Below are 107,679 nucleotides of genomic sequence, written 5' to 3'. Positions count from 1 at the left end.
CCGCCCGCCTGCCCCCCAGCCCCCCCCCCCCCCCCCCCGCCCCCCGCCACTACCGAAATCGAGCGGCGGTTGATTCAACCCGATGGCGTCAGGCGAGCAAACGCTCGATCAACCGCTGGTAGAGCGCCGGCAGCGCCTCCAGATCCGCGACGCGCACGTTCTCGTCCACCTGATGGATGCTCGCGTTGACCGGCCCTACTTCGATGCACTGCGCGCCCAGCGGCGCGATGAAGCGCGCATCGGAGGTGCCGCCACCGGTGCTCTCTTCCGGCGGTGCACCCGCAAACTCACCCAGTACCTCGCGGGCGACCCTGCGCAGCGTGCCTTCCGGGGTATAGAACGGCTCGCCGCTGCGATGCCACTTGAGCGTGTACTGGAGTGCATGACGCTCCAGCAGCGCAGCGATCTCCTGCTCCAGCGCGGGCGCGTTCCAGTGCGGGTTGTAGCGCAGGTTGAACAGCACCTGCAGCTCACCCGGAATTACATTGTTGGCCCCGGTGCCGGCATGGATGTTGGAGATCTGCAGGCTGGTCGGCGGGAAGCTCTCAAAGCCATCATCCCAGTGCCGTGCGGTGAGTTCGGCCAGGGCCGCAGCGGCCAGATGGATCGGATTGCGCGCCTTGTCCGGATACGCGACATGGCCCTGCACGCCGTTCACCGTCAGCGTCGCCGAGAGACTGCCGCGGCGGCCCACGCGCAGCAGATCACCCAGCACCTCGGTGGAGGACGGCTCACCGGTGATGCACCAGTCGATGGCCTGACCGCGCTCGCGGAAGATATCGGCCACGCGACGCACACCGTCGATGGCATCGCCTTCCTCGTCGCTGGTCAGCAGCACCGCCAGCGTGCCGGGATGATCGGGATGCGCGGCCACGAACTGCTCGGCGGCGACCACGAAGGCGGCCACGCTGCCTTTCATGTCGGCCGCGCCACGTCCGTACAGCACGCCGTCACGGATCTGCGGATCGAACGGATCGCTGGTCCAGGCCGAGACCGGGCCGGTCGGCACCACGTCGGTATGCCCGAGCAGCACCAGCACTGGTGCGCCCTGCCCGTGTGTGGCCCACAGGTTGTCGACCTCGCCCAGGCGCAGGTGTTCGCAGTGAAAGCCGGCGCGTTCAAGGCGGCCGGTCAGCAGCGCCTGGCAACCGGCGTCCTCGGGCGTGACCGAGGCGCGCGCGATCAGGTCGCAGGTCAAGGCAACGACGTCGTTCACGCGCCCACTCCGAACCGCTGCTTGAAGCCGTTGTCCGAGAAGCCCTGGGTCATCACGCCATCGGCGCTCACCACCACCGGGCGCTTGATCAGCTGCGGGTACTCGCGCAGCAGCAGCTTCCATTCGGCCTCCGAATCGGCAGCTTTGCGGTTCTCCGGCAGCTGCCGCCACGTGGTGGAGGACCTGTTGATCAACGCGGGAAAGCCACCGGCCTGGGCCGCCCAGTCGATCAGGGTCTCCGGCGTTGGCGTGTGGTCGCGGTAGTCGACGAAGGTGTACGGCACCTGGAAACGGTCCAGCCACTTGGTGGCTTTCCTGCAGGTGTCGCAGTTCTTCAATCCGTACAAAGTGGTGGTCATGGCGCGGCGTGCAGCATCGTTCAGGAAGGACGCCATGAGGATGTCACAACAGGCGTTCGGACACGACCCGGAACGGCACCTGCGGCACCCGGAAACAGAACGCATCGGCCAGATCGACGCCCATCGCGGCCAGGTGCGGGCAGGCCACCAGGCCTTCCAGTTGCAGTGGCTGCACGTCCGCCAGGGCAATCGGCAGATCGATATGGGTCAAGGCCAGCCGACCATCCGGGGCGACCGCGAACGCGGCCTCCTGGCAGGCCAGGAACCTCATCGCCTGCGCTGCATCGGTGAACGCCCCGGCCGCCCACGCCGCCGCCAAGGTCGCTGCCGGACGCACCTGCGCCTGCAGTGCGGGCGCACTGCCCTGCCCCGGCTCGATCACGGTGTGCCCGCCATCGGCATCCACGGCATGCTCGAAACGCGCGGCCGGATGCGGTTGCATGGCATCGCTCCACAGCCGTGCACCGACTGCGTGCATCGCACTGTCGATCACATTGCGGTCAAACAGGACCCGCGGCGTCGCGGGCCCGGCCGCCGCATCGTCCGGCACCACGTACCAGCGCCAGTTGCTCTGCAGCGGAGAGGGAAACAGGCCACGCAACGGCCCCGCCAGCGCCGGCCCGAAATGGCCGTGGCGGTAGGTCAGGATCGTATAGGGCGTACGCCCGTCATGCGCGAACAGGCGATGGCCCGGCGGTGGCGGCGGTGCATGGCGCACGTCCACCCACCAGCTCAGATACACCACCTCACGCACCTCACTGATCAACGCAGGCACCGGCAGCACGCGGGTGAGCGCACGCCGGGCGGCGGTCAGGTGCACGCAGCCGAGCAGACGCTGCAGCGCGCGTCCCGGCCACCCCGCGAACGGGTGCCGGTAGCGCGCCGCCTGCGCCAGCGCGGGCTGCGGGGTGCTCAGTCGGCCAGGCCGCGCAGCAGCTCGTTGACGCTGGTCTTGCTGCGGGTCTTGGCATCGACCTGCTTGACGATCACGGCGCAGTACAACGAGTGCGAGCCGTCCTTGGACGGCAGCTGGCCGGACACCACCACGCTGTACGGCGGTACCGAACCGTAGCTGATCTCGCCGGTGGCGCGGTTGTACACGCGCGTGCTCTGGCCAAGGAACACGCCCATGCCGATCACGCTGTGATGGCCGACCACGAAGCCTTCCACCACTTCCGAACGCGCACCGATGAAGCAATGGTCTTCGATGATGGTCGGGCTGGCCTGCAGCGGCTCCAGCACGCCACCGATACCGGCGCCGCCGGACAGGTGGCAGTGCTTGCCGATCTGCGCGCACGAACCCACCGTGGCCCAGGTGTCGACCATGGTGCCCTCGCCCACGTAGGCGCCGATATTGGTGAAGCTCGGCATCAGCACCACGTCCTTGCCGAAGTAGCTGCCACGACGCGCGATCGCACCGGGCACCACACGCACGCCGGCGCGGCGGAACTTGGCTTCATCGAAACCGGCAAAACGCGATTCGACCTTGTCCCAGAACGGCGCCGGGCGCGCATCGACCACGGCCATGTCGTTGACGCGGAAGTACAACAGCACGGCCTTCTTCAGCCATTCGTTGACCTTCCAGCCACCGTGGCCGTCGGGCTCGGCAACGCGGAATTCACCGGTTTCCAGACCATCGATGACGCGGCCGACCAGCGGCTTGGTCGAGCCTTCGATCTCATGCAGGGTCAGCGTGGCGCGGCGCTCGAACGCGCTCTCGATGCCGAACTTGAGTTCTTCCACACCCGGCGTGGCCGGCTTGCGCAGCGACTTGCGCGCGATGGTGGCATCACGGCTGGCACTGCGCTTGGCGGCGCTCTCGGCCGGGGTAGCAGCGACCTTGCGGGCCGGCGCCTTTTTGACCGGCGCTTTCTTCACCGCGGGCGCCGCCTTCTTTGCGGCAGCGGTCTTCTTCACCGCAGGCGCGGCAGCACGGGTCTTGGCCGCCGCGGTCTTCGCGGCAGTCTTCTTGGCAGGCTTGGTGGCCATCAGTGGGGGTCTCCGGCGTTTCGATCAGGGTCCAGGCAGGCGAGCATCGCGTCTTGCAGCTGCTGCCTGGCGGATTCGGTCAGGGCGTGATCATGCTCATCGCTGATCACGAACATATCTTCGGCGCGCTCGCCGAACGTGGCGATGCGCGCATCATGCACGCGCAGCCGCTGGTTGCGCAGCACGAACGCCACGTCGGCCAGCAGGCCGGGGCGGTCGGGTGCGACGAGGCTGAAACGGGTACTGGTGGTCTGGCCATCGGTGACATCGCGGAACTCGATGCGCGGGGCGAAACGGAAGTGCCGCAGCTGGCGCGGAATGACGCGGCGGGACGGGCGCAGCCGGGTCAGATCGCCGGCCAGCGCCTCACGCAGGCCGGACTCCAGGCGCAGCGCATCGCCATCGGCGAAGCTGTCGGCCGGGGTCACTTCGAAGGTATCGAAGATGGTATCGACCGGACCGTCCAGCACGCGCGCGCGATGGATGGTGTAGCCCTTGCGGTCCAGCGTCATCACGATCGCGGCGAACAGGCCGTCGCGGTCGGGCGAGTGTACGAACACTTCCAGTGCGTCGTCCTCGGGGGTCAGCCTGCGCACCTTGACCAGGGTCTGGCCCTGCTTCAACGGCACCAGCGCAGCGGCCTGCCAAGCCAGCTGTTCCGGCCGCAGCCGGATGAAGCTCTCATCGGGCATCACCGTGAACTGGCGATCGATGGTGGGATCGTCGTAGCCGCGCTCGCGCACCAGCTGGCGCACCGATTCGCGCGCTTCGGCAACGCGCTCGGCGGCCGGCATCTGGTTCTCCAGCCCGTCGCGCAGCGCGCGGCGCGCGGCGAAATACAGGTCGGCCAGCAGACGGTCCTTCCACGCATTCCACAGCTTGGGGCTGGTCCCGGCGATGTCGGCGCAGGTCAGCAGATAGAGATAGTCCAGCCGGTCGCGGCTGGCCACCAGGGTGGCGAAGCGATGGATCACGTCCGGATCGGAGATGTCCTGCTTCTGCGCGGTGACCGACATGCGCAGGTGCTGTTCGACCAGCCAGGCGACCAGCTCGGTATCGGAGCTGCTCAGCGCCAGCGCCTGGCAGAATTCGCGCGCATCCACCGCACCGAGTTCGGAGTGATCGCCGCCGCGGCCCTTGGCGATGTCATGGAACAGGCCGGCCAACAGCAGCAGCTCCGGCTTGCGCAGGCGCGGCCAGACTTCATGTGCGATCGAGAAGCGCTCATCCGCGCGGCTGCTGGCGAACAGGCCGATATTCCGCAGCACCATCAGCGTGTGCTGGTCCACGGTGTACACATGGAACAGATCGAACTGCATGCGCCCGGAGACCTGCGCGAACGCGGGGATCCACTGGCCGAGGACGCCCAGGCGTGCCATCCGCGCCAGGGTATCGACCGCGCGCGGGCTGCGCAGCAGCGCCAAAAACTGCTCGCGCGCCGCGGCGCTGGCCTCGGTGTACGCCGCCAGCTCCGGCAGCGCCTCGGCCAGCGCGCGGGCGGTCAGCGAGTGCAGGCCGCGCACATCCGGGTTATAGGCCCAACTGGAGAACAGCGCGAACACCTGTTCGATATCCCCTTGGGGCCAAGCCGGATCGTTGGCAGCCAGGTAACCACGGCGCAGCGAGAAACCGACGCTGACCGGCTCTGGGACGGCTTCGCCATCAAACTGCTCTTCAAAGCGCTGCAGCAGGCGGTCGCTGATCCGCCGCACCACGGTGGCGCTGCGGTAGAACCCCTGCATCATCTTTTCCACGGCCAGGCTTTCGATGTCGTCTTCGAAACCCAAGCGGGTGGCCAGCGTCTTCTGGTAATCGAACCGCAAGCGTTCTTCGGGCCGGTTGGCGACCAGGTGCAGGCCGAAACGCAGCCGTGCCAGCGCACACCGTTCGCGTTTGAGCGCGGCCGCTTCATCCGGGCCGAGATGGCCGAGGCCGACCAGCGCTTCCAGGTCGCGCACGCCGAACGCACGCAGCGCCATCCAGCCCAGCGTATTGAGATCGCGCAGCCCGCCGGGGCCGTCCTTGATGTCCGGCTCAAGATTGTCCGCCGTGTCGCCAAAGCGCTGATGGCGGGCCAGCAGCTCTTCGCGCTTGGCGAGGAAGAATTCGCGTGGCGGCCACAGGCCCTCCACGTTCACCGCCGCCTTCAACGCCTGGCGGGCCGCGTCATCGGCGACCACCGGGCGCGACTCGATCAGCGCGGTCAGCACGGTCTGGTCGGCGCTGGCCTGCGTGCATTGAGCCGGCGATCGCACCGCGTGGCTGACCGGCAGGCCGCAATCCCACAGCAGCGCAAAGAAGCGGGCCAGCCCGGATTCGTGCCGACGCTGCTGCTCGGGCGCACCGAGCACCAGTACGTCGATATCCGAGCGCGGGAACAACTCGCCGCGCCCGTACCCCCCCACCGCGAACAGCGCCATTCCCGAACCGGCCGGCAGGCAGCGATGCCAGGCCAACCGGATCAGGTGGTCGGCCGCCCGTGCGCGCAGGGCGAGCAGGCGCTCGATGTTGTCGCCCTGATCGAAACGACGATACAACCGTGCGTCGGTCTGTTGCAGCGACTGCCGCGCCAACGCCGCCCAGTCCGGGTCGGCGACGGAATCGGCCGGCGCGTCCAGCATCGGGCTCGCCGGCAACATGCTCAGACCTGCGATTCGCCGGGCGAGAGGGTCAGCACGTCGACGCCGGTCTCGGTGACCGCGACCATGTGCTCCCACTGCGCCGACAACTTGCGGTCCTTGGTGACCACGGTCCAGCCATCCGGGAGCACCTTGTTGTAGCGGGTGCCCTCGTTGATCATCGGTTCGATGGTGAAGGTCATGCCGGGCTGCAGCACCAGGCCCTGGCCGGGGCGGCCGTAATGCACCACCTGCGGCTCGTCGTGGTAGACCTTGCCGATGCCATGGCCGCAGTACTCGCGCACCACGCTGAAGCGCTCGGCTTCGGCATAGCTCTGGATCGCATGGCCGATGTCACCCAGCGTCGCGCCCGGCTTGACCGCGCGGATGCCGCGCCACATCGCTTCGTAGGTCGCATCGACCAGGCGCTTGGCCATGACCGACGGCGTGCCGACGTAGTACATGCGGCTGGTATCGCCGTGCCAGCCATCCTTGATCACCGTGACATCGATGTTGACGATGTCGCCGTCCTTGAGGACCTTGGCTTCGCTGGGAATGCCGTGGCAGATCACGTTGTTGACCGACGTGCAGACCGTCTTGGGGAAGCCGCGGTAGCCGACATTGGCCGGCGTCGCCTTCTGCACATTGATGATGTGGTCATGGCAGATGCGGTCCAGCTCTTCGGTCGTCACGCCCGGCTTGACGTGCGGGGTGACGATGTCGAGCACTTCGCTGGCCAGACGGCCGGCGATACGCATCAGTTCGATTTCCTCGGGGGTTTTCAGATTCACGCTCATGGCGCGCATTATCGCCGATCCGGGGCCAATCTGAACGGGATTGGATGGAACGCTGACAGCCGCGGTTTGGGCCCGGCCCCTGGCCAGCTAGCTGAACAAGCGTGATGCGTATCGCAAAACGCGACCTTGTGCCGAAAACGGCCATTGATTGGGTCCTATCTGCACGGTCCGATACAAGACAGGCGGCAGCCCGTCGGCGCCTCGCCTGCGCCTCTATAATGACGGCGACGGCCATGCCCACCTGGCCGACCTGGTGTTCGTGGACGCCCACGGGCGTCGCCACCCGCTGATCGAGGGCCTGGCCGGCTATGTGCTGCCGCGCAGCGCCCGCAGCTGGGACCTGCCGCCGCGGCCGGATGGCTACGCCGGCGGCCAGTTCCGGGCCCGGCTCAACGAGGCCGCTGACGCCCCGCTTGCCCCCGTGATTGCGCCTGCGCCCGGCACCGGGCTATAATCGACCGGATCCCTGCCGCCTTGGCGCGGGAATACGTCAACACCGGACGTCACCGGTGAATCCACACCTGCCGCCCATATCCGTGCCGGGGTGCTCCGCAAGGAGTTCGGTCACGGAAGCGACAGGGAAGCCAAACCCCGGAACCATCCGCCTCGCGGCGGACCGCCCAACTATTACCCGTGGCGGCCGGTTCCCTATCAGGAGTTACTGCAATGCCCCAGGTCACCATGCGTCAGATGCTGGAAGCCGGCGTCCATTTCGGCCACCAGACCCGTTACTGGAACCCCAAGATGGGCCAGTACATCTTCGGCGCCCGCGGCAAGATCCACATCATCAACCTGGAAAAGACCGTTCCGCTCTTCAATGACGCGATGAACTTCATTTCCAGCGTTGCGCAGAAGCGCGGCACCATCCTGTTCCTGGGCACCAAGCGCAGCGCCCGCGAGTCGATCCGTGAAGAAGCCGAGCGTTGCGGCATGCCCTTCATGAACCAGCGTTGGCTGGGCGGCACCCTGACCAACTTCCGTACCGTGAAGCAGTCGGTTGCCCGTCTGAAGGAACTGGAAGCCGGCGAAACCGACGGCAGCTTCGACAAGCTGGTCAAGCACGAAGTGCTGGGCCTGCGTCGCGAGCGCGACAAGCTGGAAGCCTCGCTGGGCGGCATCAAGGACATGAACCGTCTGCCCGACGCGATCTTCGTCATCGATATCGGCCACGAAGACATCGCCATCAAGGAAGCCAAGAAGCTCGGCATCCCGGTGATCGCCGTGGTTGATACCAACTACAACCCGGAACTGGTCGACTACGCGATCCCGGGCAACGACGACGCCATCCGTGCCGTGCAGCTGTACGCCCGCGCCGCTGCCGACGCCGTGCTGGAAGGCAAGGCTGCTGCGCCGCACGCTGCCACCGTCCGCGAAGAAGAGTTCGCCGACGCTGCCGCCACCGAAGAAGCCAAGCCGGCCCGCCGCGCTCCGGCCAAGAAGGCTGCTGCCGCTCCGGCTGCTCCGGCCGCTGAAGCCCCGGCTGCCGACGCTCCGGCCGCTGGCGAAGCCCAGGCCTGATCCAGGCCCGCGGTGGGCGCAGCGCGCCCACCGCTCCTGTCCGCTGCCGATGGCGCGACGACAGGACACCTGTCACACGGGCCGGCCACCATGCCGGCCCAACCCCTTTCTTTCGTGAGGAAATCCCGTGGAAATCACTGCTTCCCTGGTCAAGGAACTGCGCGAGCGCACTGGCGCCGGCATGATGGAGTGCAAGAAGGCACTCGTCGAAAACGGCGGCAACATCGACGCCTCGGCCGAATGGCTGCGCAAGTCCGGCCTGGCCAAGGCCGACAAGAAGGCTGACCGCGTGGCTGCCGAAGGCATCATCGTGGCGGCCCAGGACGGCGGCAAGGCCGTGCTGGTCGAAGTCAACTCGGAAACCGACTTCGTCGCCAAGGACAGCAACTTCCTGGACTTCACCAAGGCTGTTGCTGCCACCGCGCTGAGCTCGGGCGCTGCCGACATCGACACCCTGAAGGCCGCCAAGCTGCCGTCCGGCGAGACGATCGAAGAAGCCCGCGCTGCCGTCATCGCCAAGGTCGGCGAGAAGGTCGACGTGCGTCGCATCGTGCGCCTGGAATCGACCAACAACGTCGCTGCCTACGTGCACGGCGGCCGCATCGGCGTGCTGGTTGAACTGGCCGGCGGCAACGAAGAACTGGCCCGTGGCCTGGCCATGCACGTGGCTGCCATGAACCCGCCGCACAACAAGGCCGCCGATGTGCCGGCCGAGTTCGTCGCCAAGGAAAAGGAAATCGAACTGGCCAAGATGTCCGACAAGGACAAGTCCAAGCCGGCCGATATCCTGGAAAAGATCATCAGCGGCAAGATCGCCAAGATCGTCAACGAAGTGACCCTGTACGGCCAGCCGTACGTGCTGGACACCAACCAGTCGGTCGAGCAGGTCCTGAAGGCCGCCGGTGCCGACGTGGTCGGCTTCCAGCGCCTGGCGGTCGGCGAAGGCATCGAGAAGGTGGTGGAAGACTACGCCGCCGAAGTGATGAAGCAGGCCGGCCTGGCCTGATCTTCACCGCTCGAATGTGTTACGAAAGAAGCCGCGGACTCCGCGGCTTCTTTTTTTTGTCCATTGGCTTTGCTTTGTGTGCCGGATCAGGGCAATACTCCCAAACTGATCTGCCGCGTCAACGCAAGAAATCAAGGACGAAACTGTGATGTACCTCAGGTATTCTTGCCCCAACACACTGAAAAGCCCGCCATGCCTCCCGAGCTGACAGCCGCCCTGGCGCTCTGCCGCAACCTGCCCTCCCCGCCCGGTATTGCCCTGCGCATCATCGAACTGGCGCAGGATCCGGAAGCGGACATCACCACCGCTGCCGACATCATCGCCATCGACATGGCGCTGAGTGCCCGCATGCTGCGCATCGCCAATTCACCGCTGTATGCCAGCCGCCGACGCATCGAAAACCTCGGCCAGGCACTGACCATGCTCGGCCTGAATGCCACTGTCAGCCTGGCACTGGGCTTCACCGTCACCCAGAACCTGACCGCGGCCGGCGACGGCCAGGACCTGCGCGAGCGCGCGTGGCGCCGCAGCATCCTCAGTGCACTGGCAGCCAGCCTGCTCGGCCAGGCCCGCGGCCTGCGCAAGGCCGAGGAATTGATGCTGGCCGGCCTGCTGCAGGACATCGGCGTACTCGCTCTCGCCCAGGCGCAGCCGGAGACCTATCTCCCGCTGCTGCGCCAGGCGACCGACAACGACGCCCTGGTCGCACTGGAGCGCGAACACCTGCAGTGCAGCCATGCCGATGTCGGCGCGTGGGTGGCCGAAGAATGGGGCCTGCCCCGCTACCTGGTGGACAGCATCGCGCACAGCGAATCGCCCGCTACCGGCGAAGACAATTTCCAGAACTGCGTCGCCCTTTCCGGCGCCGTGGCCGATATCTGGCTCGGCACCGATGCCGATGCCGCGCGCGAACATGCGCTGCAGCTCGTGCACGATACCCTCGGCCTGGACAGCGCCCAGTTCGACCAGGTGCTGGCCCGCATCGGCGAATCGCTGCCGGACATCAGCACCCTGTTCGAAACCCCGCTGTTCTCGCCCTCGCGCGTGCAGCAGCTGATCGACCATGCCCAGGAGCTGGCCACGCTGCGCAACCTGCGCGAGATGCAGGACGCCGCCCTGGCCCGCCAGCGTGCGGATGAATTCGAGGCGCGCGCCAATCGGCTGGCCGAGCAGGCCCACCGCGATGCACTGACCGGCGTGCTCAACCGCCGCCAGCTCGAAGCCGTGCTCGAGCAGGAATTCCTGCGCGCCACCCGCCATGGCTGGCCACTGTCGGTCGCCTTCATCGACCTGGACGATTTCAAGAAGATCAACGATGCCCACGGCCACCTCATGGGTGACCAGGTGTTGCGCATGTTCGCCACGAAGCTGCAGGAGCAGCTGCGCAACAGCGACACGGTGGCCCGTTTCGGCGGCGAGGAATTCATCGCGCTGCTGCCCAATACCACCGAGCCGGTCGCGCTGGAAGTGGTCCGGCGGGTGCTGGCCACGATCGTCAACACGCCGATGGCCGAAGCGGCCAGTGGCCCGTTGTTCGTGACCTTCTCGGCCGGCGTGGCCACCCAGGGGGGCTACGAGCGTTTCGCCGATGTTCAGGACCTGCTCAAGGCCGCCGACGACGTGCTGTACCGCTCCAAGAACCTGGGCCGCAACCGCGTCATCGCGCGCTCGCCCAGTACCGCGCCAGCCTGAGCCCGAGCCGCTCGCGGCACCGTCATCGCGGCCGCCGCAGCGCCTCCATACGCCGCAGTGCAGCAAATTTATGCTGCCCGATGGCCCGGCTTCCAGTAGAATCCGGGCGTTTTCCACGCACCCAGAGATCGCCATGTCAAAGCTCGCCTATCGCCGCATCCTGTTGAAAGTTTCCGGGGAGGCGCTGATGGGAGACGAGGACTACGGCATCGACCCCAAGGTGATCCACCGCCTCGCCCGTGAGGTGATGGAAGCGCAGGCCGCCGGTGCCGAAGTGGCCCTGGTGATCGGCGGCGGCAACATTTTCCGCGGCGCCGGCCTGGCCGCAGGCGGCATGGACCGGGTCACCGGTGACCAGATGGGCATGCTGGCCACCGTGATCAATGCGCTGGCCATGCAGGACGCCCTGGAGAAGCTGGGCGCCAAGGCCCGCGTGATGAGCGCGATCAAGATCAACGACGTCTGCGAGGATTACATCCGTCGCCGCGCCATCCGCCACCTGGAAAAGGGCCGTCTGGTGATCTTTGCCGCCGGCGTCGGCAGCCCGTTCTTCACCACCGATTCCGGCGCTGCCCTGCGTGCGATCGAGATCGGCGCGGACCTGCTGCTGAAGGCCACCAAGGTCGACGGCGTGTACGACAAGGACCCGAACAAGTACAGCGACGCGGTCCGTTTCGACAGCCTGACCTACGACGAAGTGATCCGCCGCGGGCTGGAAGTGATGGATACGGCCGCCTTCGCGCTGGCCCGCGACAGCGATCTGCCGCTGCGTGTGTTCGACATGGGCCAGCCGGGCGAGCTGCTCAAGATCCTGCACGGCGACAACATCGGCACCCTGGTGCAGGGCCGCGACAACAGCTGAGCCTGAGCGGCGCCCCACACCGGGCGCCCTGAACGGCCCGGCGAAGGCCCTTCTTCGCCTATAATCGCCCGATTCCCAGTTACATCCAGGATTCGGGCGATGCTCAACGAAATCAAGCAGGACGCGCAGACGCGCATGGCAAAGAGCATCGATGCTCTGAAGCACACCCTCACCTCCATCCGCACCGGCCGTGCTTCCCCGGCCCTGCTGGACCGCATCACCGTCAAGGCCTACGGCACCGACACCCCGCTGAACCAGGTCGCCTCGATCAGCGTCTCCGAGGGCCACTCGCTGGTCATCACGCTGTTCGACAAGGGCATGATCAAGGACGTGGAAAAGGCGATCTATGCCTCCGACCTCGGCCTGACCCCGAACGTGGCCGGCACCGTCATCCGCCTGAACCTGCCGCCGCCGACCGAAGAGCGCCGCAAGGAGCTGGGCAAGCAGGTGCAGAAGGAAGGCGAAGGCGCCAAGATCGCCATCCGCAACATCCGCCAGGACGCCAACAAGGCGATCGCCACCCTGATCAAGGACAAGGCGATCAGCGAAGACGACAAGAAGCGCGGCGAAGACGACATCCAGAAGCTGACCGACAAGTCCATCAAGGACGTCGATAGTGTTGTCGCCGAGAAAGAAAAGGAACTGATGGCGGTCTGAGCCCTATGTCCCAGGCCCCGACCAGCAGTTCCGACGCGCCCATGCCGCGCCATGTTGCCATCATCATGGATGGCAACGGGCGCTGGGCGCAGAAGCGTCGTCGCCCGCGCGTGATCGGCCATCGTGCCGGCGCGCGCGCGGTCAACCGCACCATCGAATTCTGCCTCGACCACGGCATCGCCGCGCTGACCCTGTTCGCCTTCTCCAGTGAAAACTGGGGCCGGCCGAGCGATGAGGTCGACGCGCTGATGAAGCTGTTCCTCAATGCCCTCGACCGCGAAGTGGACGAGCTGCACCGGCGCGGCGTGCGTGTGCGTTTCATCGGCGAGCGCGAGCGTTTCGGCGCCGGGCTGGTCAGCCGCATGCAGCTGGCCGAACAGCGCACCGCGGGCAACCGCGCGATGACGCTGAATATCGCCGCCAGCTACGGCGGCCGCCAGGACATCGCCCGCGCCGCGCGCGAACTGGCTGCCGAGGTCGCGGCCGGTCGCCTGCTGCCCGAGCAGATCGACGAAGCGATGCTCAGCAGCCGCGTGGCCCTGGCCGACCTGCCGCCGCCGGACCTGTTCATCCGCACCGGTGGCGATACCCGCATCAGCAATTTCCTGCTCTGGCAGCTGGCCTATACCGAACTGTGGTTCACCGACGTACTGTGGCCCGAGTTCGACGCCGCCGTCCTGCAGCAGGCGATCGATGCCTATGCCTCGCGTGAACGCCGTTTCGGCCTGACCAGCGCCCAGATCGCCGCCTTGGCCACCGAGACCTCTTCCCCATGACCAAGACCCGAGTCATCGCCGCGCTGATCATGGCGCCGGTCGCCATCCTCGCCATCCTGATGCTGCCCACCCAGTGGCTGGCCGCGGCTGCGGCTGCCGTGTTCCTGATCGGCCTATGGGAATGGCTGAAGCTGGCCGACGTCGAAGACACCCTCGCCCGCACCGTGCTGCTGGTGCTGAATCTGGTGCTGATGGTGCTGATCGTGTGGGCCGATGCCGGCTCGCTGGTGCTGTACCAGATCGCCGCGCTGATCGGCATCGGCTGGTGGCTGATGGCGCTGCTGTGGCTGCGGTTCTTCACCTTCGGCGCCAGCCCGAGCAGCCCGGCGCGTGCGCTCAAGCTGCTGGCCGGCACCCTGGCGATCGTGCCGGCCTGGGCCTCGCTGGTGCTCATCCATGCCAGCGGTGACAACGGCCACCTGTGGCTGCTGACCGCGCTGGCCGTGGTCTGGGCCGCCGATTCGGGCGCCTACTTCGCCGGCCGCACCTTCGGGCGCACCAAGCTGGCCCCGCGGATCAGCCCCAACAAGACCTGGGAAGGCCTGGGTGGCGGCATGGTCGCCGGGCTGATCGTGGCACTGGGCTTCGGCTGGCTGGCCGGTATCGACAGCGGCCACCTGGTCGGCCTGGTGATCACCGCCGTGGTCACCGTGTTCGCCTCGGTGCTGGGCGATCTCTACGAGAGCCTGATCAAGCGCCACGCCGGCGCCAAGGATTCGGGCCATATCATCCCGGGCCATGGCGGCGTGCTCGATCGTATCGACGGCGTTCTCGCCGCCCTGCCGGTGTTCGCACTCGGCAAGGAAATCTTCGGGTTCTAACCATGGCCAGCGCTTCTGCCCCCCGCCGGGTCGCCGTATTCGGCGCCACCGGTTCGATCGGCGCATCCGCGCTGGACGTCATCGCGCGCCATCCGGACCGCTATCAGGTCACCGTGCTGGCCGCCGGCCGCCAGGTGGATGCGCTGGTCGCCCTGTGCGCCGTGCACCGCCCGGCCCATGCGGTGATCGCCGACGAATCGCGGTATGCCGCCCTGCGCGACGGCCTGCGTGACGCCGGCCTGGCCACCCAGCCCCATGCGGGCGCTGCGGCGTTGGATCAGCTGGCCGCCAGCGATGTCTGCGACACCCTGGTCGCTGCCATCGTGGGCGCCGCCGGGCTGTCCTCGACCCTGGCCGCCGCCGCGGCCGGCAAGCGCATCCTGCTGGCCAACAAGGAATCGCTGGTACTGGCCGGCGAACTGCTGATGCGCCAGGCCGCGGCCGCCGGGGCCGAGATCATTCCGATCGACAGTGAGCACAGCGCGATCTTCCAGTGCCTGCGCTCCCGCGATGCGAGCCTCGATGGGGCCGGCGTGCGCCGGATCATCCTGACCGCCTCGGGCGGCCCGTTCCGTGGCCGCAGCCGTGAGCAGCTGGCCCAGGTCACACCGGCCCAGGCCGTGGCCCACCCGAAGTGGTCCATGGGCCCGAAGATCTCGGTGGATTCGGCGACGTTGATGAACAAAGGCCTCGAAGTCATCGAAGCCCACCATCTGTTCGGCGTGCCTGGCGAGCGCATCGACGTGCTGGTCCACCCGCAGAGCCTGGTGCATTCGCTGGTCGAATTCGTCGATGGCTCCACCCTGGCCCAGATGGGCCTGCCGGACATGCGTACCACCCTGGCCGTCGGCCTGGGCTGGCCGCAACGGATCGAATCCGGGGTCGGCGGGCTGGATCTGCTGACCCAGGGGCGGCTGGATTTCGAAGCCCCGGACACCGAGGCCTTCCCGTGCCTGACGCTGGCCTGGCAGGCGATGGCCGCCGGTGGCACCGCCCCGGCGATCCTCAATGCGGCCAATGAAGTCGCGGTTTCAGCGTTTCTTCAGGGGCGGGCAGCTTTCCTTGCCATTCCAGCGCTGGTCGCTAACGCTCTGTCAACACTGTCGAGCGAGTCCGCCGATACACTGGAGGGCCTGCTGACCGCCGATCAGCGCGCCCGCCAGATCACCCAAGCCGCCATCGACCACGCCTGAATGCCCCCTACGCCCCCTTACAGTGCTGATCACCATGGGTGATTTCATCGGATCCGTCTGGTGGATGATCGTCAGCCTTGGCCTGCTGGTGACCTTCCACGAGTTCGGTCACTACTGGGTGGCCCGCCGTTGCGGGATCAAGGTGCTGCGCTTCTCTGTCGGGTTCGGCAAGCCGCTGTGGTCGCGCCGCAACCGGGCCGGCACTGAATTCGCGATCGCCGCCATTCCGCTGGGCGGCTACGTGAAGATGCTGGACGAGCGCGAGGTCGAGGTGCACCCGGCCGAGCGCGGTCAGGCCTTCAACCACAAGACCGTGTGGCAGCGGATCGCGGTGGTCGCCGCCGGTCCGGCCGCCAACCTGATCCTGTGCATCGCCCTGCTGTGGGCGATGTTCGTGATCGGGAAACAGGATTATTCGGCCACCATCGGCCGCACCACCGGCATGGCCCAGACCGCTGGCCTGCAGGCCGGCGACCGTGTGGTCAAGGTCGATGGCCGCAGCGTGGCCACCGCCGGCGAGGCCAGCATGGCGCTGACCACGGCGGCGATGGATCGTCACGATGCCAAGGTCGAGGTCCTCGACGGTCTGGACCAGGTGCGGACCCGCACCCTGCCGCTGTCGCAGCTGCCGGCCGGCTTCGATGAACGCCGCGTGCCCCAGCTGACCGGGTTGAGCTGGCAGTTCTGGCTGCAGCCGGCGCTGGTGGACAAGGTCCTGCCCGACGCAGCCGCCCAGGGCGTGCTGGTGCCGGGCGACCTGATCGTGGCCGTGGACGGCCAGCGTATCGAAGGTGCCGACCAGGTGCCGGCGCAGATCGCCGCGCTCGGCCAGCGTGGCGGCCCCGGCATGATCGACGTCCTGCGCGGCGGCGAGCGGCTGGCGCTGGAGATCACCCCCCGCCAGGGCGTAGACGGCCGTGGCCAGCCGACCTGGCAGATCGGCATCGGTTTCCCGGAGACCCACGCCCCGGCCTACGACGCCGAACTCAAGTTCGGGCCGTTTGCGGCAGTGCCCGTGGCCCTGCGCGAAACCGCCCGGATGGCGGGCGATTCACTGGGGATGATGCGCCGCATCGTCACCGGCAACGCCTCGCTGCAGAACATCTCCGGCCCGGTCACCATTGCCCGGGTCGCCAATGTCTCGGCCAAACGCGGCCTGGACTGGTTCCTGTATTTCCTGGCCCTGCTGTCGCTGAGCCTGTGCATCATCAACCTGTTGCCCATCCCCATCTTGGACGGCGGGCACCTGCTGTATTACCTTATCGAGTTGGTCAAGGGCAGCCCGCTGAGCGAGCGCGCCATGGCTGCCGGGCAGTATGTGGGCCTGGCGCTGCTGGCCGGGCTGATGGGATTGGCGTTCTACAACGACATCCTCGGCCTGGTCCCGCGATGAACTTTTTTCCTTTTGTCGTCGTCTTATGCGCCGGCATCCCGCAATGTTGAAATCGACTCCAACCGGACGTGACATGACGCGACTCCCCAATCGCCGCCTGCTGGCCCTCGCACTCGTTGCCGGTTTCGGCGCGCCCGCCCTGGCGCAGGCAGCCGAGCCCTTCACCGTCAGCGACATCCGCGTGGATGGTCTCCAGCGCATCACCTCCGGTACCGTGTTCACCTACCTGCCGGTGGAACGTGGCGACACCATCACCGACAACAAGGTCGGTGAAACCATCCGTGCGCTGTACAAGACCGGCTTCTTCGAAGACGTCCAGCTGAACCGCCAGGGCGACATCCTCGTGGTCACGGTCAAGGAACGCCCGGCGATCAACAAGTTGACCGTCACCGGCAACAAGGACATCAAGAGCGACCAGCTGCTCAAGGGCCTGAGCGACATCGGCCTGACCGAGGGCGGCACCTTCGACCGCCTGAGCCTGGACCGCGTGACCCAGGAACTGCGCCGCCAGTACAACGACCGTGGCAAGTACAACGTCGACATCACCCCGACGGTGAGCCCGCTGGACCGCAACCGCGTGGACATCGCCATCGCGATCAAGGAAGGCAAGGCCGCCAAGATCCAGCACGTCAACCTGGTCGGCACCGAGAAGTTCCCGGCCAAGGACATCCTGGAAACCTGGGAATCCAAGGAGCACAACTGGGCCTCGTGGTACCGCCGCGATGACCAGTACTCCAAGGAAAAGCTGTCCGGCGATCTGGAAAAGCTCAACGGCTGGTACCTGGACCGCGGCTACGTGGATTTCAGCATCGATTCCACCCAGGTCTCGATCAGTCCCGACAAGCGCGACATGTTCATCACCGCCGGCGTGACCGAGGGTGAGCAGTACAAGATTTCCGAGATCAAGGTCACCGGCGACACCATCCTGCCGCAGGAAGATGTCGAGCGCATGGTGATCCAGAAGTCCGGCGACACCTTCTCGCGTGCGCTGCTGGAATTCAGCTCGGACCAGATCACCAATTCGCTGTCCAACATCGGTTACGCGTTCGCCAAGGTGAACCCGATCCCGACCAGCAACCGTGCCGACCGCACGGTGGCCATCAACATGCAGGTCGTTCCCGGCCCGCGCGTGTCGGTGCGCCGCATCACCTTCAAGGGCAACACCCGCACCTCCGACGAAGTGCTGCGTCGTGAAATGCGCCAGTTCGAGAACAGCTGGTACTCGCAGGCCGCGATCGACCGCTCCAAGATCCGTCTGCAGCGCTTGGGCTACTTCGAATCGGTGGACGTGGAAACGCCGCCGGTCACCGGCAGCAACGACCAGGTCGACGTGGTCTACAACGTCAAGGAAACCACCTCGGGCAGCTTCGTGTTCGGCCTGGGCTATTCGCAGTCCTACGGCATGACCACCTCGGTGCAGCTGTCGCAGAACAACTTCCTCGGCGGCGGCAACCGCGTGTCGGTCGAAGCCTCGCGCAGCAGCTACCTGCAGCGTTACGGCTTCAGCTACACCAACCCGTACTTCACCGATGACGGCGTCTCGCTGGGCTACAACCTGTCCTGGCGCGAACTGGATTACTCCGACTTCAACACCGCGCAGTACAACAGCACCAACGGTGCCGCGCAGGTGGTGTTCGGCGTGCCGATCACCGAGAACGACACCGTCTCGCTGATGGTGGGCATCGACAGCAACCAGATCACCACCTACCAGGGCTCGACCCCGCAGGCGATCATCGATTACATCGATGCCATCGGCCAGCGCACGTTCCATTCCTGGCGCACCGAGCTGGGTTGGGCGCGCGATACCCGCAACGACTACTTCATGCCGACCCGCGGTACCTACCAGCGCGTCGGCCTGGAAACCACGCTGCCGGGTTCGACCGTCGAGTACTACAAGCTGAACTATCAGTTCTCCAAGTACTGGCCGATCATCCCGCAGCTGGTCATCAACACCCGCGCCGAAGTGGGTTACGGCGACAGCTACGGCAATGACACCACCCGCGTGATCACCAACCCGGATGGCAGCACCCGCGTGGTGACCGCCTCGGGCCTGCCGTTCTACGAGAACTTCTACGCCGGTGGTACCAACTCGGTGCGTGGTTTCGAGGACAACACCCTTGGCCCGCGTTCGGAACCGACCCTGAGCTACAACCGCGGCCAGCCGCTGGGTGGCTCGCTGAAGACCGTCGGTTCGGTGGAAGCCTACTTCCCGCGCCTGTTCGACAGCCCCTCGGCCCGCATCTCGGCCTTCGTGGACTTCGGCAACGTGTACACCGGCGTGGACAACTTCAAGGCCAACGAACTGCGCGTGTCCACCGGTGTGGCCCTGCTGTGGCGCGCCCCGGTCGGCCCGATCTCGATCAGCTACGCCTTCCCGTTGAAGAAGGAAGATGGCGACGAAGTCGAGCGTCTGCAATTTACGTTTGGCGGTCAGTTCTGACGAACTGCTTCGCAGTTCGTCCGCGCATTCCACCTCATCCCCGCGCCTTCGGCGCGCCCCCTTCAACAGAAGGGGGCTCTCCACCAGACGCGGTACGCATTCGCCGGGCATTGCCCGGCGTTTTCGTTTTGGGGGTGTGACCGATCGTTGCTCAATGCCGATTTGGGGTGGGACCGATCGTTGCTCAATGCCGATTTGGGGTGGGACCGATCGTTGCTCAATGCCGATTTGGGGTGGGACCGCTCCTTGGTCCGTGCCGATTTTGGTAGGTACCGACCGTTGGTCGGTACGAACCTCCGGGATCAACGAGAGCCGGCCAGCGGCCGGCACTACCCTGCCGCGCGCGTTGAACCATCGGGGGGCGTGGCGGGTAGTACCGACCGTCGGTTGGTGCCGATTTTGGCAGGTACCGACCGTTGGTCGGTACGAACCTCCGGGATCAACGAGCGCCGGCCAGCGGCCGGCACTACCATCCGCGCTCGCATGACACTGTCGGGAGCCGCAACAAACCGACCCACCCCAAAACCCCCGCCCCGCATGACCGTTTCGGCAGCACACGGTAAACTCCCCCGGTGAACACTCCTACCTATACCGCCCAGCAACTCGCCGAGCAGTTTGGCCTGCAGGTCCATGGTGATGGCAGCACCGCCATCCATGGCGTGGCTACGCTCGCCCATGCCGGCCCCGGCCAGCTCACCTTCCTGGCCAATCCGCGCTACCGCGCGCAGCTGGCCGACAGCCAGGCGGCCATCGTCGTGCTGCGCGCCGAGGATGCCGAGGCCGCGCCCGGCGCCGCCCTGGTCGCCAAGGACCCGTACACCACGTTCGCCAAGATCGCCGCCCTGTTCGACATCGCACCGCCGCGCGCCCCGGGCATCCACCCCAGCGCCTGCATCGATCCGGACGCCCAGGTCGCCGCCAGCGCCCACATCGGGCCGTTCGTCACCATCGGCGCGCGCAGCGTCGTCGGTGAGAACTGCATCGTCGGCCCCGGCAGCATCATCGGCGAAGACTGCACCCTGGATACCGGCTGCGAACTGATCGCCCGCGTCACCCTGGTCACCCGCGTCAAGCTCGGCAAGCGCGTGCGCATCCATCCCGGCGCCGTGCTGGGTGCCGATGGCTTCGGCCTGGCCATGGATGCCGGCCACTGGATCAAAGTGCCCCAGCTCGGCGGCGTGCGCATCGGCGACGACTGCGAAATCGGCGCCAACACCTGCGTGGATCGCGGCGCGCTGGAAGACACCGTGCTCGAAAACGACGTGCGCCTGGACAACCTCGTGCAGGTCGCCCACAACGTCCAGATCGGCGCCCACTCGGCCATCGCCGGCTGCACCGGCATCGCCGGCAGCGCCAAGATCGGCCGCTACTGCCTGCTGGGCGGCGCCGTCGGCGTCGTCGGTCACCTCGAAATCTGCGACAAGGTCGTCATCACCGGCAAATCGGTGGTGCGCAACTCCATTCATGAGCCGGGCGAGTATTCCTCCGGCACCCCACTGACCGACAACCGCACGTGGCGTAAAAATGCCGCGCGCTTCAAGCAGCTCGATGCGCTCGCCCGGCGCATCCTGTCTGTGAGCAAGGAGAAGGAATGAGCAACAACCAGAATCTGCCGGACATCAACCAGATCCAGCAGTTGATCCCGCACCGTTATCCGTTCCTGCTGGTGGACAAGGTGATCTCGCTCGATTTCGAGAACCGGAAGATCGTCGCCACCAAGAACGTCAGCATCAACGAGCCGTTCTTCCAGGGCCACTTCCCGGGCCAGCCGATCATGCCAGGCGTGCTGATCATCGAAGCCATGGCCCAGGCCGGCGGCGTGCTCACCCAGCTCACCCTGGGCCGCGATGCGCAGTCCAAGCTGTTCTACATGGTGAAGGTCGACAAGGCGCGCTTCAGCAAGCAGGTCGTGCCCGGCGACGTGCTGGAAATGCACGTGGAGATCAAGCGCGTGATCCGCAACATGGCGGTGTACGACTGTGTGGCCAAGGTCGATGGCGAAATCGTCGCCTGCGCCGAAGTGCTGTGCGCCGGCACCCGCGAATGATCCAGGCAGGAGATCTGCAATGACTGACAACGCCCCTCTCATCCACCCCACCGCGGTCATCGACCCGTCGGCGACGCTGGCTGCGGATGTGCGCGTGGGTGCGTTCTGCCTGATCGGTGCGGACGTGGAGATCGGTGCCGGCACCGAGATCGGTCCGCACTGCTCGATCCACGGCCCGACCCGGATCGGCCGCAACAACCGTTTCATCGGCCATGCCGCGATCGGTGGCGAGCCGCAGGACAAAAAGTACAAGGCCGAACGCACGGAACTGGTGATCGGCGATGACAACGTCATCCGCGAATTCGTCACCATCAACCGCGGCACCGCCGGTGGCGGTGGCATCACCACGGTCGGCAACGACAACTGGATGCTGGCCTACACCCACGTGGCGCATGACTGCCACGTCGGCAACCACTGCGTGTTCTCCAACAACACCACGCTGGCCGGCCACGTCACCGTGGGCGATTACGTGATCATCAGCGGCTTCGCCGGTGCGCATCAGTTCTGCCGCATCGGTGCCCACGCCTTCCTCGGCATGGGCGCGCTGACCAACGGCGACGTTCCGCCGTTCACCATGGTCGGCAGCGATAGCCTGGGCCGCCCGCGCGGCATCAACAGCGAAGGCCTCAAGCGCCGCGGCTTCGATGCCGAGCGCATCGCCAGCATCAAGCGCGCCTACCGCACGCTGTACGTGGCCGGCCTGCCGCTGGCCGAAGCCAAGGTGCAGCTGGCCGAGCAGGCCACCCACAGCGCCGACGTGAAGGACCTGCTGGACTTCATCGAAAGCGCCGAGAGGCCTCTGCTGCGATGACGGCTCCAGGCGGGCACACCCCGGGCAAGACGACCGCCGAGATCATTCCACTCGCTGCGATGGCCACCAGCGTTGAACAGACGCTGGCCGTGCGCACCTCCGAGCGCCCGGTGCGGATCGCCCTGGTCGCCGGTGAAGCCTCCGGCGACCTGCTCGGTGCCGGCCTGATCCGCGAATTGCGCCTGCGCTTCCCGAATGCCGAATTTGCCGGCATCGGCGGCGATGCCATGCGCAGCGCCGGCTGCCAGACCTGGTTCGACGCCAGCGAGCTGGCGGTGATGGGCCTGACCGAAATCCTGCGCCACCTGCCGCGCCTGCTCAAACTGCGCCGCGAGTTCCGCGCGCGTGCGCTGGAGTGGCAGCCGGACGTGTTCATCGGCATCGACGCGCCCGACTTCAACCTCGGCGTCGAGCGCTGGCTGAAGGAGCGCGGCGTCCGCACCGTCCATTACGTCAGCCCCTCCGTCTGGGCCTGGCGCGAGAAGCGCGCCGAGAAGATCGGGGCCAGCGCCGACCTGGTGCTGTGCCTGTTCCCGATGGAACCGCCGATCTACGCCAAGCACGGCATCGACGCCCGCTTCGTGGGCCATCCGATGGCCGATGACATCCCGCTGCACAATGATCGCGAACAGGCGCGTGCCGAGCTCGGCCTGCCCTCCAACGCGAAGGTGCTGGCGGTACTGCCCGGCAGCCGCCTGGGGGAAATCGGCAAGCTCGGCGAACCGTTCTTCGAAGCGGCCTGGCAGGTCTCCGAACGCATCCCCGGCCTGCACGTGGTGGTTCCGGCCGCCAACGCCGCCTGCCGCCAATTGATCAGCGAGCAACTCTCCGCCTCGGCGCTGCCGGTTGCGCATTCGCACCTGCTCGACGGCAACGCGCGCACCGCGATGATCGCCGCCGACGTGGTCGTGCTCGCCTCCGGTACCGCCACCCTGGAGACGATGCTGGTCAAACGCCCGATGGTGGTCGGCTACCGCGTGGCCGAACTCACCTACCGCATCGTCAAGGCGCTGGGCCTGCTCAAGGTCGACCGCTTCGCCCTGCCCAACATCCTCGCCGGCAAGGACCTTGCCCCGGAGCTGATGCAGCACGACTGCACCCCGGACAAACTGGCCGCCGCCATCCTGCAGTGGTTCGACCACCCCCAGCGCGTGATCGACCTGCAGGACACCTACGAGCGCCTGCACCTGCAATTGCGGCGCGACGCCTCCGCCCGTGCCGCCGACGCCGTCACCGATCTGCTCGAACGCGGCCCCCACCACGGCCGCGCCGCATGAGCCGACGCCACGCCGCAGCCGCCTCCCTGGCCCTGTTCGACGGCGCCGCCCTGGCCACCGTCGCCCCGCGCTACGTGGCCGGCGTGGATGAAGCCGGCCGTGGCCCGCTGGCCGGCCCCGTGGCCGTCGCCGCCGTGGTGTTCTGCCCCGACCGCCCACGCCTCAACGGCCTGGACGACTCCAAGCAGCTCACCGCGGCCCGCCGCGACCAGCTCTACGACAAGATCCTCGACCGTGCCCTGGCCTGGCACGTGGTGATGGTGGACGTCGGCGAAATCGACGCCCTCAACATCTACCAGGCCACGATGCTCGGCATGCGCCGCGCCGTCGAAGGCGTCGCCCACGTCGCCCAGTTCGCCCGGATCGACGGCAACGTCGTCCCCAAAGGCCTGCCCTGCCCGGCCCAGGCCCTGATCGGCGGCGACGCCCTCGACCGCGCCATCATGGCCGCCTCGATCCTCGCCAAAGTCAGCCGCGACCGCTTCATGCAGACCCTGCACGACGCCCACCCCGAATACGGCTTCGACCAGCACAAAGGCTACGGCACCCCCGCCCACCTCGCCGCCCTGCGCAGCCACGGCCCCTGCCCCCAGCACCGCCGCAGCTTCGCCCCCGTGCGCGCGTGCCTGGAACCCGACCGCAGCAGCGTTCCCGCCTGAGTGATGCCGTTGCCGGGCACCGCCCCGCACGGCTGCAGCGCATGACGGGTGCCATGGGAAACCTGAACCCCAGCGCCAACCCGCGCCCCCGCAACACCCCTGTCAAGCCTTGTTAGCGACCACCGCCACCGCTACCCTGACCGGGCATCACATTGGTTCGGCATGTCCACTTCCCGTTTCGTACATCTCCACGTCCACACCGAATTTTCGCTGGCGGATTCGACCATCCGTGTCCCGGCGAAGCCGGATCAGGCTGACCCGAAGAAAGCCAAGCAGGCCAACCTGCTCAGCCGCGCGGTCGAACTGAAGCTGCCCGCGCTGGCAGTGACGGATCTCAACAACCTGTTCGCGCTGGTCAAGTTCTACAAAGCCGCCGAAACCGTGGGCATCAAGCCCATCGCCGGTGCGGACATCATGATCGCCGAAGAAGGCATGACGCCCTGGCGCATGACCCTGCTCTGCCGCGACCGCGAAGGCTACCTCAGCCTCTCCCGGCTGCTGACCCGCGCCTGGATGGAAGGCCATCGCCCCGAAGGCGGCGTCGCCGTCCACCCGGAGTGGCTCAAAGCCGGCTGCCACAACCTGTTCGCACTGGCCGGCCGCGACAGTCTCGCCGGTCGCCTCGCCGGCGACGGCCGCCACGATCTGGCCGAGCAACAGCTCGCCGACTGGCAGCGCGTGTTCGGTGACGGCCTGCACCTGGAGCTGACCCGCACCGGCCGCGATGGCGAAGAAGCCTTCAACCAGTTCGCCCTGCAGGCCGCCGGCCAGCGCGGCCTGCCGGTGATCGCCAGCAACGATGTGCGCTTCCTGCAGCCGGAAGACTTCAGCGCCCACGAAGCGCGCGTGTGCATTTCATCCGGCCGCGTGCTGGACGATCCCAAACGCCCGCGCGATTACAGCGACCAGCAGTACCTCAAGTCCGCCGAGGACATGTGCGCGCTGTTCGCCGACATTCCCGACGCGATCGACAACACCCTGGCGCTGGCCGAACGCTGCAACATCGAGATGCGGCTGGGCACCTACTTCCTGCCCAACTATCCGGTCCCCGAAGAGGAAACCCTCGACAGCTGGATCTGCAGCGAATCGCGCAAGGGCCTGGAAGCACGCCTCGAAAAGAACCCGCTGGCACCGGGCAAGACCCGCGCCGATTACTTCGAGCGCCTCGAATTCGAACTGGCGACCATCATCAAGATGGGGTTCCCCGGCTACTTCCTGATCGTGGCCGACTTCATCCAGTGGGGAAAGAACCAGGGCATTCCGATCGGGCCCGGCCGTGGTTCCGGTGCCGGCTCGCTGGTGGCCTGGGCGCTGCAGATCACCGATCTGGATCCGATCCCGTACAACCTGCTGTTCGAGCGGTTCCTCAACCCCGAACGCGTGTCGATGCCCGACTTCGACATCGACTTCTGCATGGACCGCCGCGATGAGGTCATCGACTACGTCGCGCGCAAGTACGGACGCGACCGCGTCAGCCAGATCATCACCTACGGCACCATGGCGGCCAAGGCCGTGGTCCGCGATTCCGGCCGCGTGCTCGGCTTCCCGTACGGTCTGGTCGACGGCGTCTCCAAGCTGATCCCGAACATCCTGGGCATCTCGCTCAAGGATGCGATGGGCGAAGGCAAGGATTCGGAAATGGCCTCGCCGGAGCTGATCCAGCGCTACCAGAACGAAGACGACGTCCGCGACCTGATCGACCTGGCGCGCCAGCTGGAAGACCTCACCCGCAACGCCGGCAAGCATGCCGGTGGCGTGGTGATCGCACCGGAACCGCTGGCCGAATTCTGCCCGCTGTTCGCCGAACATGACGAAGGCGGCCGCGGCCGCAACCCGGTCACCCAGTTCGACAAGAACGACGTCGAAGAAATCGGCCTGGTGAAGTTCGACTTCCTCGGCCTGCGCACGCTGACGATCATCGACTGGGCGGTCAAGGCGATCAACAAGCGCCATGAACGCGCCGGCATTCCGCCGGTGGACATCACCGCGCTGCCGCTGGATGACGTGGCCACCTACAAGGACATCTTCGCCAACGGCAATACCGGCGCGGTGTTCCAGTTCGAATCCTCGGGCATGCGCCGCCTGCTGAAAGACGCACGCCCTGACCGCTTCGAAGATCTCATCGCGCTGGTGTCGCTGTACCGCCCCGGCCCGATGGACCTGATTCCCTCCTTCAACGCGCGTAAGCACGGGCAGGAAGAAATCATCTATCCCGATCCGCGCACCGAAGCGATCCTGAAAGACACCTACGGCATCATGGTGTACCAGGAGCAGGTGATGCAGATGGCGCAGATCGTCGGCGGATACTCGCTGGGCGGCGCCGATCTGCTGCGCCGTGCGATGGGCAAGAAGGTGCCGGCCGAAATGGCCAAGCACCGCGAGATCTTCCGCGAAGGCGCGGCCAAGGACGGTGTCGTCGAAGCCAAGGCCGACGCGATCTTCGACCTGATGGAGAAGTTCGCCGGCTACGGCTTCAACAAGTCGCACGCCGCTGCCTACGCGCTGGTCAGCTATCAGACCGCCTGGCTCAAGCGTCATTACCCGGCCGAGTTCATGGCCGCCACGCTGTCCTCGGACATGGACAACACCGACAAGGTGGTCGGCTTCCTCGCCGAAGTGCGCAACCTCGGCCTGACCGTGCTGCCGCCGCGCGTGAACGAATCGGCGTACATGTTCGAAGCCTCCAGCGCCGACACCATCGTGTACGGCCTGGGCGCGATCAAGGGCGTCGGCCAGGGCGCGTGCGAAGCGATCGTGGAAGAACGCCAGCGTGGCGGCCGCTATGCGTCGCTGCTGGATTTCTGCATGCGTGCCGAATCGGGCAAGCTCAACCGCCGCACGCTGGAAGCGATGATCAACTGCGGCGCGATGGACGGGCTCGGCAAGAACCGCGCCTCGCTGATGCTGCAGCTGCCCGAGGTCCTCAAGGCCACGGACCAGATGGCGCGCGAAAAGGCCTCCGGCCAGAACTCGCTGTTCGGCGCACCCGATCCGGTCAGCACGGCGATGCAGCTGGAGCTGCCCGAAGCCAAGGAGTGGGCGCTGGGCCAGCTGCTGGAAGGCGAGCGCGAAACGCTGGGCTTCTACCTCAGTGGCCATCCGTTCGATCCCTACGCCGACGACGTCAAGGAACTGGTCGGTACCGACCTGGGCAAGCTCGAAAAGCTGATCCCGCCGGCACGCCCGAGCAAGGACGGAGAGAAGCGTGCCTGGCGCCAGGAAACGCCGGTGATCCTGGCCGGCCTGGTGGTCGGCGTGCGCCGCAAGGGCGAAAGCCAGATCTTCATGCAGCTCGAAGACGGCAAGGGTCGCGTGGAATGCAGCGCCTTCACCGATGGCCTGGCCGAGTTCGGCCACCTGATGACCAAGGACCGCATCCTGGTGGTCAAGGGCGGCCTGCGCGAAGACGAGTTCAACGGCGGCTACGCGCTGCGCATCCGCCAGGTCTGGGATTACGAAGACATCTGCGCCAACTACGCCACGCGCCTGTCGCTGCGGGTGGACCTGCGCCAGGACGGCGCGGTGTGGAACCGCATCAACGCCCTGCTCGACCGGCATCGCCCGGGCCGCACACCGCTGCGCCTGGACCTGCTGCTCGGTTCGGAGCAGGGCCCCGTGGCCGGCATGCTCGACGTTGCCGGCGAGATCGCCGTGCGCGTGGACAGCCAACTGGTCGACGCCCTGCGCGCCGATCCCGCGGTCCGCACGGTGAAAGTGCGCTACAGCCCACCGTGGGCGAACTGATCCTTTTTTCTGTTGCAACACAGGTGTTTTGTTTTGATCAAGCGTTTTGCCGTGCTGCTGAGTGCAGCCGTCGCCCTCACCGGCTGTGCCGGCCCCGCCCAGACCTTCGAGATCGACAACCCGGGCGCCACGCCGCTGACCCTGCGCATCGACGGCAACGAACTGCCGATCGCCGCGCACGCCTCGCGCCCGGTCAAGCTCAAGCCCGGTGAGCATCACCTGCAGACCGATCAGCTCGGCGACGTGCGCTTCATCGTCTACGCCAGCGGCAAGGGCGGGTTGATCAACCCGACCCTGGCCGAGTACGTGATCGCCAACGAGATCTACGTCACCAGCGAAGACAAGCTGCAGAACTTCGGCAGCCTGGACAAGCAGATCGAGCTGGGCGGAGTGACCTTCCAAGGGCCGTACCAGAGCACCCACGGCCTGTTCATCGACAAGGCGTGGAGCTTCGGCGTCCGCGAGCCGTTCCCGGAGGTGCAGACCGTGGCCCACGTGGACGCCAGCGGCGGCCGGATCAACGCCAAGATCTTCACCGCCCCGGATTTCATCGCCTACGTCGAAGCAGGCATGGGCCAGCCCGGTGCTTACGCACGCCAGCAGCCCCAGGGCTACGTCGCGCCCGCCTACGCGCTGGAAGCCGCCCCGACCGCATTGCCCGCGCTGGACCCGGCCTTCGAGGCCCATGCCGGCCCGCTGCGCGAGCTGTACACGCGCTACCTGCATGCCACCACCGCAGATGCGCAGCTGCAGCTCCAGCAGGAGGCCTTCCAGGCGCAGATGGCGTTCACCGCCGCCACCGCACGGCTGGGCTCGGGTCTGCCCAAGGAGGCCAACGAGGGCTACAACACCTTCGTGAAGACCCGCAGCACGCTGATGGGCAGCGCGGCGCTGGTCGTCCCCTGAGCTGACTGGCGCGCATGGCCCCGCTGCGCTACCGTCGGTTTCCAGACGACGGCGTACGGGGCTTTTCGGCGCATTCGGCTACACTTTCCCTCTTTTCTTCACGACGGTTTCCGATGAATCCGAACTACCTCGACTTCGAGCAACCCATCGCTGATCTGGAGGCGAAGATCCAGGAACTGCGCAGCGCCAGCGCCGGACCTGCGGTCAATGTCGAGGCCGAGGTCAATGCCCTGCAGGACAAGCTGCGGGTGCGCACTGCACAGATCTTCCGCAACCTGACCTCCTGGCAGGTGCTGCAGCTGGCCCGGCATCCGTCCCGCCCGTATACCGAGGACTACATCCGCATCATCTGCGATGAGTTCCAGGAACTGGCCGGCGACCGCGCGTTCGCCGACGACAAGGCGATCATCGGCGGCCTGGCCCGCATCGGTGGCCGCTCGGTGATGCTGATCGGCCATCAGAAGGGCCGCGACACCAAGGAAAAGATCAAGCGCAACTTCGGCATGCCCAAGCCGGAGGGCTACCGCAAGGCGCTGCGCCTGATGAAGATGGCCGAACGCTTCGGCCTGCCGGTGTTGACCCTGATCGACACCGCCGGCGCCTGGCCGGGCATCGATGCCGAATCGCGCGGCCAGTCCGAAGCGATCGCACGCAACCTGATGGAAATGGCCGAACTGAAGGTGCCGGTGGTCTGCACGGTGATCGGTGAAGGCGGTTCGGGTGGCGCACTGGCACTGGGTGTGGGCGACCGCACCGTGATGCTGGAGTACAGCGTGTACTCGACCATCAGCCCGGAAGGCTGCGCCTCGATCCTGTGGAAGGACCCGGCCAAGGCCAAGGACGCCGCCGAACAGCTCGGCCTGACCGCCCCGCGCCTGAAGAGCCTGGGCCTGGTGGACAAGGTCCTGCGCGAGCCCACCGGTGGCGCCCACCGCAACCCGAACCAGATGGCCAAGCGCCTCAAGGCCGTGCTGCTCAACGAGCTGGACGTGCTGGAGAAGCTGCCGGTCGATGAGCTGCTGCAGAAGCGCTACGAGCGCCTGCGCAGCTATGGGACCTACGAAGTGGCCTGATCAGGCTGCGGCGCAGACGAAAAAGCCGGACGCGCAGGCGTCCGGCTTTTTTTCTGGACGGTGGGTGGTGCCGGCGGCCAGAATCGTCGTGGATCGCTCAGAACGGCTTGGCGATCACCAGCCACACCACGCCGATGAACAGCACCAGCGGCAATTCGTTGAACCAGCGCAGCGCACGCGAGGACGGCAGCAGCTTGCCTTTCACCGCGCCTTTCAGCAGCCGCCCGGTCCACGAGTAATAGACCAGCAGCAGCACCACCAGGCCGAGCTTGGCATGCAGCCAGCCCGCCGCACCGGGCGCGACCATGGTCGGGAAATCCGGAATCACGCGGTAGCCCAGCCACAGCACCACGCCCAGGATCAGCGCGAGGCCGAACATCATGTGGCCGAACTTGTACAGGCGCAGGCCCATCAGCTGCAGCCGCTCGGTCACCGGCAGCTGGCCGGCCGTCTCGCTGAGGTTGACCAGGATCCGGGGCAGATAGAACACCGCCGCCATCCACGCCACCACGAACAACAGGTGGAAGGTCTTGACCCAGTAGTAGGACTGCATGTGCTTGCTCCGGCGGCTGGCATGGGTTGGCCGCCATTCTCGCATGCCCGGCACGGCCACCCGATGGGTGGCGGGCGCGACCCATCGCCACACCTCCCCTACGCATCCACGCGCGCCACACCGTACGATAAGCGCCGCTTTCACCCACGTGCACATCCCCATGGACAAAACCTACGACGCCGCCTACTTCCAGCGCTGGTACCAGCCTGACCAGACCGGTGGCGCCGCGCGCCTGGCGCGCAAGGTGGCGCTCGCCGTGGCCAGCGCCGAGTACTACCTGGAACGCCCGATCCGCAGCGTGCTCGATATCGGCTGTGGCGAAGGCGCCTGGCGTGCCCCGCTGCTCAAACTGCGCCCCCGCGTGCAGTACCTGGGCTTTGACAGCAGTGATTACGCCGTGCACCGCTACGGCCGCAGCCGCAACCTGCACCCGGCCAAGGTCGGCGATTTCGCCTGGCTGCGCCCGTGCGCACCGGTGGATCTGCTGATCTGCTCGGACGTGATGCATTACGTGCCCAGCCGCGAGCTGCGCCCGGCACTGGAAGGCTTTGCCGAACTGACCGCCGGCGTGGCGTTCCTGGAAGCGTTCACTGGCGAGGATGACTTCGATGGCGACCACGAAGGCTTCCAGCCGCGCCCGGCGCGCTGGTACCGCAGCCAGCTCAAGCGGGTTGGCTTCACCGCCCTGGGCTCGCACTGCTGGCTGTCACCCGCACTGGCCGGACACGCGGCTGCGCTGGAACGCGGCACGCCTTGAGTCTCGATAACAATTGAGACAGGACCCGCATTAACGCGCCCGCGCGACGGGTGCGCTATGCTGCGCGGCAACATAAGACCATACATATTGGACGTCATGCTATATCAGCTGCATGAGTTGACCCGCAACCTGCTCGCCCCGTGGGTGCACCAGGCCCAGGCCAACGCGAAGTTCTTCGCCAATCAAGGTCATTGGTGGTCGCAGATGCCCGGCGCGGATCGCCTGGCCGCTGTGAACGAGCTGTTCCACCGCATTGGCAAGGATTACGAGAAGCCCGAATGGGGCATCAACGAAATCGACGTCGAGGGCGAGCGCGTGCCGATCGTCGTCCACGAAGAGATCAGCAAGCCGTTCTGCAAACTGCTGCGCTTCAAGCGCCACAGCAATGAAGCCGACCAGCTGCACACCATGCTCAACCAGCCGTTCGTGCTGGTGGTGGCGCCGTTGTCCGGCCACCACGCCACGCTGCTGCGCGATACCGTGCGCACCCTGCTGCGCGATCACCGCGTGTACGTGACCGACTGGGTCGATGCGCGCATGGTGCCGGGCAGCGAAGGCGAGTTCGGGCTGGAGGATTACATCGCCTATGTGCAGGAATTCATCCGCCACCTCGGTGCGGAAAAGCTGCATGTGATCAGCGTCTGCCAGCCGACCGTGCCGGTACTGGCCGCCGTCTCGCTGATGGCCAGCCGTGGCGAAACCACGCCGCGGTCGCTGGTGATGATGGGCGGCCCGATCGATGCGCGCTGCAGCCCGACCGCGGTCAACAACCTGGCCACGCAGAACCCGATGTCGTGGTTCGAGAACAACGTCATCCACACCGTGCCGGCCACCTTCCCGGGCGCGGGCCGCCGCGTGTACCCGGGCTTCCTGCAGCACGCCGGGTTCCTGTCGATGAACCCGAGCCGCCACTTCAGTTCGCACTGGGATTTCTATGCCGACCTGGTCAAGGGCGACATGGAAGATGCCGACGCGCACCGTCGTTTCTACGACGAGTACAACGCGGTGCTCGACATGCCGGCCAAGTACTACCTGGACACGATCCGCGTGGTCTTCCAGGAATTCCTGCTGCCGCGCGGCGAGTGGTACGTGCAGGGTGAACGCGTGGATCCCAGCGCGATCACCGGCACCGCACTGCTGAGCATCGAAGGCGAGCTGGACGATATCGCCGGCCTCGGCCAGACCGAAGCGGCGCAGGACCTGTGCACCGGCATTCCGGCCGCGCATCGCGAGCATTTCATCGTCGAAGGTGCTGGCCACTACGGCATTTTCAGCGGCCGCCGCTGGCGCGAAACGGTCTACCCCAAGGTGCGCGATTTCTTCGCGGCCCATGCGCAGACCGTGGCCAGCAAGCCGAAAAAGGCCGCGAAGATCGCGAGCAACGTGACGCCGTTGCGCCGTAAAGCGGGCTGACGCCAACGCGATATGCGGTAGTGCCGGCCGCTGGCCGGCTCCACGCAACGCAGAACGAAACCAGGTAGTGCCGGCCGCTGGCCGGCTGCACTTTCATCCAGCAGCTTGGGGAGCCGGCCAGCGGCCGGCACTACCGGATCATCGGGTTCTGCAGCGCCGGTAGGTGACGACCGTTGGTCGTCACCCTCGCCATCCTCGTGTCCCGTTTACAGCCGCACCAGCAGATGCTTGGCCATCATCCCGTGCAGGTGACCGATGCCGCGGGCCAGGTGCAGCGTCGCGAACAGCAGCAGCACGCCGATGATCGCCAGCAGCGGTGTGACCCAGATCGGCAGCATCTGGATGCCGTCGATGTGGATGCCCACGTAGTCACTGGAGAACAGCGCCGCCACCGGTGTCCAGATGAAGCCGATCGAGGTCGACAACAGCGTGGTGGCGATCGTGAAGTAGACGATGCCCAGCGGCAGCATCAGCACGAAGTACAGCAGGGTCAGCCAGGTGCGGCCATCGGTGAACATGTCACCGATCCGCTGCAGCCAGCTGCGGCTGCGGTCGGAATAGGTCGGCCGGCGCGGCATGCGCTCACCGAGCAGGGCTTCGACCAATCGCCCTTCCAGCAGCGACAGACCGCGCACCGAGCCGAAGAACAACACCGCCACGGGAATGCCGATGATCAGCACCATCAGGCCCAGCGACAGCGACAGGCCGGTGACCACCCAGGTGAAGAAGAACGTACCGGTGGCCAGCGACAGGAGCATGTAGAACAGCGCGCCATAGGTGCGTGCCTCCAGCGCCACACCGAAGAAGCGGGCCAAGGCCGAGCGTGGCTTGGGCGGCGCCTGCGGCGGTGCCGTTTGCGCGCCAGCGCTGACCGGCGCTGCACGTCGGATCGGTGCCGCACCCGCGCTCGGCGTGCGCAGCGCACGGTTCACGGTGATTTCCGTTTCGCGGTAGATCTCGGCCACTTCTTCCGGCGCACCGTAACTGCCGGCCACATCGGCGATCACCTCGGCCTCGCTGCGGCCCGGCTGTGCGGCCAGCTCCGAGCGCAGGTACTCCTCGGCGTCGTACAGGGCGTCCTGCACCATCGCCGGATCGGCGTCGTGCAACGCCGCGCGCAGCTGTGCCAGATACGCCGGGATGGTGGTCGGCAAGGCCCGACCTGCCACGGATTCGATGTTCATGCGGTTACCCCTTCCAGGACGGAATCGACGGAATCACGGGTGGCACGCCATGCGGCGGTCCAGTGGCTGAGCACTTCACGCCCCGTGTCATTGATGCGGTAGTAGCGACGCGGCGGACCCGCCACCGACGGTTCAACATGGCTTTCCAGCAACCCGGCCCCTTCCAGGTTGCGCAGCACCGGGTAGAGCGCGCTCTGCTTGCCGCTCAGCACGCCCTCACCGACCCGCTCCAGCTCCTTGGCGATCAGGTAGCCGTACAGCGGCTCACCGGCCTTGGCCAGCACCGCCAGCAAGGCCAGGGAGACCGTGCCGGAGCTGAGCTCTTTCTGGAATTTCTTGAGGTGGACCTCGTGGTCGCTCATGACGGTCTCCGCTAGCGTGGAGTCCACACTAGTCCGAAGTTCGCTATAGCGGATGTGTCGTTAGTCACCGTGCCGCAGGACATCCCCTGGCTGGCCGTAGCCGGTGCGCTTCGCGCACAATCCGGCACTCCCTTCCTGAACGGGTCTGCCATGTCGCCACGTCGTCCTGCCCTGCTCACCCTCGCCCTGGCCTGCCTGCTCCCCGGCCTGGTCAGCGCGGCCACGCCTTACCGCAGCCCGCAGCAGATCCTGGACGCGTCGCCGGACAGCGACTGGCGCACGCCCGACCCGGCCAACCTGCTGTACATGAACCTGCCCGCCGGCCGCGTCATCATCGAACTGGCCCCGGCGTTCGCGCCGCAGCACGTGGGCAACATCCAGACCCTGGCCCACGAGCATTTCTGGGATGGCGAGAGCATCTACCGCGCGCAGGACAACTTCGTGGTGCAGTTCGGCGATGCCGATGCCGACGATGCCGCCAAGGCAAAGCCGCTCGGCAGCGCCAAGCGCACGCTCCCGGCCGAATTCCAGCGTGACAGCAAGGGGCTGAAGGTGAGCCTCCTGCCCGACCGTGATGGCTGGGCCGACCAGACCGGCTTCGTCGACGGCTTCCCGGTGGGCCAGGATCGCAAGGACGGCAAGACCTGGCTGGCGCATTGCTATGGCGCGCTGGGCGCCGGCCGCAACAACGAGGAAGACAGCAGCATCGGTGCCGAACTGTACGTCGTGACCGGGCAGTCGCCGCGTCAGCTGGACCGCAACATCACCGTGGTCGGCCGCGTGCTGCAGGGCATGGAGCTGCTCAGCGCGCTGCCACGTGGCCCGGCCCCGATGGGCTTCTACGCCGATCCGGCGCAGCGTACGGCGATCCAGTCGATCCAGCGTGCCAGCGATGTACCGGCCGCGGAACGCCCCAAGCTGCAGGTGCTGCGCACGGACTCCAGGACCTTTGCCGATGCGACCGAAGCGCGCCGCAACCGCGTCGATGATTTCTACAAGCGCCCGGCCGGCCACATCGACCTGTGCAACATCCCGGTGCCGGTGCGGTAAGGCCGAGCCACCGGCGCGGTGAACGTGCATGGGGGTGGACATGCCCGTCCCGGTCGCGCCGGCCGCTGGCCGGCTGATCGCCTCCGCAGAGGCGATCTCTATCGCTTCTGGGACACCGCCACACTGCCGAGAATGAGCACGCCCGCCACGACCATCGCGCCAGTCACCGGTTCGCCCAGGAACAGCCACGCGAACAGCGCGCCGAACATCGGCACCAGGTAGGTCACAGTCGAGGCACGGGCCGGACCGATGCGGGCGATCAGGCGGTAGAACATCAGGAACGCCAGGCCGGTGCAGACCACGCCCAGCGCAATCGCGCAGGCCCAGGACAGCATCGGGATCGGGGCGGTCGGCCAATGGGTCAGCGCCATCGGCAGCAGCAGGATCGCCGCGCAGCCGAGCGTGGCACCGGCCGAGGCCGCCGGTGGCAGGCCGGTCATGTGGCGCTTCACCAGATTGACGCCCAGGCCATACAACAGCGCGGCCAGGGCACCGGCCATCACCGCCGCACCGATGCTCAGACCGGACACTTTGGCCGTGGCCAACACCACCACCCCGGCGAAGCCGACCAGCAGGGCGATCGCGCGGCGCATGCCGATCTTTTCGCCGAAGATCAGGAACGCGATCAGCGCGGCGAACAGCACGGTCATCGCATTGCAGATCGCACCGATCGCGGCCGGAGCGCGTTGTGCGGCCCAGGCGAACAGCACGAACGGGATGGCCGAGTTGATCAGCCCGATCGGCGCCAGCCACAGCCAGCGGCGGGCCGGGAACTGCGCGCGCGCCTGCCACAGGAACGGCAGCAGCACGAGCGCGCCGAGCAGCAGCCGCACCTCCACCAGTGCATACGGTCCGAAGGCTGGCACGGCCACCCGCATGAACAGGAACGAGCAGCCCCATATCGCGCCCAGTGCGGTCAGTTCCAGCGGCGTGCGCCAATCGCGCGCCACCGTAGCGGCGGCCAGCGGCGCTCCGCTCATGACCGGCCCCCGAAGCAGGGCAGGCGCGCGGGACAGGGGGTAAGGGGCGGCAACATGCGCGTGAATCCGGGGGGGAAGGACGACAGCATCCGCCTGCCGTCAGGCACTCACAAGCGCGTAGTATCCGTGCAAGCCACAAATATGATTTGGGTCTCGACCATGATCCTTCGCCCTGCCCTGTTGCCCGCGCTGGGGGTGTTCGCGGTTGCCGCACGCCACCAGAACTTCGCCCACGCCGCCCAGGAACTGCACCTCACCGCCAGTGCGGTCAGCCACCATGTGCGACGGCTGGAAGACCTGCTTGGAACCATCCTGTTCCAGCGCCATGCGCGCGGCGTGCGGCTGACGGCCGAAGGCCGCCAGCTGGCCGATGCGGCGGCGGCGGCGCTCAGTGATCTCAATGCAGTGGCCGGCAACCTGCATCCGCAGGCGGACATCGTGCCGCTGCGGGTCACCACCATCCGCTCGCTGTCGTACTGCTGGCTGATTCCGCGGTTGCCGCGCTTCACCCAACAGCATCCGCGCATGCGTATCGAGCTGCAGACCAGCACCGAACTGGTCCGCTTTGACGAAACCGGTCCGGAACTGGGCATCCGTTACGGCCTTGGCCAATGGCCAGGCATGGCCGCGCATCACCTGATGGACGATGAACTCTGCCCGGTGGCCTCACCTTCCCTGGCGGGCGTCTCGATGCTGCGCGAACCGGCTCAGATCGCCGCCTTGCCGCTGCTCAGCGACATGTCGCCGCAGGGTTGGCGCGATTGGTTCCGGGCGGCGGGTGTGCGCGGGTTGGACCTGCCCTCGCTGCACACCTTCAGCGACAGCACCGATGCGATGCGCGCCGCGGTCTACGGCATCGGCGCAGTGCTGGCGCGCAAGCACATCGCCCAGCCCTACCTGCAGCGTTATGAGCTGGTGCGCCTGCCCGGCCCCGCACTCAAGGCGCGCTACGCCTACTACGTCGTCCACGCCGAACACCGCCCACTCAGCCCGACCGCGCAGGCGTTCATGGACTGGCTCAAGCGCGAGGCACTGGATGAGCGCACCCCGCTGCCCGCACTGCCCGATGAACTGCTGGGCCTGCCGCCCGCGGACGGCACGCACGACTGAACCGGACGCCACGGTCCGGCGCATGTCCTCACCCGATCTTTTCCGCGTGCTGGCTAGGCTGGAGTCCCTTTCCCCGAGGCTCGACCCATGGCCCTGTTGCGACTGCGAATCACCGGCACCGAAGACGATGCACGTGCCATCACCGACCTGCTGCAGAGCATCGAGGGGATCGAACACGTCGAGGAAACCGACGACCTGATGCCGCACATGGACGACGACGATTCCAGCTCGGCCGGCCTGTCCGATGACATCGGGCCGGGCACGCACGAACTGGAAGTGGAAGTAGGCAACGCACTCGGTGCCCAGCGCGTGCGTGACGCCGTGCAGGAACTGGCGCTGGAACTGGATGTCTTCGTGGAATACGAGCAGGACGAAGGCTGAGTCAGCCGTGGGGGGGGGGGGGGGGGGGGGGGGGGCCCCCCCCCCGCCCCTGCTGCCCGCGCATTCCATCTGCGCCGCCAGGAAGCGGTAGTGACGGCCGCTGGCCGTCAACCTCATTACAATCGACCCCATGAGTGACATCACCGTTCTGGTCGCCGACGACCATCCCCTGCTGCGTGCTGCGGTCGTGCATTCGCTGCGCCAGGCGCTGCCGCAGGTCAATGTGATCGAAGTGGCCAGCGCCGCGACGCTGGAGAGCGCGCTCGATCAGCATGCAGAGATCGAGCTGGTCCTGCTCGATCTGACCATGCCCGGTGCACGCGGGTTCTCCTCGCTGCTGCATGTACGCGGCGCGCATCCGGATGTGCCGGTGGTGATCGTGTCCTCCAACGACCACCCGCGGGTGATCCGGCGTGCGCAGCAGTTCGGCGCGGCCGGCTTCATTCCCAAGTCGGCGCCGGCCGAGACCATCGGCCAGGCCGTGGCCGCCGTGCTCGACGGCGGCGTGTGGTTCCCGGCAATGGCTGCGCAACGTTCTGAATCCGATGCCCTGCTGGCCGCGCGCCTCGCCCAGCTCACCCCGCAGCAGTTCCGCGTGCTGCTGAGCCTGGCCGACGGCCTGCTCAACAAGCAGATCGCCTACGAACTGGGCCTGGCCGAGAACACGGTCAAGGTGCACGTCACCGCCATCCTGAAGAAGCTCGAGTGCCACAGCCGAACGCAGGCGGCGGTGCTGGTGAAAGCGCTGGAGCCGGAAGGGGATGCCGGCGCCGGACTGTAGAGGCTCAACCTCAGCTGCGATGCCGCACCAGCAGTTGTGTCATCAGCGCCCGCAACGCCGGTGGGCGTACCGGCTTGGACAGGAAGCCCCAGCCATTCTCCATCGCCTGCGCCTTCAACGCATCGTCGCGCTCGGCGGTGACCAGGATCACCGGTGGGCGTGCCTGCCACAGCGTGCACAGTGCTTCGTACAGGTCCGGGCCGTGCCACTGGCCCATGCGCACGTCCAGCAGCAGCAACTGCGGCGGGTTGAAGGCCGAGGCGATCTCCAGCGCCGGCTGCGGGCCATCGGCCAGCGCCACCGTGCATCCCCAGCGTTCCAGCAGCGCGCGGGTAGCCGCGCATACGCGCGGGTCGTCGTCGATGCTCCAAACCCGGCAGCCGCGCAGCGGGCTGTCGTCGCCCGGCTCGGCGTTCGGCACCGGGGCGGCGGCGGGAAGGGGTACGTCGGCGGCGGCGCCCAGCGGTACGTCCACCGCGAACACGCTGCCGCTGCCCAGGGTGGAACGCAGGTGGATGCGGTGCCCCAGCAGGCGGCCGATGCGCTCGACAATCGCCAGGCCCAGCCCGGCGCCGCGCTCCTGGTCCACGCCGTCATCCAGGCGGCGGAACTCTTCGAAGATCTCGCGCTGCAGGCTCTCGGGAATGCCCGGGCCCTGATCGTGCACTTCGATACGCAGCTGATCGCCGACGCGCCGGCAGCCAATGAGCACGCGGCCGCGCGGGGTGTAGCGCAGCGCGTTGGAGAGGAAGTTCTGCAGGATGCGGCGCAGCAGGGCTTCGTCGCTCACCACCACCGCGCAGGTGTCCACCCAGTCCAGCTGCAGACCACGGCCTTCGGCGGCAATGCCGAATTCGCGCGCCAGCGTTTCCAGCAGCGGCGACAGCGCGAAGGCATGCACGTGGGTCTGCAACGTGCCGGACTCCAGCCGCGAGATGTCCAGCAGGCTGTTGAGGATGGAATCCTGCGCGGCCAGTGCGGCATCGACATGCTCGCTCAATTCCCGCGCATCGCCGCCCAGCTTGCCGCGCAACACCGAGACGAACATGCGCGCCGCGTTGAGCGGCTGCAGCAGGTCGTGCACCGCCGAGGCCACGAATCGTGATTTGTAGCGGTTGGCGCGCTCGGCCTCGCGCCGTGCCTCGTCCAGATCGCGGGTGCGCTCGGCCACGCGATGCTCCAGGGCATCGGCCAGCGAGCGCAGCTCGCGCGCGGTGTTCTTGTAGCTGGTGATGTCTGCATAGCTGGTCACGAAGCCGCCGTCGGGCAGGGGATTACCGCGTATTTCCAGCACGGTGCCGTCGTCCTTCTCGCTCTCGCGCATGTGCGGGCGGCCGCTGCGCAGATGGTTGAGGCGACGCTCGATCGCTTCTTCGATCGGCCCGGGCCCGAGCAGGCCACGGCGCGCGTTGAAGCGGAAAATCTCTTCGATCGGCCGCCCGACCTGGATCAGGCCGGACGGAAACCGGAACAGCTCCAGATAGCGCGCGTTCCACGCCACCAGCCTCTGCTCGTTGTCGATCACCACCACGCCCTGCGGCAGGTGGGCCAGGCTGCGGCTGAGACCGCTGTCGGCCTGCTGGGCGGCCTGCAGTACACCGTCCTGCGCGGTACGCAGCTCCTGCGCATGCTGTTTGAGTACGCTTTCCAGCTCACGCCGGCTGCGCTGGCGATGGGCGGCCAGGCGCCGCCGCTGCTGGATGAACAACACCAGGAAGCCCAGTGCCAGCCATGCCGCACCGCCGCCGATGGCGGCACTGCGCCCGGCGCTGGTGGCAGCGCCGGCATCGTGCAGCAGGTGCAGGTTCCACTGCTCCTCGGGCAGTGCCAGAGTCTGCCAGAGCATCTCGCCCGGCAGCACAGGATCAAGCAGGTGGACCATCCGGCCGCCATCGTCCAGCACGCTGCCGGTGCGTACCCGCAGCGGTTGCAGCGAGCGGTCCGCGTACTGGCGGCTGTCGAGCATCTCGCGGCGTTCGGCGGCGCCCAGCGGGCGCAGCAGCCGGTAGCGCCAGGCGTCGCGGTTGGCCAGGAACACCACATCGTGCTCGTCACTGGCCAGCACCACGTCCGGGCTGGTCAGCCATTCCTGCTCCAGCGCGGCCAGTTCGATCTTGATCACCACCACGCCGATGCGCGCGCCGTCTTCCTCGATCGCCTGCGACAGGTAGTAGCCGGGCACGCCGGTGGTCATGCCGATGCCGTAGAACCGACCGTGGCCGGTGGCCAGCGCCTGGCGGTAGTAGGGGCGGTAGCTGTAGTCCTCGCCGACGTTGCTGCTGGCCTGGTCCCAGTTGCTGGCGGCCACGGCCACGCCGTTACGCCCGACCAGGGTCAGGGTGGAGGCGCGGGTGACCTGGTTGGCGCGCTGCAGTTTCAGGTTCAGCCGCTGGCGGGCGGCGGCATCGGGGCGCCGCTGCAGCGCCCCGCGCAGGTCCGGGTCCAGCGCCAGCACCTGCGGCAGCGTGCCGAAGCGGTCGATGCGCTGCTGCAGGCCTTGGGCGTACAGCTCCAGCTGGCGCTGTACCTGGCCGCTCTCGGCGGCCAGCGCGCGGCGCCAGGCGTAGTGGCCGGCCGCGGCCGCGCACAGCACGGTCCCGCCGATCATCACCAGCAGGGTCAACAGCAGGGTGCGGTGGCGGCCGAGCCAGTACATGGGCGGCAGTCTACGATCGCGCGGCGGGCGGGGTGTGCACGCCCGCCGCGCCGGTTGCGGTCGGCGGCGCAGGGCTCAGAAGTGCATCTGCGCGCGCAGTTCGAAGATTTCCGGCTGGCTGCGCACGCCGCGCCGGCTGGCATCGACCTTGACGTAGTTCGCTTGGAACTTGAAGTGCGAGGTCAGGTACCAGTTGGCGCCGATGGTCCAATCATGCTGGCGGCCGCCGAACACGTCGGCATCGTCCAGATCGATACGGCTGTAGCGGGTCACCAGCTCCACCGCGCCGTAGTCGTGGGCCGGCTTGACGTTGGCCACGGCACCGGCGTTGTACGGGCGCGATTCGCCGGTCAGGATCCAGCTGGCCATCGCGTACTGGCCGTTGCCGGTGTAATCCGGCTTGCCGTCACGGCTGACCGTGGTCTGCAGCGCTTCGCCCTGCAGCGAGAACGGGCCGCGGATCCAGATGCCTTCCAGTCCGGTGCGCACGATCTTGTCGGCGGTGGTCAGGGCACCGGAGTCGACCAGGCGGATGTCGGTCAGGCCGGCTTCCGGACGCGCACGCAGGCGCGCGCTGGCGGCATGCGAGACATCACGGCCATCGCGGTAGCCGCGCGGGTTTTCCTGCGAATAGGCCAGGCCCAGGTGGACCACGTCGCCTGCGGCCTTGACCGGGGTCCACACGCCGCGCACGGCCTGGGTGGTGCCGGGGTTGTCGCCCTGCAGGTCCTTGCCGCCATAGGCGCCGGCCTGCAACAGGTACTGCGGGCGCTCCAGCACCCATTCGGCACCGGTGCGGCGGCCTTCGTAGAACGCCTGCACGGGCAGGGCCGTTTCCAGGAAGCTGCCGGCGCGCGAGGAGGTGCCGGCATCCAGGCCGACCGGGGTCTTCATGTAGCCGAAGCGGAAGCGGCCGATGTCGCTGCCGAAGAAGGCCTTGCTTTCGAAGCGCACGAACACATCCAGCCAGGTGTCGGCCTGGAAGTCGTAATAGACCATGGCGTCGTACACGCCCTTCTTCTTCAGGGTCGCGCCGAACTCCTTGCGGCGCACGGCGTCGGCATCTTCGATGCCACTGCCGTCGGAGAAGTCGTTGAGGTCGTAGGCAATGTTGGCCGTGGCTGCCAGCTCGGTACCGTCACTGAAGGTGGTCTTGGTCGGCCAGTTGTCCCAGTCGGCCGCGGTGGCGGCGAGCGGGGCGGTGGTCAGGGCCAGGGCGATGAACAGGGGCGTAGGGCGCATGGGCGGTAGCTGCTAGATAAGGGTGGGGCAGAACAACAACGGCCGCGGACGGCAAATCTGTGGGTCTCTCCCCCTGATCCGCTGCCGGGCCACCCGCCGCCGTGGGGGCGCGGTGCCGGGGCAGTGTAGGCAGTCCGGCCAGCTGAACCGGGGGGCTAGTACCAATAGGTTATCTGCGTTGGCGAGATGCGGGCGTAAAAAGGCCACGCCAGATGCCGCCCAGCGCGGCCGGCATCCTTCGTGACACTGCCGGAGCTTTCCATGCACGTTCCCACCACCGCCCCGCTGGCGGCCAAGCCGCTGCCGTTCTACCGCCAACTGTATTTCCAGGTCGTGGTGGCGATCGTTCTCGGTGCCATCCTCGGCCATTGCGAGCCGGCCTTCGCCGAATCGCTCAAGCCGCTGGGCGACGCCTTCATCAAGCTGGTGAAGATGATCATCGCCCCGGTGATCTTCCTGACCATCGTCACCGGCATCGCCGGCATGACCCACCTGCGCACCGTGGGCCGGGTCTTCGCCAAATCGATGGCCTACTTCCTGTTCTTCTCCACGCTGGCCCTGATCGTGGGCATGGTGGTGGCACACGTGGTGCAGCCGGGCGCGGGGATGAACATCAACCCGGCCGATCTGGACCAGACCGCCGTCAACGGCTATGTGCAGAAGTCGCATGAGCTGACCCTGGTCGGCTTCGCGCTGGACATCATCCCGGCCACCCTGGTCAGCGCCTTCGTCGAAGGCAACATCCTGCAGGTGCTGTTCGTGGCGGTGCTGTTCGGCATCGCGCTGGCCCTGACCGGCGCCAAGGGCCGCCCGGTGCTGACCTTCCTGGAAGCGCTGACCGCCCCGGTGTTCCGCCTGGTCCACATCCTGATGAAGGCGGCTCCGATCGGTGCGTTCGGCGCGATCGCCTTCACCATCGGCAAATACGGGGTCGGCTCGCTGGTCAACCTGGCCTGGCTGGTCGGCTCGTTCTACCTGACCGCCTTCCTGTTCGTGGCGGTGATCCTGGGCGTGGTCTGCCGCCTGTGCGGGTTCTCGGTGTTCAAGCTGGCCCGCTACCTCAAGGCCGAGCTGCTGCTGGTGCTGGGCACCTCCTCCTCGGAATCGGCGCTGCCCTCGCTGATGGAGAAGATGGAAAAGGCCGGCTGCAGCAAGTCCGTGGTGGGCCTGGTGGTCCCGACCGGCTACTCGTTCAACCTGGACGGCACCAACATCTACATGACCCTGGCGGCGCTGTTCATCGCCCAGGCGACCAATACCGAGCTGACCCTGGGCCACCAGATCGCCCTGCTGCTGGTGGCGATGCTCAGCTCCAAGGGCGCCGCCGGCGTCACCGGGGCCGGCTTCATCACCCTGGCCGCCACCCTGGCCGTGGTGCCGGAAGTGCCGGTGGCCGGCATGGCGCTGATCCTGGGGGTGGACCGCTTCATGAGCGAATGCCGCTCGCTGACCAACTTCATCGGCAATGCGGTGGCCACTGTGGTGGTCTCGCGCTGGGAGAACGCGCTGGATCGCGACCGCCTGGCGATGGTGCTGGACGGCCGCGAAGCCGAGCTGCCGCCGCTGGTCGTCGCCGACCTGCCGGACACGCTGCCGGCCCCGGCGCACTGAGCCCGATGACCTGATTGTGTGGTGCATGGTCGTGCCGTTCCTGCCGGGGCGTCGCGGCCATGTTTTATTTTGAAGGCCCGGTGCGCGGCGCTGGAATATGTGCGGTTGCAGCATGACCGCGACAGCGTAGCGACAGGTCCGTCCACGCCAACGGGGGTATGATCCCCTGTTCCTCTCGCCCATTCATCTGCAGAAAGCGATGTCCAACGAAGATTTCAAACAGGCAGCCCTCGACTATCACCGGCTCTCGCCGCCCGGCAAGATCAAGGTCACCGCGACCAAGCCGATGTTGACCCAGCGCGATCTGTCGTTGGCGTACTCCCCGGGCGTGGCACACGCCTGCGAGGCGATCATGGCCGACCCGCAGCAGGCCAGTGAACTGACCGCCCGCGGCAATCTTGTCGCCGTGATCTCCAATGGCACCGCCGTGCTGGGCCTGGGCAACATCGGCCCGCTGGCCGGCAAGCCGGTGATGGAAGGCAAGGGCGTGCTGTTCCAGAAGTTCGCCGGCATCGATGTGTTCGACATCGAGATCGATGAGAACGACCCGGACAAGCTGGTCGACATCATCGCCTCGCTGGAACCGACCTTCGGCGGCATCAACCTGGAAGACATCAAGGCGCCGGAATGCTTCATCGTGGAGCGCAAGCTGCGCGAGCGGATGAACATCCCGGTGTTCCATGACGACCAGCACGGCACCGCGATCATCGTCGGCGCGGCCGTGCTCAACGCTATGCTCGTCACCGGCAAGAAGATCGAAGACGTGAAGCTCGCCACCACCGGCATGGGCGCAGCGGGTATCTCCTGCGTCAACATGCTGGTCTCGCTGGGGCTGAAGAAAGAGAACATCCTGGCCTTCGACCGCGACGGCGTGATCCACACCGGCCGCACCGACCTGGACCCGGAGAAGGCGCGTTACGCGCGTGATACCGACAAGCGCACGCTGGCCGAGATCGTCGATGGTGCGGACATCTTCCTGGGCCTGTCGGCCCCGGGTATCCTGACCGCGGACATGGTCAAGACCATGGCCAAGGATCCGGTGATCTTCGCCCTGGCCAACCCGACCCCGGAAATCATGCCGGAAGTGGCCCGTTCGGTCCGCCCGGACGCACTGATCGGTACCGGTCGTTCGGACTACCCGAACCAGATCAACAACGTGCTGTGCTTCCCGTACCTGTTCCGCGGTGCGCTGGACGTCGGTGCGACCGCGATCAACGAAGAAATGAAGATCGCCTGCGTGCACGCGATCGCCGCGATGGCACGCCGCGAGGCCAGCGACCTGGGCTCGGCCTATGGCGACGAGACCCCGAGCTTCGGCCGTGACTACCTGATTCCGCGTCCGTTCGATCGCCGCCTGCTGGTGGAGCTGTCGGCTGCCGTGGCGCAGGCCGCGATGGATTCCGGCGTAGCCACCCGTCCGGTCGCCGACATGGGCGCCTACCGCGAGAAGCTGGCCCAGTTCGTCTACCGCACCAGCCTGATGATGAAGCCGGTCTACGACCGCGCCCGCTCGGACAAGCAGCGCGTGGTGTACGCCGAAGGCGAGGAAGAAGTGGTGCTGCGCGCGGTGCAGAACGTGGTCGATGAAGGCCTGGCGCAGCCGATCCTGATCGGCCGCCCGGACGTGATCGAGGCCCGGGTCGAGCGCCTCGGCCTGCGCATGAAGGCCGGTGTCGATTTCGACATCACCAACATCAACGACGATCCGCGCTTCAACGAGTACTGGCAGTACTACCACAACCTCACCGGCCGTCGCGGTGTGACCGTGGCCGCCGCCAAGAACCTCATGCGCTCGCGCCCGACCCTGATCGCGGCAGTGATGGTGGCGCGTGGCGAAGCCGATGCGATGCTGACCGGCGTGGTCGGCCGCTTCCACAAGAAGCTTGGCTACGTGCGCAGCGTGCTGCCGCTGGAAGCCAAGGTGACCTCCACCTCGGCGATGACCGGCGTGATCAACCAGCAGGGCGTGTTCTTCTTCGTGGATACCCACGTGCAGGAAGACCCGACCGCCGAGCAGATCACCGAAGCGACGCTGCAGGCGGCGTATCGCATGAAGCTGTTCGGCATCGAACCGAAGGTGGCGCTGCTGTCGCACTCCAACTTCGGCAGCCACGACTCCAAGGACGCGCTGAAGATGCGGGCGGTCCGCGAGATGCTGCTCAAGCGCAACCCGCGCTTGAACGTGGATGGCGAAATGCAGGGCGATACCGCATGGGATGAAGCCCTGCGCCAGAAGCTGCTGCCCAACAGCACGCTCAAGGGCCGTGCCAACCTGTTCGTGCTGCCCAACCTGGAAGCGGCCAACATCGCCTACAACCTGGTACGCGTGTTCACCGACGGCGTGGCGATCGGCCCGATCCTGATGGGCGTGGCCAAGCCGGTGCACATCCTGACCACCAGCGCGACCTCGCGCCGCGTGCTCAACATGACCGCCATCGCGGCCGTGGATGCGCAGATCCGCAAGCAGCTTGAGGCGGAGAAGAACGCCTAAAGCGTTCTTTCCACCTCAAGTTGCCAAAACGCGCCCTTCGGGGCGCGTTTTGGTTTCGCGCTGCGAAACGGGTAGCTGCCGACCGTGGGTCGGCAGGCCTCAGTAAAAGGAACGACGCGACGGTCCCTTTTTGCCTTCGCCGTGCGGTCGCTGTGGCACGTGCATCTGCCACACACGCGCCGCACAGACGTCATGGCTCTGCAACCTCCCAAGCGCCCAATACCCCCACGCGGCCCGGCCGTGGTGGCGCTCCGGTGGGGGCGTCGCCACCCTGGGCCCGACCAGCTCCTCCACGATCAGCCACGGGAACAGTGTCATGCGCGATCCACGCACGAAGCGGTATTTCCAGCAGTTGTTCGCGTTGTACGCCGGCTTGGTCGGCGCGCGCTGACCCACGAAAGCCTACCGACCCACCGTCGGTACCTGCATCGCCCCGTGGGCACCGATGGCACCGTGGGCCCCGTGGGCACCGATGGGCACCGATGGGCACCGATGGGACCGATGGGACCGATGGCACCGATGGGACCGATGGCACCGGTAGTGCCGGCCGCTGGCCGGCTCCTCGCAGCCGCCGATCAGGCCCGCGGAGCAATCAGCGTGTCCGCACGTACTGCGCCCACAACCGCGGCAGCGATGTACCGCTGAGCGTTTCCCACAGCGCCGGCGTATAACGGCCCTCACGCAGGGCGCCATCCAGCGCCTTCACCAGCCCGGGGTGCTGCGCCTCGCTCCACGCCAGGAACGCAGCGGTGACCCGGTAGCCGGTATCGAAGTTCTGCTCCGGTTTGACCTGCGTCGGCAATGCCCAGCCCGCCCCGGCGTTGTCCTTGCCGTAGCGGTTGCGCGCGTAATCGGCGATGCCTTCCACCAGCCAGCCCGGCACGCGCGCATTGGCGTACTCCGGGTAGCCCTGCACGATGTGCATCGCCTCATGCGTGACCAGATCGATGTCACCCGGGTGCTTGGCCAGCCAGGCCGGGTTGATCGTGATCGTCGCCGCCTGCGCCTTCTCGCCGACAAAGGCGATGCCGTCGTAAGCCGGGTCGATCACGATGCCGACCTGCGTCGGTGCGGCCGGATGGAAATCGGCGCGCTCGCGCAGATACGCGCCGAAGAAGGTCTCGATGATGCGCTCCCGGACCGGCGCGGCCAGCGCATCGCTGGCGTCGCGGTAGTGCAGGGTCACGTCCTCGCGGGTCTGCGTGGTCTCGAATGCGTGCGCATCGGCGAGCCCGGCGCTGACGAGCAGGGCGGTCAGCAGGCAGCGGGTGATCGGCAGGGCAGTGCTCATCGCGCCGCCGCCGGTGCGAGCAGTTCGACTTCCGCCAGTTGCAGGCGACCCGGTGCACCGATGCGCAGCCGGTACTCGCCGTAGCGGCCCGGCTGGGCGATGCGGAACGGTCGGGTCTGCATCGCCCAGGCGAAGGCTTCGCCGCGGCGCTGGTCGACCTGCACCCAGCGACCACCGGTGGTGCGCGCTTCCAGGGTCCATTCACCGCCGCGGATGGGGCCATTGCCGCTGGTCAGCGTGTACATCGACGGCGTGCCCGCGGCGACGTTGCTGAAGGTGATCGTGCTCGAGCCGCCCAACGGCAGTGCCGTGGCCGCATCGTCATCGATCAGGGCCTCCGCCGCGCGGCCATCGCCGAGCTGGGCGGTGGCCCCACCGCCCAGCAGATCATGCAGCAGGGCCGGCTGCTGGCCGCGCGCGGTGAGCGAGCGCGGTGCATCATCCGGGCCGGTGCCCCAGCGCGAGGGTTCCGGGCCCATGACGAAGTCCAGCGTGGCGCCCTTGGCCAGCAACTCGTGCGGCAGCCAGGTTTTGGTCCACGGCGTGCCGTTGACCTTCAGCGACTGCACGTAGATGTTGCGGTCCGAGTTTTCCGGTGCGTTGACGGTCAGTACCGCGCCGCCCTGCAGCTCGACGCGGGCATGGCGGAACAGCGGCGAGCCGATCACGTACTCCGGTGCACCCATGCGCAGCGGGTAGATGCCCAGCGAGGCGAACAGATACCACGCCGAGGTCTCGCCGTTGTCCTCATCGCCCGGGTAGCCCTGGCCGATCTCGCTGCCCAGGTACAGGCGCGACAGGATTTCGCGCACATGCTGCTGGGTCTTCCACGGCTGCCCGGCATACAGGTACATCCACGGAATGTGGTGCGCCGGCTGGTTGCTGTGCGCGTACATGCCCATGCGCACATCGCGCGCTTCGGTCATTTCATGGATGGTGCCGCCGTAGGAGCCGGAGAACGCGGCGTCGGCGGTCTCCGGCGTGGCGAAGAACGTGTCCAGCTTGGCCGCCAGCTGCGCGCGCCCGCCGTACAGCGCCGCCAGGCCTTCGCCGTCGTGCGCGGCGGTGAAAGCGAACGTCCAGCCGTTGGATTCGGTGTAGTCATGGCCCCACACGCGCGGGTCATAGTCCTTGGCGTCCATGCGCCAGCTACCATCTGGTTTGCGACCCTGGAAGAAGCCTGCGGCGGGATCGAACAACGTGGCGTAGGTGCCCGCACGGTGGCGGAAGTAGTCGGCCTCGGTGGCATAGCGTTCGCGCGCGGCCGGCGTATCGGCCTGCTTGGCCAGCACCTCGGCCATGTTGGCCACGCCGAAATCGTTGAGTGCGCCTTCCATCGTCCACGACATGCCCTCGTGCACATCGGCGGTGGCATAGCCACGGAACGTGGAACGGTCCATGCCCTTGCGCCCGACGTGTCGGTCCGGTGGCACCACGGTCGCGTTCTTCAGCGCGGCAGCGTAGGCCTCCTGCGGGTCGAAGCCACCGATGCCCTTCAGCCACGCATCGGCGAAGGCCACGTCCGAACTGGTGCCCACCATCAGGTCGGCGTAGCCGGGCGAGGACCAGCGCGCGACCCACCCACCGGCGCGGTACTGCTCCAGGAAACCCTGCACCAGCGCGCCGGCATCGTCCTTGGTGAACAGCGCATAGGCCGGCCAGGTGGTGCGGAAGGTATCCCAGAAGCCGTTGTTGACGTACACCTTGCCGTCGCGCACCGGCGCGAAGCTGCGCGTGGCGCTGCCATCGGTGTTCTCATCCGAGGCGCTGGCCTGGCTGGCATAACGCCAGTCCGGTGCCGCCGCGGTGCCGGCGCTTTCATGGCCGGAATTGGGGTAGAGGTAGAGGCGGTACAGGTTGGAGTACAAGGTGGTCTTCTGGTCGTCACTGGCATCGCCCACATCGAAGCGGGCCAGGCGCTGGTCCCACGCCTCCTGCGCACGCGCGGCCACGCGATCCACATCGTCGGCAGCAGCCACTTCCAGGGCGAGGTTATGACGGGCCTGCTCGACAGAGATCAACGAGGTGGCGATGCGCATGGAGACGCGACGGTCGGGACCCGCATCGAACTTGATGTAGCCGGTCGGGCGGCCGGTCTTCACCGTGCCGCTGCTGCGCCACGGGCGGTCGAAACTGGCCACCACATACATGCGGGTGGCGCCGGTGGACAGGCCGCTGCGCGTGTCGGTATAGCCGGAGAGTGTCTGCGTGGCGGCATCCAGCGTCAGCCCGCCGCGCGCGTCGACGTTGTCGAACAGCAGGTTGGCATCACCGCCTGCGGGGAACGCGAAGCGGAACACCGCGGCGTGGTCGGTCGGTGCGATCGAGGCGGCGATGCCGTTGTCGAAGCGCACGTCATAGCGGTACGGGCGGGCCTGCTCATTGTCGCGCGAGAAGCTCAGCGCACGCTTGCTGCGGTCGGCCTCGGGCACGCCACGGGTCGCCGACGGCATCACCTGGAAGGTCTGGCGGTCGCCCATCCACGGGCTGGGCTGGTGGCTCAGCGCCAGCGCCTGCAGGCGGGGCCGGTTGGCCGTATCGTTCTGCTCGTTCCAGCGATACAGCCAGGTCAGTGAGCCGGCGTCGGTCACCGGCGTCCAGAAATTGAAGCCGTGCGGCACGGCGGTGGCCGGGAAATTGTTGCCGCGCGAGAAGGTGCCATTGGCCTGCGTGCCGCGGGTGGTCAGCACCCAGTCGGAGGGACGCTGCGGCGTGCTGCGCGGTTGCGCGTCCAGGCGGACATCGTCGATCCAGCCGGCCACCGGTGCGCCGTCGGCGCTGGCCACCTCCAACTCGAGCGCGACCACGCGACGCCCGCGCAGGGCCGGGGTGTCGCCCAGGCGAACGGCTTTGCGCGCCCACTGCTGCGGGTACAGCGTCTTCGATTCGCCCTGCGCACGCGCACCCAGCGCCACGCCGTGGTGATCACGTGCGGTGCTGGCCGAGACGCGGCTACCGTCGTCGAGCGCCAGATCGAGCGAGACGTAGGTCGAGGCGACGGTGTCCTTGCCGACGATCTCGGGCAGCACCAGCCAGGACAGGGTGGTATCGGCGTCGATGGCCAGGTCGGTCGTGAACAGCTGGCGGCGCGCGTGGCCGCCGGCGCTGGCGTACTGCAGCGCATGCAGGCCGCTGTAGCCGACGCCGGGTTTGGCGGCATAGGGCGCCACCGGCCCGGTGCCGATCCGCACCTGCAGCGCGCCGTCGCCGGCGGCCGGGGCGGGCTGACCCGGCTCGAACGAGGTCTGCAGGCCCTGCGCGGCAGCCGGCAGGGCGATCGAGGCGCAGGCCAGGGCCAGGGCGAGGGGAAGGGCGCGGCGGGCGGGGCGCAGGTCGGACAGGGTCATGCAAGGGTCTCCCGGGAAGTGCAGGCGGCAGGCAGGACCCGCATCGATGGCCACGGCGGACGGCGTCGCCCCAGCCGTCGGCAGACGGCAGGAAAGAGGCGATGCATGTCCGGTGGGGGGCGGGCAGGCGATCGGGTCGATGATCGGTACCCGGACGATCCTGCATCACGACAACTGGCCCTGACAAGTGAAATTAGTTCGATCTAAATCCGGCAAATTCGTTTCAACGCCCATTGTTGACAATGAATTTGGATCGATTTAAAAACACCGGTGGCCGCTACGATGCCGTGATCGGCGCCGCGCCGTGCCCGGCGAGGTGCAGCGGCCTTCGGCGGCCGCCAGATGCTAGAATCGGCGGTCTCGCAACCCCCCTTTGTGTGTCCACGCCATGAGCCATACCGCCACCGCGCCCGCCAATGCCGAGAAGCGTTACACCGTGCACCGCAGCGACCTGCCGCTGAGCTGCCCGACGCCGGAAATGGCGCTGTGGAACTCGCACCCGCGCGTGTACCTGCCGATCGAAGACGAGCCCAACTGCGAGGCCGCGTGCCCGTACTGCGGCGCCGTGTTCGTGCTCGCCGACTGATCCGCGGACCACACTGTGCGCCGACTGACCGTGGTGCAGCTGCTGCCGGCGCTGCACTCCGGCGGGGTCGAACGCTCCACCCTTGAGATCGCCTCCGCCCTGGTTGCCGCCGGCCACCGGGCCATCGTCGTGTCCGCCGGTGGGCGCCTGGTCGAGCCGTTGCTCGCCAGTGGCGCCGAACACCTGACCCTGGATATCGGCCGCAAATCGCTGCTGACGCTGCGCCATGTGCTGACCCTGCGCAACCTGTTCAACGAGGTGGGCGCGGACATCGTGCATGCGCGCTCGCGGCTGCCGGCCTGGCTGGGCCTGTACGCCGTGCGCAATCTTCCGGCGGCGACACGCCCACATTGGGTCACCACCGTGCACGGGCTCAACTCGCCTGGTCGCTACAGCGCGGTGATGACCAGCGGCGAGCGCGTGATCTGCGTGTCCAACAGCGTGCGTGAGTTCGTGCGCGCGCACTACCCCAGTGTGCCGGCCGAGCGCCTGCAGGTGATACCCCGTGGTGTCGATGTCGCGCAGTTCCCGCGCGTGGGCCGGCAGGATCGGCGTGCGCGCCTGGCCGTGGCCGAGCAGCATCCCGCGCTGGTCGGCGAGGCACCGTTGCTGTTGCTGCCTGGCCGTGGCACCCGCCTGAAAGGGCATCGCCACGCGCTGAGCCTGCTGGCAGGACTACATGCCGCCGGCGTGCCGGCCAAGCTGTGGATGCCGGGCACGCGCGAGCCGGGCCGCGAATCCTATGTCGCCGAACTGGACGCCCAGGCGCGCAGCCTGGGTGTGTTCGATGCCGTGCTGATGACCGCGCCGACCTCGCGCATCGCGCAGGCCTATGCGGCCAGTGATCTGGTGCTGCAGCTCTCGGACAAGGCCGAAGCGTTTGGCCGCACCGTGGTCGAAGCGCTGTCGGTGGGCCGCCCCGTGCTGGGCTGGAACCATGGCGGCGTCGGCGAGTTGTTGACTCAGCTGCAACCCTCCGGCGCGGTACCCTTGGGCGACGCCGATGCACTGCTGGCGCGCGCGCAGCAGTTGCTGCTGCAGCCGCCCTCACTGCCGACGCGGATCCCGTTTACCTTGCAGGCCATGCAGCGTGACACGCTCCAGCTCTATACCTCCCTCATCGGCTGAGCCCACCGTCCTTCCCGGTTCGCCGGGCTCCCGTGCGGGCCGCTGGGCGCCGTGGTGGGTGATTGCGTTTGTCGCGTTGTGGCCGCTGCCCGGCATCGCCGAGGGCGTGCTGGTGCTGGGCGCGCTGTACGCGGCGGTGCGCATGGTGCAGCTGCGCCTGCAGGGCAAGCAACGTCTGCTGAGCAGTCCTGCGTGGGCACTGACCAGCATCCTGTTCCTGGGTTACTGGCTGCCGCAGGCATTTTCCGCCTTCGATGCGATCGACCCCGGCACTGCGTGGCGCAAGGCGGCCGCCGGCCTGCGCTATCTGCCGTTCATGTGGCTGGTGGCGATCGCCGTGGCGACTCCGCAGCGGCGCGCGCTGACGCTGGGCGGGCTGGCGGTGATCACCGGGCTGTGGACGGTGGATGCGCTGGCACAGGCGATCGTCGGCAGCAGCCCGCTGTTCTGGTCAATGGATCAGCTCAAGTGGGCGGTCAGCGGCCATGGGTTGTGTTCACCGCAGGAGATGGCGGCGGTGGATCGCCTCAGCGGCGTGCTCGGCCCGTGCAACCTCAAATTCGGCCAGGTGCTGGCCAGCCTCTCGCCGTTCCTGTTGTTCGCCGCCTCACGGCGTGCCGGCATTCTCGGCTGGTCACTGGTGGCCGCCGCAGTGGGAGTCGTGCTGGTCTTGGCCGGTTCGCGCGCGGCGTGGCTGACCTATGCCCTGGTGCTGGTGCTCTCCGGCTGGCGGCTGATCGGCGTGCGCGGGCTGCTGGCCTGCGTTGCGGTCGGCGCGGTGGGGGCGATCGTCCTCACCGTGAGCGTGCCGCAGGTCGGTGACCGGGTCGCGCGCACCGCCATGGCGTGGGAGGGCGAGAACGACGGCGTCAATCAGGCATTGTCCGGCCGCGCCCAGATATGGGCCGCAGCAACCTGCATGATCGAGGCGCATCCGATCAACGGCGTCGGTGCGCGTGGTTTCCGCGACGCTTACCCCGCGTGCAATCCGGACCCGGCCGCCCAGGAAGTGTGGGGCGCCGGCCCAGCACTCCACGCGCACCAGATCGTGCTCGAGATCCTCGCCGAAACCGGCCTCCTCGGCCTGCTGCTGTGGTTGGCGGCCGTGGCCCAGGCGTGGCGCGCGTGGCGTTTTGCACCCCCCGAGGCCCGCGAGCGCGCGCGCCCGGCGATGCTCGCACTGGCGGTGACGGTGTTCCCGCTCAATACCCATCTGGCGTTCTACTCGACCTTCTGGGGCGGCCTCACGCTGCTGCTGGCCGCGCTGTATGCGGGCAGTCTGTTGGCACGCGACGACAGGTAGAGCCACGCCATGCGTGGCTGCTTGTGGCCCGGGCATGGGGACATACCGACGCACACGCGCGCCATCCACCGATGGGCTCCACGCGCCGGTCAACGCACCCTCGTGCGATGGCCAGCCCACGCCTCCAACGCGGCCGATACTCGCATCCAGGGTATTGCTACGCGCTCACCACCACCACGCACGACATGCGCAAGTGGTTCGAGGATCCCCTCAATGCAGAAGTAATCATCGACACGCTGCGTTACATGGATCGTTGCGGGGTCAGTTGCACGTTAGCTTGGGTGGTAATGCCGGACCACGTGCATTGGTTGATCCAACTGCGGCAAGCCACCTTGGCTCGCTGCATGCTGCTGTTCAAATCACGCAGCAGCCGATTGTTGAATGAGCGTCTGCAGCGAACGGGAAAGCTCTGGCAGCACGGGTACTTCGACCACGCCGTGAGAAATGAGCAATCCTTGCGCCGTCAGGCGCTGTACATCCTCGCCAACCCGATACGTGCGGGATTGGCCAGTGCGCTGGGGGAGTACCCGCACGCGTGGTCGCGGTGGCCCATGGAAGCGTAGAGCCGCCTCATGGGTGGCTGCCCGCGGTCTGGCACCATGCAGCGACCCATGGGGTGGCTCTACCGAGGGGGGGCGTGCAGCCACCCATGGGGTCGCTTTACCGGTAGTAATCGCTCCGCCCACCGGGCTGGCGCTTGAAGCGGCGGTGGATCCACAGGTACTGGTCCGGCGCCTCGCGCACCATCGCTTCGATGGCCTGGTTGACGCGGGCGGTATCGGCCTCGACATCCTCGCTGGGGAAATTCTCCAGCGGTGCGCCGATCTTCAGGAAATACTTCCCGCCTTCGCGACGGTGGAAATACGGGATCACCGCACAGCCGGTCATCCGGGCCAGCTGATGGGTGGCGGTGATGGTCGAGGCAGTGTGGCCGAAGAACGGCACGAACACCGTGTCCTTGCCGCGCATGTCCTGGTCCGGGGCATACCAGAGGAAGCCGCCCTTCTTCAGGTGCCGCACGGTGGCGCGGATATCCTCGTTGGCGTACATCGCCTTGGCGTAGCGCAGGCGGCCGAACTTCACCGCCCATTCGTAGACCGGGTTGCGGTGCTTGCGGTACATGCCGGACAGCTCCACGTGGTCGCACAACAGGCGGCCGCACATCTCCAGGGTCATGAAGTGGCCGGAGACCAGCAGCACGCCACGGCCCTGCGCCTGCATGCGGTGCAGGTGCTCCAGCCCTTCGATCTGCACCTGCGGGCGGATGCTGTCGATGCTGCCCCACCAGGCCCGGGCGAATTCAAAGATGCCCACGCCCAGCGCGTCGAAGCTGTCGCGCAGCAGGCGCTGGCGCCAGGCGTCGTCCTTCTCGGGGAAGCACAGCTTCAGGTTGACCTCGGCGGCACGCCGACGGCTGCTGGCCAGCCGGTAGGCGACCGTGCCGACGCCGCGGCCGAGCGCGCGCTGCAGCATCCAGGGCAGGCGGGCGATCGCGAAGGCGACCAGCATGAAAGCGAAGGTCGGCCAGTGGCGCGGATTGCGCAGGGACGGCCGGGTGGCGGTGGAAGCGTTATCGGACATGCCTCGATTCTAATGGATGCGCCCGGATGCGTCCCGGCGCGGCCATCACGGCGGCGCGGCGTGTCTTCCCCGCGCCGCTCCCGTATCCTTTGCGCATGCGTAAAAGTCCTGTCGAATGGATCCTGCGCGGCCTGTACTCGGCCGTGCTGTACCTGCTGTTGCCGATCACCGTGTACCACCTGGTCTGGCGGGGCTTCCGGGTGCGCGAGTACTTCCAGCGCTGGGATGAGCGCTATGCCTCCTATCCGCACTCCAGCGGCCAGCCGCGGGTCTGGCTGCACGCGGTCTCGGTGGGCGAGGTGAATGCCGCCGCGCCGCTGGTGAATGCCCTGCGCGCGCTGCGCCCGGACATCCGCTGGGTGATCACCACCATCACCCCGACCGGCTCCGAACGGGTCCGCGCGCTATGGGGGGATGCGGTCGACCACGTGTACCTGCCCTACGACGTGCCGGGCAGCGTCGGCCGCTTCCTGGGTCACTTCAAGCCCAGCCTGGCGCTGATCCTGGAAACCGAGCTGTGGCCGAACCTGCTGTTCGGTTGCCGCGACCGCCGGATTCCGGTCTACATTCTCAATGCCCGACTGTCGGCGCGCTCGCTGCGTGGCTATCGGCTGCTGCGGCCGCTGATCGGCCGTGCACTGCGCACGGTCACCTGCGTGGCCGCACAGTCGGCCGATGATGCCGAGCGCTTCATCCAGCTCGGGGCGCGCCCGGACCAGGTGCAGCCGCTGGGCAATCTGAAATTCGACATCGCCACGCCGAACGTGCAGGACTTCATCGCGCGCTTCCATGATCTGGTGCCCGCTACGCGCCCGGTCTGGATCGCCGCCAGCACGCACGAGGGCGAAGAGCAGGCCACCCTCGATCTACACCGCCGCCTGCGCGAGGCGATGCCGGGGCTGCTGCTGTTGTGGGCGCCGCGGCATCCCGAGCGGTTCCCGCGGGTGGAAGCGCTGGCCCGCGAGCAGGGCTGGAAGGTCGCGACACGCCGCCAGCAGCAGTGGCCGCAGGCCGATACGGATGTCTTCGTCATCGACACGCTCGGCGAGCTGATGTCGTTCTACGGCTGTGCGCAGGTGGCCTTCGTCGGCGGCAGCCTGCAGGCCATCGGCGGGCACAACCTGTTGGAGCCGGCGGCGATGGGCACGGCCGCCGTCACCGGCCCGCACCTGCACAACTTCGCCGAGATTTCCCGGCGCATGCGCGAAGCCGGTGCGGTGGTGATCGCCGAGGATGCCAACGGTGTCGGCGATGCACTGCTGACCCTGCTTCGCGATCCGCAGGCACGCGAAGACATGGCGCGCGCGGGGTGTGCGCTGGTGAGCAACGGCCGCGGTGCGCTCAAGCGCACCGTGGCCCTGATCGCCCCGCAGTTGCCGCCGCCGGTGGCGTGATCGAGACCGGCCTAGCCGCCATGCGCGGCGACCAGGCCTGCCGATCCATCAGCCCGCGGAGACCAGCAGGTCACCCAGGAAGGCATACGCGAACCCGAAGTAGATGAACACGCCGATCAGGTCCATGACCGAGGTGATCAACGGGGCCGACAGCGTGGCCGGATCCGCCCCGATGCGGCGTGCGGCGAAGGGCAGCAGTGCGCCGATGATGCCGCCCAACGCGGTGCACACCAGCATGCTCGAGCCCACCACCATCAGCACGTCCATGCCCACGCCTTTGCTGAAGTAGGCCAGGATCGCTTCGAGTACGGCGATGGTGATGCCCAGCCCCGCCGCGACCGGCAGTTCGCGCTGGATCACGAACCACACATCGCGCCAGCTCAGTTTCAGTTCCCCCAGCGCCATGCTGCGGATCACCAGCGTGGCTGACTGGCTGCCGGTGTTGCCGCCCATGTCCACGATCGGGGCGATGAAGGCGGCCAGCACGATCACCTGCGACAGCAGCTCCTCCTGCGCGGCGACAAACGTGCTGGTGACGATGCCGAAGCAGGTCAGGATCGCCAGCCAGAACACACGTACCCGGAACATCTGCTTCAGCGGCGTGCTGCGCACATCAAGATCGTTCCCGTTTCCGCTGGCCGTGCCGCCAAAGCGGGCCAGCTGCGAGGCATCCTGTTCCTTCTCGATGTCCATCGCATCGTCCACGGTGACGATGCCGATCATGCGGTCCCCTCCATTGGTCACCGGCAGCGCGAGCAGATCGTAGCGACGGATCAGTTCGGCGGCCTGCAGCTTGGGCCAGTGCGCCTTTGCGGCGACCGGCTGCTCATGCATGATCGAGGCGACCGTGCGGTTCTCGTTGGCCAACACCAGATCACGCAGGGCCACCGTGCCGCGCAGCCGCAGCGTGTGGTCGAGCACGAACAGGATGTTCACCGTCTCGCTGTGCAGCGCAGTGGCGCGGATATGGGCCAGCGCCTGCGCGACGGTCATCTCCGGTGACACCCACACATAATCGGACGTCGTCGCCGAGCCGACCGTGCCTTCGGGATAGGACGCCATCTTGAGGATGTCGTCGCGCTCGACTTTGGTCAGTGCCGGCAGCAGTTTCTGTTTGGCATCATCGCCGAGCCGGTTGTACAGATCGGCGCGGTCATCCGAGGGCATGTGTTCGAACAGCTGCACCACCGCCTCGCGCGGCATCGCGGCCAGCAGCTGATCCTGGCGTATCTCGGTGAAGTGCGCGAACAGCTCGGCGCGTGCCTGCGGGTCGAGCATCATCAGCAAGGGGAGTGTCTTGTCCACGCTCAGCGCATCGAGCGCATCGACCAGGTCGGAGGGATGCGTGGCCGAGGCGATGCTGACAAAGCCGGCCGTGTCGAGGGAAAGCGAGAGGGTGCGGATCGAGAACAGGAGGTCTTCGCGGTTCATGGTGGTTCTCCAGCAAAAAGCAGCGCAGCGCGCTGAGGTACACAAGGCCGACGCGCGGGCAGGGCTCGAGCGGGGCAGGTATCGGTGGGTGCATGGGCCGTGTGCGGAGGTGCACGCGGTCCGGTCGGTCGGTGCCGTCAGTCGGCACGCAGGGCGTTACGGTGCAGAGGCCAGATTGAAGCCGAGCGTGATCCAGTGGCCATCGCGCTGGTGATGCACACGACCGGCCAGCAGATCCACGCTGGCGCCGCGCCAGAGTTCGTGGCGGACGCCGAATTGACTGCTGCGCTGGCGTGTGACGTCACGCGCGGTTTCGGCCAGCAGCGACCAGTGTGGGGCGGTGACGATTTCCAGGCCGATGCCCTCGGTGCGGCCGCGTGCGCCGGCCGTGCGGGCCCAGCCCAGGTTGAGGTGCAGCAGCGTGCGATCGCTTGCGCCAAGGGCGAGGGTCAGGGGCGCGTTGATGCCCCAGTCATCGCCACGCAGGTGACGCCAGTCGCTGCCGACGCCCGCACTGAGCGCCAGGCCCCAACGGCGCTGGTCGATGTCGCGCAGCACGCGCTTGGCACCCAGCGCCCATTGCGTGGACGAAGCAGCATGTTGATGGCTCACGCCGAGCGACCACTCGGTATCGGCGAAGGTGCAGGCCGGCACGGCGGTCCACTCCGCCCCGGCATCGGTATGGCGGCCCCAGCTTTCCAGCTGGCAGCGACCGGCATCGGTGATCGAGGCGTCATCCACCATCAGGCTGGCGGCGGCGCGGGTGTCGAACGGAAGCATCGCCACGGCCACGAGCGGCAGGGCGAACACACGGAAAACGTGCATGGGCAATCTCCAGGCAAACGGAAACGCCAGCGGCACCCTTCTTGGGGTCGGTGGAACGGCGATACGGATGATGCGAGGCGGGCGAGCGTGTCAGCTGCGCCGGTGGGCCCCGTCCTGTGCGGACGGAACCGACCTTGGGGTCAGTGGGTCCGTCGGCTCAGGAGCAGCAACGAGATCGACTATGACTGTCCAAGGAGGGGGCCTCTGGAGGGAAAGGGAAGGTGGTGCGGGGCGGACCATAGTCGGCCCATGCCGAGGGGTCAAGCCATTTTCAACGACACGTACCGGACTGTGGACCGGTTCACGGTGGAGAGTGTGCGCGGGTAGGCATTGCGCGATGAAATCGCCACGGCAGTGATCGCGTGTGTGACGCGCGCGAGGTGTCGGAATCAACCCCGTGCACGCATAAAAAAACCACCCGCATGCGGGTGGTTTTTTGTCACGCGCTGCGCCGTCGATCAGTTGACGGTGGTGCTCGGCGTGGCCGCTTTCTGGGTCAGCAGGCGGTTGATGTCCTGCAGTTCGGCGATGTCCAGCGTGCCGACCGCCTGGCCCAGCTGCAGGCGGTTCTGCAGGAAGGTGTAGCGGGCGTTAGCGTAGTCCAGCTGCGCGGAGAACAGGATGCGCTGGTTCTGGATCACGTCCAGCACGGTACGCGTGCCGACTTCCAGGCCGACCTGCGAAGCGTCATAGGCGCTCTGTGCCGACACGACCGCCAGGCGACGCGCTTCCACTTCGCTGATGCCCGCCACCAGGGTCTGGTAGGCATTGCGGGTGTTGCGGTCCAGGGCACGCTTCTGCTGCTCGTAACCGTCCTGGGCGATATCACGCTGGGCCAGGGCCTGGCGCACGCCGGACTGGGTGGCGCCGCCGGAGAAGATCGGCACGTTCAAGGTCAGGCCGACGCTGTTGGTGCGGCGGTCCGGGCTGAAGCTGCTGCCGCCGTCGCCGACCACATCACCCCAGCTGGCCGACTTGCCGGCGGTGGCACCCAGCGACAGGGTCGGGTAGTGCGCGCCGCGGGCGGCCGAGACGCCGGATTCGGCAGCGTTGACCTTCAGTTCCTGCGCCTTCAGCGCCGGGTTCTGCGCAACGGCCTCGTTCACCAGCGTATCGATGGTGGCGTACTTGGCCGGCAGCTCCGGACGGAAATCGGCCGGCAGGGCGCGCAGGTCGGTGACCGGCTGGCCGGTCAGTTCGGTCAGCGCCTGGTAGGCGTCGGCCAAGGTGTTCTGCGCGATGATCGTGTTGGCGCGCGCCTGGTCGTACTGGGCGCGGGCTTCGTGCACGTCGGTGATCGGCGCCAGGCCCACTTCCAGGCGCTTGTCGGCGAAGTCGAACTGCTTCTTGGCAGCGGCTTCGTTGGTCTGCGCGGCCGACAGCGATTCAATGCCCACCAGCACGTTGAAGTACGCCGCCGAGGTGCGCACGATCAGGTCGTCGTTGGCCGAATCGAGGGTGAAATCCGCTGCGCGGCTCAGTTCGCGCTGCGAACGCAGGTTGGCGAATTGGGTGAAGTTGAAGACGGTCTGGCTGCCGTTGATCGTGTAGTTCCGGCTCTTGGTGGTGAACGAGCTGGAGGTCAGATCATGGTTCGGGTTGGTGCGGCTGCGGTTGAGCGAGGCCTCGCCGTTGAGCTGCGGCAGCAGGGCGGCACGCGCCTGCACAGCGCCTTCCTTGTCGTACAGACGGGTCGACTCGGCAGCCGACAGCTGCGGATCGCCGTTGCGCGCCATTTCGTAGACCTGCAGCAGGTCGGCGGCAGAGGCGGTCATCGGCAGCAGGGCGGCGGCCAGCGCAAAGGCGAGGGATCGGCGGATCATTGCGGCTTCCTTGGACTCAGAGTTGGAACTGGGGTGCCGGGGCGGCACCGCGCAGGTAGTCGATATCGGTTTCGAACAGCGATTCAGTGGTGCCGTCCGCCTTGACCAGCACCGCTTCCATGACCGGCGACCGGCCACGGATAACAAACAGTCGACCGCCGGGACGCAGCCACTGGGCGAAACGTGACGGGATGACATCCACCGCGCCGGTGACGCAGATCGCATCGAAGCGGCGCTCGGTGTCCCAGGTCAGGGCGTCGGCGGTTTCGATGCGGACGTTGTTGCCCAGGCCGGCAGCGTCCAGACGCGCGCGCGCGGTGGTGGCCAGGTCGGCATCGATTTCCAGGCTCAGGACTTCGCGGGCCAGTTCGCCCATGCAGGCGCTCAGGTAGCCGCTGCCGGTGCCGATTTCCAGGACTTCATCGCCCGGCTGCAGATCCAGCGCCTGCAGCGTGCGGCCTTCGATGACCGGCTTCATCATCTTCTGGCCGTTGCCCAGCGGCAGCTCGATATCGGCGTAAGCCAGGGCCCGGTGCGATTCAGCGACGAACGCCTCCCGCGGCAAGCGTGCCAGTACATCGAGCACGCGGATTTCCAGCACATCCCAGGGGCGGATCTGCTGTTCAACCATCAGTTCGCGGGCGTGGGAGTAATCGATCGTCATGAGGTTCTATATCCAGCGCAGTGGGCCGGCCATTTTACCGGTGCCGGGAGCCGGCGGCGCGCTGAAAGCATCGCTGCCGTCGCGCCGGGGTCGCAGTGCCGGAAGTCACCGCGACCTCCGGTCCATTCAGTTTAGTGCCGCCGGGCATACGCCCGCAGGAAAAAGTCGACGCTGGCGCACACGTGGGCGTCGGCATCGCACTCGGCCGGGGCCGGCCGCAACCCGCACATCATATGCGTATGCAGCTCGCCCTTGATCAAGGTCAGGAACTGGAGGGCGGCGGTCTGGCAGTCGGTGATCTCCAGTTCGCCGCGGGCGGTGCGGGCGCGCAGGAAGTCAGCGAGCGCGTCGGTGGTCCGCTGCGGGCCGGCCAGCCAGAACATCTCGCGAATCCGGTCATCGGTATCCGGGGACATCATCACCCGCTGCACCGCGACGGCCGCATCGGAGGTGATCAGGCTGAAGAAGGCGTGGCCGATGCCCATCAGCTGGTCGCGCAGCGGGCCTTCGATGTCGGTGACGAACAGCTCGTCCGGCAGCATCTCGACGCACTTGGATTGCACAGCTTCGGTGAACAGGGTTTCTTTGTCGCCGAAATGGCTGTAAACGGTCAGCTTCGAGACGCCTGCCTGGGCGGCGATGCTGTCCATGCTCACACCGTTGTAGCCCTGGTCGACAAACAGCGATTTGGCGGCGTCCAGAATGGCCGCGCGCTTGCCCAGATCCTTCGGGCGCCCCGGTCCGGCGGCCTTGGCAGGCGGCTTGGAGGGCGATGTAGAGGGGGTGGCATCAGTCATCCAAACAATACTAGACCAATCGGTTCGATATTTATACTATACCGGCTGGTTCAATATTGAAGCGGTTGGGACAGTGTGTCTCCAGCGGCTTTTTCCGGGTTACTTTTCAGGTCCAGGACCTCATGAACAACATGCGATGGATGGGTGGTGGGTTGCTGGCGATCGTGCTGGCAGCATGTGGCAAGCAGGATGCCGAGCCGGTCGCGCGGATGCCGGTGCTGGTGGTCCACGCCGGCACCGTGGCCGGCCAGGAAGTGGCTGCCTATCCCGGTGAGATCCGGGCCCGCGAGGAAAGCCCGCTGTCGTTCCGCGTCGGGGGCAACCTGATCAAGCGCCACGTCGATGCCGGCCAGCGCGTGCGCAAAGGCCAGCTGCTGGCCGAGCTGGACGCCGCCGACTACGCCTCCCAGGCCAGTGCGTCGCAGGCGCAGCTCGCTGCCGCCGAAGCCGACCTGGTCCGCGCCCGCGATGACCAGAAGCGCTACGCCACCTTGGCCGAGCAGCAGTTGGTGAGCCAGTCCGCGCTGGACAGCCAGACCGCTGCCTTCAAGGCTGCGCAGGGTCAGGCCAATGCCGCCCGCGCCAATCTGGCCGTGGCCCGCAACCAGGCCCAGTATGCGCAGCTGCGTGCGCCGGCCGATGGCGTGATCGCCAGCCGCCAGGCCGAAGCTGGGCAGGTGGTCAGCGCCGGGCAGACCGTGTTCACCCTGGCCGCGGATGGCGGCCGCGAAGTCGTGATCGCGCTGCCGGAAAGCAACATCCGCGATTACCAGGTGGGCCAGCCGGTGCAGGTGGAACTGTGGAACCGCCCGGGCCAGCTGTTGGCGGGCACGATCCGTGAAATCGCCCCGGCCGCCGATGCCCAGGGGCGTACCTATGCCACCCGCGTCAGCCTGGCCCCGGAAGCCCTGACCGAAGTCGAGCTGGGCCAGAGCGCGCGCGTGTTCGCCGCGGCCGGTCGCCAGGGCACGCTCCAGTTGCCGCTGGGCGCGGTGCAGCGCGGGGCCGATGGGCGCAGCAGCGTGTGGGTGGTCGATCCGGCCAAGCGCACGTTGAAAGCCACGCCGGTGACGGTCGGGGCGTATGGCGTCGACTCCGTTCCGGTGCTGAGCGGGGTGAGCGCGAACGACTGGGTGGTGGCTGCCGGCGGCCATCTGCTGCGCGAGGGCCAGCCGGTGACCGCGGTGGATCGTCAGAACCGCCCGGTGCAGGCACCGGCCGCCAAGCCTGCCGCGCCTGCTGTTGGCAAGGGGAACTGATCCCGTGCGCCGCTTCAACCTCTCCGAATGGGCGCTGGGCAACCGGCCACTGGTGCTGTTTGCGATGCTCGCCTTCGCGATCATCGGCGCGTGGTCGTACAAGCACCTGGGCCAGTCCGAAGATCCACCGTTCACCTTCAAGGTGATGGTGGTGCGCACGAACTGGCCCGGCGCGACCGCCGAACAGGTCTCACGCCAGGTCACCGAGCCGATCGAGAAGGCACTGCTGAACACCGGGCAGTACGAGTTCATCCGCTCCTACTCACGCCCGGGCGAATCGCAGGTGATCTTCGTGGCGCGCGACAGCCTGCGCTCCAAGGCGATTCCCGACCTGTGGTACCAGGTGCGCAAGCGCGTGGGCGACATCAAGCCGACGCTGCCGCGCGAAATCGTCGGCCCGTTCTTCAACGACGAATTCGGCGACACCTTCGGCAACATCTACGCGTTGACCGGGCAGGGCTTCGATTACGCGGTGATGCGCGACTACGCCGACCGCATCCAGCTGGAACTGCAGCGCGTGCCGGATGTGGGCAAGATCGAGCTGGAAGGCCTGCAGGACGAGAAGGTCTGGATCGAGCTGTCCAACACCAAGCTGGCCACGCTGGGCGTGTCGCTGCAGCAGGTGCAGCAGGCATTGGCCGACCAGAATGCCATTGCCGCGACCAGCTTCTTTGAAACCCCGACCGACCGGGTGCAGCTGCGCGTCACCGGCCAGTTCAAGCGCGTGGAGGACATCCGCAGCTTCCCGATCCAGGCTGGCGACCGTACCGTGCACCTGGGCGATATCGCCGAGATCAAACGTGGTTTTGCCGATCCGGCGTCGCCGAAGATGCGCTTCATGGGCGAAGACGCCATCGGCATCGCGGTGGCAATGAAAGACGGCGGCGACATCCTCAAGCTGGGCAGTACGCTGGATGCCGAGTTCGAGCGACTGCAGAAGACGCTGCCGGCCGGCATGCAGCTGCGCAAGGTCTCCGACCAGCCGCATGCGGTGGAAGAGTCCGTCGGCGAGTTCGTGCAGGTGCTGACCGAAGCGGTGGTGATCGTGCTGCTGGTGAGCTTCTTCTCGCTTGGCCTGCGCACCGGCCTGGTGGTGGGCGTGACGATTCCGCTGGTGCTGGCGATGACCTTCTTCGTCATGCATTACTTCGGCATCGGCCTGCACAAGATTTCCCTGGGCGCGCTGGTGCTGGCGCTGGGCCTGCTGGTGGACGATGCGATCATCGCGGTGGAGATGATGGCCACCAAGATGGAGCAGGGCTACGACCGCCTGCGCGCGGCCAGCTTCGCGTGGGAGTCGACCGCCTTCCCGATGCTGACCGGTACGCTGATCACGGCGGCCGGCTTCCTGCCGATCGCCACGGCCGCCTCCAGCACCGGCGAATACACCCGCTCGCTGTTCCAGGTGGTGACCATCGCGCTGGTGGTGTCGTGGATCGCCGCCGTGCTGTTCATCCCGTACCTGGGCGACAAGATGTTGCCGGACCTGTTCAACCCGCAGCCGCCCAAGCCGGACAGCCTGGCCGGGCGCTGGCATGCCCGCCGCCTGCAGTGGGCCGACCGCCATCCCGCGTTCGCGCGCTGGATCGCGCCGAAGGTGCATGCGCACGACCATGATCCGTACCAGCGTCCGTTCTACGTGCGCTTCCGCAGGTTCCTCGATGTGTGCCTGCGCCATCGCTGGTGGGTGATCGCCGCCACGGCCGCGCTATTCGTGTTCTCGCTGCTGATCTTCCGCTTCGTGCCCCAGCAGTTCTTCCCGGATTCGACCCGCCCGGAACTGATGGTGGACATCGAACTGGCCGAGGGGGCCTCGTTGCAGGCCACCCAGGCCCAGGCGACCAAGCTGGAAACGCTGCTCAAGGACCGTGAGGGCATCAGCAACTTTGTGGCCTACGTGGGTACCGGCTCGCCGCGCTTCTACCTGCCTTTGGACCAGCAGCTGCCGGCCACCAACTTCTCGCAGTTCGTGGTGCTGACTGAGAATGCAACCGCACGTGAGGCGACCCGCGACTGGTTGCTCAAGGACGTGATTCCGCAGTTCCCGGACGTGCAGATGCGCGTGACCCGCCTGGAGAACGGCCCGCCGGTGGGCTACCCGGTGCAGATGCGCATCTCCGGCGAGCATATCGAGCAGGTGCAGGCCATCGCACGGCAGGTGGAAGCCAAGGTGCGCGCAAACCCGCACGTGATGAACGTCAACCTGGATTGGAGCGAGCCGAGCAAAGTGGTGCGGCTGGTGATCGACCAGGATCGTGCACGCGCACTGGGTGTGAGCAGCGCGCAGGTGAGCCAGCTGCTGGGCACCTCGTTGTCGGGCATGAGCGTGAGCACCTACCGGGAAGGCAACCGCCTGATCGAGATGCTGCTGCGTGGCCCGGACAACGAACGTGTGCGGCTGGACATGCTGGGCAGCCTGGCCATTCCGACCGCCAGCGGCACCTCGGTGACGCTGTCGCAGGTGGCGCGCCTGGAGTACGTGTTCGAGGACGGCATCATCTGGCACCGCAACCGCCTGCCGACGGTGACCGTGCGCGCCGACATTGCCGACGCGAAACAGCCGCTGGACGTGGTGCAGCAGATCCTGCCGACGCTGGAGGGGATCCGTGCCGAGCTGCCGTCCGGCTACCTGCTTGAAACCGGCGGTACGGTGGAGGATTCCACCCGTGGCCAGGATTCGATCAAGGCCGGCATGCCGCTGTTCCTGATCGTGGTGGCGACCTTGCTGATGTTGCAGCTGCGCAGCTTCTCGCGTGCGGCCATGGTGCTGGTCACCGCGCCGCTGGGCATCATCGGCGCCACGCTGTTCCTGCTGCTGTTCCGCGCGCCGTTCGGCTTCGTGGCACTGCTGGGTACCATCGCGCTGGCCGGCATGATCATGCGCAACTCGGTGATCCTGATCGACCAGATCCAGCAGGACATCGATGCCGGTCACGACCGCTGGCACGCCATCATCGACGCCACCGTGCGCCGCTTCCGCCCGATCGTGCTGACCGCGCTGGCCGCGGTGCTGGCGATGATTCCGCTGTCGCGCAGTGCGTTCTACGGTTCGATGGCGATCTCGATCATGGGCGGCCTGATCGTCGGTACCGTGCTGACCCTGGTGTTCCTGCCGGCACTGTATGCGGCGTGGTTCCGGGTGAAGCCGGACGAGGCCAAGACCAGCGAAGGCTGAGGGACGATGAAGCAGGCCGGTGGCCGGCTTCATCGTTTGAGTGCGACGCAAAGGCCTGTCGCCTTCGTCGTGCCAGCAAGCGCACAATGCACACCGGATTTCTTCGGTCGCACATGATGTCGTCACGTTCCTCTTATCCGTTCGCCACTGCGGCGGCGATCGTTCTGCTGATGGTTTCCGCGTTGCCGACGCAGGCGACCACCGCTGCCAGTTTCCAGCGCGATCTCGTCGAGCTGCTGGAGTGCCGTGCCTCACCGGCGACGATGCAGGCGGTGACGACCGCGTTGCGTGGTACAGCGTATGGCACGGCGCAGGAACGACCGGCCCATCTGCAGGGCTGGAGCTTCACGCGCAGCGGTGACGAGGAGCACGCGACGACCCTCATCGACATGCCGGTGACGTTGACGGCACACGGCATCACAACGCACCGCGTGGTGGCGGATGACATGGGCTTCTCGATTCCCATCGATGCAGGGCAGCGTGCGCGCATCGTTAGCGGGAACGGACTTCGGCACCGGTCGAATACGTTGCGTGAGCCGTTCCAGATGTGGTCAGCGCCCGCCGCATCAGGCGATCCGGCATCGCCGGGCGCCATCGTGGTGAGCAGCGATGGTGCGGGCTATCGGTTGGGATGTGACTACCCCGGTCCGATGCGCGAGGCGCGTGTTCCACCACGATGGCGCGAGACGGCCACGGCAAGTGATTTTGGCGCCGCGCTCGAATGCCGGGCGGACGACGCTGCCATGCGGCGCATCGCCAACCTGTGGGAGCGTGTCTCGGAACTGTCGCCGCTGGCATGGCCGGACAATGTCCGCGCGGTGGCCGAGCGTGAGTACCATGCCGATGGCCAGGAGATGCCCGTCGTGGTCGTCACGCTGGAGCAGCCGGTAGCGTTGAAGGGTCTGCCTGCGCAGTCGCTCCTCCTCGCCTATGGAGGCTACTTCGCGGCGGACATGGGCGATGCGCCGCTGAAGGCGGTGCTCGATGCCGCCGGCCTGGGCGCGGCGGATCGGCAGGTAGAGGGGTATTGGAGGCGCGAAGCAACGCGGGAGGCGTCCTCCGGATACACACGCGTGCGGGTGTTCAGCGTCATACCCACCGACAGCGGCGCGGTGCTGGCCGGCTGCATGACCAGCGAGGTCCACTCGGTGAACTGACCGCTGCGGTACGACACGCCGCAGGGCGCAGCGGATGAACACCGCTGCGCCTCTACAGCGGTCTGCTCTCAGTAAACGCCCTGCGCCAGCATCGCATCAGCCACTTTCACGAAGCCGGCGATATTGGCGCCATCCACGTAGTTCACGCTGCCATCGGCCCGCTTGCCGTGGCGCACGCAGTTGGCGTGGATATCCTTCATGATTCCGTGCAGGCGCTCATCGACATCGGCGTGATGCCATGACAGGCGCTGCGCGTTCTGGCTCATTTCCAGCCCCGAGGTGGCCACGCCGCCGGCATTGCTGGACTTCCCCGGCGCATACAGGGTGCCCGCCTTGAGGAAGACCTCCATGGCCTCCAGTGTCGACGGCATGTTGGCGCCTTCGGCCACGCACAGCACATCGTTGTCCACCAGGGCGCGGGCATCGTCTTCGTCCAGTTCGTTCTGGGTGGCGCAGGGCAGGGCGATCTCGGCCGGGATGTGCCAGGGGCGCTTGCCGTCCAGGTACTCGAAGCGTTTGTCATCAGCCAGTTCGGACAGGCAGCCGCGACGTTCGTTGCGTAGTTCCATCACCTCCTGCAGGCCCGCTTCATCGAAGCCGTTGCGGGCGTACAGCGTGCCGCCGGAATCGGAAAGCGTGAGTACGTTCGCGCCCAGCTCGATGGCCTTGATCGCGGCATGCTGGGCCACGTTGCCAGCGCCGGAAATCAACACCCTGGCGCCATCGGTATCGCGGCGGGCATGGTGCAGCATCTGCTCGACGAAGTAGACCGTGCCGAAGCCGGTCGCCTCCGGGCGCATCAGGCTGCCACCGTAGGAGAGACCTTTGCCGGTGAACACGCAGGCGGCATTGTTGGTGAGCTTCTTCATCATGCCGGCCATGTAGCCGACCTCGCGCGCGCCGACGCCGATATCGCCAGCCGGTACATCGGTGTCGGCACCCAGGTGGCGATGCAGTTCCAGCATCAGCGCCTGGCAGAAGCGCATCACCTCGGTGTCGCTGCGGCCCTTGGGATTGAAATCCGAACCGCCCTTGCCACCGCCCATCGGCAAGGTGGTCAGCGCGTTCTTCAGGGTCTGCTCGAAGGCGAGGAACTTCAGGATCGATTGGTTGACCGACGGATGGAAGCGCATGCCGCCTTTGAACGGGCCGATCGCCGAACTGTGCTGCACGCGCCAGCCGCGATTCACATGGGTCTTGCCGGCGTCATCGGCCCAGGCCACGCGGAACTGGATCACCCGCTCCGGCTCCACCAGCCGCTCCAGCAGGCCTTGTTCCAGGTAGCGGGGGTTTCGCTCCAGGAACGGCCACAGGCTCTGGATCACTTCTTTGACGGCCTGCAGGAATTCCGGCTGATGCGGATCGCGCTGGGCCACGTGGTTGAGAAAGTCGGCAGAGGAACGAGGGTTCAAAGGCTTTCCTTGTTGGGGGCCGGCCGCTGGCTGCGACGTGGCCGACGGGACAGGGAGGCCGTGCGGGATGTGGACACACGAACGCGGCCCTCAGGCCGCGTTCGTGACGATCATTGCAGCTTGGCAAGGACCGCGTCGGTTGCTGCGGCGGTACTCACCGCAAGACCCTTGGCGGCGAGATCGGCGGTGAACACGCCGTCATCCAGCACGGCATACACCGCGGCCTCGACCGTAGCAGCCTCGTCGTCCAGCCCCAGTGAATGCCGCAGCAGCATAGCGGCACTGAAGATCGTCGCGTACGGATTGGCAATGCCCTTGCCGGCGATGTCCGGCGCCGAGCCGTGGATCGGCTCGTAGATGCCCACTGCGCCGGGCTCGCCCAGCGATGCCGAGGGCAGCAGGCCGAGCGAGCCGGCCAACATCGAGGCTTCGTCGGTGAGGATGTCGCCGAACATGTTCTCGGTCACGATCACGTCGTACTCGCGCGGCTTGGCCAGCAGATGCATGGCCATCGAATCGACCAGCTGGTGCTCCAACGCGATCTCCGGGAATTCCTCGCGGCCGATCCGCGCGGCGACATCGCGCCACAGGCGCGAGGTTTCCAGCACGTTGGCCTTGTCCACCGAGGTGACCTTGCCGCGGCGGGTCTGGGCCAGGCGGAACGCGGTGCGCAGCACGCGCTCGATCTCGCCCACGCTGTAGCTGCACAGGTCGCTGGCGGTCTCGGCGGTGCGGGTCTTCTCACCGAAGTAGATGCCGCCGGTCAGCTCACGCACGACCACGAAGTCCACACCCTCCAGCAGTTCGGCCTTGATCGGCGAGGCGCCAAGCGCGGCCGCGTGCGTGCGCACCGGGCGCAGGTTGGCGTACAGACCCAGCGCCTTGCGGATTGCCAACAGGCCCTGCTCCGGGCGGACCTTGGCATTCGGATCGGACCACTTCGGGCCGCCGACCGCGCCGAGCAGGATGGCGTCTGCCTTGCGGCACGCCTCCAGCGTGGTGGCCGGCAGCGGCTCGCCGTGGCGATCGATGGCGATGCCCCCGATATCGTGTTCCTGGAACCCGAAGGTGTGACCGAAACGGGTGGCGACGGCTTCCAGCACCGCCACGGCGGCGGCGGCGACTTCCGGACCGATGCCGTCACCCGGCAATACGACAATCTCAGCGTGCATGTTCACTCTCGTAACGTTCAATGTCAGGGGTACGGCCCAACAGATACCCCAATTGGTCCACGCCTTCCAGCAGGCAGGTCTGCGAGAAGCCGTCCAGCGGGAAGGCATACACGCGTCCATCGGGGGTGCGCAGTTCGCGCGCGGCCACGTCGATGGTCAATTCGTCATCCGGACGCTGCATCAGGGTCTGCACATCGGCCTCGTCCAGCACGATCGGCAGCAGGCCGTTCTTGAGCGAATTGCCGCGGAAGATATCGGCGATCTCGCTGCTGACGATGGCGCGCAGGCCCAGGTCGGTCAGCGCCCACGGCGCATGCTCACGCGAGGAGCCGCAGCCGAAGTTGCGGCCGGCCAGCAGAATGCTGCGGCCAGCGTTGTGCGGCTGGTTGAAGGCGAACGCCGGGTTCGGCACGCCCTCGCTCTGCCAGCGCCAATCGTTGAATGCGTGCTTGCCCAAACCGACGCGCTCGGTGGTGGACAGAAAGCGCGCGGGAATGATCTGGTCGGTGTCGATGTTGGTCTCGCGCAGCACCACGCTGGTCGAGGTCAGGGTACGGAAGCCGCTCATCAGGCCACCTCCAGCGTGGCGTACAGTTCGCGTGGGTCGGCCACGCGGCCGTTCACCGCAGCCCAGGCGGCCGTCATCGGCGAGGCCAGCAGGGTGCGCGAACCGGGGCCTTGGCGGCCTTCGAAATTGCGGTTGCTGGTGCTGACCGCCAGTTGTCCCGGCGCGACCAGATCACCGTTCATGGCGATGCACATCGAGCAGCCCGGCTCGCGCCATTCGGCACCGGCCGCGCGCACCACCGCATCGATGCCTTCGGCTTCGGCCTGGCGCTTGACGATTTCCGAACCGGGCACCACCAGCATGCGTACGCCGTCGGCAACGCGGCGGCCCTGCAGCACATGTGCCACTTCGCGCATGTCGCTCAGCCGGCCGTTGGTGCAGGAGCCGACGAAGACCACATCCACCGGGGTGCCGGCCAGGGTCTGCCCGGCGTGGAAGTGCATGTAGTCCAGGCCTTTCTGGTCGGCCGCATCGTTGGCCGCCGGGATCGGCTGGTCCACCGCGATCGCCGTGCCGGGGTGGGTGCCCCAGGTCAGGGTGGGGCGGATGTCGGCGGCCTCGATGTGGACCTCGACATCGAAGCGCGCGCCGGCATCGCTGCGCAGCTGCGACCAGGCGGCAACGGCGGCATCGAAGTCGGCGCCCTTGGGCCCGCGCGGGGTGTTGGCGACCCAGTCGAAGGTGGTCTGGTCGGGGGCGACCATGCCGGCGCGAGCGCCGGCCTCGATGGACATGTTGCACAACGTCATGCGCTGTTCCATGTCCATCGCCTCGATGGCGCTGCCGCGGAACTCCAGCACGTGGCCGGTGCCGCCGTTGACGCCGATCACGCCGATGATGTGCAGCACCACGTCCTTGGCGCCGACACCCTGGGCCAGCGCGCCATCGACGGTGATCGCCATCGTCTTGGCTTTACGCTGCAGCAGACACTGCGTCGCCAGCACATGGCCGACCTCGCTGGTGCCGATCCCGAAGGCCAGCGCGCCAAACGCGCCATGTGTGGAGGTGTGGCTGTCGCCGCAGACGATGGTCATGCCCGGCTGGGTGAAGCCCTGCTCGGGGGCGATTACGTGCACGATGCCGCGGCTGGCCGACTGCAGGTCGAACAGCTCGATGCCGTGCGTGGCGCAGTTGTCGGCCAGCATCGTCACCTGGGCTTCGGAGGCGGCGCTGGCATAGGGCAGCTTGCCGTCGGCACCGGCCGGCAGGGTGGGGGTGGAGTGGTCCATCGTCGCCTTGGTCCGGTCCGGCCGGCGCGGGGAGAGGCCACGCTCGCGCAGTTCGGTGAAGGCCTGCGGCGAGGTCACCTCGTGGATCAGGTGCAGGTCGATGTACAGCACGGCGGGCGCGCTGTCGGTCTCGGGAACGACGACGTGGGCATCCCACAGTTTGTCGTACAGGGTGCGGGGAGCTGGGGTCATGGACTGGCCTTGCTGCGGTTCGGGGTACGTAGTGGGGGTGCTCAGGCCGCGGCGGTGGCCGCGGGCTGCTCGGCCGTCGCGTTGCGCTGGCGCAGCAGACGGTTGGCGACCTCCAGCCACGCCAGTGCGGAGGCTTCGATGATGTCGCGGCTGGTGCCGGTGCCTTCGTACTCCACGCCCTCATGGCGCACGCTCAGGTTGGCTTCGCCGCGCGCATCGGCGCCGATGCCCACACTGTGCACGTGGTAGCTGTCCAGCATCAACTGCACGCCGGTGGCGGCCGACAATGCGCCGAACAGCGCATCGACCGGACCATCGCCCTGCGCCGTCTCGGCAACGCGGTTGCCGTCAGGATCGGACAGCTCGACCAGCGCGTTGGCGCGGCTGCCGACGTCGCTGATCGTCATCGAGGCCAGCCGGTAGCCGTTCTGGGTAGCGCTGCCCTGCATCAGGGTCTGCAGGTCGGCGTCGGTGACCACGCGCTGCTGTTCGCACAGTGCCTTGAACTGTTCAAAGACGTGCTTCAGTTCCTCCTCGTACAGGAAGAAGCCCAGCGCACGCAGGCGTTGTTCGACCGCAGCGCGGCCACTGTGGCGGCCCAGCACCATCTGCGAGGATTCCCAGCCCACGTCTTCCGGGCGCATGATTTCGTAGGTGCCGCGGTGACGCAGCATGCCGTGCTGGTGGATGCCCGACTCGTGTGCGAAGGCGTTGGCGCCGACGATCGCCTTGTTGCGCTGGACCGGCATGCCGACCAGACGCTGCAGCAGCTGCGAGGTGGCGACGATGCGCTGGGTGTTGATGTGCGTGTCTTCGTCGTAGAAGGCGTTGCGTACCTTCAGCACCATCGCGATTTCTTCCAGCGAGCAGTTGCCGGCGCGCTCGCCGATACCGTTGACGGTGCACTCGACCTGACGCGCGCCGCCTTCGATGGCGGCCAGCGAGTTGGCCACGGCCAGGCCCAGATCGTTATGGCAGTGCGCGCTGAAGATGATGCGGTCGCTGTCCGGCACGCCGGCGATCACGCGCTGGAACATCCCGCGGATCTCTTCCGGCGTGGTGAAGCCCACGGTGTCGGGCAGGTTGATGGTGGTGGCGCCGGCGGCTACCGCCACGCGGGCGACCTCGATCAGGAAGTCTTCCTCGGTCCGCGTGGCGTCTTCAGCGGAGAACTCCACATCACCCACATAGCTTCGGGCCAGGCTGACGTGCTTGTGCACCGACTCCAGCACCTGCTCGCGGCTCATGCGCAGCTTGTGCTCGCGGTGCAGCGGGCTGGTCGACAGGAATACATGCAGGCGCGGGTTCGCCGCTGCCTCCAGCGCCTTGGCCGAGGTTTCGATATCGGCGGCCAGGCAGCGCGACAGCACGGCCAGGGTCGGGCGGCGGACTTCGCGGGCGATCATGGCCATCGCTTCGCGGTCGGACTGGGAGCTGGCCGGGAAGCCGGTTTCCATGACATCCACGCCCAGCTCGTCCAGTGCGCGGGCCATTACCAGCTTCTGCTGCGGGCTCATGCTGCAGCCGGGCGATTGCTCGCCGTCGCGCAGGGTGGTGTCGAAAATTCTGATTCGGGGGGAGTTGGGCATGGTCACCAGGAGGTCTCCTCGACGGCAAGGTCGGATGGGATGGCAGAGGTAGGAATCGAAGCGGAAATCGGGGATGTCGCGAGCACGGTTGGTAGGGGCGGGCGTGTTCGCTCGCTGGCGCGGCGGCGCGGCTTGCGCGGGGGGCGGGGACGGATGTCGGCCAGCAGCTGGGCCAATACCAGCGCATCGATGTTGCCGCCGGAGACCACCGCGCACTTGCGCTTGCCGGCGACCCGGCGGCCGGCGGCCAGTGCCAGCGCGCCGGCACCTTCGGCGATGACGTGCTCTTCCAGCGCCAGCCGCACCAGGGTCTCGCGCAGCTCGGCTTCACGCACGATCACCACATCGTCCAGCAGCGCACTGCACAGCTTGCGGGTCAGGAAACCGGGAATCTTCACCTTGACGCCGTCGGCCAGCGTGGCGACGGGGGCGATTTCACGCACGTCGCCGCGGATGGCGCGGGCCATCGAATCGACGCCCTCCACCTGCGCACCGACGATGCGCACGCCCTGCGATTTCAGCGCCAGCGCGACGCCGGAGGCCAGGCCACCGCCGCCGATCGGCACGATCACCACGTCCGGCGCATGCGGGGCCAGTTCAATGCCCAAGGTGCCCTGGCCGGCGATCACGTCCGGGTCGTCGAAGGCGGACAGGAAGCGATAGCCGTGCTGGTCGGCCAGGGCACGGGCGAAGGCGTAGGCCTCGTCGTAGCTCTCACCGTGCTGGCGCACGGTGGCGCCCCAGTGGGCGACCCCGGCGATCTTGGTGGCCGGTGCACCGTGCGGCATCACCGTGATCGCCGGAATGTTCAAGCGGTAGGCGGCCCACGCCACGCCCTGGGCGTGGTTGCCGGCCGAGGCGCAGATGACCGGGCGGTCATCGCCGCGCTCACGCCCGGCCAGCAGGGCGTTCAATGCACCGCGCACCTTGTAGGACCCGGTGCGCTGCAGGTTTTCCAGCTTCAGCCAGACGCCGAAACGCTCGGCGTAGTGCAGCGGCGTGGGCGGCAGGAAGCGGCGCAGCCGCGCCTGCGCGGCCAACACATCGGCGACGCTTACGTCGCCTACCTCCGGTTCCTGCGGGGTACGGCTAGCCGGCATCACGCACCCGGCCATGGTGATCGTCGCGGCGCGGTACGCGCTGCGACGGCGCACGGTGCGACGCACGACCGAGAAGACACCTCCGTACCGGCACCGATGCAACGGTGCGGGCGTTCATGCGGATACTCCGGGTTCCAGCGCGCTGATGCGCACCGAAACACAGTCGTAGATCTTCTCGATCTGGCGACGCAGGGTTTCCGGCGGGCGGGTGGAATCGACCACCAGCTGCAGGTGCCAGCGGCCGTCGTCGGCGGCATTGGGCGCACCGGCGATCGCGCGCGGCGCGAAGCCGCGGCGTTCGGCCATGCCGATCACGCGCAGCAGCGCGCCTTCGGCCGGGGTCAGCACCAGGTCAAGCCGGTATTGCATTGGGGAACTCCTGGGACTGATGAGCGGGGTTGCTTTCCAGCATGGTGCTGTTGGCGTTGTTGGGCGGCACCAGCGGCCACACGTTGGCACGCGCATCGATGGCCACATGCAGCAGCGCCGGGCCGGGCTGGGCCAGCATCGCGGCCAGGCCACCTTCGACATCGTCACGCGCCTCGATGCGCGTGGCCGGAATGCCAAACACCTGGGCCAGTGCGGCGAAGTCGGGGTTGTCGGACAGATCGATCTCGCTGTAGCGCTCGGCGAAGAACAGTTCCTGCCACTGGCGGACCATGCCCAGCGAGCTGTTGTCCAGCAGCACGATCTTCACCGGCAGGCGGCAGCGGGCGATGGTGACCAGCTCCTGCACGTTCATCATGAAACTGCCATCGCCGGAGACCAGCACCACGGTGCGATCCGGGCAGGCGAACTGCGCACCCATCGCCGCGGGCAGGCCGAAGCCCATGGTGCCCAGCGCACCGCTGGTCAGGTGGTTGCGCGGGTGGGTGAAACGGCAATGCTGGGCGACCCACATCTGATGCTGGCCGACATCGCAGGCGATGATCGCGTCGCTCGGCGCCAGCTCGCTCAGCCGCTTCAGCAGCGCCGGTGCGTAGATGTGCTTGCCCGGTGCGTCGTAGCGCGGGGCGAAGCGTTCACGATGGCCCTGGCAGCGCTTGGCCCAGGCCTCCTGCGTGGCCGGTGCGGTGGCCGCGGCGGTCAGTGCGCGCAGCGCCGTACCGACATTGCCCGGCACCGCGATGTCGGCGGTGCGCAGCTTGGAGATCTCGTACGCATCGGCATCGATATGCACGACGCGGGCAAACGGGGCGAACTCGTTCAACTTGCCGGTCGCGCGGTCATCGAAACGCGCCCCGACCACGACCAGCAGATCGCTTTCCTGCACGGCCATGTTGGCCGCGCGGGTGCCGTGCATGCCCAGCATGCCCAGGTAGTGAGGGTGCTGCGGCGGCAGCGCCCCCAGGCCGCGCAGGGTCAGCACGGTCGGAATACGGGTTGCCTCGACGAAGGCACGGAAGTCCTCCACCGCATCGCCCAGCGCCACGCCACCCCCGGCATAGATCACCGGCTTTTCGGCCGCGGCGATGGCGGCGATGGTCTGCGCGATGGCCTCGTCCTGCGGCGCAGGCGGTGCCACCACCGTGGACGGCACGTGGTCGGGCAGGTGCGACGCATCGGCCACCTGCACGTCTTTGGGCAGATCGATCAGCACCGGACCAGGACGACCCTCGCGGGCGATCCGGAACGCATCGGCGACCACCTGCGGCAGGTCATCGACCGAGCGCACCAGCCAGCTGTGCTTGACGATCGGCAGGGTCAGCCCGAACACGTCCAGTTCCTGGAACGCGTCGGTGCCCAGCAGCGGGGTGGCGACCTGGCCGGTGATGCAGACCATCGGCACCGAATCCAGCATCGCATCGGCGATGCCGGTGACCAGGTTGGAGGCGCCCGGGCCGGAGGTGGCGACGCAGACGCCGACCCGGCCGCTGGCACGGGCGAAACCGTTGGCGGCCAGGGCCGCGCCCTGCTCATGGCGGACCAGGATGTGCTTCAGCCCGGAATCCACCAGGGCGTCATAGAACGGCATGATGGTGCCGCCCGGATAGCCGAACAGCGTATGCACGCCCTCGGCTTCCAGGGCCTGCGTCAACCAGCGTGCGCCGTTGCGGGGCGCGGTGCTGTGTGCGGAGGTATTCATGCGGTGACCTTTACGAAAGCGGGTGGGGGAGCCGCGCGGTTACGCGGCTTGACTTTGCAACCAGACCATCTTGGCGCGCAGTTCCTTGCCTACCTTCTCGATCGGGTGCTCCAGGTCGGCCTGCTTGAACTTGTTGTAGTTCGGCAGGCCCGCTTCGTACTCGGCCACCCAGTTCTTGGTGAAGGTGCCGTTCTGGATATCGGTCAGCACGTCCTTCATGCGCGCCTTGGTGCCGGCGTCGATCACGCGCGGGCCGCTGACGTAGTCGCCGTACTGCGCGGTTTCGGAGATGAATTCCAGCATGCGGGTGATGCCGCCTTCGTAGAACAGGTCCACGATCAGCTTCAGTTCGTGCAGGACTTCGTAGTAGGCGATTTCCGGCTGGTAGCCGGCTTCGACCAGGGTTTCGAAACCGGCCTGCACCAGGGCCGAGGCGCCACCGCACAGCACGGCCTGCTCGCCGAACAGATCGGTTTCGGTCTCTTCCTTGAAGGTGGTCTGGATCAGGTTGGCGCGCGCGCCGCCCAGGCCACCGGCGTAGGCCAGGGCGTACTCGGCGGCCTTGCCGCTCTTGTCCTGGTAGACCGCCCAGATGCACGGCACACCGCGGCCGATCTCATACTCGCGACGGACCAGTGCACCCGGGCCCTTCGGCGCGACCAGTACCACGTCCAGATCCTCGCGCGGTTTGATCATGTCGAAATGCACGTTCAGGCCGTGCGCGAACAGCAGCACCGCGCCCTGTTTCATGTTCGGCGCGAGCACGTCTTCGTAGAGCTTCTTCTGCACCATGTCCGGGGTCAGCACGGCGACCAGATCGGCATCCTTCACCGCCTCGGCGGGGGCTTTGACGGTGAAGCCGTCGGCCTGTGCCTTGACCTCGGTCGGACCGCCCGGGCGCAGCCCGACGACGACATCGAAACCGGATTCACGCAGATTCAGCGCGTGCGCGCGGCCCTGGCTGCCGTAGCCGACAACAGCGATCTTGATCTGGGGCAGGTCGTTGGTGCTCATGGGGGAGGTCCTTTGGAGGCAAGAAAAAAGAGGGCCGACGGTCAGCGACGCGTCGGCCCATCAGGGGAAGGGGTGGCACCGGCCTGGCCGCGACCACACGCGAACGCACCCGCCGTGGGGGCGGTAGGCGTCGGCTGGCTCGAGGTGGGCTGGCGGGTCATGGTGGAAGGCAACTCGGAGGGAGGTGGGAAATCAAAGGGTTCTGAAACGAAAAAACCCGCACCTGGTCGGGTGCGGGTTTTGATGGATACCTGGCAGTCTTGCTTACACGCCGGTCCGTCCCGCACCTGTTGGTTGGGTAATAAGTACGAGGACGAGAAGCGAATGGATGGAGGCCGCGCCGTGGTCGGCGTGCTCGATGGATTCGCGGGTGGCTGTGCGCTGCAACATGAGATCGAGAAAACCACACGGCTTTTGGCGGTGTCAACCCTGGAAACACAATTTCCATCGGTTTCGCCTGCATCCACCGCAAGGCCCCGTCGTACAAGGATGGTTGCGGCTGAAAGCGTTCCGATGAACTGGAATTCAGCATTTTGCAGGGCCTGATTGCGCGGATTCGCGGCGGATTTGTGGGAGGTGCATGACCATAGTGGGATGTGCTCCGGCGGCATCTGCCGCCACCATCAGCTCGCTACCACCCTCAGGAACCACCCCGTGTCCTCACGCCTTGCCCGCGGCCTGCTCGCCGCCGCCGTCCTGTGTGCCCTGCCTGCGGCCGCCATCGCTGCCGACCGGATCACCGGCCACACCTTCGCCACCCGCTCGGAGGTGATCGCCCCGCACGCGATGGCCGCCACCTCCCAGCCCCTGGCCACCCAGATCGCCCTGGACGTGATGAAGTCCGGTGGTTCGGCGGTGGATGCCGCGATCGCGGCCAATGCCGCTCTCGGTTTGATGGAACCCACCGGCAACGGCGTCGGCGGTGATCTGTTCGCGATCGTATGGGACCCCAAAAGCGGGAAGCTGTATGGGTACAACGGCTCGGGTCGCTCGCCGAAGTCGCTGACCCTGGCCGAGTTCCAGCGCCGGGGCCTGAAGGAGATTCCGGCCACCGGTCCGCTGCCGGTCTCGGTACCCGGCGCGGTGGATGGCTGGTTCGCCCTGCATGACCGTTTCGGCCGCAAGCCGATGGCCGACAACCTCGCGCCCGCCATCCGCTACGCCCGCGAAGGCCACCCGGTCGCCGAGGTGATCGCCTACTACTGGGACCGCTCGGTGCCGCGACTGTCCAAGTACCCTGGCTTCACCGAGCAGTTCACGATCAACGGCCATGCCCCGCGCAAGGGAGAGATGTGGAAGAACCCGAACCTGGCCCACACGCTGGAGCAGATCGCCCAGGGCGGCCGCGATGCCTTCTACAAAGGCGAGATCGCCCGCACCATCGGCACTTACTTCAAGGCCAATGGCGGCTACCTGAGCTATGAGGACATGGCCAGCCATCACGGCGAGTGGGTGGAGCCGGTCAGCAGCAACTACCGCGGCTATGACGTGTGGGAGCTGCCGCCGAACAGCCAGGGCATCGCCGCGCTGCAGATCCTCAACGTGCTGGAAGGCTACGATTTCTCCAACATCCCCTTCGGCTCGCCCGAACACGTGCACCTGTTCGTGGAAGCCAAGAAGCTGGCCTTCGCCGACCGCGCGCGCTTCTACACCGATCCGGCGTTCCACCCGGCCCCGGTCGACCGGTTGATTTCCAAAGGCTACGCCGCTGAGCGCCGCAAGCTGATCTCGATGGACAAGGCGCTGAGTGAAGTGCAGCCGGGTACGCCGAAGCAGCTGCAGGAAGGTGACACGATCTACATGACCGTCGCTGATGCCGACGGCATGATGGTCTCGCTGATCCAGTCCAACTACCGCGGCATGGGCAGCGGCATGGCGCCTCCGGGCCTGGGATTCATCCTGCAGGACCGTGGCGAGATGTTCGTGCTGCAGAAGGATCACCCGAACGGCTATGCGCCGGGCAAGCGTCCGTTCCAGACCATCATCCCGGGCTTCGTCACCAAGGACGGCAAGCCGTGGATGAGCTTCGGCGTGATGGGGGGCGCGATGCAGCCGCAGGGCCATGCCCAGATCGTGATGAACATGGTCGATTTCGGAATGAATCTGCAGGAAGCCGGGGATGCGCCGCGCATCCAGCACGAGGGCTCGACCGAGCCGACCGGGCAGGCCACCGCGATGAGCGACGGTGGCGAAGTCAACCTGGAAACCGGCTTCCCGTACGAAACAGTGCGCGCGTTGATGCGCAAGGGCCACCGGGTGGTGTTCGCGGATGGTCCCTACGGTGGGTACCAGGCGATCCTGCGTGATCCGGAGACCGGGGTGTACTACGGCGCGTCGGAAAGCCGCAAGGATGGGCAGGCGGCGGGGTACTGATTCCCTCGTGCTTCGTAGCGCCGACCGTTGGTCGGCAGAGTCGCAGGGCAGAGCGTCAAGCAGGGCGTAAAGCAGGGCGCTTTGGGGCTGCGGGTAGTGGGCCGCCCTGGGTGGGTTGGCGGGACCCGCCGTGAATCCATCCATGGAGGCTCATGTCGCCGCATCCTTGCGGCTCATGGTCCCGCCAACCCACCCACGCCGACCCACCTACAGTGGGTCGGTGCGCATGGCAAAAGCGAACGCGGCCGAAGCGGTAGAGCCACGCCATGCGTGGCTGCTTTGCCTCAACCAGGAGCCAAGGCGTCAGGTGCACGCTGCTGCGCCGAGCTTGGCCCGGCGGCTCTCCCCAGAACCACCTTAAAACTGTGAGCGGGACGGGGCGGGTGGGTTGTCGGCACCATGAGCGCCATGGATGGCGCGACATGAGCCTCCAAGGACGGATTCACGGCGTGTCCCGCCAACCCACCCGTCCCGGCCCGCCCACCGATAGCCCGGGAGCGTGCCGCTCTAAGCGACCAACCCAGCCACCCTAAGGCGCCCGAGCCGCCTCATCGCGTGTCTCTTCCTGCGCCGCGATCTCCCGCTCGATCCACTCGTCCATCAACCGCCGCGCGCGCTGCGCACGGCGCCGCTGCAGCGCATGCTCCATATCCAGTACCCGGTACAACGACCACATCACCGCCAGCATCAACAACGCAAACGGCAGTGCCGCGATCGTGATCATCCCCTGCAGCGCATTGAGGCCGCCGGCCAACAGCAGCACGCCCGCGATCAACGCAATCGCCACGCCCCACACCATCCGGCGCGCCAGCGGCGGATCGCCGGCCTCCTCCGTCGACATCGTCGCCAGCACCAGCACCGCCGAATCGGCCGAGGTCACGAAGAAGATCATCAACAGCACCAGCGCGATCACCGACAACACCGTCGGCATCGGCAGGCTGTCGAACATCGTGAACAGCACCGTCTCGTAGCCATTGCCCAGCGCCTGGGCCAGATCCACGTGGCCGAAGATCTGCGACCACAGCGCCGTGCCACCGAATACCGAGAACCACAGGAAGCCCAGCACGCTCGGTGCGATCACCACGCCCAGCACGAACTCGCGGATGCTGCGCCCACGCGAGACGCGCGCGATGAACGAACCCACGAACGGCGCCCACGCGATCCACCACGCCCAGTAGAAGATCGTCCAGTCCGCCACCCATGTGCTGCCCGAGAACGGGGACATCCGCAGGCTCATCGTCACCAGCGAATTGAGGTAGGAGCCGATCGTGGTGGTGAACGTATCGAAGATGAAGCCGGTCGGCCCCAGCACCAGGATCAGCGCCAGCAGCAATGCCGCCAGGCCGAGGTTGAAGTTCGAGAGCCATTTGATGCCGCGGTGCACGCCACTGGTGGTGGAGGCCATGTACAGCACGAACGCCACCGCGATGATGGTCAACTGCACGGGTACCGAGGCCTGGATACCGAACACGCGCTCAAGGCCGGCCGCGATCTGGATCGTGCCGAAGCCCAGCGTCGTGGCCACACCGATCGCCGTGGCGACCACGGCGGCGACGTTGACCACGGTACCCATCCAGCCGCGGTGATGCGCGCCGATGATCGGCTGCAGCAGATCGCTGATCAGCCCGCGGCCGTTGCGGTTGAACTGGAACCAGGCCATCGCCAGGCCGATCAGCGCGTAGATCGCCCAGGGATGCAGGCCCCAATGGAAGAACGCATAGCGCATCGATGCGCGCGCCGCTTCCATGCTTTGCGGGGCCAGTCCCTCGGGCGGCTTCACGAAGTGCGAGATCGGTTCGGCCGCGCCCCAGAAGACCAGGCCGATGCCCATGCCGGCGGCGAACAACATCGACATCCAGCTCGCATTGGAAAAATCAGGCTCGGCATCCTCGCCGCCGATGCGCAGCGAACCGAAGCGGCCGAAGGCCAGGTACATCAGGAACGACAGCGTGATGAACACCACCAGCAGATACAGCCAGCCAGTACTGCGGATGATGGTGGACAGGCCGCTCTGGACGACCTCGTTGAAGGGGCCCGGCGCGAGGCCGGCGATCAGCACCAGCAGTGCGACCAGTGCGATGGAAATGCGGAACACCATGCAGGCGTGTCTCCGATCAGTAGGGGCGAGCCGAGGCTTGCAATCTCCAGCGGCACAACGGCAACAACTGGGGCGGATCAAGCCGGTCGAGGCCGGTCAGTACGGACGTCAATGGCGTCGAGCAGAGCGCGGTGTGCGCACGATCGGGAGGCTACCCCCTGACCGCACCGCATACCGCGCTGCAGCATGGTAGTGCATGGGGTGTCGGCGCTCTGTTCACATGCAAAGGCCCATCACGTCAGTGTGCGGCTCGGTCGTGCGCCCGTGGGCGCCGCTTTGTGCTCTAATTCGCCCCGAAGCGGGGGTACCGCGGCCCAGTGGCCAAGGTTGAGACAGTCCCTTCGAACCTGATCCGGTTGATACCGGCGTAGGGAAGCTTCGCATCTGCAGATGCATTGCGCCGTAGGGCCACCCCGCCCGGAGACCGCCCGCAATCCGTCCGTCGAGCGCCGCCGTTTCGTCCCTCCCATGCGAATCCCTCGCATAGAACCGCACAGTCCCTGTGCGGGGATTGAACCTAGGACGATGCCTCAATGAACGCACAGCTCTCCGCCCTGCAGCAACAGGCCCAGCAACTCTCCGAATCGGTCACGCGGCCGATTCCCGGCTCGCACAAGATCCACGTGCAGGGCTCGCGCAGCGACCTCCAGGTGCCGATGCGCGAGATCACGCTGACCCGCACGCCCACCTTGTTTGGTGGCGAAGAGAACGCGCCGGTCACGGTGTACGACACCTCCGGCCCCTACACCGATCCGGCTGTCGCCATCGACCTTTCCGTCGGCCTGCCTGCGCTGCGCGCGGCCTGGGTGGCCGAGCGCGGCGATACCGAGGTGCTGGACGGCCTGAGCTCGGCATTCGGCCGCTCGCGCGAAACCGATACCCGTCTGGACGCGGTACGCTTCCCCGCGCGGTTGCAGCCTCGCCGTGCGCGGGCCGGCGCCAATGTCACCCAGATGCACTACGCACGCCGCGGCATCATCACGCCGGAGATGGAGTTCGTGGCGATCCGCGAGAACCAGCGGCTCGATGCGATCCGCGACGCCGCACTGCTGCAGCAGCATCCCGGCGAGTCCTTCGGTGCCTCGATCCCCAGGATCATCACCCCCGAGTTCGTCCGCGATGAGATTGCGCGTGGCCGTGCCGTGCTACCCAACAACATCAACCACCCGGAAAGCGAGCCGATGATCATCGGCCGCAACTTCCTGACCAAGATCAACGCCAACATCGGCAACAGCGCGGTGTCCTCGGGCATTGCCGAGGAGGTGGAAAAGCTGGTCTGGGCGATCCGCTGGGGCGGCGATACCGTGATGGACCTGTCCACCGGCAAGCACATCCATGAAACCCGCGAGTGGATCCTGCGCAACTCGCCGGTGGCGATCGGCACCGTGCCGATCTACCAGGCCCTGGAGAAGGTCGATGGCCGCGCCGAAGAACTGAACTGGGCGATCTTCCGCGACACGCTGATCGAGCAGGCCGAGCAGGGCGTGGACTACTTCACCATCCACGCCGGCGTGCTGCTGCGCTACGTGCCGCTGACCGCCAAGCGCGTGACCGGCATCGTCTCGCGCGGTGGCTCGATCATGGCCAAGTGGTGCCTGGCGCATCACAAGGAGAACTTCCTCTACACGCACTTCGAGGACATCTGCGAGATCATGAAGGCCTACGACGTGACCTTCTCGCTGGGTGACGGCCTGCGCCCGGGCTGTATCGCCGATGCCAACGATGCCGCGCAGTTCGGCGAGCTGGAGACGCTGGGCGAGCTGACGAAGATCGCGTGGAAGCATGACGTGCAGACCATGATCGAAGGCCCCGGCCACGTGCCGATGCAGCTGATCAAGGAGAACATGGACAAACAGCTGCGCGAGTGCGGTGAAGCCCCGTTCTATACGCTCGGCCCACTGACCACCGATATCGCGCCGGGCTACGACCACATCACCAGTGCGATCGGTGCGGCCATGATCGGCTGGTACGGCACCGCGATGCTCTGCTATGTCACCCCGAAGGAACACCTGGGCCTGCCCAACCGCCAGGACGTACGCGACGGCATCATGGCCTACCGCATTGCCGCGCACGCCTCGGACCTGGCCAAGGGCCACCCCGGCGCGCAGGTCCGCGATAACGCGCTGAGCAAGGCGCGTTTCGAATTCCGCTGGGAAGACCAGTTCCATCTCGGGCTGGATCCGGAAAAGGCCAAGGAATTCCATGACGAGACGCTGCCCAAGGACGCGCACAAGCTCGCCCACTTCTGCTCGATGTGCGGCCCGCACTTCTGTTCGATGAAGATCACCCAGGATGTGCGCGATTACGCCGCCGGGCAGGGGCTGGAGGCGCACACGGCGCTGGAGGCCGGCATGGCCGAGAAGTCCGCCCAGTTCCGCGAGCTCGGGGCGCAGGTGTATCGCCAGGAGTGAGGCAGCGGCCGTGGCGGCGCACAACGCCACGGCCATCATCCGCCGCCTGCGTGATTCCCGCTAAGCTCGGCGCGACCAGGCAGGGATGGGGACGACGATGGCGATAGCACGCAGCACCAAATGGCTGGCCATCGCGCGCCGGCATCCCTCGGCCTGGTTGTTGGCCGTGCAGCTGCTCGGCGTCCTGCTGTATCCGGCAATGGACGAGGCTGGCGCCAGCCGCGCCCTGTTCGGGGCGTTCGGCATCGCCGTGCTTGGCCTGGCGTTGTGGGTGGTACGACGCAGCCCGCTCGGCATGTGGGTGGCGCTGGTGCTGGCCATTCCTTCGGTGGTGTTTTCCATCTCAGGCGCTCTGTTGGAGCGCCCGGCGCTGGTCACCACCGCGCAGCTGCTGGAATGCCTGCTGTATTTCTATACGGCGGGCAGCCTGATCGCCTACATGCTCCAGGACCACAAGGTGACCCGCGATGAGCTGTTCGCGGCGGGAGCCACCTTCACGCTGTTGGCGTGGGCCTTCGCCTTCGCTTTCGCGGTATGCCAGCAGTGGTACCCGGGCAGTTTCGTGGCGGCCAGCGAGAGCGAACTGCGCACCTGGATGGAGTTGCTTTATCTGAGCTTCAGCTTGCTGTCCGGGGTCGGTTTGAGCGATGTGGTGCCCATCCATTCCCAGGCGCGCGCGCTGGTGATGCTGGAGCAGTTCGCAGGCGTGATGTACGTGGCGTTGGTGGTCTCGCGGCTGGTGGGACTCACCATGCTGACCCGTGCACGAAACTGAATCCAACATAAAAAATTCGCGCCAGAAGGCGCGAATGTTGACGCGTTTTATGTGAATTCATCGGCGAGAGAGAGCCTGTTGTCGGCCGCACGCACAGGCGCGGTTAACCGGCATAGGCTATTATTCGCGCGCCTCGGTGTTTTTGCGGTTTGCGCCGATGGCGTGTGCGGAATCTGGCGGTTCGTCCTCGTGTATCGATTGTGACGTTCGCGTGAATTCCAGTGGTTTTTTGCATTTTCCTCGTGTCCTGGATGATCAGTAACGACAGTGAGCGCCCCTCCGCCGATGTGATTCGAATCGGCGACTTCCTCGTTACTCTCTCCTCGCGGGAAGTGATGAGCGAAGGCCTGCGTCGCCCACGTCGACTGACACCCAAAGCATTGGGTGTTCTCAAGGCGCTGCTGCGTTCTCCAGGGGCGGTGGTTACCCGTGATGAACTGTTTGCGGAGGTCTGGCCGGATACGCTGCCGACCAACGACGTGCTGACCCAGGCGGTCACCCAGCTGCGCAAGGCCTTCGCCACTGATGACGATGCGGCCGAACCCTATATCGAAACCATTGCCAAGACCGGTTACCGCCTGCTGATGCCGGTCAGCGTGGTCGACGATGCCGCACCTGTGCTGCTGCTCGAGCCCGCGCTGCCGTCGGCCTCCACGCCTGTGCTCGCCGCCGCGCACGTACCGGCGGCACTGCCGCATGCACCGCCCCCGCAGGACCCGATCAAACGTCGTCGGCGGCGCATCCGCCGCTACGCGGTCATGGTCGTCGGGCTGGTGATGGTGGTGGCGCTGCTGGTGATGGCCGCCATGCTGATGCAACGCGATCCGCCGGCCTCAGCGGTCGAGGCCGCGGTGGAGGACGGCACGCGGGTGATCGGTAGTCCTCAACGCCCGTATCGCCTGATTACCGCCACGGCAGGATTTGAAACGTATCCCACGCTGTCCCCGGATGGATCGCAGATCGCCTATGAAGCCGATGTGCCCAGCCGACCGGGCAGTGTCATCAAGGTGCAGACCTCCGGTAATGCACCAGCACGCGTGCTGGTCGAGCCGCCCACGGGCATGTCCGACCGCTTCCCGAGCTGGTCGCCCAATGGCCGTGAGATCGCGTTCGCCCGGTTCGGCCCGGCCGAAAGCTGCGAGGTGTTGATCGCCAGTGCGACGGGTGGGGCGGTGCGCCATGTGACCCGTTGCGACGGCACTGAGCTGCTCAGTTTCGACTGGACCCCGGACGGTCGCGGCCTGGTCTTCGGCTCGCTGTCCGGACGGTATGCGCAGCGCGGCATCCGCACCCTGGATATCGCCAGCGGCCGCTGGCAGCCGCTCGACTACGACATTGGCAGCGACAACTTCGAATATGCACCGCGGTACTCACCGGATGGGCGCTGGATCGTGTTCGTGCGCAATCCGCAGATCGGCGATCTGTGGCGCATGCCGGCCGAGGGGGGCAGTCCGGAGCAGCTGACCGATGATTCGGCGGAGATTCGTGGCTGGGCCTGGCGCGGCGACAGTCGCCACATCGTGTTCGGCCGCCGGGTCGACAGCGAATCGCGCCTGTATGAGCTCGATACCGATACGCGCGTTCTGCGCGACGTCGGTCTTGACGATGCGCAGTCCCCCACCGTTTCCCGGGCGAACGACATGCTCGCCTTCGTACATCGGCGCCCCCAGTTCGGCTTGTTCCGTGTGCCGGTGGAGGCAGCCGGGCTGGGTGCGCCGCAGCGGCTGTTCCCCTCGGGAGGCCGTGACTCGCAGCCCATGGTCTCTCCGGACGGTCAGCAGATCGTGTTTTCTTCGGACCGTTCGGGCAGCTATGCGCTGTGGTGGGCGGATCTGCAGCGACCTGAGTCGTTGCGTCCGATCGAGGGCCTCAGGCCCGAAGCGCGCCAGGCCTCGGACTGGTCGCATGACGGCAAGCGGGTGCTGGTGTTGGGGCGCGATGAGCATGCCAACCCCGGGATATATGAGGTCTCCCCGCGCGATGAGCAGACGTTGCGTCTGCCGGTTCCGGTGCGCCAGCCATTGCAGGCGCTGTACGGCAAGGATCCGCTGCAGGTGCTGGTGGTGGAACGCGACCGTGATGAGCGGATGCGTCTGTCGCTGTTCGATCGCAGCCTGACCCCGTGGCGACTGATCAGCAGCATCGAGGGCGTTTCCCAGGCGCGTTATGACGTCGCCGGCGAGCGCGTATTGTTCACCCGGCTCTCGGCAGGGGGGCTTTGGCAGGCCGACGCTGCGCTGAGTTCACAGAGCATCCGCCAGATCAGCGAAGATCGCCCCACGCGCTGGCGGTATCGCACCTGGACCGTGTCCGCGCAGGGGGGGATCGACTATCTTTCCAATCGCTCTGATTGCGCCACGGTGTTCACCCGGATCGCACAGCCGATCGCCGATCAGGAGCATTGCCTGGATGCAGACCGCCTCAGCGCCAGCAATGGATTCAGCGCAGGGCCTGGCGGGGAGGCGCTGTATGTCGCGCTGGCGGTGGCCGATGGCACTGACATCGGCGTGATGTCGCTCCCCGAGCGCGTACCGTCGCTGTTTCCGGGGTTCGTCAAGTCTATGATTTTAAAAACAAAAAACCCTTCGTAACTTCTTCGTGGCGTCCTCGTCTCGAATTCGTATCAATCTCGCCAGGACTTCCTGAGGCAGCGGCCTGATTTGGCAAGACTGCAGGCCAGCAAAGGCAAACTCTTGGTGAAGTCATGCGTCAGCTCTCCCTCGCCGATCGCGGTCAATCGCTCTCCCTGGACAAGGTCGTTGACGACGGTCCGTTGCCCACCTGTCTGGGTGTGGCCCGGTTGGGCAGTCTGCAGAGTCCTGGGACGACCTTCACCGTGTGGATCCAGTTGCGGGGCAGTGCGTGGGTCGAGTCCAAGGAAGGGCGGTTCCGCTTGCGCCAGCGTGAGTGGATCGCCTTCGAGAAGGAATCCCGCCCCATGGTCCAGGCCGGCCGCGACGGCTTGTGCATCGGGCTGAGCCTGGCGCCGGACGCGCTGCGCGCGCTGGGTGAGCTCACCGACTGCAGTCTCTACGCGGGTCGCGGCAGCATGAGCCGCAGCGACGCCCGCGTCGCCCTGCGGCTGTGGCGTGACGTCCTGGCCACTGGCCATCCTACCCAGGCCCTGCGCCCGGTGCTGCTGCATCTGGCCGCCCTGCAGCAGGGCATGGCGACGGGCGTACAGCGCTGCCCGGGGCGTTCGCGCAGCCGCAAGCGCCAGGTCTTCGGACGCATGCAGCGCGCCCGTCTGTACCTTGAGGGCAACAGCCACCGCGTCGTGCGCATTGGTGAGCTGGCCGAACTGACCAATTTCTCCAGCTGGTACCTGTCAAAGACGTTCCAGAGCCTGTACGCGGAAAGCCCGCAATCGCTTTCCGCGCGCCTGCGCCTGGAGCGCGCCGCCGATCTGCTGCGCGACACGGACATGATGGTGGGCGAGGTGGCGGCAGCGAGTGGATTTGACAACTGCTGCAGCTTCGCACGGGCGTTTCGAGCCCGCTTCGGACTGTCCGCGTCACGCTATCGTGAGGCCGGTGCGAATCTCTCGCCAGATTCGGCAAAGTCTTCGGTTGTCTCACGCAAATAATTCACTGCAACGCAATCGTAACTTTCCGAGGCGTTTTTAACACGCTACTAACGTACCTCGGAGAGATAAATGAATTTTCGTACTCCCGCAGTGCGGCTGGGCCTTCTGCCCGCCGGCATTGCGCTTGCCCTGACGCCGGCCTTTGCTTCGGCGCAGGAAGCAAGCGGCACGACCGACCTGGACCGCATCCAGGTCACCGGCTCACGTATCCGTCAGGCCAGCACCGAGACCGCCCAGCCGGTGATCGCGCTGCAGCGCGCCGACATCGAGAAGCAGGGCTTCACCAGCGTCGCCGACATCGTCCAGAACCTGTCGGCCACCGGCTCGCCGGCCATCAGCCGCGCCGATGCGCTGTCCTCGGGTGAAGAAGTTGGCGGCCAGTACGTCGACCTGCGCAACCTCGGCCCGGAGCGCACGCTGGTGCTGCTCGACGGCAAGCGCATGGGCGTCAGCTCCGGCGGTTACACCGACCTCGCCTCGATCCCGACCTCGGTCGTGGAGCGCATCGAAGTCCTGACCGATGGCGCTTCGGCGATCTACGGTTCCGACGCGATCGCCGGCGTGGTGAACATCATCACCCGCAAGAACTTCGACGGTCTGGAAGCCAGCGTCTACAAGGGCCAGTACGGCCAGGGCGACGGCGACAAGACCACCTACAACTTCGTGTACGGCCAGACCGGCGATCGCGGTTCGATCACCCTTGGCGCCGAGTACAGCGAGGAAAAGCCGGTTCTGGCCAAGAACCGTCGCTACAGCGCCTCGGCCAACGGTTACCGCCATCCGGTCCCGACCGATGAGGACACCAACGGCTGGAGCGCGATCACCGAGAAGGGCGTGCTGGTTACCGATGATGGCAACTACGTCCTGAACCCGGGCGGCGCCTCGAACAACTTCGGCGATTACCACGATCTGGGCAACGCCGATCTGTCCAACCCGTCGCAGCAGATGTTCCTGTCGACCGGCATCAAGCGTCGTTCGGTCTTCTCCAACGGCCAGTTCGATTTCACCGACAACATCCGCGGTACCGCCAGCGTTCTGTACACCGAACGCGAAGCGCTCCAGCAGATCGCCGGCTACCCGTACCGTTCGGCTGCCTACGACACCCAGATGGACGCCAACAGCGTCTTCAACCCGCTCGATACCGACGTTGATTTCATGCGTCGTACGTGGGAAGTGCCGCGTCAGACCAAGTCCGAGCTCAACACCTTCCGCTTCAGCGGCGGTCTGGAAGGCTCGTTCGAGTTCGCCGACAAGTACTTCGACTGGGATGTGGGCTACGTCTACAACCGGAACAAGGGCGTCAAGACCGGCACCGGCAATCTGTTCATTCCGAACGTGAAGAATGCCGTCGGCCCGTCGTACCTGGATGCCAACGGTATTGCCCAGTGCGGTACCGCCGCGGCTCCGATCGCCGGCTGCACCCCGTGGAACCCGCTGCTGCCGTACGGCTCCACCGCCGACGGTTCGCTGTCCAACCCGGATCTGCAGAAGTACCTGTTCCTGCCGACCCACGACACCTCGCTGACCACCAGCAAGGTCTACAGCGCCAACCTGAGCGGCGCCATCGTGACCCTGCCGGCCGGCGACCTGTCCTTCGCGACCGGCTACGAGCACCGCGAAGAAGAAGCCGAGTACAACCCGGATGCGCTGCTGCAGTCGGGCCTGAGCACCGACCTGGCCGGTGCGCCGACCGCCGGTGGCTACAAGCTGGACGAGTTCTACCTGGAACTGAACGTGCCGATCCTCGCCGATCTGCCGTTTGCCAAGGAACTGTCGGTCGACATGGCCGGCCGTTACTCGGACTACAACACCTTCGGTGACACGTTCAACTCCAAGTTCGGCCTGAAGTGGAAGCCGATCGACGACCTGCTGGTCCGTGGCACCTATGCCACCGGCTTCCGTGCGCCGACCGTCGCCAACCTGTACGGTGGCACTTCGCAGAGCTTCGACAAGTACACCGACCCGTGCGACACCGCCTTCGGTGCAGCCGTGCGCAACCCCGACGTCGCTGCCCGTTGCGGCGGCGCGGTGCCGGCCAACTTCCGTCAGGAAGCGTCGGGTGGCATTGATGCCACCGGCCCGGGTGCACAGTCGAACTACCCGTACCTGTCCGGTTCCAATGATGGCCTGCTGCCGGAAACCTCCAAGACCTGGACCGTCGGCCTGGTCTACAGCCCGAACTTCGTGCAGGGCCTGGATGTCAGCCTGGACTGGTGGAAGATCCGCATCGACAACGTCATCGCGGCGGAGTCGGTCACCTCGATCCTCAACCAGTGCTACGTGCTGAACAACGCCAACGCCTGTGACCGTGTCACCCGTGACACCGACTCCGGTCAGGTCGTCGACGTGACCCGTACGCTGATCAACGGCGGCTACCAGGAAACCGCAGGTTACGACCTGGGTATCCGTTACCGTCTGCCGGAACTGTCCTTCGGCAATGTCGTCATCGACTGGAAGACCACCTATGTGGACTACCTCGAGTACAAGCGCGACAACGAAGCTGAAACCGCTGTCGAGCAGCACACTGGCTGGGGCACCGGCGATTGGGGCGGCAACTTCCGCGTGCGTTCCAACCTGAACATCGATTGGAGCCTGGGCAACTTCGGCGTCAACTGGGGCATGCGTTACTACTCCGGCCTGAAGGAAGAGTGCGCCTACGATCGCGAAGGCGGCCCGGAGTGCAACAACCCGAGCTACTCGTCGGCCTATACGCTGGCGATCCCGGTGCGCAACACCGGTTCGAACACGTTCCATGACCTGCAGGTGCGTTACACCACCCCGTGGGATGCCACCATCTCGGCGGGCGCGAACAACGTGTTCAACCACGAAGGCCCGGTGATGTACAGCCAGCCGAACTCGAGCTTCTCCTACTACGGCGGCTTCGACATCGGTCGGTTCTACTACCTGAAGTACACCCAGCGCTTCTGATCCATCGAAGCAATGGCGTAAAAAGAAAGGAGGGCGGGCCGCAAGGTCCGCCCTCCTTGCGTTGTGGGGTAAGGAAAGTCTGAGTTTCAGCGAAAGGTGATCCGCCTCACGTTTCGGGCGTAAATTCAGTTGATACCGTCAATCGGTCCAATCGTGGACGATTGAGAGATCGATATGAAAATGACGCTCGCTCAGAAGATTTCCGCTGTACTGCTTGCCTCCCTGGCGACCGCGGCCAGTGCGTCGCCCGGCTTGATCGTCTGCGCAGGAGGGCGTTACTGCCAAGAGGTCCGCATCGAATGCCTCGCCGACGGTGGCTCCGCCGCCATGTGCGAGCGCCTGTGGCGCTTGTGCGTGCTGGACGCCTGTCCGCAGCGCTGAAACGACGATGGCGCGCCACAGGGCGTGCCATCCTTTGAGAACGCTTTACCCCGCAATCAGGCGTCGCTGGCGACCAGCCCCATCAGTGCGTTGGCGTGATCGCGCCACTGCGGGAGCTTGTTGAGCACGCCGGCCCGCTGCAGATACTCCTCGTCCACCGGATCGCCATTGATCAGCGCCAGTGCTACATGCACCGCACCGGTCACCCAGAAACTGCGGGTGTTCGAGCGCTGCGGCTGCAGGTGGAAGGCCACCGCCTCGATGATCGGCATCGGCAGGCCCCACAGCCCCAGCAGGTAGGCGCCTGCCTCGGCGTGACCCGGGCGATTCTCTGCCGGGTCTTCGGCGGTGCGTTCGTTGCGTACGCCCGGCAGCAGCAGGCCGATGTCGGCCAGCAGGGCCGCGGTGGCGCCCAGTTCGGCGCTGGACTCCGGCAGCAGCTTGGCGGCCAGGCGGGAGGCCAGCAGCGCACGCTGTTGCAGCGAGTTGCGCTCGGCACCGGACAGCGGCTGCGCGGAAAACACTTCGCTGGCCAGGACCAGATCACGCAGGGTCGACAGCCCTAGGCGGGTCACGGCGGTGCGCAGGTCGGAAATGATCCGGCCATTGTTGAAGAATGCCGAGTTGGACAGCTGCAGCACCTTGGCTGCGATGGCCGGGTCGGCCGCGACCAGCTTGGCCACGTCGGCGGTGTTGGTATCGTCGTCGTGCTCAAGCGCCTGGGTCAGGGTCAGGTACAGATGCGGCGGGGAGGGCAGCTTCTCGATCCGGCCGATGGCGCTGCGCAGGCGCGCGCTGTCCAGCAGTTCGCGCAGCTCTTCCAGGCTGGTCAGGGCTTCGAGCAGGACCTCCGGGGCCAGCGGCATCGGCAGGAAGCGATGGGCCACGCCGATCAGGCGCGCCGGCGGTGGCCGGTTGCCATGCTCGGCATCCACCAGCGCGATCCGGATGGTTTCAGGGCGCAGCGTGCGGATCTGGCCGAGCAGTGTCGTAGCGTTGAGATCGGGCAACTGCGGGCACACGATCACCGCATCCACCGGCGAGCCGGCAACGATGCCCATGGCGCTCTGGCCATCGGTCGCGGTCAGCGGTTGCCACTCTTCCCCAAGATCGGCAATGAATTCCAACAGCTCAGCCGACAGGCTGGCTTCGTCCCCAACAAGCAGAATGCGCACGACACGGTCCCCTGGCTGACCACGGTGAAACGCACCGTGGACGGTGTGAAGAGACGCAATGTACCCAATCCGGCACGAATAGTGATGTGCCGCATTGAAAAAACGTGATGCGCATCGCTCCGGCAGCGGTGTGCCGGAGCGACGCCGGTCAGTCTCAGGCGATGTTGCCGAGGTAGCGCTGGTGCGCTTCGACCAGGATCTTCTTGGCTTCGGCGGCGCCGCCCCAGCCATCGAGCTTGACCCACTTGCCCTTTTCCAGGTCCTTGTAGTGCTCGAAGAAGTGGCCGATGCGCTCCAGCCAGTGGCTGGACACCTGCTCGATGTCCTCGACGTGGGCATAGCCACTGAACACCTTGGAGATCGGCACGGCCAGGATCTTCTCGTCGCTGCCGGCTTCATCGCTCATCTTGAGCACGCCGACCGGACGGCAACGCACCACCGAGCCCGGGACCAGCGGCAGCGGCAGCACCACCAGCACGTCGGCCGGATCGCCATCACCACACAGGGTGCTCGGCACGTAGCCGTAGTTGCACGGGTAGCGCATCGGGGTGGAGAGGATGCGGTCGACGAAGATCGCGCCGGTTTCCTTGTCCACTTCGTACTTCACCGGCTCGGAATCCTTCGGGATTTCGATGATGACGTTGATTTCTTCCGGCGGGTTCTTGCCCGGCGAAACGAGTTCCAGACCCATGGGTGTGCTCCAGCTGAGAGGGGGTACGGCGCAAAGTCCGCCATTTTAGGCCCATTGGCGGCCAGCGTGCAGCGCGACGGCGGCGCGGATGGGGCGCTGCACCCGAAAGGGGGCGTCCGCTGGGTGGGGGCTTGGCCACATCGGCCTGCCGGGAACCCCGACCGTTCATCGGGATGGCGCCTGATGTCGGGAACCAGAGCGCATGAGGATCATGCAGCTCTACCCGCCAGGAGCATGCCGATGACACTGACCCGCCTGATGGCCCGCACGCTGCTCCCCTTCTCGCTGGTGGCCAGCGCGGGTGTCCAGCCCGCCGATGCCCACCCGGGAAGGTATGTCGACCTGGTCGACTACCCGGACAAAGAGGCCAACTGGGACCGGTTCTACGCGCTTCAGGACCATCTGGGCGCCGAGTTCCATGACCTGTGCGGGGATACCTACTGCGAAGGGGCGTACAGCAACCACGTGCTGCTGCAGTTCCGATGCTCGGTGTGGCGGGCGACGGGGACGGTACACGCGTGCGCGCTGGTTGTCGGCGCCGGCAACCTCGATGTGGACACCCCGACGGGCCGGGTTCTGCCTGACAGCCGTGCCTGGGTCTGCGCCGCCCCATTGGGCGCCGATACGCCGGTGGAGATGCTGCAGGCAGCGCTTGAGCGCCGGGGGGCCTTGCTCCGGCCCTTGCCAGGCTCGTTCTTCTCGCTGCATGACGCCTTGTCTGATTGCCTGAACTGATCGCCCGGCATTGGATGCCATCTACAGGAGAACACTCATGCGTACCGCTATCGCCGGTGTAGTGCTGTTGGTTACTGCCTGGGGCGCTGCTGCCGTGGAGGCCAACGGCGGACGCGCGTATGTCGATGCGCGGCTGTATCCGAACCCGACGGCGGGCTGGGAGCGCTTCCGGGCGGCGGAGGCACGCCTGGTGCGCGGCTTCGATCAGGTCTGTGGCGATACCTTCTGCGAGGGGGAATACCACAACCTGCAGGCGCTTCGTTTCCGCTGCTCGGTGGACGCGGCTACCGGCCACGTCGGCGAGTGTCTGTGGACGTTTACGGGCAGTACGGCCCGTGTAGACATGAGGAGCGGCCGGATACAGGTGGATGCGCAGACCTGGGCGTGCCGGTTGCCGTTGGCTGGCAACACGCCGTTGTCCGATCTGCTGGGTACGCTGGAAGGCGAGGATCCACTCCATGCGCCGTTGCCTGGTACCCGCGACAGCATTTATGAGGGTCTGACCGTCTGTCTGTGAGCCAGGGGCTGTCGCCATGACAGCTGCGCCAAACGTGACTGATTCTCATTTGCGGAGTAACATGCCGCGCCTTACGGGTTGCCGTGTCCCTGCGGTCCCGCTTCGTGCATCGGCCCATGTCCACCAACGCCACTACCCTGACCGAGCTGTTGATCCGCGAACGCCCGGCGCTGCTGCGTCTGGTGCAGCGCATTCTGGGCAGCGACAGCGGCGCAGAGGATGTGATCCAGTCCATCTGGTTCAAGGCCCGGGGCGTGGACAGCGGGCAACCGATCAGCAACCCGCGTGCCTATCTGTACCGGCTGGCCGCCAACCTGGCGACCGATCATGGCCGTGAGCGCACGCGCCGCACGCGCCTGTTGGCCGAGCACTACCTGTGGGGCCCGGAGGAGGCGCTCTCGACCGAAGAGCAGGCGATGGCGCAGGACGAACTGCAGCGCGTGCTGGACGCGGCCGAGCACCTGCCCGAGCCGACCCGCACCATCTTCCGCCTCAACCGCCTGCAGGGCATGACCCAGGTGGACGTCGCCAAACGCCAGGGCGTGTCCGTGACGACCGTGGAAAACCACGTGCGCACTGCACTGCAGCGATTGGCCTGGGCGCGCACCGGGCGCTGAGCGGCACCCGCTGGGCTTGGGGAAGCCCGTTTCCCATCCGTCTTGATCATAATGCCGTCCCTTCCGGCCTCTTCTTCGTCCGCGCGTGATCGCGCGATCCACCGCCAGCCATGAGCCCGCCCCAACAGCCTCCGATGTCCCGACCTTTGCCGCCATCCGACCCTGCTGCCGTCCAGGCCCGTGCCTGGATTGCCTGGCTGGCGTCCGGCGCGGTCGAGCCGGTGCAGATGCAGGCCTTCGAGCAGTGGCTGGCCGAGCCGGACAATCGCCGCACCTTCGAATACGAGCGCCAGCTGTGGCGCAGCCTCGGGCCGCGACCGGTACCCGCGGCGGCGGCAACACGGTCACGGCGTCGGCCGCGGTGGCCGCTGGTCGGGGCGGCAACCGCGGCGGCGCTCGCGCTGGCGTGGATGGCACCGGAGGCGTGGCTGCGGCTGCAGGCCGATCACCGCAGCGGGACGGGCATCCAGGCCGTGGCGCTGCCCGATGGCAGCCGCGCCGTGCTCGATGCCGACAGTGCCATCGCGGTCCGGTACGACGGGCAGGTGCGCCGCATCGCGCTGTTGCGCGGGCACGCCTGGTTCCAGGTGACGCCCGATCCGGCGCGTCCGTTCCAGGTGGAGGCGCAGGGCGGTGTGATCGAAGACATCTCCACGGCGTTCGCGGTCGCCAGAGAAGACGATCACGTGGAAACGAGGGTCGAACAGGGCCGGGTCCGGGTCGCAGCGGCCGATCGGGCGGGCTGGACGTATCTCGACGCGGGGCAGCGCGCGCGCTTTGCACCGGGCGGGCGGGTCACGCGGGAGCAGGACGTCGCCCTTGACCGCATCGCCGCATGGCGCGAGGGCGAACTGCTGCTCGAGGCGACCGGGGTCGAGGATGCGGTGCGGCGCATCGCGCGCTATCGCGCTGGCGCCACCTTCGTGCGTGGCGATCTGTCGGCTCTGCCCGCCGTCAACGCCGCCTTCCGCATCGACCGGCCCGAACAGGCACTGGACGCGCTGGCGGTCAGCGCTGGCTTGAGCGTCACCCGGCTGCCGATGGGGGTGGCGATCGTGGCACCGGCCAGCATCACGGCGGAGTAGCGCCGCGAATCCGCCGTCGTGGCATCACGCACACGCACCGGTCTTGGGGCTGTGCCCGGTTCGTTCGTCTTACTCGGCACAACGTACCCGCCGCCGCCACGTACGTCCGCTGCATCCGCACCCGTGTGCGGGTGACCCGCCTCTGCGGCACTGATCTTCTGACAGGTTTTTCCATGCGCATCCCCACCCGCGCGGGCCATCGTCCGCGCCCGTCACGTCTCTGCATCGCTCTGCTCACTGCTGGCCTGGCGGCCGCGCCCGGCCTGCCGGCATTCGCCCAATCCAGCGCGGCACCCGCTGCGGCAACGCTGCGGTTCGACATTCCCGCCCAGCCGCTGTCCGATGCGCTGCGCACCTACATGCGCCAGTCCGGTGTGCAGGTCGCCTATCCGGCCGCGCTGGCCGAAGGCGTGACCTCCACGGCGGTGGCCGGGCAGATGGATGCGCAGTCTGCCTTGCTGCGCCTGCTGCAGGGCAGCGGGCTGAGCCTGCGCCAGGTCGGGCCGGAAGCGGTCACGCTGGAGCGTGCCGTGGCGGCAGCCAACGACGATGGCCTGATCGTCACCGATGCGCTGAGCGTGGCCGGTGACCGCATCGAGGGCGGCGGCGATGCCGAGCGTGCGCTGGAGGTGTACCGCACGGCGGGTTCCAGTGCCTATATCGCGCGCGCCACCATCGAGCGCTTCCGCGGCACCTCCACCTCGGACATCGTCAAGGGCGTGGCCGGCGTCACCGCGGGCGATCCGCGTACCGCCAACGCGCTGGACGTGAACATCCGCGGCATCCAGGGCCAGAGCCGCATCCCGGTGATCATCGACGGTGGGCAGTCCACCATGGATACCTACCGTGGCTACGCGGGCCAGTCGCAGCGCACCTATCTCGATCCGGACCTGATCTCCAACATCACCATCACCAAGGGGCCGACCCTGGGCGTCAATGCGTCCGGTGGCATCGGTGGCGTGGTCGAGATGGAAACGCTGAAGATCGACGACGTACTGCGTGATGGTCGCGATGCCGGGCTGCGCGTGCGCACCGGCATGGCCAATGCCAGCGCCAACAACGTACCCGCCTATGACGCCGCACCGCGTACCGACCGCAGCGCGCTGGGCAGCCAGTTCTTCAACATCGCCACGGCCAAGCAGTGGGATCGCGTCGACCTGGTCGCGGCGTACGCATGGCGCGAGAACGGCAACTACTTCTCGGGCAAGCACGGCTACGACGATTTCCCGCAGACGCGGCGCACCCTGGCGCCGTTGAATCCGCCGGATACCGAGGTGTTCAACACCTCCTCGCGCTCGGCGTCGTTCCTGCTCAAGGGCACCTGGCGCATCGACGACAACCAGACGCTGGAAGCCGGCTACCGCCGCTATGAAGGCACCGCCGGCGAAATCATGGCCTCGCAGATCATCCGCGTGGACCGCGACCGCGTGCCGCAGTGGGATCCGGGCCATGTGGACATGGATGCCTACAACCTGCGCTACCGCTTCAACCCGGACAATGAGCTGATCGATCTGAAGGCCAACCTCTGGTACACCGACGCCGACAGCCTGATGTACAACGGCCTGACCGGCATCACTCCGTGGTACTTCGATCGCCGCACCGAGTGGTACGACGGCCCGTCGTTCAATACCGATCCGGGCTACAAGGACGCCTACCGCAATGAGCTGACCCAGACCCGGCTCGGCTTCGATGTGGGCAACACCACGCACCTGGATTCCGGCGCCGGGCTGTTCACGCTGGACTACGGCCTGTCCTTCAGCGATGAGGACGTCGGCCCCGGCCCGCATTCGCCGGTCATGCACGACGACCTGGTCAACAACCGCTTCCTGCGCAACGCCGAGCGCAAGGAGTACAGCGCGGTGGCCTCGGTCAAATGGCAGCCGGACGAGCATTGGGAAGTGGTGGTCGGTGGCCGCTACAACCGCGTCAATGTGCACGACCGCAACCGCCTGGCCACGCCGGACAGCTACGGCGTGATCGGTCAGTATCGCTACACCCAGCTGCTGGACGGCAACCCGAACCTGCCGGCATGGCGCGCCAAGCGCATCGCCATGTTGAACTGGTATCCCGATGCCAACGGCCAGTTCACCGAGGCCTCGTTGCTGGCCTCCCCGTACGAGAAGGGGACGGTCGGTGACATCACCGGTTGGAACTTCTACGACGCCGATGACGCCGAAGACCTGCGCGTACCGGTCAGCTGGACCTGGTCGCAGCCGATCCGTCGCCGCGACAGTGCCTTCATGCCCAGCGCCAGCGTCGCCTACCGCTTTGACGAAGACACGATGGTGTACGTGAAGTACGCCGAAGGCGTGAAGCTGCCGAGCCTGTTCGAAACCACGCTGGGCCTGTTCACCGCGGCCAAGCCCACCGGTGAGCTCAAACCGGAGCGGGCAGGGACCTGGGAAATCGGCGCGAGCACGGTGCGCCACGGCCTGTTCACCGAGGGCGACCAGGCCGGGTTCAAGCTGGCCTACTTCAACACGCGCATCGATGATCTGATCACCCGCGATTACCGCACCCTGTCGGCCGGCCTGATCCGCAACGTGGACCGCTTCAAGGTCGCCGGCGTGGAGTTCCAGTCCAGTTATGACAGCGGCACGGTGTTCGCCGATCTGTCCGCGCATTACTACCTCCAGGCCAAGACCTGTGCGCCGGACATTGCCGCCGAGCGCCGCGCCTACGGTATCCAGCGCAGGATCGAGGAACTGAAGAACACCCCGGACTGCGTGGATGGTGGCTTTGAAGGGTCCTACAGCAACACCCAGAACCCGCCGCGCTACAACGTCAACCTGACCCTGGGTTCGCGGCTGTTCGACCAGCGCCTGAGTTTTGGTACCCGGGTGATCCACAACGCCGGCCCGATCAGCGCGCTGGACAAGGAATGGAACGTCGGCCTGTCGGCGATCCAGCAGCTGTACCGAGCGGCGACCATCGTGGATCTGTTCGCCAGCTGGCAGGCCAGCGAGCAGTTCGCGGTGGACCTCAACGTGGACAATCTGACCGACCGCTACTACCTCGATCCGCTGGCGTTGGGCGTGATGCCCGCACCCGGCCGGACCGTGCGGCTGGCGCTGACCTACCGCTACTGATGCCCGGACACGACAGGGGCCGGCATTGCCGGCCCCTGCGTGCCTCCGGCCTGCACACAGGGTGCGCGGCCGGTATCGGCATCCGGCGATCGCTCAGCCGGCGTTGGCCTGTACGGTCGCATCGGCGTGCAGCGCTTCACTGAGCTCATCGACCACGATCGCCCACTCCGCATCCGAGCGCAGCTGCTCGGTCAGGAACTGGCGCTGCCCGTCGTTCCAGTAGGGCGCTTCGATCAGGCGGATCTCGTTGGACAGCTGGTGATCGCGGATGAAGGCGGCAATCGCTTCCTCGCTGGCGTCCAGGCCGAGCTGCAGGAACAGATTGGTCATGCGCGGTTCGGTGGTGATCATCGTGTCATTCCAGTGGCAGGGCGTGGTCCGTATTATCGGGGCAAGGCCGTGACGGTGGCATGTGACGGTCGCACCGCTGATCACGCGACAATGGGCTTGGGGTTGCCCCCGTGCCAGACGTCTTCAACAGAGAACCGTGCCCCACTTCCCCACCCAAGCAGTGCCATGATCGTCATCGATACTCCCGAAGCCACCCGCAGCCAACGTCTCAAGGCGGCCACCCGTGACAGCCACGGCGCGCTGGACAAGCGCATCATGGCCGGCGACATCTTCGCCAGCCGCGACCTGTTCGCAAAGTTCCTGCGCGTGCAGTACCGCTTCCACCGCGATATCGACGCGCTGTACGGCAACCCCGCGCTGGATGCACTGCTGCCCGATCTGGACGAGCGCCGCCGGCTGCCGCTGATCGCCCGCGACCTGTCCGACCTGGAACAGACCCTGCCGCTCCCGGCATCCACGTACCTGGATGGCGACCTGCCGCTGCCGGTCGCCCTGGGCTGGCTGTACGTCGCCGAAGGCTCCAACCTCGGTGGCACCGTGCTCTACAAGATGGCTGCCAGGCTGGGTCTGGACAGTGGTTTTGGCGCGCGCCATCTGGCCGCCCATCCCGATGGTGCTGCCCGCCACTGGCGCGAGTTCACCGCCGCGCTGGATGGTGTCGCGCTGACCGAGGCGCAGGAGCAGCAGGTGATCGATGCGGCCGATGCGGCGTTCCGCAGCGTGCACGGGCATGTCGAGGAAGAATTCGCATGACCGCTGCGCCTTCCAGGCGCGTCGCGCCGGGCCGCAACTGCCGCCCATGATGCGCTGGCTCTGGTTCGGCCTGGGCTGGATCATGGTGGCGCTGGGCGTCATCGGCGCACTGCTGCCGGTGATGCCGACCACGATCTTCCTGATCCTGGCCGTCGGCTGCTTCGCGCGCAGCTCGCCGAGGTTCGAACGTCGGCTGCTCGAGCATCCTCGTTACGGTCCACCGCTGCGCCTGTGGCGCGAGCAGGGCGCGATCAGCCGCAAGGGCAAGGCCTTCGCCGGCGCCGGCATGGCGTTCGGCTTCGTCATGTTCTGCTGGGGCGCGCATCCGTCCTGGCCGCTGCTGGTGGGCGTCGGCCTGTTCTTTGCGGCCAGTGCGGCCTATGTGCTGTCACGGCCTGCGCCGCGGCCGTCGGCCACGGCCGACCGTCCGCCGGAGCGCTGAACGTGCTGTCTGCCCGGTACTGATTCCCACCGCCTCGCCCCGATACTCTTCGCCCCTTTCCTGCCTCCGGCCCCGCACGGTGCCGCGATGCCTCTGACTGATGACGTCCCCATGACCTTGCCCATCGCTCTTCCTGCCGCCGTGGCGGCACTGCCGCATGACCTGACCCCCTGGGGCATGTACCAGGCCGCCGATGGCGTCGTGCAGACCGTGATGATCGGGCTGGCGCTCGCCTCGATCGCCACCTGGACGGTGCTGGTGGCCAAGACCTGGGAACTGGGCCGGCAACGCACGCGGCTGCGCCAGGCACGCGCGCTGCTGTTGCAGGCCGCGCAGCTGCCGGTGCCGCAGACGCATCCGTTGCTGGACGACGGCGCAGCGCATGAACTGATCGACGCGGCCCGCACCGAGCTGCGCCTCTCGCAGGACGCGCAGGATCCGGTCGGGATCAAGGAACGGGTCGCCTCTCGCCTGGAACGCATCGAACTGGCGCATGCACGCCAGCTGCGCACCGGGGTCGGCCTGCTCGCCAGCATCGGCGCGATCGCCCCGTTCGTCGGCCTGTTCGGCACGGTGTGGGGGATCATGAACAGTTTCATCGGCATCGCCCACGCCAACACCACCAACCTGGCCGTGGTCGCGCCGGGTATCGCAGAGGCGTTGCTGGCCACCGCGCTCGGCCTGGTCGCGGCGATTCCCGCCGTCGTGATCTACAACCATTTCACCCGTGTGCTGGCCGGTATCCGCGGGCTGCTCGGTGACCTCTCGGCCGGCGTGCAGCAACTGGTCTCGCGCGATCTGGACCGCCTCGGCAATGCGCCGGCCGTGCGCGACGCGCGCTGAGGACCGGCCATGGCCATCAAGACCGCCCGCCACGACGACGACGCACTGGAAGAAAGCCACGACATCAACGTCACCCCCTTTATCGACGTGATGCTGGTGCTGCTGATCATCTTCATGGTCGCCGCGCCGCTGGCCACGGTGGATACGCCGGTGGATCTGCCGGCCAGCACCGCGCAGCCGCAGCCACGCGATGCCGAACCGGTGTTCCTCTCGGTGCAGGCCGATCTGTCGCTGAGCGTCAACGACGTGCCGGTCGGCAGTGATGGCCTGAAAGCCGCGCTGGAGCGGCTGACCGCCGGTGACCACGAACAGCGCATCTACCTGCGCGCCGATCAGACCGTGCCCTATGGCGATCTGATGCAGAGCATGAACGCGCTGCGCGCGGCCGGGTATCGCAGGATCGCGCTGGTCGGGCTGGAGCAGCGCAGCGAATGAGCCGCGACACCGCCGCAATGCTGCGCTGGGTAGGCAGTCTGGCGCTGGTCCTTGCCGCGCATGCCGTGCTGATCGGCGGCGCGCTGTGGTGGCAGCAGCGAGCGCCGGTGCGGGTCAACGATACGCCGGTGGAAGCGGTGATGGTGGAGTTGGCGCCGGTACCCGAGGCGCCGTCCGTACCGCCGAAAGAAATCCCACCCGGGCCGTTGCAGCAGGAACAGCATCGGCCCGAGCCGACGCCGGTGCCGAAGGTGGATCTGCCGCCGGACGACACCCCGGACGCGCAGGACGTCCTGCGTCGCCAGACACCGCGCGAAGCAGCGCCGACGGACCAGCACAACGTGGACCAGACGCTGGCGCCGCCGGCGGTGTCCGCACGGCCATCCGAGCGCTATGCCGCCACGCAGACGGTCGCCGGCCGCCAGGGCAGCGCGGCCGTGACCTGGCAGGGCCTGCTGCTGGGCCATCTGGAACAGTACCGCCGCTACCCGCGCCAGGCCGAGCGTCTGCGCCAGCAGGGTGTGGCCCATGTGCGCTTCTCGGTGGACCGGCAGGGCAACGCCTCCAACATCCGGCTGGGCCAGAGCAGCGGCCATCCGCTGCTGGACGAGGAAACGTTGGCCACGGTGCGGCGCGGCAGCCCGTTGCCGCCACCGCCAGCGGAGATCACCGGCGACCCGGTGGAGGTGATGGTGCCGGTGACGTTCTTTCTCCGGCGGCGCTGAAGCGGGTGTCACACGCGCGGCACGGACGTGCTGGCATGAGGCCAGCGCGTCCGTCCTGCCTCAGAGCAGTGGCACCAGCAGCAATGCCACGATGTTGATGATCTTGATCAGCGGGTTGATCGCCGGGCCGGCGGTGTCCTTGTAGGGATCACCGACGGTATCGCCGGTGACCGCGGCCTTGTGTGCCTCGCTGCCCTTGCCGCCGAAGTGGCCATCCTCGATGTACTTCTTGGCGTTGTCCCACGCACCGCCGCCGGTGGTCATCGAGATCGCCACGAACAGGCCGGTGACGATGGTACCGATCAGCAGGCCGCCGAGTGCGCGCGGCCCGAGCAGCAGGCCGACCACCACCGGCACCGCGACCGGCAGCAATGACGGGATGATCATTTCGCGGATCGCCGAGCGGGTCAGCAGGTCCACCGCGCGGTCGTACTGCGGTTTGCCGGTGCCGTCCATGATTCCGGGAATCTCGCGGAACTGGCGGCGTACTTCCTCCACCACCGCGCCCGCCGCACGACCCACCGCTTCCATCGCCATCGCGCCGAACAGATAGGGAATCAGGCCGCCGATCAGCAGGCCGATGATCACCTCATGGTTGGACAGGTCGAAGGCGAAGACCTCGCCGGGATTGGCGGCCTGCAGGTTGTGCGTGTAATCGGCGAACAGCACCAGCGCGGCCAGCGCGGCCGAGCCGATCGCGTAGCCCTTGGTCACCGCCTTGGTGGTGTTGCCGACGGCATCGAGGGGATCGGTGATGTCGCGGATTTCCGGCGGCAGTTCGGCCATCTCGGCGATGCCGCCGGCGTTGTCGGTGATCGGACCGTAAGCGTCCAGCGCCACGATCATGCCGGCCATCGAGAGCATCGCGGTCGCGGCGATGGCGATGCCGTACAGGCCACCAAAGTAGTGCGCCAGCCAGATTGCCACGCACACCGCGATCACCGGCAGGGCGGTGGACTTCATCGAGACACCAAGGCCGGCGATGATGTTGGTGCCGTGCCCGGTGGTGGAGGCCTGCGCCACGTGCTGCACCGGTTTGTACTGGGTGCCGGTGTAGTACTCGGTGATCCACACGATCAGCCCGGTCAGCACCAGCCCGATCAAGGCGCAGAAATACAGGTTCAGCGCACCGTGCGCGTTGTCGGGCATCAGCTGGGTGGTGATCGGATAGAACGCGATGGCGGCCAGGACACCGGACACGATCACGCCCTTGTACAGCGCGCCCATGATCGAGCCACCGGGCTTCACCTTGACGAACAGCGCGCCGACGATGGAGGCAATGATCGATACGCCGCCCAGCACCAGCGGATACAGCACCGCATTCGCACCGGCCTCGGCGATCATCAGGTTGCCGAGCAGCATCGTGGCGATCACGGTGACGGCGTAGGTTTCAAACAGGTCGGCGGCCATGCCGGCACAGTCGCCGACGTTGTCGCCCACGTTGTCGGCGATCACCGCCGGGTTGCGCGGGTCATCCTCGGGGATGCCGGCTTCGACCTTGCCGACCAGGTCCGCGCCGACATCGGCGCCCTTTGTGAAGATGCCACCGCCCAGCCGCGCGAAGATCGAGATCAGCGACGAGCCGAACGCCAGCCCGACCAGGGCGTGCAGCGTCTGCGCCACATCCAGCCCGAGTCGCAGCAGCAGCGCGTAGTAGCCAGCCACGCCCAGCAGGCCCAGCCCGACCACCAGCATGCCGGTGATCGCACCGCCGCGGAAGGCCACATCCATGGCCGCACTCAGGCCGTTGCGGGCAGCCTCGGCCGTGCGCACGTTGGCACGCACCGAAACGTTCATGCCGATGTAGCCGGCCGCGCCGGACAGCACGGCACCGATCGCGAAGCCGATCGCGGTGTACCAGCTGAGGAAGAGGCCAACCAGCACGAACAGCACGGCACCGGCGATGGCGATGGTCAGGTATTGACGGTTGAGATAGGCGCGCGCGCCTTCCTGGATGGCGGCGGCGATTTCCTGCATGCGGGCATTGCCAGCCGGTTGCCGGAGGATCCAGCGTGCCGACACGATGCCGTAGAGAATCGCGAGGATGGCGCAGAACAGCGCCAGAGAAAGCCCGTAACGTTCCAGCATGTCCCCTCCCGGGTGATGGAATGACATCCAGTGAACGGATGAACGTCTCCACGCGGGGGCACAACAGGCTGCAACCATGAACCAACCCGTTCAGACCGTGCCGGTCTTCAAGCGTGTGGCGGTGTTCAGCAATCCCTGGTGGCCGGAGTATGCGGGTAAATCCTCGATGCATGCCAGCAAGGATTTCAAACTGCGCGTGCGTGCCCGGATCGCCAACGACGGAGGTAGTGCCGGCCGCTGGCCGGCAACCACGCAGATCCGGACGAAGGGCCGCCTTTGCCACGCCGTTCAGCCATCCACTGGCAGCCTCGGCCCATCCCCCGCCGTTGGAGTCCTGCCATGTCCCCCCGTCATCTGTTGTGGCTGGCCCTGTTGCCCGCCGTGTCCGCCTTCGCCGCCGAAACCCCCGAGCTGCAGCGCGCCGCCGGCACACCGCAGGCGGTAGGCGCGGCCCACACGCTGCGCCAGATTCCCGAAGCCTGCGCACGGCTGGAAGGCGTGTTCACCGGCGAGGCGGCACAGCCGTACAAATTCGCCGTGGTCCGCACCAGCGAGCAGTGCCAGCCGCGTGCCCGCTTCGTCGATTACGAGAAGGCGCAGCCCAGCGAAGCCAAGGGCTGGAAGCTCAATGATGTGATCCGCGTGCCGAATGCCTCCTGCCCGGCGCAGCAGGCGGTGGTGCGCGTGTGGCGGATGCCGGTTACCACCAAGCCGGAACTCGATGGGCAGGGCCAGTCGCGCATCTACCTGGAAGACGCCAAGAAGCAGGCGGCTGCCGGCAAGATCGCCCAGGTGCCGATGTTCGCCGCGCAGATGAAGGTCGAGGGCAAGGCCTGCAACTGACGCCCCGTAACGGCGGGTAGTGCCGGCCGCTGGCCGGCTCCACGCGGACCGTCAGATGTGCGATGAAACCGGCCGCTGGCCGGCGCCCAGGACGTCGCCGGACACCGCGATGCCGGCCAGCGGCCGGCACTACCCGAGCGCCGGCCCGCCCGACGCTGCCGGCCCGCGGCCGGCACTACCTGAGCGCCGG

General features: G+C 66.9%; 87 protein-coding genes and 1 riboswitch. Of the genes, 53 read left to right on the top strand and 34 right to left on the bottom strand.

All coding sequences use genetic code 11. The features are described 5' to 3' along the window. Window positions 1-88 precede the first annotated feature (88 nt). Genes dapE through map form a run of 6 tightly spaced genes read right to left on the bottom strand, consistent with a single transcriptional unit; the run spans window position 89 to window position 6,979 of the window. Complete coding sequence (gene dapE, locus ABE546_RS14175) at window positions 89-1,216, bottom strand: succinyl-diaminopimelate desuccinylase (protein ID WP_346464159.1); 1,128 nt, start codon at window positions 1,214-1,216, stop codon at window positions 89-91. Continuing rightward, a complete protein-coding gene (locus tag ABE546_RS14170; RefSeq protein ID WP_121041511.1) occupies window positions 1,213-1,575 on the bottom strand; it encodes an arsenate reductase in 363 nt (120 codons plus the stop codon). Before ABE546_RS14170 ends, dapE begins: the two co-directional genes overlap by 4 nt. Before the next feature lie 43 nt (window positions 1,576-1,618). Beyond that, complete coding sequence (locus ABE546_RS14165) at window positions 1,619-2,491, bottom strand: hypothetical protein (protein ID WP_346464163.1); 873 nt, start codon at window positions 2,489-2,491, stop codon at window positions 1,619-1,621. Further along, entirely contained in the window at window positions 2,488-3,564 is a 1,077-nt protein-coding gene (gene dapD / locus ABE546_RS14160) for a 2,3,4,5-tetrahydropyridine-2,6-dicarboxylate N-succinyltransferase (RefSeq protein WP_346464157.1), read from the bottom strand. Before dapD ends, ABE546_RS14165 begins: the two co-directional genes overlap by 4 nt. Then, window positions 3,564-6,203 (bottom strand): [protein-PII] uridylyltransferase, encoded by a 2,640-nt coding sequence (locus tag ABE546_RS14155; protein WP_346464155.1) that lies wholly within the window; start codon window positions 6,201-6,203, stop codon window positions 3,564-3,566. The genes dapD and ABE546_RS14155 overlap by 1 nt, the downstream gene beginning before the upstream one ends. Before the next feature lie 2 nt (window positions 6,204-6,205). Next, window positions 6,206-6,979: a type I methionyl aminopeptidase gene (map, locus tag ABE546_RS14150; protein ID WP_121041504.1), complete on the bottom strand. Its 774-nt coding sequence runs from the start codon at window positions 6,977-6,979 to the stop codon at window positions 6,206-6,208. Window positions 6,980-7,127: 148 nt separating this feature from the next. Here map and ABE546_RS14145 point away from each other — a divergent pair, with 148 nt between their 5' ends. The 19 genes from ABE546_RS14145 (at window position 7,128) to ABE546_RS14055 (ending at window position 29,854) form a co-directional block, all read left to right on the top strand. Then, window positions 7,128-7,433: a hypothetical protein gene (locus ABE546_RS14145; RefSeq protein WP_313210869.1), complete on the top strand. Its 306-nt coding sequence runs from the start codon at window positions 7,128-7,130 to the stop codon at window positions 7,431-7,433. 212 nt (window positions 7,434-7,645) lie between these two features. Then, window positions 7,646-8,497 (top strand): 30S ribosomal protein S2, encoded by an 852-nt coding sequence (rpsB, locus tag ABE546_RS14140; RefSeq protein WP_259260149.1) that lies wholly within the window; start codon window positions 7,646-7,648, stop codon window positions 8,495-8,497. A gap of 127 nt (window positions 8,498-8,624) precedes the next feature. Next, a complete protein-coding gene (gene tsf, locus ABE546_RS14135) occupies window positions 8,625-9,503 on the top strand; it encodes a translation elongation factor Ts (RefSeq protein ID WP_088433310.1) in 879 nt (292 codons plus the stop codon). A 192-nt stretch (window positions 9,504-9,695) separates the two neighbouring features. Continuing rightward, a complete protein-coding gene (locus ABE546_RS14130; RefSeq protein ID WP_313210863.1) occupies window positions 9,696-11,195 on the top strand; it encodes a GGDEF domain-containing protein in 1,500 nt (499 codons plus the stop codon). A 133-nt stretch (window positions 11,196-11,328) separates the two neighbouring features. Beyond that, window positions 11,329-12,057 (top strand): UMP kinase, encoded by a 729-nt coding sequence (gene pyrH / locus ABE546_RS14125; RefSeq protein WP_123728765.1) that lies wholly within the window; start codon window positions 11,329-11,331, stop codon window positions 12,055-12,057. Between the two features lie 99 nt (window positions 12,058-12,156). Then, window positions 12,157-12,714, top strand: a complete 558-nt coding sequence (gene frr / locus ABE546_RS14120) for a ribosome recycling factor (RefSeq protein WP_121041484.1) — start codon at window positions 12,157-12,159, stop codon at window positions 12,712-12,714. A 41-nt stretch (window positions 12,715-12,755) separates the two neighbouring features. Next, the gene (gene uppS, locus ABE546_RS14115) at window positions 12,756-13,490 is read left to right on the top strand and encodes a polyprenyl diphosphate synthase (protein ID WP_313210858.1); all 735 of its coding nucleotides are present in this window, start codon (window positions 12,756-12,758) and stop codon (window positions 13,488-13,490) included. Further along, window positions 13,487-14,311 carry a phosphatidate cytidylyltransferase gene (locus tag ABE546_RS14110; RefSeq protein ID WP_313217723.1) on the top strand — a complete coding sequence of 275 codons (825 nt, stop codon included), beginning with the start codon at window positions 13,487-13,489 and terminating at the stop codon, window positions 14,309-14,311. The genes uppS and ABE546_RS14110 overlap by 4 nt, the downstream gene beginning before the upstream one ends. Window positions 14,312-14,313: 2 nt before the next feature. Further along, complete coding sequence (locus ABE546_RS14105; RefSeq protein WP_346464153.1) at window positions 14,314-15,504, top strand: 1-deoxy-D-xylulose-5-phosphate reductoisomerase; 1,191 nt, start codon at window positions 14,314-14,316, stop codon at window positions 15,502-15,504. Window positions 15,505-15,538: 34 nt separating this feature from the next. Then, window positions 15,539-16,897, top strand: coding sequence for an RIP metalloprotease RseP (rseP, locus tag ABE546_RS14100; protein ID WP_102789229.1), 1,359 nt, complete (start codon window positions 15,539-15,541; stop codon window positions 16,895-16,897). A gap of 73 nt (window positions 16,898-16,970) precedes the next feature. Further along, window positions 16,971-19,337 carry an outer membrane protein assembly factor BamA gene (gene bamA / locus ABE546_RS14095; RefSeq protein WP_313210851.1) on the top strand — a complete coding sequence of 789 codons (2,367 nt, stop codon included), beginning with the start codon at window positions 16,971-16,973 and terminating at the stop codon, window positions 19,335-19,337. A 572-nt stretch (window positions 19,338-19,909) separates the two neighbouring features. Further along, window positions 19,910-20,932: a UDP-3-O-(3-hydroxymyristoyl)glucosamine N-acyltransferase gene (lpxD, locus tag ABE546_RS14090; RefSeq protein ID WP_313210849.1), complete on the top strand. Its 1,023-nt coding sequence runs from the start codon at window positions 19,910-19,912 to the stop codon at window positions 20,930-20,932. Further along, on the top strand, window positions 20,929-21,384 hold the full coding sequence (gene fabZ / locus ABE546_RS14085; protein WP_019184406.1) for a 3-hydroxyacyl-ACP dehydratase FabZ: 456 nt from the start codon (window positions 20,929-20,931) through the stop codon (window positions 21,382-21,384). The genes lpxD and fabZ overlap by 4 nt, the downstream gene beginning before the upstream one ends. Before the next feature lie 19 nt (window positions 21,385-21,403). After that, entirely contained in the window at window positions 21,404-22,195 is a 792-nt protein-coding gene (gene lpxA, locus ABE546_RS14080; protein ID WP_313217718.1) for an acyl-ACP--UDP-N-acetylglucosamine O-acyltransferase, read from the top strand. A 59-nt stretch (window positions 22,196-22,254) separates the two neighbouring features. Continuing rightward, a complete protein-coding gene (gene lpxB / locus ABE546_RS14075; RefSeq protein WP_313210882.1) occupies window positions 22,255-23,472 on the top strand; it encodes a lipid-A-disaccharide synthase in 1,218 nt (405 codons plus the stop codon). Beyond that, the gene (locus ABE546_RS14070; protein WP_313210844.1) at window positions 23,469-24,131 is read left to right on the top strand and encodes a ribonuclease HII; all 663 of its coding nucleotides are present in this window, start codon (window positions 23,469-23,471) and stop codon (window positions 24,129-24,131) included. The genes lpxB and ABE546_RS14070 overlap by 4 nt, the downstream gene beginning before the upstream one ends. Before the next feature lie 162 nt (window positions 24,132-24,293). Beyond that, complete coding sequence (dnaE, locus tag ABE546_RS14065) at window positions 24,294-27,875, top strand: DNA polymerase III subunit alpha (protein ID WP_313217716.1); 3,582 nt, start codon at window positions 24,294-24,296, stop codon at window positions 27,873-27,875. A gap of 33 nt (window positions 27,876-27,908) precedes the next feature. Then, a complete protein-coding gene (locus ABE546_RS14060; RefSeq protein ID WP_346464151.1) occupies window positions 27,909-28,781 on the top strand; it encodes a hypothetical protein in 873 nt (290 codons plus the stop codon). Window positions 28,782-28,894: 113 nt separating this feature from the next. After that, window positions 28,895-29,854, top strand: coding sequence for an acetyl-CoA carboxylase carboxyltransferase subunit alpha (locus ABE546_RS14055; RefSeq protein WP_282263659.1), 960 nt, complete (start codon window positions 28,895-28,897; stop codon window positions 29,852-29,854). A gap of 97 nt (window positions 29,855-29,951) precedes the next feature. Here ABE546_RS14055 and ABE546_RS14050 read toward each other — a convergent pair whose 3' ends face one another. Next, window positions 29,952-30,407, bottom strand: a complete 456-nt coding sequence (locus ABE546_RS14050; protein WP_121041460.1) for a CopD family protein — start codon at window positions 30,405-30,407, stop codon at window positions 29,952-29,954. Between the two features lie 160 nt (window positions 30,408-30,567). On the opposite strand from ABE546_RS14050, the gene ABE546_RS14045 reads away from it, so the two are divergent. Both ABE546_RS14045 and phaZ read left to right on the top strand, forming a co-directional pair. Beyond that, entirely contained in the window at window positions 30,568-31,164 is a 597-nt protein-coding gene (locus tag ABE546_RS14045) for a class I SAM-dependent methyltransferase (RefSeq protein WP_313210834.1), read from the top strand. A 57-nt stretch (window positions 31,165-31,221) separates the two neighbouring features. After that, a complete protein-coding gene (gene phaZ, locus ABE546_RS14040) occupies window positions 31,222-32,577 on the top strand; it encodes a polyhydroxyalkanoate depolymerase (RefSeq protein ID WP_313210832.1) in 1,356 nt (451 codons plus the stop codon). A gap of 206 nt (window positions 32,578-32,783) precedes the next feature. Here phaZ and ABE546_RS14035 read toward each other — a convergent pair whose 3' ends face one another. Continuing rightward, a complete protein-coding gene (locus ABE546_RS14035) occupies window positions 32,784-33,761 on the bottom strand; it encodes a sensor domain-containing protein (RefSeq protein WP_346464150.1) in 978 nt (325 codons plus the stop codon). Then, complete coding sequence (locus ABE546_RS14030) at window positions 33,758-34,123, bottom strand: PadR family transcriptional regulator (RefSeq protein ID WP_313210828.1); 366 nt, start codon at window positions 34,121-34,123, stop codon at window positions 33,758-33,760. The genes ABE546_RS14035 and ABE546_RS14030 overlap by 4 nt, the downstream gene beginning before the upstream one ends. A 150-nt stretch (window positions 34,124-34,273) precedes the next feature. Here ABE546_RS14030 and ABE546_RS14025 point away from each other — a divergent pair, with 150 nt between their 5' ends. Beyond that, a complete protein-coding gene (locus ABE546_RS14025; protein ID WP_346464149.1) occupies window positions 34,274-35,173 on the top strand; it encodes a peptidylprolyl isomerase in 900 nt (299 codons plus the stop codon). Between the two features lie 98 nt (window positions 35,174-35,271). Here the strand turns inward: ABE546_RS14025 and ABE546_RS14020 are convergent, their stop codons facing one another. Then, window positions 35,272-36,153: a DMT family transporter gene (locus ABE546_RS14020; RefSeq protein ID WP_346464147.1), complete on the bottom strand. Its 882-nt coding sequence runs from the start codon at window positions 36,151-36,153 to the stop codon at window positions 35,272-35,274. Window positions 36,154-36,312: 159 nt separating this feature from the next. On the opposite strand from ABE546_RS14020, the gene ABE546_RS14015 reads away from it, so the two are divergent. From ABE546_RS14015 to ABE546_RS14005, 3 genes are all read left to right on the top strand, one after another. Further along, window positions 36,313-37,263 (top strand): LysR substrate-binding domain-containing protein, encoded by a 951-nt coding sequence (locus ABE546_RS14015; RefSeq protein WP_313210822.1) that lies wholly within the window; start codon window positions 36,313-36,315, stop codon window positions 37,261-37,263. 87 nt (window positions 37,264-37,350) lie between these two features. After that, window positions 37,351-37,644 carry a hypothetical protein gene (locus tag ABE546_RS14010; protein ID WP_019184421.1) on the top strand — a complete coding sequence of 98 codons (294 nt, stop codon included), beginning with the start codon at window positions 37,351-37,353 and terminating at the stop codon, window positions 37,642-37,644. Between the two features lie 130 nt (window positions 37,645-37,774). Continuing rightward, window positions 37,775-38,425, top strand: coding sequence for a response regulator transcription factor (locus ABE546_RS14005; RefSeq protein WP_313209137.1), 651 nt, complete (start codon window positions 37,775-37,777; stop codon window positions 38,423-38,425). Window positions 38,426-38,435: 10 nt separating this feature from the next. Here ABE546_RS14005 and ABE546_RS14000 read toward each other — a convergent pair whose 3' ends face one another. Continuing rightward, entirely contained in the window at window positions 38,436-41,081 is a 2,646-nt protein-coding gene (locus ABE546_RS14000; RefSeq protein ID WP_346464145.1) for a PAS-domain containing protein, read from the bottom strand. A 75-nt stretch (window positions 41,082-41,156) separates the two neighbouring features. Further along, window positions 41,157-42,323, bottom strand: coding sequence for a porin (locus ABE546_RS13995; RefSeq protein ID WP_346464143.1), 1,167 nt, complete (start codon window positions 42,321-42,323; stop codon window positions 41,157-41,159). A 261-nt stretch (window positions 42,324-42,584) separates the two neighbouring features. Between ABE546_RS13995 and ABE546_RS13990 the strand changes: the two genes are divergently transcribed. Beyond that, entirely contained in the window at window positions 42,585-43,934 is a 1,350-nt protein-coding gene (locus tag ABE546_RS13990) for a dicarboxylate/amino acid:cation symporter (RefSeq protein ID WP_346464141.1), read from the top strand. A 199-nt stretch (window positions 43,935-44,133) separates the two neighbouring features. Further along, window positions 44,134-46,425 (top strand): NADP-dependent malic enzyme, encoded by a 2,292-nt coding sequence (locus ABE546_RS13985; RefSeq protein WP_121039652.1) that lies wholly within the window; start codon window positions 44,134-44,136, stop codon window positions 46,423-46,425. Between the two features lie 592 nt (window positions 46,426-47,017). Here the strand turns inward: ABE546_RS13985 and ABE546_RS13980 are convergent. Together ABE546_RS13980 and ABE546_RS13975 are read right to left on the bottom strand one after the other, a co-directional pair. Continuing rightward, on the bottom strand, window positions 47,018-47,716 hold the full coding sequence (locus tag ABE546_RS13980) for a basic secretory protein-like protein (protein ID WP_313209140.1): 699 nt from the start codon (window positions 47,714-47,716) through the stop codon (window positions 47,018-47,020). Next, entirely contained in the window at window positions 47,713-51,063 is a 3,351-nt protein-coding gene (locus ABE546_RS13975) for a GH92 family glycosyl hydrolase (protein WP_346464139.1), read from the bottom strand. The genes ABE546_RS13980 and ABE546_RS13975 overlap by 4 nt, the downstream gene beginning before the upstream one ends. 388 nt (window positions 51,064-51,451) lie before the next feature. Between ABE546_RS13975 and ABE546_RS13970 the strand changes: the two genes are divergently transcribed. From ABE546_RS13970 to ABE546_RS13955, 4 genes are all read left to right on the top strand, one after another. Further along, window positions 51,452-51,649, top strand: coding sequence for a zinc-finger domain-containing protein (locus ABE546_RS13970; protein ID WP_019183790.1), 198 nt, complete (start codon window positions 51,452-51,454; stop codon window positions 51,647-51,649). A gap of 15 nt (window positions 51,650-51,664) precedes the next feature. Further along, the gene (locus ABE546_RS13965) at window positions 51,665-52,777 is read left to right on the top strand and encodes a glycosyltransferase (RefSeq protein ID WP_313219632.1); all 1,113 of its coding nucleotides are present in this window, start codon (window positions 51,665-51,667) and stop codon (window positions 52,775-52,777) included. Window positions 52,778-52,835: 58 nt separating this feature from the next. Then, the gene (locus ABE546_RS13960; protein WP_346464137.1) at window positions 52,836-54,080 is read left to right on the top strand and encodes an O-antigen ligase family protein; all 1,245 of its coding nucleotides are present in this window, start codon (window positions 52,836-52,838) and stop codon (window positions 54,078-54,080) included. 107 nt (window positions 54,081-54,187) lie between these two features. Then, the gene (locus ABE546_RS13955; protein ID WP_313209144.1) at window positions 54,188-54,643 is read left to right on the top strand and encodes a transposase; all 456 of its coding nucleotides are present in this window, start codon (window positions 54,188-54,190) and stop codon (window positions 54,641-54,643) included. Between the two features lie 97 nt (window positions 54,644-54,740). Here the strand turns inward: ABE546_RS13955 and ABE546_RS13950 are convergent, their stop codons facing one another. Continuing rightward, window positions 54,741-55,661 (bottom strand): LpxL/LpxP family Kdo(2)-lipid IV(A) lauroyl/palmitoleoyl acyltransferase, encoded by a 921-nt coding sequence (locus ABE546_RS13950; protein ID WP_313209145.1) that lies wholly within the window; start codon window positions 55,659-55,661, stop codon window positions 54,741-54,743. 95 nt (window positions 55,662-55,756) lie between these two features. On the opposite strand from ABE546_RS13950, the gene waaA reads away from it, so the two are divergent. Next, a complete protein-coding gene (gene waaA / locus ABE546_RS13945; protein ID WP_313209146.1) occupies window positions 55,757-57,055 on the top strand; it encodes a lipid IV(A) 3-deoxy-D-manno-octulosonic acid transferase in 1,299 nt (432 codons plus the stop codon). A 48-nt stretch (window positions 57,056-57,103) separates the two neighbouring features. On the opposite strand, the gene mgtE is transcribed toward waaA, so the two are convergent. The 5 genes from mgtE to ABE546_RS13920 form a co-directional block, all read right to left on the bottom strand. Then, window positions 57,104-58,486 carry a magnesium transporter gene (mgtE, locus tag ABE546_RS13940; protein WP_346464135.1) on the bottom strand — a complete coding sequence of 461 codons (1,383 nt, stop codon included), beginning with the start codon at window positions 58,484-58,486 and terminating at the stop codon, window positions 57,104-57,106. Window positions 58,487-58,642: 156 nt separating this feature from the next. Next, entirely contained in the window at window positions 58,643-59,311 is a 669-nt protein-coding gene (locus ABE546_RS13935) for a hypothetical protein (RefSeq protein WP_313209148.1), read from the bottom strand. Between the two features lie 458 nt (window positions 59,312-59,769). Further along, a complete protein-coding gene (locus tag ABE546_RS13930; protein ID WP_121039628.1) occupies window positions 59,770-61,134 on the bottom strand; it encodes a TolC family outer membrane protein in 1,365 nt (454 codons plus the stop codon). Window positions 61,135-61,150: 16 nt separating this feature from the next. Beyond that, window positions 61,151-61,798, bottom strand: a complete 648-nt coding sequence (locus ABE546_RS13925) for a protein-L-isoaspartate O-methyltransferase (protein ID WP_313209149.1) — start codon at window positions 61,796-61,798, stop codon at window positions 61,151-61,153. Between the two features lie 131 nt (window positions 61,799-61,929). Then, on the bottom strand, window positions 61,930-62,595 hold the full coding sequence (locus tag ABE546_RS13920) for a TetR/AcrR family transcriptional regulator (RefSeq protein WP_346464132.1): 666 nt from the start codon (window positions 62,593-62,595) through the stop codon (window positions 61,930-61,932). Window positions 62,596-62,717: 122 nt separating this feature from the next. Here ABE546_RS13920 and ABE546_RS13915 point away from each other — a divergent pair, with 122 nt between their 5' ends. The 3 genes from ABE546_RS13915 to ABE546_RS13905 all read left to right on the top strand — a co-directional run bounded on the left by ABE546_RS13915 (window position 62,718) and on the right by ABE546_RS13905 (window position 68,186). After that, window positions 62,718-63,854 carry an efflux RND transporter periplasmic adaptor subunit gene (locus ABE546_RS13915; RefSeq protein ID WP_346464130.1) on the top strand — a complete coding sequence of 379 codons (1,137 nt, stop codon included), beginning with the start codon at window positions 62,718-62,720 and terminating at the stop codon, window positions 63,852-63,854. A 4-nt stretch (window positions 63,855-63,858) separates the two neighbouring features. Next, window positions 63,859-67,029: an efflux RND transporter permease subunit gene (locus ABE546_RS13910; protein ID WP_313209152.1), complete on the top strand. Its 3,171-nt coding sequence runs from the start codon at window positions 63,859-63,861 to the stop codon at window positions 67,027-67,029. A 116-nt stretch (window positions 67,030-67,145) separates the two neighbouring features. Beyond that, the gene (locus tag ABE546_RS13905) at window positions 67,146-68,186 is read left to right on the top strand and encodes a hypothetical protein (RefSeq protein ID WP_346464128.1); all 1,041 of its coding nucleotides are present in this window, start codon (window positions 67,146-67,148) and stop codon (window positions 68,184-68,186) included. 68 nt (window positions 68,187-68,254) lie between these two features. On the opposite strand, the gene gdhA is transcribed toward ABE546_RS13905, so the two are convergent. From gdhA to ilvC, 9 genes are all read right to left on the bottom strand, one after another. Continuing rightward, entirely contained in the window at window positions 68,255-69,598 is a 1,344-nt protein-coding gene (gene gdhA, locus ABE546_RS13900) for an NADP-specific glutamate dehydrogenase (RefSeq protein WP_346464126.1), read from the bottom strand. A 110-nt stretch (window positions 69,599-69,708) separates the two neighbouring features. Next, complete coding sequence (leuB, locus tag ABE546_RS13895) at window positions 69,709-70,770, bottom strand: 3-isopropylmalate dehydrogenase (protein ID WP_346464124.1); 1,062 nt, start codon at window positions 70,768-70,770, stop codon at window positions 69,709-69,711. Beyond that, the gene (gene leuD, locus ABE546_RS13890) at window positions 70,760-71,338 is read right to left on the bottom strand and encodes a 3-isopropylmalate dehydratase small subunit (protein ID WP_123730256.1); all 579 of its coding nucleotides are present in this window, start codon (window positions 71,336-71,338) and stop codon (window positions 70,760-70,762) included. The genes leuB and leuD overlap by 11 nt, the downstream gene beginning before the upstream one ends. Continuing rightward, window positions 71,338-72,759, bottom strand: a complete 1,422-nt coding sequence (gene leuC / locus ABE546_RS13885; RefSeq protein WP_346464122.1) for a 3-isopropylmalate dehydratase large subunit — start codon at window positions 72,757-72,759, stop codon at window positions 71,338-71,340. Before leuC ends, leuD begins: the two co-directional genes overlap by 1 nt. Window positions 72,760-72,800: 41 nt before the next feature. Next, window positions 72,801-74,348: a 2-isopropylmalate synthase gene (locus ABE546_RS13880; protein ID WP_313219644.1), complete on the bottom strand. Its 1,548-nt coding sequence runs from the start codon at window positions 74,346-74,348 to the stop codon at window positions 72,801-72,803. A gap of 2 nt (window positions 74,349-74,350) precedes the next feature. Beyond that, complete coding sequence (locus tag ABE546_RS13875; protein ID WP_265309319.1) at window positions 74,351-75,448, bottom strand: threonine dehydratase; 1,098 nt, start codon at window positions 75,446-75,448, stop codon at window positions 74,351-74,353. A gap of 114 nt (window positions 75,449-75,562) precedes the next feature. Continuing rightward, complete coding sequence (locus ABE546_RS13870; protein WP_019183810.1) at window positions 75,563-75,817, bottom strand: ACT domain-containing protein; 255 nt, start codon at window positions 75,815-75,817, stop codon at window positions 75,563-75,565. Continuing rightward, window positions 75,801-77,534: an acetolactate synthase 2 catalytic subunit gene (gene ilvG / locus ABE546_RS13865; RefSeq protein WP_313219645.1), complete on the bottom strand. Its 1,734-nt coding sequence runs from the start codon at window positions 77,532-77,534 to the stop codon at window positions 75,801-75,803. The genes ABE546_RS13870 and ilvG overlap by 17 nt, the downstream gene beginning before the upstream one ends. Before the next feature lie 39 nt (window positions 77,535-77,573). Beyond that, window positions 77,574-78,548, bottom strand: coding sequence for a ketol-acid reductoisomerase (gene ilvC / locus ABE546_RS13860; RefSeq protein WP_313219646.1), 975 nt, complete (start codon window positions 78,546-78,548; stop codon window positions 77,574-77,576). Window positions 78,549-79,202: 654 nt separating this feature from the next. Here ilvC and ggt point away from each other — a divergent pair. Continuing rightward, on the top strand, window positions 79,203-80,921 hold the full coding sequence (ggt, locus tag ABE546_RS13855) for a gamma-glutamyltransferase (RefSeq protein ID WP_313209160.1): 1,719 nt from the start codon (window positions 79,203-79,205) through the stop codon (window positions 80,919-80,921). Between the two features lie 529 nt (window positions 80,922-81,450). Here ggt and ABE546_RS13850 read toward each other — a convergent pair. Continuing rightward, complete coding sequence (locus tag ABE546_RS13850; RefSeq protein ID WP_102788207.1) at window positions 81,451-83,019, bottom strand: BCCT family transporter; 1,569 nt, start codon at window positions 83,017-83,019, stop codon at window positions 81,451-81,453. 290 nt (window positions 83,020-83,309) lie between these two features. Further along, window positions 83,310-83,411, top strand: a riboswitch (TPP riboswitch). A 141-nt stretch (window positions 83,412-83,552) separates the two neighbouring features. Between ABE546_RS13850 and thiC the strand changes: the two genes are divergently transcribed. The 6 genes from thiC to ABE546_RS13820 all read left to right on the top strand — a co-directional run bounded on the left by thiC (window position 83,553) and on the right by ABE546_RS13820 (window position 93,100). Then, window positions 83,553-85,430 (top strand): phosphomethylpyrimidine synthase ThiC, encoded by a 1,878-nt coding sequence (thiC, locus tag ABE546_RS13845; protein ID WP_346464121.1) that lies wholly within the window; start codon window positions 83,553-83,555, stop codon window positions 85,428-85,430. A 97-nt stretch (window positions 85,431-85,527) separates the two neighbouring features. After that, the gene (locus tag ABE546_RS13840) at window positions 85,528-86,205 is read left to right on the top strand and encodes an ion channel (protein WP_313209162.1); all 678 of its coding nucleotides are present in this window, start codon (window positions 85,528-85,530) and stop codon (window positions 86,203-86,205) included. A gap of 251 nt (window positions 86,206-86,456) precedes the next feature. Then, window positions 86,457-88,796, top strand: a complete 2,340-nt coding sequence (locus ABE546_RS13835) for a winged helix-turn-helix domain-containing protein (protein WP_346464161.1) — start codon at window positions 86,457-86,459, stop codon at window positions 88,794-88,796. A 113-nt stretch (window positions 88,797-88,909) separates the two neighbouring features. Continuing rightward, window positions 88,910-89,791, top strand: coding sequence for a helix-turn-helix transcriptional regulator (locus tag ABE546_RS13830; RefSeq protein WP_313209163.1), 882 nt, complete (start codon window positions 88,910-88,912; stop codon window positions 89,789-89,791). Window positions 89,792-89,860: 69 nt separating this feature from the next. Continuing rightward, complete coding sequence (locus ABE546_RS13825; protein ID WP_313219649.1) at window positions 89,861-92,719, top strand: TonB-dependent receptor; 2,859 nt, start codon at window positions 89,861-89,863, stop codon at window positions 92,717-92,719. A gap of 174 nt (window positions 92,720-92,893) precedes the next feature. Then, window positions 92,894-93,100: a hypothetical protein gene (locus tag ABE546_RS13820; protein WP_313209165.1), complete on the top strand. Its 207-nt coding sequence runs from the start codon at window positions 92,894-92,896 to the stop codon at window positions 93,098-93,100. 56 nt (window positions 93,101-93,156) lie between these two features. Here the strand turns inward: ABE546_RS13820 and ABE546_RS13815 are convergent, their stop codons facing one another. Both ABE546_RS13815 and ppa read right to left on the bottom strand, forming a co-directional pair. After that, on the bottom strand, window positions 93,157-94,275 hold the full coding sequence (locus ABE546_RS13815) for an HDOD domain-containing protein (protein WP_313209166.1): 1,119 nt from the start codon (window positions 94,273-94,275) through the stop codon (window positions 93,157-93,159). Between the two features lie 154 nt (window positions 94,276-94,429). Next, window positions 94,430-94,966 (bottom strand): inorganic diphosphatase, encoded by a 537-nt coding sequence (gene ppa, locus ABE546_RS13810; RefSeq protein WP_019183821.1) that lies wholly within the window; start codon window positions 94,964-94,966, stop codon window positions 94,430-94,432. A 240-nt stretch (window positions 94,967-95,206) separates the two neighbouring features. On the opposite strand from ppa, the gene ABE546_RS13805 reads away from it, so the two are divergent. The 5 genes from ABE546_RS13805 to ABE546_RS13785 all read left to right on the top strand — a co-directional run bounded on the left by ABE546_RS13805 (window position 95,207) and on the right by ABE546_RS13785 (window position 101,009). Next, on the top strand, window positions 95,207-95,701 hold the full coding sequence (locus ABE546_RS13805) for a hypothetical protein (protein ID WP_313219650.1): 495 nt from the start codon (window positions 95,207-95,209) through the stop codon (window positions 95,699-95,701). A 37-nt stretch (window positions 95,702-95,738) separates the two neighbouring features. Continuing rightward, window positions 95,739-96,218 (top strand): hypothetical protein, encoded by a 480-nt coding sequence (locus ABE546_RS13800; RefSeq protein WP_346464120.1) that lies wholly within the window; start codon window positions 95,739-95,741, stop codon window positions 96,216-96,218. Between the two features lie 116 nt (window positions 96,219-96,334). Then, on the top strand, window positions 96,335-96,835 hold the full coding sequence (locus ABE546_RS13795; protein WP_313209169.1) for a sigma-70 family RNA polymerase sigma factor: 501 nt from the start codon (window positions 96,335-96,337) through the stop codon (window positions 96,833-96,835). Window positions 96,836-96,969: 134 nt separating this feature from the next. Next, window positions 96,970-97,920, top strand: coding sequence for a FecR domain-containing protein (locus ABE546_RS13790; protein WP_313209170.1), 951 nt, complete (start codon window positions 96,970-96,972; stop codon window positions 97,918-97,920). Between the two features lie 173 nt (window positions 97,921-98,093). Beyond that, the gene (locus ABE546_RS13785) at window positions 98,094-101,009 is read left to right on the top strand and encodes a TonB-dependent receptor (RefSeq protein ID WP_346464118.1); all 2,916 of its coding nucleotides are present in this window, start codon (window positions 98,094-98,096) and stop codon (window positions 101,007-101,009) included. A gap of 93 nt (window positions 101,010-101,102) precedes the next feature. On the opposite strand, the gene ABE546_RS13780 is transcribed toward ABE546_RS13785, so the two are convergent. Then, a complete protein-coding gene (locus tag ABE546_RS13780; protein WP_259259230.1) occupies window positions 101,103-101,360 on the bottom strand; it encodes a DUF2789 domain-containing protein in 258 nt (85 codons plus the stop codon). Between the two features lie 165 nt (window positions 101,361-101,525). Here ABE546_RS13780 and ABE546_RS13775 point away from each other — a divergent pair, with 165 nt between their 5' ends. The 5 genes from ABE546_RS13775 to ABE546_RS13755 all read left to right on the top strand — a co-directional run bounded on the left by ABE546_RS13775 (window position 101,526) and on the right by ABE546_RS13755 (window position 104,558). Next, window positions 101,526-102,113, top strand: coding sequence for a biliverdin-producing heme oxygenase (locus ABE546_RS13775; protein ID WP_346464117.1), 588 nt, complete (start codon window positions 101,526-101,528; stop codon window positions 102,111-102,113). 49 nt (window positions 102,114-102,162) lie between these two features. Next, a complete protein-coding gene (locus ABE546_RS13770) occupies window positions 102,163-102,555 on the top strand; it encodes a YbaN family protein (RefSeq protein ID WP_313209200.1) in 393 nt (130 codons plus the stop codon). A gap of 111 nt (window positions 102,556-102,666) precedes the next feature. Beyond that, the gene (gene exbB / locus ABE546_RS13765) at window positions 102,667-103,398 is read left to right on the top strand and encodes a tonB-system energizer ExbB (protein WP_313219655.1); all 732 of its coding nucleotides are present in this window, start codon (window positions 102,667-102,669) and stop codon (window positions 103,396-103,398) included. A gap of 9 nt (window positions 103,399-103,407) precedes the next feature. Then, window positions 103,408-103,833, top strand: a complete 426-nt coding sequence (gene exbD, locus ABE546_RS13760; protein ID WP_346464115.1) for a TonB system transport protein ExbD — start codon at window positions 103,408-103,410, stop codon at window positions 103,831-103,833. Continuing rightward, a complete protein-coding gene (locus ABE546_RS13755; RefSeq protein ID WP_313209175.1) occupies window positions 103,830-104,558 on the top strand; it encodes an energy transducer TonB in 729 nt (242 codons plus the stop codon). The genes exbD and ABE546_RS13755 overlap by 4 nt, the downstream gene beginning before the upstream one ends. Window positions 104,559-104,618: 60 nt before the next feature. On the opposite strand, the gene ABE546_RS13750 is transcribed toward ABE546_RS13755, so the two are convergent. After that, window positions 104,619-106,646, bottom strand: a complete 2,028-nt coding sequence (locus ABE546_RS13750; protein WP_313209176.1) for a sodium-translocating pyrophosphatase — start codon at window positions 106,644-106,646, stop codon at window positions 104,619-104,621. Window positions 106,647-106,985: 339 nt separating this feature from the next. Here ABE546_RS13750 and ABE546_RS13745 point away from each other — a divergent pair, with 339 nt between their 5' ends. Continuing rightward, on the top strand, window positions 106,986-107,489 hold the full coding sequence (locus tag ABE546_RS13745) for a hypothetical protein (protein WP_313209177.1): 504 nt from the start codon (window positions 106,986-106,988) through the stop codon (window positions 107,487-107,489). Window positions 107,490-107,679 lie beyond the last annotated feature (190 nt).

This window comes from Stenotrophomonas sp. TWI377 (assembly GCF_039674525.1).
In the GTDB taxonomy this organism is placed as follows: domain Bacteria; phylum Pseudomonadota; class Gammaproteobacteria; order Xanthomonadales; family Xanthomonadaceae; genus Stenotrophomonas.
The sequence above is the reverse complement of the archived record's forward strand: the minus strand, read 5'-3'. Positions and strand labels throughout refer to the sequence as shown.

Coding starts and splice junctions, on each gene's coding strand:
- exbB (WP_313219655.1), top strand. CDS start 102,667: ATGACCTTGCCCATCGCTCTTCCTGCCGCCGTGGCGGCACTGCCGCAT.
- fabZ (WP_019184406.1), top strand. CDS start 20,929: ATGAGCAACAACCAGAATCTGCCGGACATCAACCAGATCCAGCAGTTG.
- ABE546_RS13795 (WP_313209169.1), top strand. CDS start 96,335: ATGTCCACCAACGCCACTACCCTGACCGAGCTGTTGATCCGCGAACGC.
- thiC (WP_346464121.1), top strand. CDS start 83,553: ATGAACGCACAGCTCTCCGCCCTGCAGCAACAGGCCCAGCAACTCTCC.
- ABE546_RS14110 (WP_313217723.1), top strand. CDS start 13,487: ATGACCAAGACCCGAGTCATCGCCGCGCTGATCATGGCGCCGGTCGCC.
- leuD (WP_123730256.1), bottom strand. CDS start 71,338: ATGAGCGGCTTCCGTACCCTGACCTCGACCAGCGTGGTGCTGCGCGAG.
- phaZ (WP_313210832.1), top strand. CDS start 31,222: ATGCTGCGCGGCAACATAAGACCATACATATTGGACGTCATGCTATAT.
- dnaE (WP_313217716.1), top strand. CDS start 24,294: ATGTCCACTTCCCGTTTCGTACATCTCCACGTCCACACCGAATTTTCG.
- ABE546_RS13930 (WP_121039628.1), bottom strand. CDS start 61,134: ATGATCCGCCGATCCCTCGCCTTTGCGCTGGCCGCCGCCCTGCTGCCG.
- ABE546_RS13850 (WP_102788207.1), bottom strand. CDS start 83,019: ATGGTGTTCCGCATTTCCATCGCACTGGTCGCACTGCTGGTGCTGATC.
- ABE546_RS13785 (WP_346464118.1), top strand. CDS start 98,094: ATGCGCATCCCCACCCGCGCGGGCCATCGTCCGCGCCCGTCACGTCTC.
- ABE546_RS14020 (WP_346464147.1), bottom strand. CDS start 36,153: ATGAGCGGAGCGCCGCTGGCCGCCGCTACGGTGGCGCGCGATTGGCGC.
- pyrH (WP_123728765.1), top strand. CDS start 11,329: ATGTCAAAGCTCGCCTATCGCCGCATCCTGTTGAAAGTTTCCGGGGAG.
- ilvG (WP_313219645.1), bottom strand. CDS start 77,534: ATGAATACCTCCGCACACAGCACCGCGCCCCGCAACGGCGCACGCTGG.
- ABE546_RS13805 (WP_313219650.1), top strand. CDS start 95,207: ATGACACTGACCCGCCTGATGGCCCGCACGCTGCTCCCCTTCTCGCTG.
- exbD (WP_346464115.1), top strand. CDS start 103,408: ATGGCCATCAAGACCGCCCGCCACGACGACGACGCACTGGAAGAAAGC.
- ABE546_RS13775 (WP_346464117.1), top strand. CDS start 101,526: ATGATCGTCATCGATACTCCCGAAGCCACCCGCAGCCAACGTCTCAAG.
- ABE546_RS13820 (WP_313209165.1), top strand. CDS start 92,894: ATGAAAATGACGCTCGCTCAGAAGATTTCCGCTGTACTGCTTGCCTCC.
- ABE546_RS13995 (WP_346464143.1), bottom strand. CDS start 42,323: ATGCGCCCTACGCCCCTGTTCATCGCCCTGGCCCTGACCACCGCCCCG.
- ABE546_RS14050 (WP_121041460.1), bottom strand. CDS start 30,407: ATGCAGTCCTACTACTGGGTCAAGACCTTCCACCTGTTGTTCGTGGTG.
- ABE546_RS13755 (WP_313209175.1), top strand. CDS start 103,830: ATGAGCCGCGACACCGCCGCAATGCTGCGCTGGGTAGGCAGTCTGGCG.
- ABE546_RS13920 (WP_346464132.1), bottom strand. CDS start 62,595: ATGACTGATGCCACCCCCTCTACATCGCCCTCCAAGCCGCCTGCCAAG.
- ABE546_RS14155 (WP_346464155.1), bottom strand. CDS start 6,203: ATGTTGCCGGCGAGCCCGATGCTGGACGCGCCGGCCGATTCCGTCGCC.
- ABE546_RS13925 (WP_313209149.1), bottom strand. CDS start 61,798: ATGACGATCGATTACTCCCACGCCCGCGAACTGATGGTTGAACAGCAG.
- ABE546_RS14030 (WP_313210828.1), bottom strand. CDS start 34,123: ATGAGCGACCACGAGGTCCACCTCAAGAAATTCCAGAAAGAGCTCAGC.
- ABE546_RS13980 (WP_313209140.1), bottom strand. CDS start 47,716: ATGAGCACTGCCCTGCCGATCACCCGCTGCCTGCTGACCGCCCTGCTC.
- leuC (WP_346464122.1), bottom strand. CDS start 72,759: ATGACCCCAGCTCCCCGCACCCTGTACGACAAACTGTGGGATGCCCAC.
- uppS (WP_313210858.1), top strand. CDS start 12,756: ATGCCGCGCCATGTTGCCATCATCATGGATGGCAACGGGCGCTGGGCG.
- dapD (WP_346464157.1), bottom strand. CDS start 3,564: ATGGCCACCAAGCCTGCCAAGAAGACTGCCGCGAAGACCGCGGCGGCC.
- ABE546_RS13970 (WP_019183790.1), top strand. CDS start 51,452: ATGAGCCATACCGCCACCGCGCCCGCCAATGCCGAGAAGCGTTACACC.
- ABE546_RS13880 (WP_313219644.1), bottom strand. CDS start 74,348: ATGCCCAACTCCCCCCGAATCAGAATTTTCGACACCACCCTGCGCGAC.
- lpxA (WP_313217718.1), top strand. CDS start 21,404: ATGACTGACAACGCCCCTCTCATCCACCCCACCGCGGTCATCGACCCG.
- ppa (WP_019183821.1), bottom strand. CDS start 94,966: ATGGGTCTGGAACTCGTTTCGCCGGGCAAGAACCCGCCGGAAGAAATC.
- ABE546_RS13825 (WP_313219649.1), top strand. CDS start 89,861: ATGAATTTTCGTACTCCCGCAGTGCGGCTGGGCCTTCTGCCCGCCGGC.
- leuB (WP_346464124.1), bottom strand. CDS start 70,770: ATGCACGCTGAGATTGTCGTATTGCCGGGTGACGGCATCGGTCCGGAA.
- waaA (WP_313209146.1), top strand. CDS start 55,757: ATGCGTAAAAGTCCTGTCGAATGGATCCTGCGCGGCCTGTACTCGGCC.
- ABE546_RS13800 (WP_346464120.1), top strand. CDS start 95,739: ATGCGTACCGCTATCGCCGGTGTAGTGCTGTTGGTTACTGCCTGGGGC.
- ilvC (WP_313219646.1), bottom strand. CDS start 78,548: ATGAGCACCAACGACCTGCCCCAGATCAAGATCGCTGTTGTCGGCTAC.
- ABE546_RS14010 (WP_019184421.1), top strand. CDS start 37,351: ATGGCCCTGTTGCGACTGCGAATCACCGGCACCGAAGACGATGCACGT.
- ABE546_RS13870 (WP_019183810.1), bottom strand. CDS start 75,817: ATGCAATACCGGCTTGACCTGGTGCTGACCCCGGCCGAAGGCGCGCTG.
- lpxB (WP_313210882.1), top strand. CDS start 22,255: ATGGCCACCAGCGTTGAACAGACGCTGGCCGTGCGCACCTCCGAGCGC.
- frr (WP_121041484.1), top strand. CDS start 12,157: ATGCTCAACGAAATCAAGCAGGACGCGCAGACGCGCATGGCAAAGAGC.
- ABE546_RS14130 (WP_313210863.1), top strand. CDS start 9,696: ATGCCTCCCGAGCTGACAGCCGCCCTGGCGCTCTGCCGCAACCTGCCC.
- ABE546_RS13750 (WP_313209176.1), bottom strand. CDS start 106,646: ATGCTGGAACGTTACGGGCTTTCTCTGGCGCTGTTCTGCGCCATCCTC.
- ABE546_RS13950 (WP_313209145.1), bottom strand. CDS start 55,661: ATGTCCGATAACGCTTCCACCGCCACCCGGCCGTCCCTGCGCAATCCG.
- ABE546_RS13975 (WP_346464139.1), bottom strand. CDS start 51,063: ATGACCCTGTCCGACCTGCGCCCCGCCCGCCGCGCCCTTCCCCTCGCC.
- ABE546_RS14035 (WP_346464150.1), bottom strand. CDS start 33,761: ATGAACATCGAATCCGTGGCAGGTCGGGCCTTGCCGACCACCATCCCG.
- ABE546_RS13780 (WP_259259230.1), bottom strand. CDS start 101,360: ATGATCACCACCGAACCGCGCATGACCAATCTGTTCCTGCAGCTCGGC.
- ABE546_RS14070 (WP_313210844.1), top strand. CDS start 23,469: ATGAGCCGACGCCACGCCGCAGCCGCCTCCCTGGCCCTGTTCGACGGC.
- bamA (WP_313210851.1), top strand. CDS start 16,971: ATGACGCGACTCCCCAATCGCCGCCTGCTGGCCCTCGCACTCGTTGCC.
- ABE546_RS14055 (WP_282263659.1), top strand. CDS start 28,895: ATGAATCCGAACTACCTCGACTTCGAGCAACCCATCGCTGATCTGGAG.
- rseP (WP_102789229.1), top strand. CDS start 15,539: ATGGGTGATTTCATCGGATCCGTCTGGTGGATGATCGTCAGCCTTGGC.
- ABE546_RS14025 (WP_346464149.1), top strand. CDS start 34,274: ATGTCGCCACGTCGTCCTGCCCTGCTCACCCTCGCCCTGGCCTGCCTG.
- ABE546_RS14045 (WP_313210834.1), top strand. CDS start 30,568: ATGGACAAAACCTACGACGCCGCCTACTTCCAGCGCTGGTACCAGCCT.
- ABE546_RS13840 (WP_313209162.1), top strand. CDS start 85,528: ATGGCGATAGCACGCAGCACCAAATGGCTGGCCATCGCGCGCCGGCAT.
- ABE546_RS14005 (WP_313209137.1), top strand. CDS start 37,775: ATGAGTGACATCACCGTTCTGGTCGCCGACGACCATCCCCTGCTGCGT.
- ABE546_RS13990 (WP_346464141.1), top strand. CDS start 42,585: ATGCACGTTCCCACCACCGCCCCGCTGGCGGCCAAGCCGCTGCCGTTC.
- ABE546_RS13935 (WP_313209148.1), bottom strand. CDS start 59,311: ATGCACGTTTTCCGTGTGTTCGCCCTGCCGCTCGTGGCCGTGGCGATG.
- mgtE (WP_346464135.1), bottom strand. CDS start 58,486: ATGAACCGCGAAGACCTCCTGTTCTCGATCCGCACCCTCTCGCTTTCC.
- ABE546_RS14170 (WP_121041511.1), bottom strand. CDS start 1,575: ATGACCACCACTTTGTACGGATTGAAGAACTGCGACACCTGCAGGAAA.
- ABE546_RS13790 (WP_313209170.1), top strand. CDS start 96,970: ATGTCCCGACCTTTGCCGCCATCCGACCCTGCTGCCGTCCAGGCCCGT.
- ABE546_RS13955 (WP_313209144.1), top strand. CDS start 54,188: ATGGCCAGCCCACGCCTCCAACGCGGCCGATACTCGCATCCAGGGTAT.
- ABE546_RS14000 (WP_346464145.1), bottom strand. CDS start 41,081: ATGTACTGGCTCGGCCGCCACCGCACCCTGCTGTTGACCCTGCTGGTG.
- map (WP_121041504.1), bottom strand. CDS start 6,979: ATGAGCGTGAATCTGAAAACCCCCGAGGAAATCGAACTGATGCGTATC.
- ABE546_RS13745 (WP_313209177.1), top strand. CDS start 106,986: ATGTCCCCCCGTCATCTGTTGTGGCTGGCCCTGTTGCCCGCCGTGTCC.
- ABE546_RS13985 (WP_121039652.1), top strand. CDS start 44,134: ATGTCCAACGAAGATTTCAAACAGGCAGCCCTCGACTATCACCGGCTC.
- ABE546_RS13770 (WP_313209200.1), top strand. CDS start 102,163: ATGCGCTGGCTCTGGTTCGGCCTGGGCTGGATCATGGTGGCGCTGGGC.
- rpsB (WP_259260149.1), top strand. CDS start 7,646: ATGCCCCAGGTCACCATGCGTCAGATGCTGGAAGCCGGCGTCCATTTC.
- ABE546_RS14105 (WP_346464153.1), top strand. CDS start 14,314: ATGGCCAGCGCTTCTGCCCCCCGCCGGGTCGCCGTATTCGGCGCCACC.
- ABE546_RS13905 (WP_346464128.1), top strand. CDS start 67,146: ATGTCGTCACGTTCCTCTTATCCGTTCGCCACTGCGGCGGCGATCGTT.
- ABE546_RS13835 (WP_346464161.1), top strand. CDS start 86,457: ATGATCAGTAACGACAGTGAGCGCCCCTCCGCCGATGTGATTCGAATC.
- ABE546_RS13830 (WP_313209163.1), top strand. CDS start 88,910: ATGCGTCAGCTCTCCCTCGCCGATCGCGGTCAATCGCTCTCCCTGGAC.
- ABE546_RS13875 (WP_265309319.1), bottom strand. CDS start 75,448: ATGCCGGCTAGCCGTACCCCGCAGGAACCGGAGGTAGGCGACGTAAGC.
- ABE546_RS14015 (WP_313210822.1), top strand. CDS start 36,313: ATGATCCTTCGCCCTGCCCTGTTGCCCGCGCTGGGGGTGTTCGCGGTT.
- ABE546_RS13915 (WP_346464130.1), top strand. CDS start 62,718: ATGAACAACATGCGATGGATGGGTGGTGGGTTGCTGGCGATCGTGCTG.